This is a genomic window from Prevotella sp. HJM029 (assembly GCF_000599605.1).
GTDB lineage: Bacteria > Bacteroidota > Bacteroidia > Bacteroidales > Bacteroidaceae > Prevotella.
The window spans coordinates 139,552-254,894 of sequence record NZ_KK082668.1 but is presented as its reverse complement, the minus strand read 5'-3'; the positions used below and the strand labels follow the sequence as shown (position 1 = coordinate 254,894).

Below are 115,343 nucleotides of genomic sequence, written 5' to 3'. Positions count from 1 at the left end.
ATCATCAATAATGCTTTTTTTGCCATAATCTTTATTTTTAATCAAGTTCTATTTCTAATGCCCACAAAGTTACTGCAAACCCATGACATAGCAAAGCTTGCCACCGCATTTTTCATGCATTAAGCGCTCACAGGGCATAAATTTTCAACCCACGAAAGCATTACGATTTGCCAACACACCATGACACATAGCAGGTGCAATCATGCCTTTAAACCGCTGACTGCAAGCCTTCTTTTCAAGCCTTTCCCTCACCTTTCCAACCATTTTCTTTCAGATTGCACGTCAATATCGTATAGATTGCACAGTAATTTGATAGAGATTGCTTCATAAAGTGGTCCACTTTACTGCATAAAGTGATAGGTATTGCGACGACAGCTACATAAATTTATTTTTGAAAAGCATTTTTTGCATATTTCAAATTCCTCTTTCATGGCACAGAGAGAGACTACTTTCCTGCAATTTCTTTTTATACATTAGAGGCACACTCACCCCACATTTAACCTCATCAAGCACACCCTATTTCACAAATAAAAGTAGCTTTCTGCACATTGTGCATTCATGCCATTGAAAAAAGTCGTAACTTTGTAGCAATCTTTTTGCAGACTACACGCCCAAAACGTGCAGGGAAGCCATCTGAAAATTGCGCACATGGCAAAGAAGCGGCGCTTGCTTGCTATCCCAATGCAGAATAACAACCGATAATGATGAAGAATTTTTTAAAAGATTTGCGTAGACACGACCACCCACATGTATTAGGTGGTTTAGATATTTTGAAATATATTGGTCCAGGATTATTAGTCACTGTGGGATTTATCGATCCTGGAAACTGGGCCAGTAACTTTGCTGCAGGTTCGAGCTTTGGCTATTCCCTGCTATGGGTTGTAACGCTTTCCACCATCATGCTTATCGCCTTGCAACATAATGTAGCCCATTTGGGCATCGTAACAGGTTTGTGTTTGAGCGAAGCTGCGGTGAAATATTCGCCAAAATGGGTAGGGAAGCCCATCATTGTGACGGCTATTTTAGCCAGCATTTCCACCTCGTTAGCCGAGATTTTGGGTGGTGCCATTGCACTACAGATGCTCTTTGGCATAGCAATCCCAACGGGGGCAGTGCTCACAACGATAGCTGTGCTCGTGATGTTGTTCACCAACAGTTATCAAAAAATGGAGCGTTCCATCATTGGTTTCGTATCAATGATAGGCCTTTCGTTCATCTATGAGTTGTTTTTAGTAGATATTCAGTGGCCTAAAGCCATTGCAGGTGCTTTTGTTCCAAGTGTGCCTGAGGGGTCATTACTTATCATTATGAGTGTGCTGGGCGCCGTAGTAATGCCCCATAATCTATTCCTTCATTCCGAAGTGGTGCAAAGTAGAGAAATACATTTGAAAGGAGATGCGCGCATTCGACATATGCTAAAATATGAATTTGTCGACACGTTGTTTTCCATGATTGTGGGATGGGCCATCAATTCAGCCATGATTTTACTGGCAGCCAGTACTTTCTTTGCTCATGGTCAGCAGGTAGATGAGTTGCAACAAGCACAGGCAATGCTACATCCTTTGTTGGGAAATAATGCCGCAAACATCTTTGCTATTGCTCTACTCTTAGCAGGAATATCGAGCACTATCACCAGTGGTATGGCAGCGGGTAGCATTTTTTCGGGGCTATTTGGCGAGTCGTATAATGCCAAAGACACCCACTCCATCGTTGGAATCGTGCTGTCATTGGGCGTGGCCCTGCTGCTCATCTTCTTCATTGGCAATGCTTTCCAAGGACTGTTGATTTCACAAATGGTACTTTCTATTCAGCTTCCCTTCACGGTTTTCCTGCAAGTGAGTCTCACTTCTTCTAAACGTGTCATGGGGAAATATGCCAATAGCCGTTTGAATAGTGCCTTCCTTTATTCCTTAGCTGCATTGGTCACAGCGCTCAATATATGGCTGTTGATAGAAAGTATCTGCTAAAGCGTAACATATTCTTTCCACAAAAGAACCAGAAAATAAAACAATGAAGAAATTAGGTAATGAGTTAACACTAATCCTTTTGATGACCGATGGCAACGACTATACGGCACAAGATTTGTGTAAGCAATTGGATTGCACGCGGCGCAACCTTTATTATTATTTGCAATTCTTGCGCGACTATGGTTTTGAAGTACTTAAAAAGGGGGATTATTACCGTCTTTCGCTACAGTCACCCTTCTTTGAACGCTTGAGAATAGCCCTTAACTTTACAGGGAAAGAAGCCGCAACAATATATGAATTAGCGCATGCTTCGGAAACAAAAAAAGCACTATTACAGTCCATACAGAAGAAATTAGCACGTGCTTATGACCTGCGTTTATACACTGATTCGCGCTATAAACGCAAGCAAATACAACACTTAGAGGATCTTTCCACGGCTATTCAAAACCACAAGGTAGTGTGTTTGCACCATTATTCATCGCCTCATAGTCGCACATACAAAGACAGAAAGGTTGAACCTTTCGCGCTATTAAACAACAACCAAGAAGTGCGTTGTTATGAATATGAATCAAAGCGCAACAAAACATTTAAGCTATCACGCATTGGACGTGTAGAGGTGCTTGAAGAAACGTGGACTTGTAAGGCTGAACATCGGCCTTTTTTTACCGACATTTTTGGTTTCTGTGCAGAAGAATCGCATAGCATCTCGTTTACAATGGGGCAATTGGCCTATCATCTTCTGACAGAAGAATATCCGCAATCTCTTCCTTTTATCACTCCCATTGATGACTATCATTGGCGGCTTCAGACACTCGTAGCCAGCTATACTGGCGTGGGGCGCTTTGTCATTGGGCTTTATGACGACATCGAAGTAGAAGGAGATGAAGACTTTAAAGCCTATCTTCATACGCGTATTCAAAAGCTATTACAACATAAGGCATTGTAAAATCTATCATCACTATTATTGAACAAAAGTCCCTTATTAACGATTTTTATAGTCAAAATTGATATTAGTCTTATGTTTAATAGCTAAATTTGCGCATCTTTTATTGATAAAACATTTAGAGTTATGAAAAAATTTAGAAATGCAATTGTATTGCTTGCTGCAGGTGTTTCTTTCGCAGCTTGCCAAAACAACGGTAAAACAGCAGCCAATGCTGGTGCCAATGATTCAACAGCTAATGATTCAGCAGTTACTGATTCTGTAGTTTATGAGGGTACAGTTCCTGCAGCTGATGGTCCAGGTATTAAGTATCAGTTGGCTTGTGTGAGTGACTCTTCAAAGGGTTTCCGCCTCACAACGATTTATCTTCAAGCAGAAAATGGCAAAGATCAAACTTCAGAAAGCAAAGGAAAGTATGAAGTTGTAAAGAAAACTGTTGCTGGAAAAGAAGGTACTTTCTACAGACTTCCTGCATCAGATGGCTCTGGTGAGACCATTTTGAAGGTTGTTAATGACAGCACTTTGCGCTTGGTTAACAGCGATTTCCAGGAAGCTGCTTCAAAATTGAACTATGATTTGAAACTCAAAAAGTAATTGCTTCTTGAATATTAGAATACAAATCATTACATAAAAAGGTTCGCATACTTGTGTATGCGAACCTTTTTTTATGCCCAACTACGCAGCTATTCACCGAAATAGGCAGCTAAAGTCTGCATGGCACTGCCATCATTATTGGGCAAATCTTTAATGATTTCACCCTTTTCCATCAGCAGAATGCGCGATGAAATATCGGCCACAAAGTTAAGATTATGGCTTGATAAAAGTACTAATGTGCCCAATTCTTCATTGATTCGTTTAATAAATTTGCTCACTTGTATTTGTGATGATGGATCAAGGAAGTTGAAAGGCTCATCGAGTATGAGCACTTGTGGATGAATAAGCATTGCGCCAATGATGCCAATCTTTTGTTTATTGCCCTGCGAAAAATCGCGAATGTATTTCTTTTTCCCAAGGATTTCATCGTGCATGAGTGGTGCATAATAAGCCAAACGCTCTTGCAAAGTGGCATCATCAATGCCATAAACGGCTGCAATGAATTGAAAATATTCTTCGGGTGTATAAAGTTCTATGAGGAAACGCCCATCAATAAACGAGCCCGTATATTGTTTCCAAGCCTCTGTCTCATTTACTTTTTTGCCATTACTACACACAAAGCCTTGTGTCGGTTCAATCAAATCGAGAATCAAACGCATGAGCGTTGTCTTGCCAGCACCATTATTTCCCACCAAACCTACTAACTCACCTTGCTTTAAAGTGAGCATAGGAATGTTGACAACCATTGCTTTTCCATACACTTTTTGGAGGAGTTGAATTTGAATATCCATTGTTTTTGATGATTTTTTTAATGTGAATAAATGCCATCTATCGTCTCATTCAACAAGCTCATTGATTGAAAGTCTCTACCAGTTGATGACGCTTAGTCCAAAAATACCTTGCCAATCGCCGTATAACGAAAGGCGAAAGACTTAACAACACGACACCGATAACCGCTAAAATGGCTTGTACAAGTTGCCCAGAAGGCAAAAAATGATAGAGCGCGAAGGTAAACATTAAGGGCAACAGCATCAATAATCCGTAAAGATGAAAGCTCATTTTACCACCCTGATAATTGAAAAATGACGTACTATTGAGGTCTAACCGCTGCGAAAACAAGCAGGAAGGAAGGAGAAAAAGGTCACACCCGGAGCTAAAAATAAAGGAGGAAAGCAACTTCCCTAAAGACCAATAGCTCAAGAAAACGCCAGGTAAAAGCACTAACATAAGCAGCGCATTGAGTTGAATAAAGAACAAAAGCTTCCGCCTTAACAAGCTCTCCATATCGAAAGGCCTTGTCAATAAGCCATGAAGGAAATTGCTTTCGACGCCTAAAAGGTTCTGTCCTATGATAATAGCAGGAAAGAATATCGGCATTAACAAGTAGGTATCAAGGAATCCTCGTGGGTAGACTCCGTCATTGTTTCCACGTGCATTGAGATAAACCTGCACCACAAAAATAGCTGAAACCAGTAAAATAGTCATGCGGAAGCGTTTGACTCGCATGAGCATCTTCCAGTCCATACTCAACAAATGCCCACTCGTTAGCCGACGTGCCACGTGCTGTTGTTGGCGATAGTCGGCATAATGAGGCAAATAGCACATATAGATGAAAAGGCAACCTGCAAACAACAAGGTGACAATGCCCCACACCATCACACGCCAAATGGGCGATAGTTGCGGCATCAACAGTACCATAAAGACTGCAGCAAACACGTAATAGACGAGCCAAGCCAACCACAAGACGAATTTAAACATCCACCCTTGTGCCTTATGGTGTGCCGTAATGAGTAACCCATCGGTCATACTCACAAGCAAAGCAAGTGCAAAAGCAAGTAAGGCATAGCCCAAAGGTAATCCCAAACAAGCAAGGATGAGCACCAAAACAGGTACGGCCCAGTTGAGATAATCTACCAGATTAAGCGCGAAAAGAAACGAGTTCCATGTGCGACGTGAAATGGGTTTGGTGTGCACATAGTCATCACTACCTGTAATATCGTGCTTCAAAAAGAGCTTCATCAGCACCTCTGACACGGAAAAGCCCACTACAAGTGGAACAATATAATACATGCTATCAGGATGATGGAAGAGTGTTGACATTTTATTTCCGCTTGCTTCGAAGCCCATCCACATACCAAAAACCATACAAAGCGCAAAATAAGCCACAACGCCTAAGCGTTTCCAGTCGAATGTTCGACACGAAATAGTCCACCAATGGCGTAATAAAATCCTCAGCATCTTTATATTTCTATTGTTAAAAACATGAGTCAAAGGTAACACTTTTCCTTAAACATTTTTCACGGCTTCACATAGAAAGGTGCTTTTTTAACGTTATTTTATGACCATAGCCTCATAAAAAACTCTACTTTTGCACCTTGAATTTGGATAATAACACAAAAGAAAATGAAGAGAATGTTATTGATGTTGTGCTTCGTGTGGGGTGTTATTGCCGCTGGAGCACAGATGGAACGTGCAACAACAGGCGACCATTGGGTGGGCACTTGGGCCACAGCACAGCAACAACCCGTGAAGAGTTTCATGCCTTATAATAACAACTTGTCTTATCGATCCGTGCGACAAGTGGTAAAAGTTTCGATTGGTGGTAAGCTCATGCGCTTAGAACTCAGCAACGAACTCTCACGCGAGCCACTCACCATTCGTTCGGTTTACATCGCTCACTCCACCGATAGTTTTGCTATTGTGCCACAAACAGCTAAATATTTGCTTTTTAATGGGCAAACACAAGTGACGATTCCAGCTGGGAAACGCATTGTAAGTGATGCCCTTTCTTTCGAGCTTCAACCTTTAGAAAAGATAGCCATCACGATGAATTATGGGCGTGCTCCATCAGTTCCTACCGTGCACATGGGCTCGCGTACCACCTCTTATATCCTCAAAGGTGTGAGCACAGCACGCAGCAACTTTGCACCTTCGTTTCGTGAAAACCATTGGTTTAATATTGCCTCGATAGCCGTTTTCGACCTCACAGTGAAGGCTATTGGTATTATCGGCAACTCGATTACCGATGGAAAGGGCACCACTGACAATGCAAACAATCGCTGGACGGACGTATTAGCAGAGCAATTACAGAAACGACATGGCGTGACAACGCGCGGCATTCTTAATTTAGGCATCGGCAATAACCGCGTAACGGTGGCGGGAGGTTTCGGTATTTTGGCCAAACAACGTTTCAATCGTGACATTTTAATGCAGCCAGGCATCGAGACTGTGGTAATTTTTGAAGGCATAAACGATATAGGAGCGGCCTCAAAAGGAGCGAGTGAACGCGTGGCTGCCGACTTGATTAACGCCTATGATGAGATGATTACCAAGGCGAAAGCCCGCAACCTGCGCATCTTCCTGTGCACCATTACACCGTTTAAAGGTGCGGATTATTACTCACTCTTTCACGAAGCTGCCCGCAAAACCGTCAACCAATGGATTCGATCACAACGTGAACGCGTAAATGGCATCTTAGATTTTGACGAACTTCTGCGTGACCCTGCCGACCCGGAGCGTCTGCAAAAGCAATGGCAGAGCGATTGGTTGCACCCCAATCCCGAAGGTTATCGTGCGATGGGTGAATATGCTGCAGAGCGCTTGAAATAGCTTTCTCACAGCAAGTTGCAGGCTTTTTGGGCGAATAGCAACGCCCTTTTAATCGAAAGTGCAAACAGAACCGAAAGTAAAGTGGGCCACTTTACGCCACAAAGTAGGCTACATTGCCATGTAAAGTAGGCCACTTTACTGCATAAAGAAGGCCACTTTGCAAACGATTTTGTGGAAAGAAGTGAGACAATGTGGAGAATTTTATGTAATTTTGAAGCCGAGATTCTCAATCAATACATACATATGCGTTCTTTAGGTAGCCTCGAAAACAGGGCTGATGCCAAAGGAAGAGCAGAGGAAAATTGCACCCATGCAAATGACTTTGGCGACACGCTGCAGGATTTTATGTGCGAGAAGTAGCCGTGGTTTTTACAGCAACGACGAACATTTAATTTGGGACTTTTAGGTCATGGTTAAGACAATAGAGGACTATCACATACCAGTGCTTTTAGAACCGAGCATTGATGGACTAAATATCCATCCCGGAGGTGTTTATGTTGACGCCACCTTTGGGGGTGGAGGGCATAGTCGTGAATTACTTTCTCGATTGGATTCAACCGCCCACCTCTATAGTTTCGACCAAGATGCTGATGCCGAAAAGAATGTTTTTCAGTTAGAGACAGGTGGACAACAACGTTTTATTGATGACCCACGATTTACTTTTGTACGCAGTAATTTCCGCTATTTACGTAATTGGATGCACTACTATGGCGTAGAAGGTGTCGATGGATTGCTCGCCGATTTGGGTGTTTCAAGTCACCACTTTGACGATGAGTCACGCGGCTTTTCATTCCGCTTTGAAGCACCATTAGATATGCGCATGAACAAACGTGAGGGTAAAACGGCCGCCGATATCGTGAATACTTATACCGAAGAAGCCTTGGCTAAGGTGTTTTATCTGTATGGTGAACTGAGAAATTCACGTCGTCTTGCCTCTGCTTTGGTCGCTGCTCGCACCATAAAGCCCATTGCAACGACACAAGATTTTTTGCATGTGGTGGAGCCATTCTTTAAACGTGAACGTGAAAAAAAGGATTTAGCGCGCCTGTTTCAAGCGTTGCGCATTGAAGTAAACCACGAGATGGATGCACTAAGTGACATGCTTTTGGCCGCCGTTGGCTGTCTTCAACCTGGCGGGAGATTATGCGTTATCACCTATCATTCGTTAGAAGACCGCATGGTGAAAAACATGATGAAGACCGGAAACATTGCTGGCGAACGGCAAGTTGACTTCTATGGGCACATGAAGGCTCCACTAAAGTTGGTTAATAATAAGGTGATTGTGCCCGATAGTGATGAACAACGCGAGAATCCTCGAAGTAGAAGTGCAAAATTAAGGATAGCAGAAAAGATATGAAAAATGAAGATATAGCCCCAAAAGGGACATCCGAAATAACATCTATTGTAGCATCATCTATAGCAAATAATGATGAAATGCAAGAGGATATTTTGCCTGCGGAGGAAGAGAAAGTACGTCCACGTATGGCAAAGGGCACTGCTGCGTCTGATGAGGGAGAGGGTCCTTCATTGAAAGAGGTGATTGAAAAGCAAGCCACAGAAGATGAATCGCCGCAGGCTTTCACCTTCACGCTGAAGAAAATCTTGGGTGGTGACATTCTCACTACGCAGACCATGCGTAATCAGATTGGTGTATTCTTGCTCATTACACTATTCCTTATTTTCTATATCGCTAATCGTTACAGTGTGCAGAAAGACCTCATTGAGATTGATCGCCTACAGGATGAATTGCAAGATACGAAATATAAAGCCCTATCCAGCAGCAGTCAACTGACTGAAAAAAGCAGAGAAAGCCACGTGTTAGAGTTGCTAAAGAATAACAAAGACAGTGTGCTGAAAATTGCAACACAGCCACCTTACATCATTAATGTTCCTGAAGAATGAGCAAGTTCAATCAAAACAAAGTGATGCCACGCTATAGTGTAATCGCCATATTGATGACGATTGTTGCCATAGGCGTGTTGGGTAAAGCGCTCTATTTGATGACTGCAAAACGTGATTACTGGCAACAAGTAGCCAATCGCGTGAAGAAAGACAGCGTAAGTGTGAAGCCTATCCGAGGCAATATCTTAAGCTGTGATGGACAACTCATGGCCAGTTCATTGCCCGAATTTAAGCTCTTCATGGACTTCAAAGCCTTGGAAGAGGCCAAGAACGATTCGCTCTGGCGCAGTAAACTCGACTCGATTTGTATGGGGTTAAACCGCATTTTCCCAGAAAAGCCAGTTTCTTCCTTCAAGCATTTGTTGGTAGAAGGTCAGCAAAAAGGGAGTCGACACTGGGCCATTTGGAACAAACGAGTGGATTATAACACCTACACAGAGGTAAAAGCGCTACCCGTTTTCAACCTTCCTCCCAACAAAAGTGGCTTTCATGTAGAAGAATATAACGCCCGAAAGCGTAGCTATGGGTCGTTAGCAGGGCGCACAATTGGTGCCATGTTTGGTGCAAAAGACACTGCAAGATTTGGTTTAGAGCTGTCCTATGACTCCATTCTTCGTGGTAGTAATGGTATCATTCATCGCCGAAAGGTGCTCAATAAGTTTCTCGATATCATGGATACTCCGCCCATTGATGGTGCCGATATTGTGACAACTATCGATGTAGGTATGCAAGACTTAGCTGAGCGTTCGGTCATAGATGAGTTGAAACTTATCAATGGGAACGTAGGGGTTGCTATCGTTATGGAGGTTGCTACGGGTGATATCAAAGCCATTGTGAACATGGAAAAATGCGTAGATGGCGAATATCGTGAGGTGCGTAACCATGCAGTTAGCGACCTTTTGGAACCTGGTTCTGTATTTAAAACGGCTTCCATCATGGTGGCTTTAGACGATGGTGTGGTAGATACTACCTATAAAGTTGAAACAGGTTCGGGCACATGGCCTATGTATGGACGCGAGATGAAAGACCATAACTGGCGACGAGGTGGCTATGGATTGCTCACCTTACCACAGACTTTAATGGTGAGTTCGAACATAGGTGTGAGCCGAATTATCGATGAACACTATCGTAATCACCCAGAGAAGTTTGTTGAAGGTATCTATAGAACAGGACTTGCTGACGACTTAAAAATACCACTTGTTGGTGCATCTTCAGCCCGAATTCGCATGCCAAAGAAGAACAATAGAGGCGAATGGGTGAACTGGAGTCACACGGCTTTACCTTGGATGAGCATTGGTTATGAGACGCAAATTCCACCGATTTCAACGCTAACTTTCTACAATGCGATTGCCAACAACGGCAAGATGATGCGCCCAAGGTTTGTAAAAGAGGTGGTGAAGAATGGTGAAGTTATCATTGATTTTCCACCAGAAGTGATGCGAAATAGCATCTGTAAGCCTAAGACCCTACATGAAATACAAACCATTCTCGACCATGTGGTGAGCCAAGGTTTAGGTAAAAAGGCTGGTTCTCCATCGTTTCGAGTAGCTGGAAAGACGGGAACTGCGCAAATGTCTAAAGGAGTTCAGGGTTATAAGAATGGCGGAGTGAACTATCTTTTGAGCTTTGCGGGCTACTTTCCTGCTGATAATCCCCGCTATAGCTGCATCGTTTGTATTCAGAAATCGGGTATTCCTGCCAGCGGAGGTGGTATGAGTGGTGTCGTTTTTCATAACATTGCGGAAGGCATTATGGCGCAGAGTCTGCGCTTAGATGTGGCTGATGCACGCGATTCCTCATCGATATTTACCCCCGATGTGAAGTCAGGTAACGTCTTAGCTGCCGATTATGTGCTGTCGCATTTAGGCATTAATGCCAATAAAAACTGGAGTGGAAGCTATGCCAATGGCAATCCCATTTGGGGAAAAGTCGAGCATCGCCCACAACAGAAAACCATCATCTTAGAACAAACCTCAACGCCAAGCCGTCACATTGTACCCAATGTTGTGGGCATGGGCGCGCGAGATGCCGTTTATTTGTTAGAGAGTCGAGGCGTAAAAACAACCATTATTGGGCGTGGAAGTGTTATAAAACAAGACATAGAAGCTGGCCAAAGAATAAAGAAAGGCATGCATATTGTCTTAACATTAGAATAGAACATCAATAGAAATAAAGATATGAAATTAAACGAAATGCTGCGCAACATCACGCCTTTGCAGGTGATTGGTGATGCAGAAATGGAGATTAAAGGCGTGAATATCGACTCACGCAAGATTCAACATGGACATCTTTTCGTGGCTGTTAAGGGCACACAAGTGGATGGTCATCAGTATATCGACAAAGCTATTGAACAAGGTGCTACAGCTATCTTGTGTGAAACTTTGCCCCAAACCTTAGCAAAAGGCGTAACTTTTGTGCAGGTTGCCGACACAGAAGATGCCGTTGGCAAGGTGGCTACCTTATATTATGGTGACCCATCTAAGCACTTAAAGCTCGTAGGTGTGACAGGAACGAATGGGAAAACCACTATCGCTACTTTGTTATATAACATGTTTCGCAAGTTCGGTTATAAGGTAGGACTGCTCTCTACCGTATGTAATTACATCGAAGATGAAGCTATTCCGGCCGATCATACCACACCCGACCCCATTGAGCTCAATGAATTGTTGAGCCAAATGGTAGCTGCCGGTTGCGAATATGCCTTTATGGAATGTTCAAGTCATGCCATTCATCAGAAGCGTATCGGCGGTTTGACCTTTGCAGGAGGCTTGTTTACCAACCTCACGCGTGACCATTTAGACTATCATAAGACGTTTGAAAACTATCGAAATGCAAAGAAAGCATTCTTTGATGGGCTGCCAAAAGAGGCTTTTGCCATTACCAATGCCGACGATAAGAACGGACTTGTGATGGTGCAGAACACCAAAGCCACGGTTAAAACCTACTCTGTTCAAGCACCAGCCGATTTCAAAGCACGCATCTTAGAGTGTCATTTCGAAGGCATGTACCTTGAGATTGATGGCCGAGAGGTGGGCGTTCAGTTCATCGGCAAGTTCAATGTAAGCAACCTTTTGGCCGTTTATGGTGCTGCGCGCATGTTAGGTAAGTCGCCAGAAGAGATTCTTTTGGTCATGAGTACGTTGCATAGTGTGAGCGGACGTCTTGAGCCTATCCATTCAAAAGAGGGCTATACAGCCATCGTTGACTATGCTCATACACCCGATGCACTTGAAAATGTGCTGAAAGCCATTCATGAAGTGCTCAATGGGAAAGGCCATGTCATCACCGTTTGTGGTGCAGGTGGCAACCGAGATAAGGGCAAACGTCCCCTCATGGCGCAAGAGGCTGTGAAGCAAAGCGACAAGGTTATCATCACCAGTGATAATCCACGCTTTGAAGATCCGCAGGACATTATCAACGATATGCTCGCAGGTTTGAACCCACAACAAATGAAAAAGGTGCTTGCTATCGTGGACAGACGCGAAGCAATTCGCACGGCTTGTATGATGGCACAGAAAGGAGATGTCATCCTTGTAGCTGGAAAAGGTCACGAGAACTATCAGGAAATCAAGGGCGTGAAACACCATTTTGACGACAAAGAAGTGCTGCAAGACATCTTCAAAGAGCAGTAATCTTGTTTACGTTTGCAATGGTTTGGAAATGAAGCTGTTAGCAATATCTCAAAAAGTGGCCCATATTACTGGGTAAAATGGGCTATATTGCGCCACAGTTTGCGCCAAATTGCCAAACGATTTGATACTTATTGCGAGGCCATCTCTGCGCAACAGTTTCACCATGCGTTGGCAACGCTTGTTTCATCACAGTTAAAATCGAATAAAAAACATGTTATACTATCTCTTTAGGTTCTTAGAACAATACGGCATCAGCGGCTCCCATATCTGGGGTTACATCTCCTTCCGGTCGCTGTTAGCCTTAATTTTGTCGTTGGTTATATCGGCATGGTTTGGCGAACGCTTCATCAAATACCTCAAGAAGAAGCAAATAACCGAGACCCAACGCGACGCCACGATCGACCCTTTCGGCGTGAAAAAGATTGGAGTTCCATCGATGGGTGGCGTCATTATCATTCTGTCTATCTTGGTTCCCGTGCTGCTTTTAGGACGTTTGCGCAACATCTACCTCATCTTAATGGTTATCACTACGGTGTGGTTGGGCTTTCTTGGCGGTATGGATGACTATATCAAAATCTTCAAACGCGATAAAGAAGGGCTGAAAGGCAAGTACAAAATCGTGGGACAAGTGGGCATAGGTTTGATTGTAGGTTTAGTGCTTTGGGCCTCGCCCGATGTGAAAATGAATGAGAATATCGCCATAGAACGGCAAGAGAATGTCATCGTAAAGCATCGCAGTGAAGCCCATAAATCGCTCAAAACAACCATTCCTTTCGTCAAAGGTCATAACCTGAGTTACAGCAATCTCATGAGTTTTTGCGGCAAACACAAGGTTGCAGCAGGCTGGATTTTGTTTGTTGTGATGACCATTGTCGTTGTAACCGCCGTGAGCAATGGTGCCAATTTAAACGATGGAATGGATGGAATGTGTGCCGGGAACTCGGCTATTATCGGGGTTGTTATCGGCATTTTGGCCTATGTGAGCAGTCATATTCAATTCGCAGCCTACTTAAATATCATGTATATTCCGCAATCCGAAGAAATAGTTGTCTTCATGTGCGCCTTCATTGGCGCGTTGATTGGCTTCTTGTGGTACAATGCTTATCCTGCACAAGTGTTCATGGGTGACACCGGATCGCTTACCATTGGTGGCATCATTGCAGTGAGTGCAATCATCATTCACAAAGAGCTTTTGCTGCCAATCCTCTGTGGAATCTTCTTCGTTGAGAGCTTAAGTGTCATCCTTCAGGTGTACTATTATAAGATAGGTAAGCATAAAGGATTGAAACAACGCATCTTCAAACGAACGCCGATACATGATAATTTCCGCGTAACCGACGACCAATTGGATCCCGATTGCCACTATCTGATTACCGCTCCTCATAGTGCTAAGCACGAAGCGAAAATCACTTTACGCTTTTGGGTCATTACCATTATCTTGGCAGCACTCACCATTATCACATTAAAGATTAGATAACAATGAAAAGAATCGTTATATTAGGTGGCGGAGAAAGTGGCGCAGGAGCCGCCGTTCTGGCCCAAAAAGAAGGGTTTGATGTATTTGTTTCCGACCTATCGGCCATCAAAGAACCCTATAAAAAGTTGCTCGATGACCACCACATTGAATGGGAAGAGGGGCAACACACGGCTGAAAAGATTCTCAATGCCGACGAGATTATCAAGAGTCCCGGCATTCCAAAAGAGGCTCCTATGGTGCAAAAGCTCATGCAACAAGGCACACCTATCATCAGTGAAATAGAGTTTGCGGGGCGTTATACGCATGCAAAAATGGTGTGTATCACGGGAAGTAACGGCAAAACCACTACGACATCGCTCATCTATCACATCTTTAAAACGGTGGGATTAGACGTGGGATTGGCCGGTAATATCGGCCATAGTTTGGCCCTACAAGTGGCTGAATCGCCCCACGAATACTATGTGATTGAGCTCAGTAGTTTTCAATTAGACAACATGTATCAGTTCAAAGCTGACGTTGCTATCTTGCTGAATATCACCCCCGACCACTTAGATCGCTACGACAATTGTTTTGAAAACTATGCCGAAGCCAAATTAAGGATTTTGCAAAACCAAACACAAGCCGACAGCTTTATCTATTGGAAGGACGACCCTGTCATCGCAAAAGAGTTGCAAAAGCATGCTGTCCATGCAAAAGCCTATCCGTTTGCAGAGCATAAAGAGAATGGTGTTGTGGGCTATATCGAACAAGAACAATACACTTTGACCTATCCTTCGACGTTCCAAATGCCTCAAAACGAGCTATCCTTAACCGGCAAGCACAACCTTTATAACAGCTTAGCAGCAGGCTTAGCGGCCAATATTGTGGGCATACCTCACGACATTATTCGCCAGGGTTTAAGCGACTTTCCTGGCGTAGAGCATCGGTTAGAGAAGGTATGCAAGGTGAATAACGTGCAATATATCAACGACTCTAAGGCCACAAATGTCGATGCTTGCTGGTATGCTTTGGAGAGTATGACAACCCCAACTATCCTTATTCTTGGAGGAAGAGATAAAGGTAACGACTACAAACCCTTATTACCTTTGGTGAAAGAGCGATGCGTTGGCTTGGTTTATTTAGGCGCAAACAACCAAAAATTGCACGACAATTTTGACGCTTTAGGGCTTCCTGTGCGCGATACCCATAGCATGAGCGACTGCGTTAAAGCCTGCTTTGAGATGGCAAAGCCTGGAGAAACGGTGCTATTAAGCCCTTGTTGTGCCAGCTTCGACCTCTTTAAAAATATGGAAGATCGCGGTGAACAATTCAAAACATTAGTTAGAAACTTATAGAGAAAAGTGCTATAAAAGGACATTCGAAGGCTGTTTCACCCACTCTTTTGCAGAAGTATAGGGCACATCTACTCATGGAACGCTGCAGATGGTGCGTAGAAAAGGGAATAAACAGGTTCTCTTTTACAGCCTTTCCAAAATCTTTTTAGTACATTCAACGCAATGGACAGCAAAACATTTGGAAACATTTTTAAAGGTGATAAGGTGATATGGATGATCTTCTTCTTCCTTTGTATCATCTCGATTGTAGAGGTTTTTTCGGCTTCATCCGAATTAACTTACAAAGGAGGTAGCTATTTTTCACCTCTCATCAAGCACATAGGCATCCTCATCTTTGGCTTCGTTAGCATGGTTGTGGTGCTCAACCTTCAGTGCAAATATTTCAAAATTGCAACACCTTTTTTCATTATTCTCTCGGTCTTCACCTTGCTTTGGGTGATTGTTGCTGGACAATCGACCAACGGAGCACAACGATGGGTGAACTTTGTAGGCATACAATTCCAGCCTTCAGAGATTGCAAAAGGCACCGTAGTGTTGGCCACTGCACAGATTTTAAGTGCACTTCAAACCGACCATGGTGCCGACAAGATTGCCTTTAAATACATCTTGGGCATTTGTTTCCTCATCATTCCACTCATTGCATTAGAGAATTTATCTACCGCAGCATTGCTTAGTTTGGTGGTGTTGATGATGATGTCGATAGGAAGAGTGCCCATGCGCCAAATTGGGAAGTTGATGGGTGTGGTTGTCTTAGGTTTGCTTTTGGTGTTTGCTGGCGTTATGTTAGTGGGCAAAGACACTCAGAATGAAGACAATGACAAGGTTTTAACGGAGCAAACACAAACCGATTCGCGGGAGGAAGGCCTATTTGGTAAAATCTTTCACCGCGCAGATACGTGGAAATCACGCATCGACAAATTTGCCAACCACAAAGAGATTGCCCCACAAGATGTAGACTTAGATAAAGATGCACAAGTGGCACATGCCAACATAGCCATTGCATCTTCTAACATTGTGGGTAAAGGACCTGGTAACAGTGTGGAACGCGATTTCCTCTCACAAGCCTTCTCTGACTTCATTTATGCGATCATTATTGAAGAGTTGGGCATTGAAGGAGCCGTGTTTGTCGCAGGACTATACATCATGCTACTCTTCAGAACAGGACGTATAGCCAGCCGTTGTGAAAACTATTTTCCTGCACTTTTGGCCATGGGGTTAGCCTTATTGTTAGTAACCCAAGCCCTGTTTAACATGTGTGTGGCTGTAGGAATCGTGCCTGTCACAGGGCAACCCCTTCCCCTTATCAGTAAAGGCGGTACCTCTTCGGTTATTAATTGCATCTATGTGGGTGTGATTTTAAGCGTGAGTCGCTCTGCTAAAAAGCGGGGAGAAAGTGAACCTGTAAAGGCTAAGGTTAGCTAACTTGTTCCCACCATTCAAGCAATCCTATTGCCATAGCAAAGAGCTGCTGACGACAGGTACTACATCAAGGCTGAAAAAGTGGGCTACTTTAGCATATAATCTCATAGAGATTGCTACTAAATTGCAATGAGATTGCATGATAATGTTGTCCACATTACTTGACCCACCATCACCCACTGAGAAACAAAGTCTTATCATCCCATAGGGAGAAAGCTTGCAAATATGCCAACAAAGGCTCCTACGAATGTGCAACAAATGCCACGATGGAGCCACTCACTCATTTGAATAAAGCATGCATTTGCTGGATTCTATTTAACAATTAATAGACGGCAAAGTAAGTAAGAACTAAAAAAAATGATTACTTTTGCAATGATATAAAAAACAAGGAGTAATGGAGCAAGAATTAAGAGTTATCATTAGTGGTGGCGGTACGGGTGGACACATCTTCCCAGCCATATCGATTGCTAACGCCATTAAAGCCAAGCGTCCTGATGCAAAGTTATTGTTTGTAGGGGCATTGGGCAGAATGGAGATGCAAAGAGTGCCCGCTGCAGGCTATGAAATCAAAGGACTTCCCATTGCAGGTTTCGATAGAAAGCACTTGCTCAAGAATGTTATTGTGCTCTACAAGATATGGAAGAGTCAACGTATGGCAAAGAAAATCATTCGTGATTTCAAGCCTATGGTGGCTGTAGGTGTTGGTGGATATGCCAGTGGTCCCACGCTGAACGTGTGCGCATCGAAAGGTATCCCCTGCTTAATCCAAGAGCAAAACTCCTATGCTGGCGTAACCAATAAGCTTTTATCAAAGAAAGCTTCGAAGATATGTGTTGCTTATGAAGGTATGGAACGCTTCTTCCCTGCAGATAAAATTATTATGACGGGCAATCCTGTCCGGCAGAATGTGCTTAACATTTCGCTCACAAAAGCTGAAGCCAAAGCAAAGTTTGGATTGGACGAACAAAAGAAAACGATTTTGTTAGTGGGTGGAAGTTTAGGTGCTCGCACGCTCAACGAGAGCATGTTGAGCCACCTCGACATGATAAAAAATAGCGATGTTCAATTCATTTGGCAAACGGGTAAGATTTATTATCAGCAGATTTTGCAACAACTTGAAGGTCACCATCTGCCCAATTTAAAGGTAATGGACTTCATTGCTGACATGGGTGACGCCTACAAAGCCGCAGACCTTGTCATCAGCAGAGCAGGTGCCAGCAGCATCAGTGAGTTCTGTTTGATAGGAAAGGCTGTTATCTTAGTACCTTCACCCAATGTGGCTGAGGATCATCAAACTAAGAATGCGATGGCCTTAGTGAATAAGAGCGCGGCTATTTACGTAAAAGATAGCGAAGCACCCGATGTGCTTTTATCAACAGCCATTGAGGCAGTTCACGATGGCGAACAACTGAAACATTTAGAAGAAAACATATTAAAACTCGGATTAAACAATGCTGCAGACGTCATTGCAGATGAGGTAATCCGATTAGCTTTGCAATAGATGGAATTAAAAGACATTAAAGCAGTTTACTTTATTGGTGCCGGAGGTATCGGTATGAGTGCAATAGCACGCTATTTTATGAAGCGTGGTTTAGTGGTTGCTGGCTATGACAAAACGCCATCAAATCTCACCCATCAACTTGAAAAAGAAGGTATGGTGATACACTATGAAGAAGATGTTGCCGAAATTCCCCACGCTTGTAAGAACCCCGAAACCACTTTGGTTGTCTACACTCCTGCCGTTCCTTCACAGCACAAAGAGTTGGTGTTTTTCCAAGAAAATGGCTTTGAAGTAGAGAAGCGTGCGCAGGTATTGGGACGCTTAACACAAGCACATCGTGGGCTATGTTTTGCTGGAACACATGGCAAAACCACCACCTCTACGATGTGTGCACACATCATGCACCAGAGCCATTTGGACTGTAATGCTTTCTTAGGCGGTATCTCTAAGAACTATGGCACAAACTATATCCTTTCTGACACCAGCGACTTTGTGGTGATAGAGGCCGACGAGTTTGACCGCAGTTTCCACTGGCTTCGCCCCTGGATGAGTGTTATCACCTCAACAGATGCCGACCATTTAGACATCTATGGCACAGAAGAGGCTTACTTGGAGAGCTTTCGTCATTACACCGAACTCATTCAACCTGATGGCGCTTTGGTGCTGCACACCGACTTAGCCATGCGAGAACATGTGCAAGAAGGTGTGAAAGTGTATAGCTATAGCCGAGATAAGGGTGATTTTCACGCTGAGAATATTGTAATTCAGAATGGTGAGATTACATTTGATTTCGTGTCGCCCGTAGAAATGGTTCGTGGCATCAGCTTAGGCCAACCCATCCCCATCAACATTGAAAATAGCGTGGCTGCTATGGCAATTGCACAGCTCAATGGCTGCACAGCAGAAGAGTTGCGGTATGGCATGCGCACATATAGCGGTGTAGACCGACGCTTTGATTTCAAAATTAAGAACGACAAGCATGTGCTGTTATCTGATTATGGCCATCATCCCAAAGAGGTATTACAAAGTGCTAAGAGCTTGAAAGAGCTCTTTCCCAACCGAAAGATTACGGCTATTTTTCAGCCTCACCTCTACACCCGCACACGTGATTTCTACCAAGACTTTGCACATGCGCTGAGCAACTTCGATGAAGTGGTGCTCACTGAGATTTATCCTGCACGCGAAGCCCCTATCGAAGGCGTGACGAGTAAGCTCATCTACGACAACTTAGCCGCTGGCGTAGAGAAGCATCTCATTGAAAAGAAAGACGTATTGGAGTTTGTAAAGCAACACGATACCGATGTGTTGGTGATTTTAGGTGCCGGGAATTTAGATAATGACGTGCCACAAATCGCACAGATTATTAATCAGAAATCATAGTTTGAACCATCTGACATGCGTATTCATTGGAAGAAAACACTCGTCATTACAACCGATATCCTGTTAGCAGGATATTTGGTTTTGGCGTTTACAGCTTTCAACAAGCCCGATGAATCGCAGCGTTTGTGTACGCAGGTGAACATCGATATCCAAGATGAGGCGACCAATGGGTTTATTAATGCACAAGAAATTAAACGGCGCTTAGAGAAAGAACACCTTTATCCTTTATCGCAGCCCATGCGCAAGGTAAACCTTCGCGAGATTGAAGAGCTGCTGAAAGCCAGTCCATTTGTGAAGACTGCTGAATGTTATAAAACTGAAGGAGGGGCAGTAAACATCACGCTAACACAGCGCATGCCAGTGGTAAGGGTGAAGGCAAGCAACGGAGATGACTATTATTTGGATGATAAAGATTGTGTTATGCCCAACTCTCACTACACCAGTGATCTCATCATCGCCACAGGAGACATTTCGAAATCGTTTGCTACCCATTACCTCTCACCCATGAGCAAGGCTATTATGGCCAATCCTTTGTGGAGTAATCAAATAGAGCAGATTAATGTGTTGCCTGACAAAACCATAGAGTTGGTACCTCGAGTAGGGAACCATATCATTGGCTTAGGCACCATTCCTTATAACAAATATAAGTCAAAGCAGAATGCAATTGTAACAGCTTTCATCGAAAAGAAATTAAGTCGCTTGGAGAAATTTTATCGTTATGGCCTCTCACAAGCTGGGTGGAATCGCTATAGCTATATCAACTTAGCATTCGACAATCAGATTATCTGCAAACGAAGAGATGGTAAGCCCACACGTGAAGAGGATGATTTACACACTTTATCTGAAAGCGATGTGATTGGCAATGTGCCTGAAACGCACGAAGAAAGGACTTCTACTGAAAAGACAGAGACGAAAGAAAAGTCAAAAGTTAGTACTCCTGAGAAGCCTAAAAAAGAAGAGGTGAAGTCAAAAAAAGACGAGAAACCAAAGGAGAAGAAAACCGAAAAGCCGCAGCATGCGGAGAAGACAACGAAGGAAAAAGCTTCAACGCACACTGCTGACAAGCCAAAGGTGCGCACAAAAGATAAGGATAAAGAAAAAACTTCGCATACGAAAAGCGAAGCCAAAAAAGAGAAAACGAAGAAACATTGATGTTGAATTGATAAAAAAATAAAGCATGGCAGAATTTATTGTTGCGATAGAATTAGGGTCAACAAAAATCATAGGCGTTGCCGGAAAAAAGAACCTCGATGGTAGTATCACCGTATTATCTGTGATAAAAGAAGATGCGTCACAATGCATTCGCAAAGGTGTTGTATATAATATTGATAAGACGGTGCAAAGCCTTACCAACATTATCAGTAAATTAAAAGCCAACTTAAAGGCCGAGATTGCTCATGTCTATGTAGGTGTGGGTGGGCAATCTATTCGCAGTGTACGCAATGAACTGGTAGAAGAGTTGCCCGCAGATACCATTGTTTCGCAAGAGATGGTGAACCAACTCATGGATAAGAATCGCACAATGAGCTACCCCGACCAAGAGATTTTGGAGGCGGCTACACAAGAATATAAGGTGGATCAGCAATACCAATTAGACCCCATCGGCATACAATGCAGCCGCTTAGAGGGCAATTTCCTCAACATCCTTTGGCATAAAACGTTCTATCGCAACCTCAATAAATGTTTTGATTTAGCAGGAATAGCCATTGCTGAAATGTATTTAGCCCCTATGGTATTGGCCGATAACGTACTCACTGAAGCCGAAAAGCGCTCAGGATGTGTCTTGGTTGACCTCGGAGCTGAGACTACAACCGTTGCCGTTTATTTTAAAAATATTCTACGTCATCTGGCCGTTATTCCTTTAGGAGGTGCCAATATCACTAAAGACATCGCTTCTCTGCAAATGGAAGAGGCTGATGCCGAGCGCATGAAGCTTAAATATGCCAGTGCCTATACAGACAACAACGACATTGACAATACACTGATGCTATCCATTGATGCAGAACGTCAGATAGAGAGTCGCAAATTTATTGAGATTGTTGAGGCCCGTGTAGAGGAGATTATAGAGAATGTTTGGTTCCAAGTACCCGCTGAATATGTTAACAGTCTTTTAGGTGGTATTGTGCTCACTGGTGGTGGAAGCAACCTTAAAAACATCGAGACTGCATTCAGAAACCACACCCACGTTGACAAGATTCGTACCGCTAAATTCATCACCTTCAATATCCATTCAAATAATGAGGAAGTGAATGCACATGATGGTACAATGAATACTGTCTTGGGTATCTTAGCTAAAGGCGACATGAATTGTGCAGGTCCTGAGCTCACGACAGACCTTTTCAGTGTAAATCAAGAAGGAACAACTACCACAACCACCAATGATTTGCACCAAAAGGCACGCACACTCAACGAGACAACAGGTAGCGGAGTGGTGCGTACAGAAATCGAAAAGCAAAAGGCCGAAGAAGAAGAACGCCGCAAGAAAGAAAATCAAATGCAAGCAGCTTTAGAGCAACAACGACAAGAGGAAGAGCGATTGGCTCGTGAACGCCGAGAAAACAGCACCCTCTATAAAGCGATGAAGGGCTTGAAAGGCTTTTTCCAAAAGATGATTTCAGAAGACGAATAAAACTTTTACCTGTTTAAAAAGATTGCTTACAGTATAAAAGAAAAAAGATATGGCAGAACAAAATAAACAAATGACGGTGGTAGATTTTGGTGATGCGCCAGGCAAAAATAGTATTATCAAGGTGATTGGTGTTGGTGGAGGTGGAGGAAATGCTGTCAACCATATGTATAGAGAAGGTATACATGACGTATCGTTTGTGCTCTGTAACACCGACAATCAAGCTCTTAACAATTCGCCAGTACCCGTACACTTGCAATTGGGAAAGGAAGGATTGGGAGCAGGAAATCGACCCGAAAAGGCACGCGCAGCAGCTGAAGAAACGATTGATGATATTAAAAACATCCTCAATGACGGCACAAGAATGGCCTTCATCACTGCAGGAATGGGTGGTGGAACAGGTACAGGTGCAGCACCAGTAATTGCTCGTGTTTCAAAAGAATTAGACATCCTTACCGTAGGTATCGTTACTATCCCCTTCCGCTTTGAAGGTGCTCGAAAGATTGATCAAGCCTTAGACGGCGTCGAAGAGATGGCAAAACATGTCGATGCTCTATTAGTTGTCAACAACGAACGCCTCAGAGAGATCTATCCCGACCTTACGCTTTTAGATGCATTCGGCAAAGCTGACGACACATTGAGCGTGGCTGCCAAGAGCATTGCGGAGATTATCACCTATGAAGGCTACATGAATCTTGATTTCAACGATGTGAAAACCATCCTGCAAAATGGTGGTGTTGCCATCATGAGTACCGGGTATGGAGAAGGTGAAGGGCGTGTGAAGAAGGCAATTGATGATGCACTCAACTCACCTCTACTCAACGACAACGACATCTTCAAGTCCAAAAAGATTCTACTAAGCTTAGGCTTTAGCAACGAAAAGGATAAAAACTCTGCACTAATGATGGAAGAGATGAATGAGGTAACCGATTTCATGTCACGCTTTGATAGTGACTATGAAACGAAATGGGGCGTCACCATCGACCCTGAATTGGGGCAAAAGGTAAAGATAACCATTCTCGCTACAGGCTTTGGCATTGAAGATGTAGATGGCATGAACAGCCATTTGAAGAAGCACACCCAAGAAGAAGCTGATAGAATGGCGCAAGAAGAAGAGCGGCGTGCAGAACGAGAAGAGCGGCGTAGTCATTACTATGGCAATATCGGGAAGAACAATCAATACAAGCGACGCCCACATATTTTCCTCTTCCGACCAGAAGATTTAGCCAACGAGGACGTGATTTTGGCTGTTGAAAACACACCCACTTACAAGCGTACGCGCCAAATGTTAGAAGAAATTCGTCAGCAAACGCCAAGTGATTCCCCCACAAAGGATGAGGAAAGACCAACAAGTGAACCGACACAGAGTGTTATCAGTTTCACTTAAACTGTAGCTCAAATTCAAATCAAACGGGTGTAATACGATGTGAAAAACAAAGTATTATACTCGTTTTCCTTTACTAACACGTCCGCTTCTGTACAAGTTCTATTCCTCACTCCTCAACAATCTCAATGAAAGCAGTAGGTTCGATAAACGAGTATTACATCAAAGAGCTACGAAAAGGAGTGCCATCGCTGCGCTACGAAGTATATTATCAGCCCTACAAGCTGATAAAAATATAGCACGTGCTCATTGCTATTTCATTTTATTTGCTATCTTTGCAACGATAACGACAGAGAAAATATGACACAAGAGGAGAAAACAAAGATTGAGGAACGTATTGTTGATGTGCTGAAAACAGTTTATGATCCTGAGATTCCTGTAAATATTTGGGACTTGGGCATGATTTATAAGATTGATGTAAAAGATGATGGTAACGTTGATCTTGATATGACTTTCACGGCACCCAATTGTCCTGCGGCCGATTTTATTTTAGAAGATGTACGCACAAAAGTTGATAGTGTTGAAGGAGTGACGGCAACCAATGTTAACTTAGTGTTTGAACCTGCTTGGGATCAAAGCATGATGACAGAGGAAGCACGCGTGGAATTGGGATTTGAATGAATTGTACTCTGCAGCAATGCGGTGGTACGATTGCGATAACAAAACTTTATCTACATGGAAAAGAACATCTACTTTTTGAGCGATGCGCATTTAGGTTCGTTGGCTATCCCACACGCTCGCACACAAGAACGTCGCATAGTGCGCTTTTTAGACAGCATCAAAGAGAAAGCTTCAGCAATTTATCTATTAGGCGACATGTTCGACTTTTGGGACGAATATCGCTATGTGGTTCCCAAAGGATTCACACGCTTTTTGGGAAAGCTGAGCGAACTAACCGACAATGGAGTAGAAGTACACTTCTTTACGGGCAATCATGATGTGTGGACCTATGGCTATTTAGAAAAGGAATGCGGTGTTATCGTGCATAAAGCGCCTCTCACAACAGAGCTTTATGGCAAGATATTCTATTTGGCACACGGCGATGGTTTGGGGGATCCAGACCCTATGTTCCACTTCTTACGTCGTGCTTTCCACAATCGTTTCTGCCAAAGACTACTCAATTTTGTGCATCCACGCTGGGGCATGGCTTTGGGATTGAACTGGGCTAAGCATAGCCGTTTAAAACGAATAGATGGCAAAGAGGTGCCATTCATGGGTGAAGAAAAAGAATATCTGGTGCAATTTGCACAGAAATATCAACAAAATCATCCAGAGATTGACTATCTGCTTTTCGGCCATCGCCACATAGAATTGGATATTACCATCAACAAAACGGCGCGTATGCTGATTTTAGGCGATTGGATTTCATTATTCACTTATGCGGTCTTCGATGGTGAACATTTACTATTGGGACAATATGTGGAAGGCGAATCGAAATTTTAATCTCTCCTAAACTCCATCTTTAGCCCATTGCTTTATTTAAGAAGCAGTGGGCTTTACAATTTCCCTTCTTCCCGATAGGAGAAATATTGTCCATCGGTGATAATGACATGGTCGAGGAAATAGATGCGCATAGTTTCACAAGCAGCTTGCACACGGCGCGTCAACTGGTTATCAGCCGAACTGGGTTGTGCATGGTTGCTGGGGTGATTGTGGGCTAAAGCCAGCACTGTGGCATTGCAGAGCAGGGCTTCTTTCAACATAATACGCACATCAACTGCAGTCTCACTCAGCCCACCATGACTGATACAAAGGGACTTTATGAGCCGGAAGTGCTGATTGAGCAACAGCACCCATGCCTCTTCTACATCAAGATCCTGCATGCGTGGATGCAGATATTCGTAGATGGCGACCGCCGAATCCAAGGCTGTTCGCTCCTCAGCCTTTTCCATAGCACGCCGTTTCCCCAATTCACATGCAGCTAAGATAGTAATGGCTTTTGCTGGACCAACGCCTTTGTAGCGCTGCAATTCCTGGCAAGTGAGCTTGCCTAATGTGTTGAGATTATTGTGACAATCGCTTAAAATGCGTTTCATCAAATCAACGGCACTTTCGTTGGGCGTGCCACTCCCGATGAGAATGGCCAGCAATTCAGCATTTGATAACACCTGTGCTCCAAGGCGTTCAAGCTTCTCGCGCGGTCGATCTTCTTCTGCCCAATGCGCTATACTATTGCAATGTTTCTCGAAGGTCTCTTCCATGTGCAATAAAAGGATGAAAAGGGAATGAGGAAAAAGCTATTGATAGAAGGTCTTTTCGTAGGCACTAAAGCTACCGTGCCGCAAGATGATGCGCTTCCAAAGAGCTTCGAAAAAACCACATCCATAACCAATGAGTTGGATATAGGCTGCAAAAATGCTCCATATTCCAATCTCAAAGCTATGGTTTTGCCGAGTAGAATCAATCAAAATGATGAGTGAATAAAGCGATATTGGTGCAAGACCACACACCATAAGCAATACACCAATGATAGAAACGGGTGCAGGCATGGTACAGAGATACAGAATAAGTCCGTTGAGAATCATCAGCAAAAACTGTGCACAAGCAAAGGTGAAAGCAGCAGGAAGCACATGAACGAACTTCAGACTGTCGGGGTATTTCATATAGAGGTTGATGCGAGCGATACCACTGTTGTAGACTTGCCGCCAAAATTTGCGAAAGTCTGTGCGGCGTTTATGCCACACCCATGCCGTAGGAAACAGACGACAACGATAGCCAGCCTTAAAGATTCGAATGCTAAAGTCGATATCTTCCCCAAAGCGCATGTTGCTGAAACCACCCAATTGCTGATAGACCTCACGACGGATACCCATGTTGAATGAGCGCGGATAGAATTTATCCAATTTCTTTTTCCCGCCGCGAATACCGCCTGTGGTGAAGAAACTTGTCATCGAATAAGAGATGGCTTTCTGCGTATCGGTGAACGATTCGTGTGCCCTATCGGGGCCACCAAACGCATCAACAGGTGTTTTTTCTAATTCATCGTCAACGGATTTAAGATAGTCTGGTGGCAAAACCACATCACTATCTAAAATCAAAAGATAGTCGCCTTGTGCACGCTCTGCACCATAATTGCGACTCATGCCAGGGCCATTATTGGACTTTATGAAATACTTGATATCAAGCTGTTGTGCATAACGCTTACAAACCTCCTCACAAGTGATTTGTGAACCATCTTCAACAATCAGCACTTCGAAGTCGGTAAGTGACTGCTTCGTTAAGCTTTCTAAAAGTTCTTCGACCTCATTCGGCCGATTAAAAACAGGAACAATGATGGAGTATTTCATAGCAACGAATGGATTTTAAATGAAAAAACCTACCTTTGTGCGGATAGATAGCACACAAAAGTAGGTTCGTTTTTGATTTATTCTGAGACGCGTCCGAGGTAACTTCCGTCGCGTGTGTCGACCTGAATGGTCTCGCCTTCATTCACAAATAAAGGCACACGCACCTCAACACCCGTTTCAAGGGTTGCAGGCTTTGTTGCATTCGTTGCCGTATTACCTTTTACGCCTGGTTCACTATGCGTGATTTTGAGCGTCGTTTTCACAGGCATCTCAGCCGAAAGGATGGTTCCATCGGTGGTATCGGTGCACACATCAACCACGTCTCCCTCCTTCATGAAATCAACACCCGTAATTTGTTCACGATTAATGGGTATCTGTTCGAATGTTTCTTGATTCATAAAAATGTGCCCTGTTGCATCTTCATAGAGATATTGATAGGGGCGATGCTCCACACGAACATCATCCAATTTGAAGCCAACCTGGAATGTTCGTTCCAAAACACGACCATCAGCAACATTCTTTAATTTCGTATTCATCACCGTGTTACCCTTACCTGGCTTACGATGTTGAAAGTCAATACACTTCCAAATACCACCATCCATACGGATGCAGGTACCGATTTTTATTTCTTGTGAATTAATCATTATTGTATAATTGATATTTATAATAATCTTTTGACCTTTCTAAAGTGCCATTTTCGCACCCCAGCCTTGGCATGCAAAGTTACGATATTTTTATAGAAAATCGCTGCACTAATGCTTAAAATTCACTTAGTTCTTTGGTAATTCGAAAATTATAAGTAATTTTGCAAGCCAAAAAGGAGGAACGAACGCAGGTTTAGCATGACCAAATAGCGCTCATACGTTGCAATAAATAACAAAATAAATAAGAAAGAAAATGAAAAGAACATTCCAGCCTCACAACCGCCGTCGCGTGAACAAGCATGGTTTTCGCGAGAGAATGGCAACAAAGAATGGCCGCCGTGTGTTAGCTTCACGTCGTGCTCATGGTAGAAAGAAATTAACAGTCTCTGACGAAAATCACGGCAAGTAGACCTGAGGAGACTGATGATAGATTAGAAAAAGCAGCAAAGTACATCGTTCTTTGCTGCTTTTTGCATTTAATTATTTTGTTGTTTAAGCCATTTATCTTATCTTTGCAACATAGGAAAAACGGAGTTAATCGGACAAATGCAGTCATCAGAATTCGTTAAAAAGTTTAGCAGTTGGTATCTGTGGAAGAATATTCTTATCATGGGTTTAGTTGTCGCTGTGTTAGGTGTGGGCGTAAAGTTTGGCCTCGACTTCTATACACACCATGGTGAAGCAATTCCCGTTCCCGACTTAAAACACAAACGTTTAACGGATGCCGAGCACCTCTTACGCGAGTTAGGGCTCGAAATTCAAGTTGTTGACACAGGTTATGTTAAGTCACTACCTGCAGATTGCATCCTTGAACAATCTCTAACTCCAGGCGAGAGAGTGAAGTCAGGGCATATCATCTATGTCACCATCAACTCTCCACAAACCCCCACAATTACCCTCCCCGATATTATTGATAATAGTTCTTTGCGCGAAGCCATGGCCAAATTAACTGCCATGGGCTTTAAACTTGGCACACCAAAGTATATTGCAGGCGAAAAGGATTGGGTATATGGCGTGCTGGTAAATGGTCGACCTGTAAATGCTGGTGATAAGATTTCTGTTGAAGCAACGCTGATTATTCAAGTGGGAAACGGCGAGCGAAGTGACGATGACTCCGTAGACTATATCGACCCAGCTTTACCACATCCTAACGAAATGGGTGATGATGTAGATGAATTTGAAGTAGTGACAGGACCTGATAGTCCTACCAAAGGGAACGACAACGTTAAAGAAAATTCAGCCAAAACAATGCCTAAAGAGTAGCATATGATTGAAGAACAAGAAATCATAGATGACGAATTGACTACCGAAACGCCACAACGTTTTGAGCATTGGAAGATAGAAGTCGATGCAGGGCAGATGCCTGTGCGCATCGATAAATACTTGACGGACAAAAATCCCTATCAAAGTCGCAACCGAATACAGCAGGCTGCCGATGCTGGCTGTATCGAAGTAAATGGCCAAGCTGTGAAGAGTAACTATAAAATCAGGCCACATGATGTGATTACACTCATGCTCAACACGCCCAAACATGATACGAGTATCGCAGCTGAAAATATTCCCTTAGATATTGTTTATGAAGATGATGCCCTCATGGTTATCAATAAAAAAGCAGGTATGGTAGTGCACCCTGGAGCAGGAAACTTCACAGGAACGCTCATCAATGCCGTGGCATGGCATCTAAAAGACTTAGACACTTTTGATGCCAACGATCCTGATGTGGGATTAGTTCATCGCATAGACAAAGATACTAGTGGGCTCATCGTTGTAGCAAAGACAGCTGATGCGAAGTCTAATTTGGGGAAACAGTTCTTCAATAAAACCACTCACCGCAGCTATCATGCCCTCGTTTGGGGTAATTTTGTGGAAGATGAAGGCACCATAGAGGGCAATATTGCACGCGACCCCAAGAACAGATTGCGCATGAAGATATTTCCTTTGGATAGCGAAGTGGGCAAAACGGCCATCACCCACTACCGTGTAATGCAGCGTTTTGGCTATGTTACATTGGTAGAATGTATTTTGGAGACAGGCAGAACGCACCAAATTCGTGCACACATGAAGCACATTGGCCATCCACTCTTTGCTGATGCAACCTATGGTGGCGATGAGATAATTCGCGGACAGCGCAGCAGTTCTTACAAAGCCTTTATCCAAAACTGCTTCAAAGCCTGTCCAAGACAGGCACTACATGCAAAGACATTGGGCTTTATCCACCCCACAACAGGCCAGCAAATAGACTTCGATTCGGATTGGCCAGTAGATTTTTCAACTTTAATTGATAAGTGGCGCGCCTATCTATCAGGTACAACACAAGACACTTTCACAATATAAAAAACATAAAACTATCAGATATGGGAAATTCTAAAAGAAACATTGCCATCGTTTGTGGCGGAGACTCTTCTGAGCATGATGTATCAATGCGTTCGGCACAAGGCCTATTTTCATTCTTTGATAAACAACGCTACAATGTATTTATTGTCGATGTGAAGAGGACCAATTGGCATGTTCACCTTGAAAATGGTGCCATTGCTGAGATTGATAAAAATGATTTTTCCTTTCAACAGGATGGTACTCGTTCCTTTTTCGATTACGCCTACATCACTATTCATGGTCAACCAGGAGAGAATGGAGTTATGCAAGGCTACTTTGACCTCATCCATTTGCCCTATTCCACCAGTGGAGTATTGGTTGAAGCAATGACCTTTGACAAATATGTGCTCAACAACTATCTAAGAGGTTTTGGTGTGAAAGTGGCCGATAGTGTATTGCTCCGCCGTGGAGAGCGCTACGATGAAGAAGCTATTGCGAAACGCATTGGTATGCCTTGCTTTGTAAAACCTGCGGCTGATGGAAGCAGTTTTGGCGTGTCGAAAGTTAAGAATGCTGACCAATTGGCACCTGCTTTACGTGTGGCATTTATGGAAAATAATGAAGTGATGATTGAAAGTTTCCTCAAAGGGACTGAAATCTCACAAGGTATTTATAAAACAAAGGATAAGGAAGTAGTATTGCCTGCTACAGAAGTAGTACCCAAGAATGAATTCTTTGACTATGATGCGAAGTACAATGGCCAAGTAGAAGAAATCACACCTGCACGCTTAAGCCCTGAAACAGCAAACAAGGTAGCTGCAGAGACAGCACGCATCTACGATATTCTTCATGCTAATGGAATCATTCGTATCGACTATATCATTTCAAAAGATCAAGACGGAAATGACGTTATTAATATGCTGGAGATTAACACTACGCCAGGTATGACCCCTACAAGCTTCATTCCTCAGCAAGTAAAGGCTGCAGGATTAGACATCAAGGATGTACTCAGCGATATTGTTGAAAACCAGTTTTAAAACCCTTTCATTATGAAAATACCTGCAGAATTTGACCCTATCAGGCCCTTTGAGCCTGAGGAACTACCCGCAGTCTACGATCGATTGCTGGCCGATGAGCAATTTAAAAAAGTGCTAAACTATCTCTATCCAGACGTGCCTCTTGAGCAAATTGCTACTAAGATGCGTGCTTGCGACACGAACCTTGCCTTTCAAAAGACCTTCTGCTACCCCTTCTTACAAGGATTGGTGCACAAGCTTTCTTTAGGATGCAACATGGATGCCTCTAACATTAACATCAAAGAGCGCTACACTTTTGTGAGCAATCATCGCGACATCGTGCTCGATTCTGCATTCTTAGACAAGTTACTCATTGATGTTGGCTTCGATACTACCTGCGAAATTGCGATTGGCGACAACTTGTTGAAATTGCCTTGGGTGCACGATTTGGTGCGTGTCAACAAATCGTTTACTGTGGAACGGGCACTCCATTCGGTTGAAATGCTACGCGCAAGCAAACGCATGTCGGAGTATATCCATTATGCTATCAACGAAAAGCGAGAAAATGTTTGGATTGCACAACGGCAAGGGCGAGCAAAGAACTCAAATGACTTAACCCAACCTGCCATTCTGAAAATGATGGCAATGGGTGGTGAAGGGACCATCATTGAACGGCTCATGCAATTGCATATCGTGCCATTAGCCATCTCTTATGAGTATGATCCCTGCGACTATCTCAAAGCACGCGAATACCAATTGCGCCGAGATCTACCTTATTGGAAGAAAGGTGACGGCGACGATATCGAAAGTATGCTCACAGGTATTCGCGGTTATAAAGGACATATCAACTATGTGTGTGCACCCTGTATCGACAAATGGCTCCTTACTTTGGATGAAGAAATGCCTAAAAATAAGCTTTTCGACACCATCGCTACACACATAGATACTGAAATTCACCGCAACTATCGTTTGTACCCCTGTAACTACATTGCACTCGATTTGATACAAGATACGCACCTCTACACCAGTTTCTATACAACAGAAGATTTACACTTTTTTGAGGAATATCTTGCAACACAGTTAGAAAAGATTGACATCGATAACAAAGATGAGAAGTTCCTACGTCTTTGTATCCTCAGCCAATATGCTTATCCTGCAAAGAATTACATGGCAGCACGCGATGGAAGTGGACGTTTAAAGTCATGGTTTAATCATCTTCCATTCGTTAAATAGAATGTGTGACAGGTCGAAAACAATCATCATAGCAATGGTAAGTTTGTGCTTACCATTGCTCCTCGCCTGCTCAAAAGACAGCTATGATGATGGTAATGGACGCTATTCCTTCTTGCAAGCCGACTTTGTTGAAGCTCCCGTACAACGACATGCCATCACATTTGCCGTTACGGATGCGGGGGATACCCTACGCTTTGCCTCCCCTTTCACAGCACCTTGGCTTGTAAACCGCGACACACTCTATCGTGCTTTGCTCTATCACCAGCCTTCATCCGCTACAAAGATAGCTGTTGATCAACTCACCCCTATCGCAGTGTTGCCCTATATTCCTCAACACCGCTTTAGGACTTTGCGCGCTGATCCTGTAATTTTTGAAAGCGCTTGGCTCAGCAAGCATCGTCAATACCTTAATATTGGATTGGCACTGAAGACTGGACAACAAGAGAATAGTATGCAAAGCCAACACCTCTCCATCATTGAAATGGATAGTGTCTCAACTGGAGGGCAACTCCAATTCATACACCTGCAACTATATCATGACCAAGGTGGTGTGCCAGAATACTATTCAACCCATGGTTATATCAGCGTTCCCATCCGCCATTTACCTCGAGGTTGTCATATAAGACTTTCCATGATGACTTATCAAGGCTATATCTATCGAAATTTTATTTTATAAATTCAAAACATAAGCATTCAACACCTTCCCTATGAAATTTATTAGACTCTCAATCCTCGCATGGTTGCTATGCACCACTTTAGTAACATATGCACAAGGCCCTAACAACACTGGTACTTATTATGCTGCTGCCAACCTACAAAAAGGTAGGGCGCTAAAAACGGCCTTCGCGACCATCATTAGTCATGGGACCCAAGATTTAGGCTACTCTAAACTATGGGAAGCCTACGAAAAGACCGACCTACGCCCTGATGGAACCATATGGGATATGTATTCAAACATCACACATTACAATCCAAAAACCGACAGAGCTGGCAACTATAGAAAAGAAGGTGATTGTTACAATCGTGAACATTCTGTGCCACAGAGCTGGTTTAACAAACAGTCACCCATGCGTTCTGACCTCTTCCACGTCTATCCGACGGATGGTTATGTAAATAATCGGCGTGGAAACATGCCCTTTGGAGAAAACCAAGGAGAATCTTACCAGTCAGAAGGTGGATTGTCAAAGGTGGGAAGATGTACTGTCACAGGCTTTAATGGCCCAGTCTTTGAACCCGCAGATGAATATAAAGGCGATTTCGCACGCACCTATTTCTATATGGCTACGCGCTATGAAGACTATTTAAACAACTGGACGGGCAACATTTTTGGTCCCGAATCCTATCCTGGAATCGTGCAATGGCAACTGCAAATGCTGCTACGTTGGGCGAAGAACGACCCTGTTAGTGAGAAAGAAACCAAACGAAATGAAGCTATCTACCAACTACAACACAATCGTAATCCTTTCATTGATTATCCTGGATTAGAACAATATGTGTGGGGGGATAGCGTAAATGTTGTCTTCCACTATGATGGGAAAACAAACACACCTATAACACCAGTGCCTCATCCTGGAGGAGAAACGCCTCCTTCTCCTGCCCCCATAACACCACCAACACCAACTATTAATCCCACGACAGGGCAAGCTACATTTAAGTTAGTCTCCTCACTTACAGAACTCAAAGCTGGCGATGAAATACTCATTGGTTATACTTCTGGAGGCACCTTCATGTGGAGTTCTGCCAAAGACTATCGCAACTCCAAAACCATCGCTATTCCACCTCAACAGACAATAAGCTTAAAAGTCAATGAAGAAAACGCCCCACGTAGTTTCATCTTGGGACAACAAGGTACAGCTTTTACCTTCTACGACCCTGTAGAGCAGCACTACCTGTCATATAAAGGGTCAAAAAATAACCTTTTTAATAGTGCATCTGCCACCTCCACTGAGGCTCAATGGATCATCAACATCACAGAAAATGCCCTTGCTGATATTGCCCCCTTAGATCATCCTGAGCGCGGAATATTCTGTAATACGCAGCATCACCGCTTCGCTTGTTATAAGTTTTCAAGGAGCGTGCAACGCATATCTCTCTTCGTGAAAGTCGTTCCTTCAGACATCAAGTCCTATCATTACAATGGGCAAACCATTGTTGACGTCTACACAATGAGTGGTAACCTCGTACGAAGACATGTCAAAATGGATGATGCACTGCAAAATCTTCCCGCAGGTATTTATATCATCGGTGGACAAAAATACGCTGTAAAATAGTTCTATATAAAAAAGAAGTATGTTTGAGCAGTCCCTTTCTGCTCAAACATACATAAAAGGGTGGGCAAATTCCCACCCACAATTTACATTAAAGTATTTAGAAGAAATCGTGTAAAACGATAACAACAGCCTTGTTCACACTGCCATTACAACCCTATTTCACAGGATAACGAGCTATTTGATAAATATAATTGTGCATAAAAAGTCATCCTTGATTACACAAAGATAGCCCCACCAACACATAGATAATTCCTAAAAAAGAGTAATCAAACCACTAAAAATAGTATCATAACACCCAAAAAGATTATATTTGCAAAACAATAAAAGAAGAGAAATAAAAGATTACAACAGATTTTCTGTATCGTAAATACTTTTCTTTCTGATTTCATTTTAATGCTACAAAATATTTATATTGATAAAAAAGAATATGAAACGATTGCAAACAATGATGAAACGCACCCTGATGACAACAGGGTTGGCTTCGACAATGGCACTCGCTGCAACCGCACAAAACGCCTCTGCCACCGCAATGAACAACCCACTGCTCCAAAAAAGCAAATTGACGTTTGGTGCACCCGACTTTAATCGCATCCAAGAGGGCGACTATCTACCAGCCTTAAAAGAGGGCATTCGACAGCAACGTAAAGAGATTCAGTACATTGTGAACAACAAACAGCGTCCCACCTTTGCCAACACGGTGCTGGCTTATGAGCAATGTGGCCAAACCTTAGACCGCGTCTCGAGCATATTCTATGCCTTGACGGGAGCACATAAAACAGCCGTTATAGCACAAACACAAAAAGAAATCACACCACTGCTCACCGATTTGCAAAACGAAATTACATTTAATGTAAAACTTTTCAAGCGCATTAAATATGTTTATGACCATCAACGCCAGCAGTTAAAAGGCGAAGATTTGCGCTTGTTAGACGAAATCTATAAAAACTTTGTTCGCAATGGCGCACTACTCTCACCCGAAAAGAAGGCGCGTATGGAGGAAATTAACAAACAGATTTCTGACCTCCAACAACAATGGAGCAATGTTTTGCCCGACGCAACCAATGCTGCTGTGGTGTGGGTAAATAGTAAAGATGAGCTGAAAGGCTTGAGTGAGGCCGACATTGCACAATGTAAAAAGGATGCAGAAAGTCGCGGTAGTAAAGCTCCTTATTGCATTGTCATCGTCAATACCACGCAACAACCCATCCTAACGAACTTAGAAAATCGCGAATTGCGCCGCAAAGTCTATGAGGCTTCGCGTCATCGTGCCGATGGAACAAACGCTTTCAACACCTACCCACTTGTGGTTGAGCTGGCTAAACTACGTGCCGAAAAGGCAAGACTCATGGGCTATCCCAACTATGCAGCCTATTCTTTGGAGAAAACGATGGCCAAAACGCCGCAGAATGTGCAGACTTTCTTGCAACAACTCACTACCGCTTATCTGCCCAAGGCACAGCAAGAGACGCTCGAGATTGAAGCCTATGCGCGCCAAACTATGGGCAACGATTTTCAATTACAGCCTTACGACCGCATGTATTATTCAGCGAAGATGAAACAAGAGAAGTTTCATTTCTCGGAAGATGACGTGAAACCCTATTTCAACATCGACAGTGTCTTGGTGAATGGCGTGTTTTATGCGGCTAACAGAGCTTATGGATTGACCTTCAAAGAGCGTAAAGACCTCCCCACTTATCATCCCGACATGCATGTTTTTGAGGTTATTGATTACGATGGCAAGCCTTTAGCCTTGTGGTATTGTGATTACTTCCGCCGCCCAACCAAACGTGGAGGAGCGTGGATGAGCAGCTTTGCTAAACAGAGTAAAGCGCGCCATCAACAGCCTATTATATATAATGTGTGCAACTATGCCAAAGCACCCGAGGGGCAACCCACTCTGCTTACGTGGGACGAAGTATCGACGATGTTCCATGAATTCGGTCATGCTTTGCATGGTATGCTGTCCGATTGTAAATACAACACACTGAGTGGGACGGCCGTAGCGCGTGACTTTGTGGAGATGCCTTCGCAATTCAATGAGTCGTTTGCCGCTATTCCAGAAGTGTTTAACCACTTTGCTAAGCATGCCAAAACGGGTGAAGCCATGCCCGATACACTGCGCAATAAAATCATGTCTGCGATGAATTATCATTCAGCTTATGCTTTAGGCGAGAATCTTGCGGCCTCTTCTGTCGACATGGCGTGGGCTACTTTGCCTGAAAACGAAGTGCCTTCGGCCGATAAAGCAGACGATTTTGAACGGCAGGCATTAAATAAATTGGGCTTATTCGATGCACAAATTCCACCCCGTTACAGCACTTCTTATTTCAATCATGTGTGGGGTGGCGGCTATGCTGCAGGCTATTACAGCTATCTTTGGACCGAGGTTTTGGCCGATAACATTGCCGATTGCTTTGCCAAGCGTGGAGCCTTGAGACGCGAAGTGGGGCAAGCGTTCCGACAACAAGTACTGAGCAAGGGCAACACCGAGGACTTAATGCAAACTTTTACCCGCTTCACAGGGTTGAAATCGCCTGATACTTCGGCCTTATTAAAGGCACGAGGCCTATAAAATGAAAAGGCTTTTGCATGGCGAACATGCAAAAGCCTTTCTTTCATTTGTTACAGATGCTTAGCTCAATGTAGCAACCAACATCCAAACATTCTTCTCTTGACCGGTCAAATAGTCATCCATTAAAGCAACGGTTACTTCGTCTTCAGCTTCTTGTGCAGCAGCCAATACACGACGTTCCTGTGCAATAATCACCTTCAACGTGTCCAAGATGTATTTCAAACCTTCCATCTTCTCGGCTTCAAAACCAGCCTCTTTCAACTGACTCTGCTTCAAATATTCGCTGAAACGATTCTCTGGACGAGCATCCAATTGCAGCAAACGTTCTGCCACCTCATCCACTTTTGCAGCTGCATCATTATACTGACCTTCATAATACTCATGGAGTTGATAGAACTTATCACCCTTAACGTTCCAATGGAAACCACGAAGATTAGCATAATAAACTTGGAAATCAGCCAACAGTTGACTTAACTCTTTTACAACTTTCTCTACTTTTTTAGTATCTAAGCCTGTGTAATCTAAATTTTTCATATCTCTATATTTTTAAAAAATAAAATGTTTATCCTCCTATTTCGTTCTCTGTTGTGGCGAAGATAGACAAAAACGAATTGCAAACCAAATGATTTTATCAATAAAAGTATTTATAGTATAAATCATGATCCATCAGTAATTGTCATCTTGTTGGCTCACCTTTATTCAATAAACGACACCCAAACTCACCCCCATCTGGTATTGATGATAGTTGTTGCCCCGATACTTTGCCGTTGCAATCGCGTCTATCCACCCCTTGATGAATGCTTTGGCGCGATAGTTTTTAAACGCGAGGGGATGCTCATAAGCGACATCTACATGGCCGAAAGCATAGTTGAGACTATAATAACGCATATCGGGCAACAGCACTTGCCGTGCATAATCGGTATGCACATCGGCCAAATCGAGTCGGCTTCGCGTAGAAAAGCTGTAGCCACCTTGCACGTTTAGTGTGACGGCATGGCAGCTTCCACCCATTTCTAAAGCCGCATTGAGTCGACGATATTGCAGTTCTGAGGTGGGCAACAAATAGCGATTGGTCACAGTTTGATAGGTAAGCAAGCCACCAATGTAGCCCCATTTACCTTGTGTTTCGAGCGTGCTCAAACGATAGTGTACGTTGGCATTGAGCACTTTCACTTGGTAACGTTTCTTGAAAGTGAGCTGATTGTCGTAGCGATAGGAGCTGATGCCCGTCGCAGGGTCGGTGGTAATAACCAACTGTGGACGATATTCGTTGGCATAAGCCTCTTCGTATTGCGCCCCCAAGTCGATGCGATGCAACAGATGTTGCGTGCGAATGAGCGTTTGATGGGTGAAACCATAATCGTAAGAGTAGTAGTGCCCAGGCCGGTATTTATATTGTCCTAACACACTTTCGCTGCCACGTTGCAGTGTGAGTGTGGTCAAACTGCGCAGCGCTTCGTCGGTTGTTTGAGTATACCAAGATAGCTCTGTGCCCAAAGTGTGGTTCACCCATTCGCGCTGAAACGCACTAAAGCCGCCCAAAGTGCCCACAGCATGCTCCATACCTGCCATCAAATAATACTTCAAGTTGGCATCTTGTTGCACGGTAGTAAGCCCATTTATCTTCTCTTTTCGGCGGTCATACCAACCCGAAAGACCGATGGCTTGCCGTCCAAAGTGGTAGAGCAGGCTCGGCGTAATGCGATAGTTCAGCAACTCAGCACGTGAACGTGGGTCGCGCAAACGGCTCAAATCACCCACCGTATAATCCAACTTCGCACCAAAATTCCATGCACCTATCTGAGTTGTTCCTACTGAAGCCGAGAGTTTAATGTTCTGAAAATCGTAACGACCTGCACGAGATGAGCCTGCAAAATAGGGGTTACTATTGTAAGGGCGCATCACATCGGCCCACGCTTTCTCCTTGGTTCGTCCCGTGTTGAAGTCAAACTTCCCATAGGCATAGAGCCATTTGGAGAGCTTTTGATAACTTTCGGTTACGAAATGCAACGCATGTGTCGATGTACCCTCTTGCACACGACGATAATGTCCGCCATCATAAGTGTAACGAAAAGCTGCTGTTCCACGGTTAGGCGATGCGTCAATGGCCAAGCCTGCCGCATTATTCGTGTGGTGAAACAGCAGTTGTTGGTCGAGCATCTGGTAGTGTCCCAGAGACATCAGACTATCGTTTGCAGACTGACTCCATGCAGGAAGTGTCGCCATCACACATAGGATGAGACTATATTTACTCTTCATATTCCCGAATATTTATCGTTGTTGAGCGACCAAAATCGCTGCTACTGTTGTTCGTATCCTGCAAAATGCGCTGCCCACTACCGCCCGTTTGCCGGGAAACACGTCGGTAAAGCACCTCGCTGTTATAACCATTCGCGGCATGAACAACCCCATATCCCGCATCAATATCATTGTTGAGGCGTTTCGTAGCCACATCAACTCCGGCAGGTTTATATTTTAAAATGTCAACACCATCCATGACATAGCGTTTAGGGATGGCCAAATATTGCATGCCATTGTTCTTGCCAAAAGCATAAATCTTTGGGAACATTTGCACACGAAGCGTCGTTTTAAAAATCACAACGCCATTGGGGCCACCCGAAAGGAAATTCATATTTGAGAGCGCAGGCAGATTAGAATACACCAAATCCAGCGCTGCAACAGCAGGATTGTTTTGTGTTCTGCCTCGTGCATCCTTCGCTTCGTAGTCGGCAGTAGTGAGGTTTTGTGCTAAAGGAATATTCAGCTTGTGGTTCACCGCACTATTCGTTATCACGACACTACCGCCGGGTTGCACCACATGAGGCGTGGAAGTGGGGATTTGAAACACCTGCTTGCACACAACAATGCTGTCGTTATATGCCGTATGGAGGTTGGAAAGGGTATAAGCCAGCGTGCTGCCTGTCTCCAATAAACCGATGTATAGGCCTGCCACATCCACAGGTTGGTCGCTCTGATTATAAAGCTCTATGTATTGTGCTGCTGTCGAATTCCGGTTGTTTCGGTCTTTGTTGCCGGCATAAAACACCTTGCTGATAACCAATGAGCGTTTAATCGCGAGGATAGTGGGCAACGTAATGGTGGTAGATTGATCGATGAGTTGGTTGTTAAGTGTGGCCGATACCACAGCACCCTCATTCACTTGTGTGTCGCCTGTGGCCTGACTGTATTCGGCAAAGGATAGGTTCCATGCCGCCGAGACGGTGTAAACGTCGGGCACAAGGTTGGCAAATGTGGCCTCACCCTGCGCATTTGTCGTAGCTGTTAGCTTGACACCATCGGCATTGGTGAGCGTAATGGTGTGTCCATTCAGCGCCATTGTGCCGGTAAGTGCCGTGGGAACGGTCAGTTTTATCGTGGTGGAAACGGCTTGTGTGGTGTCGCTATAGTCAACACAACCATTTAAAAGCAAAGTTAAAACTACGGCTATATAGCCTTCGAAGCATTTCATTCTTGAAGCAATGCGCCCTATAAAAGCAGCCTTTACAGCTATCTTTGCCGCGTGATGATGATATTTTCTCATATTTTCTTGTTGTCCATTATAAATTAAAATAAAGCTCAACGCCATAACCAAAGCTGCCCACATTGCGCTGAGAAAGCGTGGTTGTGGTGCTATTGTGCAGGTAGGGTTCATAGAAGAGGGCGTTGTTTACATATAAACTCAAGCCGCCAATATTGCCCAACTCTTTGGTTAAGCGTGCGGAAAGGTTCCAGGTGATGGGCGTTTTCGAGGGCACTGCATCACTGGCACGCACCACAACATCGCTTAAACGCACATAGTGACCGGACGGAGCAGCAGCATAATAATGGCCATCTAAGTCTAAAAAGCCTCGCATCATGTCGGGGGTAATGGGGTGATAGTTGAGGTCGGGCGTGAGATAGCCGATGGGATTAGTGGTGCTCACCTTGTTAAAACTATAATTATACCAAATCACTTGTCCCGTGAACGAAGCCACCATGCGCAGGCGTGGAATATGGGTTACCATGCGTAGCGTATTGATAAATTGGCGATAAATGTTGCGATTGCAGTCCGAAGGATAAACCATTTTGAAAGGAGTCAGCCCATAGGCAGAATAAGTAGCAGGCAAAAGAGACGGAGAAACACTACTGTATGTGCGCCCCTTCTGCCATGTTTCCATTTCAGCATAAGCCCCATTGAAATAGATAGTCGTGTTGATGGGGTTGATAACACCTAAATCAAAATCGAATTCTATGCCTTTGTTCACCGTTACATTCTCATTACCAATCTCGCCTGTTGTCATAAATCGCAGGTCACGGTGTGCGGGATTGTTGAAATTTACCTTCGTGGCTGCCCCCGGTGTGAGCACCAATCCTTGTGTGGGGGTGTAGACATTGCTATAATAGGTGATGTAGTTGAAGAGCGGACTAAAACCATTTGGCGTCCGGTCTTGATAGGCTAAGAGGCTCAATTTGCGGTTACCTGGCAAACGAAGGTCAAGGCCTAACTCCACCTTTGTTGTCGTAGCATTCTTCATTCCCTTGCTATAAGGCACCTGATAAACCTGCGTGTGGTAGAGCAATAGCTGCGCAGCGGGGTCGCCAACGGGCATATAATTCGCTGCAACATGGTCCTCATATTTGGGCGAAGGATAGAGATAGTCTAAACTTGGCGTCTTGCTATTGAGGCCGATTCCACCGCGAAGATCTATCCATTTTGCCGCTCTATACATGAGATTGAGCCGAGGTGAGAGTGCGGTTGTAGACACCTGGGCAAAGGGTTGCTGCGTCGTGAAACGCAAACCCACATTGGCACGGATGAAATGCTGTTTCGTAACGTGCCACGTAAGGTTGTCCTCGGCATAGAAAGAAAGCTGATGCAACGCCGGATAGGACGAGAAAGCACGTGGCCGACCATCGCTGTTGGGGGTATAAGGGCGTTCATCATTCTCGTTATAATAGCCTCGTCCACTATTCCAACTCACCCGATAATCAACACCCATCTTAAAGCTTTGGTTCGTTTTTCCAGCATTGAAGAAGAAGCTATCGTTTAACTTTGCAAAGAAATTGGCCGGACTACTCCGGGTATTTCCTGTGGCCAAATAGCTCGAAGTCGTCCAAGGCACGGCGTGATAGCCCGTCTCTTCGGCCGTAAGAATGGGTAAAAGTCCCGATGAAACGGGGACAATTCGGGTGTTTTTACTATTCACTTGCGAGAAACTTCCACCTAATGTGTAGGATAATGTGCGCATCAAAGGGCGGTTCATGCTAATGCGTCCGTTGTGGGTGAGGTTGAAACTGTAATTCTTATTGTTGTTTTCTGTGCCGTCATTAATAGCATCTGGGTCCTTTCCACTCCAATCATTGGCATAGAACAAACGCAGTTTGGTGTCGATATGCCATTGCTTCGAGAGGTTATAGCCATGCCCCACATTGAACGTATAACGACCATAAGAACGCGTCTTCATGCGCGGATCGCCCCACGCTTTGGCATAATCGAAATTGAAATTCATGATGCCTGCCTGCGCCAAACGGAACCCTTTGCCCAACGAATAGTTCTGTAAAGCGGGATTTACTTTCGCTCTAAACTGCCAAGGAGTGAGTCCCACTTTAGAGTGAACAATCACCAAACCGCTTGTTAAGTCGCCATATTCGGCAGAAGGAATGCCACGGACCACTTCCACATTGTCGATGTTGTCGGCGCTAATCTGACGCAAATCGGTGCCCACAAAAGCCGCGCTTGAGAAGCCTCCGGCCGTCATTGTGGCATTGTTTGAAAGGGGCATTCCGTCAACAACGATGCTTGAACCAAACGCACTGGTGTTGTTATTGACCAACGTTCTGAGCTGAAGGTTGCTCTGTTGTGTAAGGTCTAAGTTCCCCATTTGCTTGCCGGGAAGCAGCTGCATGATGTCTCCTAACGATGAAGCCTGCAGGTGATCAATGGCTTGTCGGCCGATAATGCTCGTTGTTGAAGCACCCGATGCCTTTTGTTGTGCCGTCACTACCACCTCTTTCAATGCTAAAGAGGTGGGTGTGATGCTGATTTTAAAATCTAAATCACGCGTGACATCCACAACCATCTGATATTTTTCATACCCCACATAGCGCACTTCTAAGGTATAACGCCCGTTAGGAATTTTGCTGAAAGTGGCCTTTCCATCGATATTGGTCACGGTGTAGGCCTCCAAAGGGTGCAGATAACAACTGGCCATCATGACCGATTCGTTCGTTCCTTTCTCAAGAACCGTCACACGAATAGTGAACGCATTGCTTGCCGTTTGTGCTTGTACGCGGTTCATGAGAACGCTAAAAACGACAAAGAGAATAACGAACAGGGAAAATCGCTGTTTCATATTTTGCATAAACTATTTTCGAAAAATCCTAAATACAAATTCATTTTAAACAATGCAAAGATATGAGAACAGATGAAAAACCGCAATACCTACAAATAGGTATTTATGCCTTTTTTGACTATCTTTGTCCAGAACTAACATAAAGAAGATAGAAGATGGACAACGAAGTATTAAAAGCTTTGCGCGAGCGGCGCAGCATTCGTAGTTTTAAAGCTGAACAAATTACAAACGAAGAACTGCAAACAGTATTAGAGTCGGGCACGTGGGCACCCACTGGAAAAGGATTACAAAGCCCCTATATTGTGGCAGTTCAAAACGCAAAACAGTTGGAATGGCTACGTAAAGAGAATGCAAAGCTGATGGGAGTGAGTAGCGATCCTTATTATGGAGCGCCCACCATTGTGCTGGTTTTTGCACCTCAAGAGTGGCCCAACAACGTGAAAGATGGCAGTTTGGTGTTAGGCAACATGATGTTAGCAGCCCATAGTTTGGGCTTAGGTAGCTGCTGGATTAATCGGGAAGAGAAAATGTTTGAAACTGCAGAAGGACAGCAACTGATGCGCGATTGGGGACTTCCTGAAGGACTCATAGGCATTGGTGCATTGGCATTGGGCTATCCTTCGTCTTATCCCAAGACCATCAAACCTCGTAAAGCCGATTATTATCGTATCATTAAATAGCCCATTTCATCGCAATTTTCAGAAGGGGAAAGTTACTCATGCTTTTCCCTTTTTGATGCCATGCTGGGTGTAGAAGGCTGCAAGCCCTCATCACTCTTAGACCATTTTTAAATCGAAGACAAACAGGCAGAACTCATACTGGCTTCATTCCATACGCGCATTGTAATCCACATAGACGCATTACATTCGCCAACGTGAGACGATTAAAAATGAAACGCGAGCCGAATGTCCTCCCTACCTCTCTCCCATTATCCTACCACTCGGTTGATAGACTGAGGAAAGTTGATGGAGGTTGTCAAACAATATCGTATAGATTGTAGCACAAAGAAGCCCACTTTGTGCTGTAATTCAATAGAGATTACCAAACAATTTGGCGTATCTTGTTCGATGCTATCCTCATCATTGTGCGATAAGTGTGGAGATAACGCTTTGCAATGGAGGATTATCCTTTGGGCTATAGCGATGAAAATGAAGAAGTAGATTTGCTTATTCACATCCTTTTCGCTATATTTGTAACATTCAATAGTGAGGAGTATGCAAAACGAGACCATGGCATTCGATATCTTACCCATAAGACTTCACAACCAGCAATTAGTGAATTCACAATTCAAATCTCCAGAAGATTTAGTTGCATGGATGGGAGCTATCCAGGCACAACAGCCTGAAATGGCAAAACTTGCACTTGCCTTGCGCCTGCAAAATGGGGCAATTGGGTGCATTAACGAAGCCATTGATCAAGCAAAAATCATACGTACACACGTGCTTCGGCCTACATGGCATCTTGTAACTTCACAGGATGTTAGATGGATGTTGCAGCTTTCTTATCGTAGATTGAAAAACACTTATGATACTTATGAGAAGGGTTCTGGACTATTATCAGAAGGACATGAATGGGCAAAGCATCTCGATATGCTTGCCGATTTCTTATGTCATCAGCATCTAACTCGTCAGCGACTATCGGAGCTGTTCACGCAAAAGTTGGGTAAATCTCATCCGCATTTTATGACCAGTTTGCTCTTGAATGCAGAGCTTGAAGGTATTGTTTGCAGTGGAAAACAACTGCAAGGGAAGCACACTTATACGCTCATGGATGAGTGGGTGCCACCTTATCCTGTGCCAACACACGAGGAAACGTTAGCTCTATTGGCACGAAAGTATTTTCAAAGCCATGGTCCTGCATGCTTTAAAGATTTTCTTTGGTGGTCGGGGTTAACGATCACTGAGGCGAGAGAAGCGCTCGCTTTGATTGGTCATGAGTTGCAAAAGGTGGTGCATGGAGACGAGGATTACTTCTTTTTTGAGCAAGCCATTACAAGAGGAAAGCGGGTGGAAAGCGTCATCTTTCTACCTGCTTATGATGAATATATCATTGCTTATAACGTGCGAAAGGATGTATTTCGCGCGAAAGATATGCCTAAAGCTTTCACTAAAAATGGCCTATTCTTTCCATTAGTCCTCGTCAATGGCAAAGCGATTGGCACATGGAAACTAAAAAACAAGAAGATGCCAATACCCTTATACACAATGTTTGAGGACATGAAACAGCCTAAAGAGCCCATACTTTCACGAGCTATTGAGGAGTTTTCTTTACGCCTTGGAACGGGTAAAGATGCGATGTTGTAGATAGTTGGGGAGCGATTTGAGCTCACTCCACAGCTATTAGAAGCACTAAAAAATAATTTTACTTAAGATATTTTCTACGGCTCCGACCTTGCTTTCCACATATCTTCCAGCCGCATCCCCTGCTTGACGCAAGTAATCGGCATCGGTTTCGAATTGCGATAGTAAGGCATCAAAAGATGCTTCACTGGTGATTTCGAAGCCTCCTTTTGCTTGTTTCAACTCTTGTGCCTCCTGGAAATGTTGGTTGTTAGGACCAAAGATAACAGGGATACCCCACACAGCAGCTTCTAAAACATTGTGGATACCCACACCAAAACCACCTCCAACATACGAAACTGTGGCGTAATGATAGATGGATGACAATAGACCAAAACAATCAATCAGCAGCACTTCGGCATCCAACACGTTTGCTTCATTGGCTTGTGTGTAGCGTACTACCTTGCAATGTGGCAGCAAGGCTTCGATGGATGCGAGGTGATCTTCGCCTATAACATGCGGTGCGATGATGAGTTTCCAATCGGGATGTTGTTCAAAATACTTCAAAAAGATAGCCTCATCGGGTGGCCATGATGACCCGGCAACGAATACTTGGGATGCTGAACCGACGAAACGTTCGACGATGGGAAGCTGTTTTGCAGCCGCTTTAATTTGTAACACACGATCGAAACGCGTATCCCCCACCACGTCAACGGCTGTGATACCGAGCGTTTTCAATAAAGCCTTGCTCTCTTTATTTTGCACAAAGAAGTGTGTAAAGCATTTCAACACCTTGGCATATTGCGCACCATACCATTTAAAAAACACTTGGTCGGGACGGAAAATGCTACTCACGCTATAAGTAGGAATATGACGATGCTGCAAAATATGAAGATAGTTATACCAAAATTCATATTTGATGAAGAACGCCATCACGGGTCTTACTGTACGTAAAAAGCGTTGTGCGTTGCGAATAGTATCAAGAGGTAGATAGCAAATGATGTCAGCTCCCGCATAGTTTTTACGCACTTCATAGCCTGAAGGCGAAAAGAAGGTAAGTAGAATTTTATATTCGGGGTGGAATTTCCGTATGCTTTCCATCAATGGTCTACCCTGTTCGAACTCACCTAATGAGGCAGCATGAAACCAAATATAGCGTGCTTGTGGGTCGACTTTCTCTTTTAAAAGCGCCACAGCCTGTCGCTCTCCATCCCACATTTTCTTTACTTTCTTACTGAAGCGGCTTGCAATAGCCACACCAAACAAGTAAAGATAGATAACAATTTGATACACAAGAATTGTTGTTTAAACCTACTTCCTACTCCTATCTCTTTATTTTAAAATCTCAACTGCACGTTGAATACGACGCAAAGTTTCTTCTTTTCCTAAGAAAGCCGATATATCAAACATACCAGGACCAATGCCTTTACCTACTAATGCGAGGCGGAATGCATTCATTACGTCGCCCAATTTGTAGCCTTTTTCCTCTACCCAGTGCATAACTATAGGCTCTTGTCCCTCAACAGTGAAGTTGGTTATGCCCGAAAGTACATCAGAAAGCTCAGCCATTTGCTGTGCAGAGTATTCTTTCCAGCGCTTTTTAACAGTCTTTTCATCATAGGAAGCGGGCGCGATGAAGAAGAAAGTGCATAAATCCCATAACTCTTTTACGAAATTAACGCGGTCTTTCATCAGGTGAACCACTTGCTGAATGCGCTCCATTGTCTCATCTACTCCGTTATTAGCTACAATAGGAGCAAAGAGAGTTGCAATCTCTTCGTCGCTTTTTTTCAAAATATATTCATGGTTAAACCATATCCCTTTTTGGTAATCGAACTTCGCTCCATGCAAGGAACACTTGCTGATATCAAAGGCCTTCACCAACTCTTCTAACGTGAAGAGTTCTTGTTCGGTACCGGGATTCCACCCCAATAGGGCTAAAAAATTCACGACAGCCTCAGGGAAATAGCCGCTTTCGCGATAGCCTGACGACACTTCTCCCGTCTTAGGATCATGCCATTCTAAAGGAAACACAGGGAAACCGAGTCGGTCTCCATCACGTTTACTGAGCTTACCCTTACCTTCAGGCTTCAGTAACAAGGGCAGATGGGCGAACGATGGCATCGTGTCTTCCCAGCCAAACGCTTGATAAAGCAACACATGTAGCGGTGCACTGGGCAGCCATTCCTCGCCCCTGATGACATGTGTAATCTCCATTAAGTGGTCATCCACGATGTTTGCCAAGTGATAGGTGGGCAATTCGTCGGCACTTTTGTACAAGACTTTATCATCAAGAACATCACTTTTTACGATTACCTCGCCGCGAATTAAATCGTGAACATGCACATCAATATTGGGTTCTACTTTAAATCGAACGGTATATTGCACCCCATCAGCAAGAAGTTGCTTCACTTCTTCTTCAGAAAGTGTCAGCGAATTGCGCATCATCAGTCGGGTGTGGGCATCATATTGAAAGTTCTTTATTTCATTTCGCTTCACTTCTAACTCCTCAGGTGTATCGAAAGCAAGATAAGCTTTCCCTGATTTGAGTAGCTGATCAACATATTTTTTATAGATTTCTCGGCGCTCACTCTGCCGGTAAGGACCATGTTTTCCACCAAAACTAACCCCTTCATCAAACTGAATACCCAGCCAACGAAATGATTCTATAATATATTCCTCCGCACCAGGAACAAAGCGTTGTGAGTCGGTATCTTCTATTCTAAAGATAAGTTTACCACCATGTTGACGGGCAAACAGATAATTATAGAGGGCTGTACGTACGCCACCGATGTGCAAAGCACCCGTGGGACTGGGGGCAAAGCGCACCCTTACTTTTCTTTCGGACATTTCTTTAAATGATTATTTTGCGCAAAATTAATATTTTTTTTTCAGTATTGTGTGATTTTTTAGTATTTTCGCAAAGCCAAATATAAAAGCAACAACATGGATATATTCAATAAATATCAAAATATTCAATGGCGAAAGATTGTAGCACAATCTGCGCTTGTCTTCGTAACGGTGCTCGTCATTGTATGGTTTATGCCCCGACATCAGCAAACATTCTTTCGCTATGACATAGGAAAGCCTTGGATGTACAGTTCATTAATTGCCAATTTCGACTTCCCTATTTACAAATCTGACGAAAGTATTAAAGCCGAACAAGACTCTATTCTAACGGCTTTCCAACCTTATTACAATTATAATAAGGCGCAGGAGCAGCAACAAATCAAACTTTTCCGCCAAGCCTTTAGCCAGCCTTCCAATATCCTTCCAGCTTCGGTAGTGCACGTGATTACCGACCGGTTACACAGACTATATAGTGCAGGTATTATCGGAACACCTGAGTATAACCGCATTGCCAAGGACTCTATGCGCATGGTTCGTCTCATCAGTGGCAAAGAAGCCAGGAGCGTTCAAGTGAATTGTCTCTATTCAACCCTCACGGCTTACGAGACTTTATTAGGTGATCCTGCACTTAGCCCCTATCGAAATATTTTGCAACGCCACAACTTAATTAATTACATTGCGCCCAATGTGGTCTACGATCGACAACGAAGTGAGGCCGAGAAGAGCGATTTATTAAGCAGTATTCCGTTAGCCAGTGGCATGGTGATGAGCGGACAAAAGATTATAGATCGAGGAGATATTGTTGATGAATACACCTTTAGAGTGCTCAATTCTTTTGATAAAGAGTTGCAAAGACTCAGTGCATCCAAGACCGAAATCACCGACACGTTAATTGGACAAGTCCTTTATATCACCTTGCTTGTTGCTATTTTTACAAGCTATTTGAATCTATTCCGCAAGGATTACCTACTGAAATCGCGCAACATCGCTATGCTTTATGCCAGTATCACGGTGTTCCCTATTGCGGTTTCTTTAATGATTACACACAGCATATTCAACGTCTATATACTACCTTTTGCGGTGGTTGCTATCTTTGCACGTGTGTTTATGGATTCGCGGACGGCCTTTCTCACCCACGTTGTCATGGTGTTAGCCTGTGCAGTTGCGGTAAGATACCAATACGAATTTATTGTTATTCAGTTGCTATCGGGACTCATTGCCATCTATTCATTGCGCGAACTTTCAAGCCGTTCACAACTTTTTAAGACCGCTTTATGGGTTACTTCGGGCAATATCGTGATTTTCTTTGCCATCCAGCTCATGCAAAGTAACGACATTATGAAGATGGATTTTGATATGTACACTATCTTTATCGCCAATGGTGTGTTGCTGCTGTTAGCTTATCCTCTGATGTATCTCATTGAAAAGACATTTGGTTTCGTTTCAAATGTCACACTGATTGAACTATCAAACACCAATAAAGGTGTGCTACGTGACTTAAGTGAGATTGCTCCTGGCACGTTTCAGCACTCTATCACCGTAGGAAATATTGCTGCAGAAATTGCCAATCGCATTGGTGCGAATAGCCTATTAGTGCGTACAGGAGCACTCTTCCACGATATTGGGAAGATGAAAAACCCCGTATTCTTCACCGAAAATCAAGCTGGAATAAACCCCCATGACAACATGAGTTATGAACAAAGCGCACAGATTATTATCAGTCACGTGACCGATGGAGTGAAATTAGCCGAAGAGAATAATCTCCCTGCCATCATCAAAGAGTTCATTTTGACCCATCATGGACGGGGTGTTGCCAAATATTTCTACATTAAGTATAAGAATGAGCATCCCGATGAGGACGTTGATATAGAAAAGTTCACCTATCCAGGTCCTAACCCATTCACACGTGAACAAGCCATTTTGATGATGTCTGATGCTACAGAAGCCGCCTCACGCTCACTGAATGATTATACCGAAGAGAGCATTAGTGGCTTGGTAAACAAAATTATTGATGGCCAAGTGGCTGAGGGTTTCTTCGCCGAATGTCCCATAACGTTCCGCGATATTAGTTTAGCTAAAAAGATTATCGTGTTCCGTTTGATGGCAATTTATCACACCCGCATACAATATCCAGAGCTAAGCAAGCGTGCTCAAGATGAAGAAAAAAAGAAAGAAGCACCTTTATCGCCTGCAGAAACGAAAGCTGTAGAGGGCGCGTAGATAATGCTATATCCGACAAAAAAGGTGCACAAGAGGATTTTTCATATGCCTTTTGTGCACCTTTTTATAATGACCATTTATCTTAACAAAAGAGGTTGTGTAGCTTTCTTATTTTAATTTTGAAATACATTTCATAGAAATAAGAAAAATTGGGCACATTTTATAATTAGCTACACCTCACCTTGTTACAAAGAGAACGCCACATCATCATCATCAAAAACATCAAAAACACAGCACTTTTGCAGCTCATTTTCTAACTTTTTCTTATCTCATCAGCTACAAATGTGATGGACTTTACTCGTAAAAATAGCCCATTTTGCTTCTCAAAGTAATCGGTTTACACAAAACTACTCCCATAGAAAGGATGCAGAACTCTGTTTCGGTCATTAGATTTATCTATTTCCTCGCTTTTAAAAGACATGTTTTTCTACACTTTATATTGACAAAATAGAAATCGTATAGACCCATTCTTCAAACTGCCCCCAACGATGTATTCAACAAGCATATTTATGGGGTAACAAGCCACTTTTGAAATGTTGCTGCAAAAAGGAGTCGCATACACGCTGGCAGCACACGGCACTACCCCCTTCTTTCAACCACTTTTCATCTGAAAGTCTTTGCCATTCATGGAAAATACATTAATTTTGCGCCCACAAATAGCTATTTGATGAAAATATTAATCACGGGTGCCAGTGGTTTCATTGGCAGCTTTATTGTGGAAGAGGCACTGAAACGTGGCATGGAAGTATGGGCAGCTGTGCGTAAAAGTAGTTCAAAAGCCTATCTCACCGATGCGCGCATTCACTTTATAACGCTTGATTTCTCTTCGCAAGAAGCACTCGAGCAACAACTTGTCCCCCACACCTTCGATTACATTGTACATGCTGCAGGCCTCACGAAAAGCTTGCACCATGACGACTTCTATCGGGTAAACACCGATGGGACACGCCATCTTGTGCAAGCTATTTTAGCACTTAGGATGCCAATTAAACGATTTATTTTCCTAAGTAGTCTAAGTGTTTTCGGTGCCATTAAGGAGCAACAACCTTATCAAGAGATTGAGGAAACAGACCATCCACAACCCAACACCGTGTATGGAAAAAGCAAGTTGAAGGCCGAAGAATTCTTGGATAGTGTGGGGAACGACTTCCCTTATATCATATTGCGTCCTACAGGTGTCTATGGTCCACGCGAGAAGGATTATTTTTTGATGGCACAAAGCATCAAAAACCACGTGGACTTTGCTGCTGGTTTTCGTCGTCAAGACATCACCTTTGTCTATGTTTTAGATGTGGTACAAGCTGTGTTCCTGGCTTTAGACCGTGGAAAAGATGGCCGAAAATATTTCCTCTCGGATGGGAATGTTTACCAATCAGCCGATTTTAGCCATCTCATTCGCCAATATTTAGGCCGTCCTTGGTGCCTCAGAGTGGTGGCTCCGCTATGGGTATTGCGGTTGATCACGCGTGTAGGTGAAATTTATGGTCGTCTCACCGGATGTATTACGGCATTGAACAACGATAAATATCACATTCTAAAACAACGCAACTGGCGTTGTAATATTGAACCCGCTGTTGACGAATTAGGCTACCATCCGCAATATAATTTGCAACAAGGTACGCAAGAAACCATTGCATGGTATCAACAGCATCACTGGTTATAAATGGCAAAAAAACAAAAGCATAAGAGCGTTTCACTACCTTGGCAAGGAAAAGGTTGGACACCCGAGTATAAAGGTTTATTGCCTTTTGAATGGGTAGTGCTGGCTTATATCCTCTTTACAGCTGCCATTGTGCTATTCACTTCTACCAAAATGGCCAACCCTGAAGCCATGATTTGGGGACGCATACGAGTAGGATCTATGATTATAGCCCTATGGATTGTCTATCGCCTACTACCTTGTAAGCTCACGCTGTTCATACGTGTAGGGGCACAGATGGCATTGTTGGCTTGGTGGTATCCTGACACCTTTGAGCTAAACCGTTTGTTCCCCAATCTCGATCATGTGTTTGCCACCTGGGAGCAACAACTCTTTGGATTCCAACCTGCTTTAGTGTTTGCTCACACATGCTCATCGCCCATCATTAGTGAGCTAATGGATTGTGGTTACGTGGCCTATTTCCCGATGATTGTAACCATCATTTTGTTCTATTTCTTTAGGCGTTATGATGAATTTCAGCGCACGGCTTTTGTCATTTTAGCCTCCTTTTTCACCTATTATGTCATCTTCGATTTGGTACCCGTTGTGGGGCCAACGTTCTATTATAAGGCAATAGGTTTGCACAATGCCGCGCAAGGTGTGTTCCCCAATGTGCACGATTATTTCAATTTGCATCAGGAATGCTTGCCAAGTCCAGGCTATACACATGGCTTTTTCTATGATTTAGTAGAGGATGCTAAGGCTGCTGGTGAACGACCTACAGCTGCTTTTCCAAGTAGTCATGTAGGGATTGCCACCATTTGCATGCTCCTTGCTTGGCGCACCAAGAACAAAATGCTGCTCTTTATCTTGCTGCCTTTCTATGTATTCTTATGCATGGCTACGGTTTATATACAAGCACATTATGCCATTGACGTCATTGCAGGCTTAATAACTGGCGTCGCTTTTTATTTTATTTTCAAATGGCTTTATCCACAACGCTGATTCGTTGGTGGATGAAGTGATATCAATTCAAAAACAATGGAGAAAAAATTATATATTGAAACCTATGGCTGTCAGATGAATGTTGCTGATAGTGAGGTGGTGGCTTCTGTAATGAAGATGGCTGGATACGACCTTTGTGAAGATGAAAACGAGGCTGATGCCATCTTTTTAAATACGTGTAGCGTACGCGAAAATGCTGAGAACAAAATATTTAATCGTTTAGATACGCTGCACGCTGAGCAGAAAAAAGGACGCAAACTTATTCTCGGTGTGTTGGGTTGTATGGCCGAACGCGTGAAAGACGACCTCATTCAAAATCATCATTGCAATTTAGTTTGTGGTCCTGATGCTTATTTAAATCTACCCGAAATGATAGCAGAATGCGAGTTAGGTCATGCCGCTATGGACACCGAACTCTCTACCACTGAGACCTATCGTGACGTGCTTCCACAACGTATTGGCGGCAACAAGGTGAGCGGATTTGTGAGTATCATGCGTGGCTGTAATAACTTTTGTCACTATTGTATTGTGCCTTATACACGCGGAAGAGAACGTAGTCGGGATGTAGAGAGCATTCTTAACGAAGTGAAGGACTTAGCACAAAAGGGCTTTAAAGAGGTGACTTTATTGGGACAAAACGTGAACTCCTATGGACTTTTGCCAAATGGGAAACGCCCAAAGGAAGGCATTTCGTTTGCCGATTTGCTGCGCAAGGTGGCGCAAAGCGTCCCCCATATGCGTGTGCGTTTCACGACTTCGAACCCGGAAGATATGACCGAAGATATACTTTATGCGGTGGCCGAGGAGCCCAATCTGTGCAAACACATCCATTTTCCGGCACAGAGTGGCAGCAACGACGTGCTGAAACTAATGAATAGGAAGTACACACGTGAGAATTATCTTGAGAAGGTAGCTGCCATTAAGCGCATCATTCCCGATTGTGGATTGACCACAGATATCTTCGTAGGCTATCATAATGAGACAGAAGATGACCTGCAACAGACACTCGACTTGATGAAAACGGTGGCTTTTGATAGTGCCTTTATGTTTAAATATAGCGAGCGTCCTGGAACGTATGCTGCAAAACACCTGCCCGATAATGTGCCCGAAGAGGTGAAGATTGCACGCCTAAACCAGCTCATTCAGCTGCAAAACGAAATCAGTGCAGCCCAAAATAAAAAGGATGAAGGTAAGGAGTTTGTCATTCTAACAGAGCGTTTTGGTAAGCGCGACCGCAACCAACTCATGGGAAGAACCGAGCAAAACAAAGCCGTTATCATCAACAAAGGCAAGCACCATATTGGAGAATTCATCAAAGTGCGCATCACTGGATCAACCAGTGCTACACTCTTTGGCGAAGTCATTGACGAAGAATAGGAGGAAAAACGATGAGGGAGTTTCTACAAGTGTTGCGCCGTTTTGTGCCACCTTATAAGAAGTATTTGGCGTGGAGCGTGTTTTTCAACATCCTTTCGGCGGTGTTGAATATCTTCTCGTTTATGACATTGATTCCCATTTTGCAGATTTTGTTCAATACAAAGGATGTCACCCCGGTTGAGAAACTCATCACATGGGACAGTGTGCACGGTGTGGAGAGCATGGTAGATATGCTTACCAACAACGTCAATTATTACATTCAGCACTACATTGCGAGTGCAGGTCCAGCCAACACACTCTTAGTTATAGGACTGTTTTTAGCATTGATGACCCTCCTAAAGACCGCAGCTTACTTCCTTTCTTCGGCCACAATCATCCCCATTCGCACAGGTGTGGTGCGCGATATTCGCAACCAACTCTATCAAAAAATCACCGCATTGTCGCTTGGTTTCTTTAGCGAAGAGCGGAAAGGTGACATCATTGCACGCATGAGCGGCGACGTACAAGAGGTTGAAGGCTCCATCATGTCGAGCTTAGACATGCTGTTCAAGAACCCCGTACTCATCATAAGCTATTTCATTGCCTTGCTCATCACTTCTTGGCAACTCACAATCTTCACCATCATCTTTGTGCCCATCTTTGGTTGGTTCATGGGATTTGTGGGACGAAAGCTCAAAGCACAGAGCATTGAGGCACAGAGTTTATGGAGCGACACCATGAGTCAAGTGGAAGAAACACTCGGCGGTTTGCGCATCATCAAGGCTTTTTGTGCAGAGCTTTTAATGAACAAACGCTTTGATGATATCAATTCTAACTTCAGAAAGCAGGTGATGCGCGTGAACATTCGCCAGCAGTTGGCACACCCGATGAGCGAATTTCTTGGCACTGTGATGATTATTATCGTGCTGTGGGTGGGAGGAATTTTAGTGCTCAACTACAACACTTTGACCGGGCCTAAGTTCATTTACTATCTCGTGATGCTCTACTCTATCATCAATCCATTGAAGGAGTTTTCGAAAGCCAGTTACAATATTCCCAAGGGATTGGCCAGTATGGAGCGCATCGATAAGATATTAAAGGCTGAAATCAGCATTAAAGAGAAAGAACATCCCGTGCACATTGGCAGTTTTGAACATGCCATAGAGTTCCGTCATGTGTCGTTTAAATATGAGCAACGGTGGGTGTTACGCGATATTAACCTCACCATTCCGAAAGGGAAAATGGTGGCCTTGGTGGGGCAAAGTGGTTCGGGAAAATCAACATTGGTTGACCTTATTCCACGTTATTACGATGTGCAAGAGGGTGAAGTGCTCATTGATGGCATCAATGTGAAAGACCTTGGAGTGCACGATTTGCGGCAACTAATTGGCAATGTGAACCAAGAAGCCATCCTCTTCAACGACACCTTTGCCAACAATATTAAATTTGGTACGCAACAGGCTACGCAGAACGACATCGAACAGGCAGCTAAAATTGCCAACGCCTACGACTTTATTATGGAGACAGAGCATGGATTCGACACCAATATTGGCGACAGAGGCGGACGCCTTTCGGGCGGACAACGACAACGAGTGAGCATTGCACGTGCCATATTAAAGAACCCTCCAATCCTCATTCTCGACGAAGCAACATCGGCTTTAGACACCGAAAGCGAGCGATTGGTGCAGGATGCACTCACGCATTTGATGAAAACACGCACCACAGTGGCGGTGGCTCACCGCCTATCGACCATCAGAAATGCCGACGAAATCTGTGTGTTACACGAGGGACACATCGTGGAACGGGGCACACACGAGGTGCTCTTAGCACAAAATGGCTACTACAAAAAGCTCCACGACATGCAACAAGCCTGACCCATCGCCACGCTAAGCCCTCAATTTTCACTGCGCTAACACCCACTTCTCAGCGTGTTCGCGCTTATTGTTCGTGCCCTTTAGAGCTGCTTTTTGCAAGCATTGCTCCCCTAAAGCCATACTAATGGCTGGGGAATTCTGCCCAACCGAAAACCCATGAGATACGGGGTTTGCTCGCATACTTTTCTCAAAAAAGCATAAGATACAGGGGTATCTCGTGTGTTTTTCACAAAAATGCGCGAGATACGGGGGGATTTCAAGCATTTTTTCTAAAAACAATCGAGATACGGGGGGCGCTCAACCGTTTTTCAAAAAAATATACGAGATACGGGTGTTGCTCAGCCATTTTTATGAAAAACAGATGAGATACGGGGGTCGCTCGCGTTTTTTGCAACACGATGCCTTAGCCATTAGAGGATGATTCATCAAGAAATGGCGCATGAACACCTTTATAATAGAGGTTCATGCGCCATGAATGGGGAGAAAATCACACATGGTGTTGCACAGCCTCACACAGCTGTTGCAACGCTTGCTCCACTAATTTTCGCGGGCAACCCACGTTTAATCGCATATAACCTTCGCCACCTGGGCCAAACATCTCGCCGTCGTTGAGGGCCAAATGGGCCTCATCAATGAAGAGATGTAGCAGTTCATCGTGCGACAAATGCAGTGCATGGCAATCTAACCAAATAAGGAATGACGCCTGAGGGCGCAGGGGTTTGATGGCTGGCATGTGCTCTTTACAGAACGTTTCCACAAACAAAATGTTGCTTTCTACATAGTGAATCATCTGTTTGCGCCATGCTTCGCCCTCACGAAAGGCTGCTATCGTGGCAATAGGGGCAAAGAGATGTGGCTCATCAAGCTCATTGGCTGCGAGCCAATCAAAGAACACTTTCCGAATTTTTTCGTTGGGAACGATGGCATAAGCTGACACGATGCCCGCAATATTAAAGGTTTTTGTGGGCGCCTGGAACGTGATACTGATGGCCGCAGCCTTATCGCTTACCGACGCAAACGGCGTGTGTTGGTGGCCAAAAAGGGGCATGTCGGCATGGATTTCGTCGCTCACTACCAACAAATGGTGGTCGAAACAGAAGTCGGCCAAGCGTTGAAGTGTTTCTTTTGTCCACACCAATCCGCCAGGATTATGGGGATTGCAGAGCAAGAGCACACGGCATTTGTCATCGCACACCTGCTCAAGATGATCGAAATCGATGTCATAATAGCCATCTTCTCGCTTGCGAAGGGGGTTCCAAACCACCTCACGATGGTTGCCTTGTGGCGTTAAATGGAACGGATGATAGACGGGAGGCATGACAATTACCTTCTCATCGGGCTTCACAAACAGGTTGCAAATGATGCCGATGCCCTTCACAATGCCAGGAATGAAGCGCACCCATTCGTGCTGAATAGCCCAACCATGATGGCTTAACACCCAGTCGTGAATGGCCGGGAAATAGTCCTTTGGCTCGACGGTGTAACCCAAAATGGGATGTTCTAAGCGCGTTTTCAGAGCCTGAATGATAGCCGGACAGACGGGAAAGTTCATATCTGCCACCCACATGGGCAGCAAATCGTCACGCTTCCAACGCGGGAGCAGTGCCTCGTGCATGAGGTCTCCACTGCCTTTGCGCGAAATTAAGGTGTCGAAATCGTAGGTCATGCGAGGGCTTGTTGAATGTCGTTAAACAAATCATTCACATCTTCCAGCCCAATACTGAGGCGCACTGTGGTATCGAGCACATCCATCTTCGCCTTTTGTTTGGGTGTGAAAGCCACGAAGATGGTGCTATAAGGATGAATGGCCAGCGTGCGATTATCAAACAAATTGGTGGCACGATGAATGAGTTTCAAGCGATTGATAAATCGAAAACAAGCCTCCTGACTTTCCAATTCAATGCAAACCATGGCGCCAGATGTCGCACCAAACTGGCATTTTGCAAGCTGATGGTAGGGATTTTGGGGCAGTCCGGCATAATTCACATAGCGAATGGCGGGCAGTTGCTGCAATCGAGTGGCCAATTCCAAGGCGTTTGCGGCCTGAACCCGATAGCGTGCATCGAGCGTTTCGAGCCCAAGGGTTTGAAGATAGGCCACTTGTGGTGTCATGTAGGCACCGAAATTATAAAGCTGTTCGATGCGAATTTTGTGGTCAAAGCCCTTCACCGTGCCATAATCAATAATGAGTCCGCCCAAAGATGTTGCGCCACCACTGATATATTTGGTCGACGAAACCACTTCTATATCCACACCTAAGGCGTGAGCAGAGAAGCAAGTGAAAGGAATCATCGTTGTGTCGGCCACCAAAGGCACATGCTTTTCGTGAGCCAAACGCGCCAGAGCAGCGATGTCAACTATCTCCATTTGGGGATTGGTCATGATTTCAAAGAACACACATGCTGTGTTTTCATCGATTAATTGCGCCGTCTCTTCTGTGTTAGAGAGGTCGGCTAAGCGGGTTTCTACGCCAAAACGAACGAGCGATTCGGTGAGCAATGAGTAGGTGTTTCCAAAGAGATGCTTCGACGTTACGATGTTCTTTCCTTGCGAGGTCAGTGCCAAGAAAATATTGCTAATAGCAGCCATACCGCTATTAAACGCCGTCACACAATGCGCATTGGTCAGTGCTTTCACGCGGTTTTCAAAGTTGGTTACTGTGGGATTGCCCGTGCGCGAATAATCAGGTGCACCCGAACGGCCGGCAAAAGCCTCGGTCATGGCCGCAGCATTGTCAAACTCATAGGCCACAGCATGGTATACAGGCATGCTCAAAGCATCATAAACATCGCGACGAGGATAGGCCAAATGCAACGCTTGAGTCGCCTTTCCCAGTGCCTCTTGCTCCCTCTTTTTGCCCTTAGGGCCATCCTTTTCTAAACTTTCGTTCATGTTTTATTTTCGTTTATTGTTATTATTTTTCTCACTTTGGGCCATTCCTTACGTCGACATCGCTTCATCTCCTACAAACCAAATCTTTTGTCGCGCTCGTTCAGTTGTAACAGCCTTTGGCAAAAGTAGTAACTTTTAATGAGTTGTGCAATAATCTCTTTATTGTATTTCATGTGTCCAAGCACGCCGATAAGATGATATTCTAAAAGTGTTCTTCACAACAAGAAAAGGCTTTTTAAGTCCTCTCTGAAGCGAACTATTCTACTCGATAGGCATCTTTATCGTTGCAAATGAATTCCTTTTTTACTGGTTCCTGCAATCTTTTTTCATTTATTTTAGCCTACTTTTAAAAAAACTTTGTATATTTACACCGCATAACTTAGACAGACAAACCACGCAAGTGAATGAATAAGACTACCCTACTATGGTCCATTATCCTACTTCCCATGCAACAAATGGCGGAGAAACATGTTTCTTTATCAGAGACACTGTTCAGAAATTCATGCGGAGGCCCATAGTAAAGTGGTACAGATTAGATTGCAATTTATGCTATTTTCTACTAAAATATCATCCATTTTAATAAACAATATATATGACTTTACACAAGAAACCTATCAGTTTTGCGCTATGGTTAGGCGCATCGCTCGTGACTCCTGCCATGGGATGGGCAACGCAAGTGCCTGCTCCACAGCACACACAACAAAGCAATCAGTGCACAGGAACCATTACCGACGAGCAAGGAGAGCCCGTTATTGGGGCAACTGTTCAAGTAAAAGGCACCAACAATCGGGTGATAACCGACTTTGATGGCCATTTCACTTTGCAGAATGTCAGCCGTGGCAGTGTGCTCATCGTGAGCTACATCGGCATGGATTCACAAGAAGTGAAATGGAATGGACAAGCGATTAAGGTGCACATGAAAGAACAATCACAAGCCCTGAACGAAGTGGTTGTGACGGGTTATGGCGGACAACAGAAGCGCGCCACGCTGACAACGGCCATCTCGAAGATGGATAATAAGGTGTTAGATGCCGCAGCTTTCGCCAATGCGGGCAGTGCATTGCAAGGCAGTGTGACGGGCTTGCAGGTGTTTAACGGTTCGGGACAGCCGGGAACAGCACCTTCAATCACGCTCCGTGGTGGCGCTTCTATCACAGGTAATGCCCCCGCTTTGATTATTGTTGATGGTGTGGAGCGCACACTTTCAGAGGTAAACCCATCGGATATTGAATCGATGGAGGTGCTAAAGGATGCAGCGTCGACTGCCATTTATGGTGCAAGGGCCAACGGAGGTGTTATTTTGATTACCACAAAACAAGCAAAACGTGGCACATCGAGCATCAATTACCGCATGAAAGTGGGTGTGAACTTCCGCCGCGATGACTACGATTTCATGAATGCACGCGATTATATCTACTATAATCGCTTAGGGATGAAGCGTTATGCAACATCAATGACTGGGCACGGAACGCCTGCAAATGTAGATGCTCAAAATGGTTATTCGGGCTATGGTTATAGCCATTACACACCACGCACCGATGTGTTATACTACGATGCTGCAAATCCTGACCATAAACGCATGTTAGAACAGGAAGGATGGCAGCTAATGGATGACCCCTATTACAACACTGCACCTGGAAAACAACTGATGTTTAAAGACTATAGTGGCTTGTTAGAAGATGCTATCTTCCACGACCAAACCACCACACAAGACCATTACCTGAGCTTTTCGGGTGGTAATAACTTGGGATCATTTGTGGCTTCGTTGGGCTATTACCACGAGGATGGTGTCGTTCGCAACACTTCTTACAAGCGTTTCACAGGCAGTGTGAAGGGTGATTACCAAATAAAACCTTGGCTAAAGGTGCGTGCCGGTGCACAATACACCTGGTATACGCAACCCAATAGTTATTTCGGTTCATGGTCTTCGCTTTTCTATCGCACGCGTTCTCAACGTCCAACGTGGAACCCTTACTTAGAAGATGGTAGCCCAGCACCTGGTTGGAGCTCCTCAGATGGTAACTATTTATATTGGAATGACAAGCTCACTACGAGCAATGGTAACCGCGCAGAGACCTATAATTTGGGCTTTGATTTAACACTTATCCCGAAACATCTCACGCTAACAACTAATGCTTCAGTCTACCATACGTTAGATCAACAAGAGACATTCAATAAGGCTTACTACACACAAAGCAATCCTGGTAAGATAAATACCACGCGTCGTTCGTATGGTTATCTCATGAAAGATACGCAAACGCAGCTCAATGCCTTCTTGAATTATCGCAATACGTTTGCTGAGAAGCATAATGTTGATGTGATGTTGGGCGGCGAATACTTCGATTATAACTACTATCAGTTGTATGCTTCAACAAAGAATTCACCTACAGACGATATTCCTACGCTCAATGCTGGTGCTGATAAAGATGATAATCCAGGCTCATACAAATCACGTAATCGCATAGAATCGCTCTTTGGTCGCCTCAATTACGACTACATGCAAAAGTATTTGCTCTCGTTTACTTTCCGTTATGACGGCAATTCTAAGCTCAAAGACCATCGCTGGGGCTTCTTCCCTGGTGTGTCATTGGGCTGGAATGTGATGGAAGAAGACTTCTGGAAGGACTCTAAACTCTCAAAGGTGGTGAGCAATATCAAACCGCGTATCAGTTATGGTAGCAACGGAAACGTGAGCGGTATAGGCGACTTCTACATCTATGGTGTGTATGGTCAGCAGACAAACTATAATGGAAACACGGCCTTCTACGACCGTTCGCTCGTTAATACCGCACTGAAATGGGAGCAAAGCCATACATTCGAAGGTGGTCTTGACCTTGGTTTCTTCAAAAATCGATTGGCACTTATCCTCGACTACTATGTGCGTAACACCAGTAACCTGCTGCAAAGTGTGAACCTTCCTTCATATATGGGTTTCCAATCGATACAAACAAACTTGGGAAAGTTGCGCAACCAAGGTTTCGAAATGGAGGTACGTGCCACACCAGTGCACCTGAAAAACGGCTTCCGTTGGGATCTTTCATTCAACCTTTCAACAGTTAAAAACACCATTATCAAGCTACCTAAGAGTGATCGTCCATTCAATCAGCTCAACGGAGTGGAAGTAGCTGCAGGCCCAGTTGATGCAAATGGCAAGACACCTACTAAGTGGATTGGCGGCTATCGCGAAGGAGGAAAGCTCGGAGACCTTTATGGTTATCAGCAAGATCACATCTTCCGCGACTGGGATGACGTGCGTACGCATGCCAATAAGCGCATTGATAACGTTGCAAAACTTTATGGACCAGGCCTCGCTAACGAGATAAATCCGCAAACGGGCGTGCTTTACAAGAACTCAACTGGTTGGAAAGCTATCGAACCTGGCGATGTTTGTTGGGAAGATATCAATGGCGATGGCATCATCAACACACTCGACCGCAAGGTAGTGGGCAACGAACGACCCAGCGTAACAGGCGGATGGTCGACCACACTCACGTATAAGAATCTGTCTTTGTATGCACGTTTTGACTATGCTTTAGGCCATACCATCTACAATGATCTCAAAGCTCGCTCCATGGGACAGTATCAAGGACAGTTTAATCTCATTACAAAAGTAAAAGAGATGTGGAGTGAAAACAACCCCGATGCAAAGTATCCTGTCTTTACTTACGCAGACCAATTAGACAAACACAATATCTGGCGTGGCAATTCTATCTTCTATGAGAAGGCCAGTTACATGGCTTTGCGCGAGATAACCCTCAGCTATAGTCTGCCTAAGCAATGGATTAGGACTCTCCAAATGAGCAATGCCAACGTGTATGTCACAGGACAAAACCTCTTTTATCTCACCAGTTACGATGGTGCTTCGCCCGAACCTACCAACGGAGTTGACTATGGTCGCTATCCAGCACCACGCACTTTGCTCTTTGGGCTCAACATCACTTTTTAACAAAATAAAGTAATTTACAATGAAAAAGTTATTCTTTTATATTGCAGCCACTATGGTAAGTCTCTCGCTTACGGGCTGTATGGATTTAGAACCCACCAGTAGTATCACCGATTCTAACTATTGGAAGAATGCCGATCAAGTGCAATCGTTTAATCAAGGCATCTACTCTTTTGTGAGAGGTTACGCCGACAAATACATCGTTTGGGGTGAAATGCGTAGCAACATCTATAGCGGAACGGCCTTCAGTGGTGAAGCTTCACAAGGCTATGAGCGCTTATGGAACAACACACTTGAAAAGAGTAGTCCCGTAGTGAGCAACTATGGAGGGCTCTATACGGGCATCAATCAAATCAACTTAATGATTGATAAGATTAGCGAAGCAACGTATTTAACCAACGAGCAGAAAGATAAATATCTCGCAAGCAGTCATGGTTTGCGCGCATTTCTCTATTTCCAACTGCTTCGTAGCTATGGCGATGTCATTCTTTATCTGCAACATACTGAAGGCCGTACGATTGATTTAAATAAGGTTGCCCACAAACAAGATGCAGCAACTGACGTGATGACGCAGATAAAAGCTGATATCCAGGCCTCTGAAAACGCCTATCATAACAACTACTCCTTCACTGATGGACGCATGTATTGGTCGCTCGCAGCGACTAAAATGCTCAAAGGTGAGGTTTATTTATGGAGCGGTAAGCAAATGGGAGGTGGCACAAGCGATTACCAAACAGCACTACAAGCTTACCAAGATGTGCAAAATAATGCTGATGTTGCTTTGCTCGACAACTATAATGACGTGTTTGCTTACAACAAGAAAGGCAATAGAGAGGTAATTTTTGCCTTGCACAACCGCGAAAATGAGACCTCGTTATGGAATGGCCTCTACACCTCTTTGGTGATGAACAAGCAGAATGTCAGTGGTTATCGTCTGCACGATGCCAGCGGAACGCCTATTCAATTTAGCCAATCACAGTATTTAAACCTCAGCCTTGGCAGCGGAGTGATGCGCTTTCCGCTTGACAAACAGCTGTGGACCAAACTCTATTTCAATGGCAACGACACGCGCAGAGCTGGTTCTTTAGCCGATGTTTATGCCAGCGATGGCACCACTTACGTGGGCAACATCTGCAACAAGTTCCACGGAACACTGCTCGCTGGTGGTTCAGCTACTTCGTGGTTCGACGACCAACCCATCTATCGCTATGCCGAATGCCTATTGGGAATGGCTGAAGCAAAGGTGCTATTAGGACAAAGTCCTGCAACAGAAATCAATCAAATTCGCAGTAGAGCGTATGGAGCAACCTACTTCAATGCTCATCCAGAGGTGCAATATCCCAATGAAATAAGCACTGGAGGCTCGCCCACTTTGACAGCATTCTACACCGATAACCCTTTTGTTGGCGGAGATGAAACACCCGAAGAGGCCGTATTAAAAGAGCGTATGCGCGAATTCTTATTTGAAGGAAAACGCTGGCATGACTTGCTTTTATTCAACAAGGCCACGCAATATTCCACGGCTAACAGCACACGTTTACTCTGGCCTATCGACGAAACAACGCTCTCTACCAACAACCTGTTGAAGCAAACACCAGGTTATGGCGATTAAAAAGCATGCAAATTGCGCCGTAAAACGATAGAGATTGCATGGCAAACCGATAGAGATTGCGCGCTAAAATGATAGCTTTTACCCCAAAAAGGAATTGCAAGCGCGAAACCAATCGGTAGCCATCGGGGGAAAAACCCTTTAAAACAGAGTCATAAGCTCCACAAAGAAAAGTGCCTGACTTGCTCACATGAGCAAATCAGGCACTTTTCTTTTGCCCTCAAAACGCTACACCTCCCACCACCTGTTGCAGGCAAACAGAGCACCTTCGACCAGCAAAAATGGCGCAACAAGATGCTCTTTTATCATCATAGTAGCGTATATTCCGCCAAAATATTAACCCTATTCAAAATGGGTTAGCATCATACTTGCACAAAAACAACCTAATTAAAATTGAGTTAACATTTCGTTTGGTCGGCGATAACCCAATTATTGTTGGGTTAATATTTCTTCCTATGCTCGCCAAAAACAAACAGATTGGAGGAAAATGTGGGCTGCTTTAGGAGGCAAATCGGTTGCTTTCGAGACAAATTGTGGGTGTAAAAGGACTGAATTAGGTCTGATCTTAGAACAAATTGTGGGTGCAGGTGGGTGGAATTAAGGCTGGCTTTGAAACAAATCGGGCTCGGCAATGAGCTGAAAACTCTTGCGATGCAAGGGCGAAATGCCGTGCGTGAGGATGCCCATGCGGTGCTTCTTCGTGGGATAACCCACGTTGTGTTCCCAGTCATAATAAGGATATTGTGCAGCCATCTCGCGCATATAATCGTCGCGAAATGTCTTGGCAAGGATGCTGGCAGCGGCAATTGTTTGATATTTTCCATCGCCTTTCACCACGCAAGTGTGGGGCAACGTGGTGCCTTCGTCAGGCAATCCCTTGCCAACCACGTAGGCATCGAAACGATTACCATCCACTAATACGGCCTCTGGACGCACGCTTAACTGGTCGAGAGCGCGGTGCATAGCTAAGAAACTGGCATGGAGAATGTTGATTTTGTCAATCTCCTGGGGCGTCACAATGCCCACTGCCCAGGCCAAAGCATCCTGCATGATTTGCTCACGCAGCGCATAACGCTTGGCTTGCGTGAGCTTTTTGCTGTCGTTTAGATGGGGGTTGTCATAATCTTGCGGCAGAATAACGGCGGCCGCATAGACGCTCCCGGCCAAACAACCGCGTCCCACTTCGTCGCATCCAGCCTCGATTTTGTCAGTGTAATAGTGTGGAAGAAGCATCGTTGTCGGTCATTTCTATCTCCATCAAATGCCATTAAAACATGGTTGCAATGCGCTTAATGGCGGCCACCAATGCGTCAACCTCTTCGAATGTGTTGTAGAATGCAAAGCTCGCGCGTGCGGTTCCGAGAATACCTAAGCGCTGCATGAGGGGCTGTGCACAGTGATGTCCAGTGCGAATGGCAATGCCCAAATGGTCTAACAGCGTGCCCATGTCCATGTGATGAATGTCTTTCATTTGAAAACTCAACACGGCATCGTGCTGCAAAGTGTCGAGGTCGGCATCTTGAGGAATGCCATAAAGGTGCATACCTTCGATGGTTTGCAACTGTCGGATGGCATATTTCGTGAGCGCTTCTTCGTGGGCTTGAATGGTATCCATGCCGATAGCCGACACATAATCGAGCGCCTTGGCCAGTCCGTTGGTGGCGATATAGTCGGGGGTTCCGGCCTCAAACTTCAACGGGGGCTGCTCAAATGTGGAGCCTTCAAAACTAACATGGGCAATCATTTCGCCGCCACCTTGATAAGGAGGCAACTGCTCTAACCACGCTTCTTTGCCATAGAGCACGCCAATGCCCGTGGGTCCATAGATTTTATGACCGCTGAACACAAAGAAGTCACAATCCATCTGCTGCATGTCGACCTTGAAATGGGGTGTGCTTTGCGCCCCATCAACCACCACGGGAATGGCATATTCGTGGGCCATGCGGATGACTTCGTCTACAGGATTGATGGTGCCCAACACATTACTTACCTGCGAAATGCTGATGATTTTGGTGTGCTCGTTGATCATGTTGCGCAGCGCTTGCACGTCCATTCGGCCGTAATCGTCCATCGGTATCACGCGCAACACGATACCTTTTCGTGTGGCCTGCAGCTGCCAAGGCACGATATTCGAATGGTGTTCTACGGTAGAAATAATCACCTCGTCGCCCGCTTTCATCATCGATTCGGCAAAGCTCGACGCAATAAGGTTGAGCCCTTCAGTGGTTCCGCGCGTGAAAACAATCTCGTTTGTACTACGAGCATTGATGAAACGGCGCACCGTTTCGCGTGCCTGTTCGTGCAAATCGGTGGCTTGTTGGCTCAACCAATGCACCCCACGATGCACGTTTGCGTTGACATTGAGGTACTCTTCGCGCATCGCATCAAGCACAACTAAGGGCTTTTGCGTGGTGGCTGCGTTGTCAAAATACACCAAAGGATGGTCGTAAATGGTGCGCGCGAGGATAGGAAAATCAGCGCGTATCTGCTTTATATCGAGCTTATCCATCATTATCTTATTTCAAAAGGCCACCTATTTGCACAGCTGGCAGCCCTCACATTTATTCAGTTCACCCCGGAAACGCTTCTCCACTAAGTGGTGAAGCCGGGCACGAAGTGGTGCCAACTCCATCTTATCGATGACTTCATTGACGAAAGCAAACTGCAATAATAGCTTTCCTTCGCGCTTACTGATGCCGCGTTGCTGCATATAGAACAAGGCATCACTATTTAATTGCCCCACAGTTGAGCCATGAGCACACTTCACATCGTCGGCATAAATCTCCAACATGGGCTGCGTAAACATATGTGCTGTCTTTGTAGCACATAGGTTTTGGTTGGTTTCCTGGCTCACAGTCTTCTGCGCTTCCTGTCTAACTAACACACGACCAGCAAAGGCTCCCACAGCATTGTCATCGAGTACATATTTATAAAGCTCATTACTTGTGCAATGAGGTACGCGATGATCGATGAGCGTATTGTTGTCTACGTGCTGGTCCTTGTCGGCAATCACGCAGCCATTGCAATGGCATTCGGCCCCTTCGCCTTTGAAAACAAGATCTAAACGATTGCGTGTGATGCCGTTATGCAGTGTGATAACGTTGTGATTGACACGACTATTGGCCTGCTGATCGATGTAAACATTGCTCACACGCGTATTCTTTAGGTGCGTTTCCTCTAAGCAATTCAACTCTAATTGCGCACCCTCGCCCACATAAGCCTCGATGACTTGCGTGGTAAGGAACTGTCGATTGTCGGCCGCATGATCGCAAAAAAGCAGCTTTAGTTCTGCACCTTCCTCCAAAACCAACAACACACGGCGGTTCACCATCAGCTCAACATCGGCACGAAGAATATTAATCACCTGAATGGTGCGGTCGACTTTCACATGCTTGGGCACATAGATGAAGAGCCCATCTTGCGCCAACATGGTGTTCAACGCTGTGATAGCGTCGTCCTTTGTCTGTGCCAACCCTGCATAATAAGGTGCAACTAAATCAGGACGTTCGGCTGCAATGCGATTTAAAGAATCGATAATGACCCCTTCGGGCAGTTTGGTTTGTGGCAAAGCCTGCGTGTAAAAGCTATCATTTACCACGAAATAAAGCGACGTACTGAGGTTGGGAACATCGCATTTAAACGTTGCATAAGGATCAACAGGAATAGGCAATCGCTTGAGATTTAACCCAAAATCGGGGGCAAAAAGCGCAGCCATATCGGTGTATTTATAACGCTCTACCTTCTTTGTTGGGAAGCCTTGCGCCTTGAAATCAGCAAAAGCCTCATCGCGAACCGCATTCAACACGTCGGCAGAATGGGTTTTAATCAGTTGCGAGGCCTGCTGATAAAGGTCTATATATTGTTGTTCACTCTTCATGATGTGCCTCCTTTTTATTCGCCAAAGCGTGCATCGGCCTCTTCTTTTATCCAGTCGTAGCCGTGTTGTTCAATCTCTTTTGCCAGCTCGGGACCTGCTGTTTTCACAATTCTTCCTTTGTAGAGCACATGCACTTGCGTGGGTTTAATCATGTCAAGCAAGCGTTCATAGTGCGTAATCACAATGGCCGAAGTCTGCGGTGTATGCATTTTATTCACACCATCTGCTACAATACGCATGGCATCGACATCCAAGCCCGAGTCGGTTTCGTCAAGAATGCTGAGTGTAGGTTCAAGCATTGCCATCTGAAAGATTTCGTTTCGTTTCTTCTCTCCACCCGAGAATCCCTCGTTAACCGAACGATTTGAGAGCTTACTATCAAGGTCAACTAACTTGCGTTTCTCGCGCATCAGCTTCAGGAAGTCGGCCGCATTAAGCGGTGCCTTACCTTGATATTCGCGCTTAGCATTAATAGCTGCCCGCATGAAATTGGTCATTGAGACCCCCGGAATCTCTACAGGATATTGGAAAGAGAGAAACAATCCTGCATGAGAACGGTCTTCAGGACTCATCTCTAACAGATTTTTTCCGTTGAAAAGCGCTTCACCATCAGTGACGGTGTAGAGCGGATTACCTGTCAGCACCGCACTCAATGTTGATTTACCCGAGCCATTTGGCCCCATGATGGCATGGATTTCGCCATCCTTAACTGTGAGGTTTATACCTTTTAATATCTCTTTGCCCGCGATTGTGGCATGTAAATTTTTAACTTCTAACATGGTTGTTTTTTCAAAAATGATGATTAATGGTGATTATCCTACGGTGCCTTCGAGTGTCACACTCAATAGTTTTTGCGCCTCAACCGCAAATTCCATTGGCAATTTATTAAGCACTTCCTTGGCATAACCATTCACGATTAAGCCCACAGCTTGCTCGGTTGGGATGCCACGTTGATTGCAATAGAAGAGCTGATCTTCTGATATTTTCGATGTAGTTGCCTCATGTTCGATGATAGCCGAGTCGTTATGCACGTCCATATAGGGGAAAGTATGAGCGCCACACGTGCTACCTAACAACAGAGAATCGCATGAACTATAGTTGCGTGCATTGTCGGCATGAGGTGTAACACGCACCAAACCGCGATAGGAATTTTGGCTCTTCCCAGCCGAGATACCTTTAGAAATGATGGTCGACTTGGTGTTTTTGCCCATGTGAATCATCTTTGTTCCCGTGTCGGCCTCTTGATAATTGTTGGTAACGGCTACGCTATAGAACTCGGCAACGGAGTTATCGCCACGCAAAATGCACGAAGGATATTTCCATGTGATGGCCGAACCTGTCTCTACTTGCGTCCAACTGAGCTTAGCATTCACCCCTCTTAGGTCACCTCTTTTGGTCACAAGGTTCAACACTCCGCCCCTGCCTTGCTCGTCACCCGGATACCAATTCTGCACAGTTGAGTACTTTACTTCGGCATTATCCTTTACAACAATCTCTACAATGGCGGCATGTAGCTGGTTTTCATCGCGCATAGGTGCTGTGCATCCTTCAAGATAGCTGACATAAGCACCATCTTCTGCCACAATGAGTGTGCGTTCAAACTGTCCCGTATTGGCTGCGTTGATGCGGAAATAGCTGCTCAACTCCATCGGACAGCGCACACCTTTAGGAATATAAACAAACGAACCATCGCTGAAAACGGCACTATTTAATGCTGCAAAATAGTTGTCACGATAGGGAACTACCGAACCTAAATATTCGCGAACCAAATCAGAATGTTCGCGAACCGCCTCGCTGATGCTACAAAAGATGATGCCTTTCTCGCGCAATTTCTCCTTAAAAGTGGTCTTCACCGAGACCGAATCCATGATGGCATCCACAGCTGTTCCGCTCAAAGCCAAACGTTCTTCCAACGGAATGCCCAACTTATCGAACGTTTTTTCCAACTCAGGATCAATCTCTTTGTTTTTGGGTTTGCTGGCCAATGGGTCGGCATAATAAGATATGTCCTGATAATTTATCTTTGGAAGATGCAGATGTCCCCACGTGGGTTGTTGCTGTTCTTTCCAATATTGATAGGCTTTCAGACGGAAATCCAACAGCCATTGAGGCTCATTCTTCTTCTTCGAAATCAAGCGAATAATATCCTCATTGAGTCCTTTTTCTATAATTTCGGTTTGCACATCGGTGGTAAAGCCAAACGCATATTTACGCTCTGCCACCTGTTTAACAAAACCATTTTTTTCTGTTTCTGCCATGTTTACTGAATACTTCTTTTGCAATTCCACCTATGACAAACAGCATACCACAAACAAAAGTGGTCACATTTGTTACGAAACACAATAGTGACACCCTTCCATGGATAGAGAGTGCCACTATGTTTAAGGTAGGATAGCTACACAATTGCTACCAAATTGCTACACAATATAGCCCACTTTACAAGCTAATATCGCATGTTTTGCGTGATAATCTATACCACTTTTTCTGGCAGCTGTTGCGCGCTGATATTATAACTTCTGTTCTACTTCTATTTCAGTAAAGGTTTCTATCACGTCACCTTCCTGTATATCGTTATAGTTGACGAGGCTAATTCCACACTCCATACCCATTGGAACCTCCTTCACATCGTCCTTATAGCGCTTCAATGCGTTGATGTCGGCCGTACGAACCACAATACCATCGCGTACCACACGGGCTTTATCCTTGGCATGAACCTTACCTTCGGTGACCAAACCACCAGCAATGGTTCCAACTTTTGATATCTTAAACACTTGTTGTACCTCTACTTGTCCAGTGATAATCTCTTTCTTCACCTTGTCAAGCATGCCCACCATGACACTCTTAATGTCATCAATTGCATCGTAAATGATGGAATAAGTATTGATTTCCACACCTTCACGATCAGCCAATTTGCGTGCCTCTGACGATGGACGAACCTGGAAACCCACGATAACTGCATCGGAAGCACTGGCCAACATCACATCGTTTTCGCTAATCTGACCTACAGCTTTACCAATGACATTCACCTGAACTTTCTCGGTAGATAGTTTGATAAACGAGTCACTCAAGGCTTCAATAGAACCATCAGTGTCACCTTTCACGATGACATTCAGTTCATGGAACTCGCCTTTCGCAATGCGATGAGAGATGTCTCCCAGCGTAATACGCTTCTGAGTGCGCAGACCTTGTTCGCGTTGTAATTGCTCACGCTTGTTCGAAATCTCGCGCGCTTCTTGCTCAGTTTCAAGCACATGGAACTGATCTCCTGCGGTTGGAGCGCCATTTAAACCCAAGATAATAGCGGGTTCTGCAGGACCTGCCTGCTCAATGCGCTGGTTACGCTCATTAAACATAGCCTTGATTCGTCCCCAACTTGTGCCGGCAATCACTACATCGCCTATCTTAAGCGTGCCATTACTTACTAAAACAGTGCTCACATAGCCACGTCCTTTATCGAGCGAAGACTCGATAATCGTTCCCGTTGCCTTGCGATTGGGATTGGCTTTGAGATCTAACATCTCGGCTTCGAGCAACACTTTGTCTAACAGTTCCTCGACACCTAAGCCCTTCTTTGCACTGATTTCTTGGCATTGATACTTACCTCCCCACTCTTCAACCAATAGGTTCATGGTGGATAAATCCTCACGAATCTTGTCGGGATTAGCACCGGGTTTATCGATCTTATTGATGGCAAATACCATCGGAACACCTGCTGCTTGTGCGTGAGCGATGGCCTCTTTGGTGGTCGGCATCACTGAGTCATCGGCAGCAATGATGATGATTGCGATATCAGTTACTTGTGCACCACGGGCACGCATGGCCGTAAATGCCTCGTGACCTGGCGTGTCTAAGAACGTCACCTTTTGCCCATTCTTCAGCGTTACACTATAAGCGCCGATATGTTGGGTAATTCCTCCAGCTTCACCTGCAATCACATTGGTATTGCGAATATGATCAAGTAGAGAGGTCTTACCATGATCTACGTGTCCCATCACAGTCACAATAGGTGCACGAGAGACTAAATCATTCTCGTCATCTTCCTCTTCACTCACAGCTTCTTGCACCTCAGCGCTCACATATTCTGTCTTAAATCCGAACTCATCTGCCACCATATTGATGGTTTCTGCATCCAAACGCTGATTGATAGACACCATGATTCCAACACTCATTAACGTAGAGATAACCTGCGTTACGGTGATATCCATCATCGTAGCCAGTTCACTTACGGTTACAAACTCAGTGAGTTTAAGCACCTTTGCCTCACGCTTTTCAGCATTAGCTTCCTGCTGAAGCTTCTCTTGAACGGCCTCTCTCTTCTCCTTTCTGTATTTAGCTCCCTTCTTATTCTGCGTCTTATTGGTGAGACGAGCGAGTGTTTCTTTCACCTGACGTGCAACAGCTTCGTCATCAACCTCCATGGGTTTCTGATTTCGCTTATTGCGATTCTTCTTATTTTTATTGCGGCCTGCATTGTTATTATTGCCGTTCTTACCTTGCGAAGAATTATTATTTTGCTTGGCTTCGGCATTAATATCTACACGTTCTTTATTGATACGCGCACGCTTTTTGCGCTCACCATTTTGCTGACCTCCTTTATCTTCACGCTCTTTTCGTTTCTCTTCCTTTGACTTTTTCTTCGGACGTGTACTCTGATTGAGTGCGTCTAAATCCATTTTTCCTAACACTTTCACGCCAGGAGCATTCTGGATATTCTGCTCACTCTTCAGGGTATACAATTCGGTTTCGCCAGTATTATCCTCCTTTTTCGTTTCTTCGATAGGAGCCTCAACGATCTTTTCCGCAGTCTTTTCAACGGGTTTCTCCTCTACCTTCTCCTCCTTTGCTGGAGCTTCAGGCTTCTTTTCAATAGGTCTCTCTTCCGTCTTCGGAGCTATTTCCTCTTTCTTTGGTTCAGGTTTCACGGCAGCAACCTCAACCTTTTCTTCTTCTTTCTCTTCAGGAGCAACAGCTTTCTTATCCGCAGGTTTCTTTCCTACGCTCTCCAGGTCAATCTTTCCTTTTGGCGTATACACTTGCTTTGGTGTTGCTTTCAACAAGTTTTCTGCACGTGTTTCCTTCGTTTCAGGCGTTCGTTTCTTCTCCTTTGGTTTCTTTTGGAAAAGCTTTTCGGCCTCAGTACGCACGGCTGCATCTTGCTTAAAAGCCTCAACAAGCGCCTGGTATTGCTGGTCATTGAGTTTAAAACTCAAATCAGATTTCACCTCTCCCAGTTCACTTTTTTTCTCAAGGAATTCAACTGCCGTTTGAAGTCCTATATTCAATTCGCGTAATGCTTTATTTAATCTGATGCTCATGTATTCTTTTTCTTCTTAATCTTTTTGCCTATTTATTATACGATACATTCCAATGGACGAACAAGTTTTTAGGATTATTCAAACTCCGCACGTAACACATTGAGAACCTGATCAACAGTTTCTTCCTCTAAATCAGCTTTCTCTACCAACATTTCACGTGGAGCATTGAGCACAGCTTTCGCTGTATCTAATCCAATACTCTTGATAGCATCTATCACCCATTGGTCAATTTCGTCAGAGAACTCATCCAAATAAATATCCTCATCCACTTGATCTTCGGGCACTTCACGGAACACATCGATGGTGTATTCGGTGAGCATTGAAGCCAACTTAATATTCATTCCGCCTCGACCTATGGCCAAACTTACCTCCTCAGGATGTAGATAAACCTCGGCTTTATGCTCTTCTTCATTAATATTAATGCTGCTGACACGAGCAGGACTCAATGCGCGTTGAATGAAAAGTTGTACATTAGCGGTATAGTTTACCACATCAATATTCTCATTACAAAGCTCGTGAACAATGCCATGAACACGATTACCTTTCACGCCAACACAGGCTCCTACGGGGTCAATGCGGTCATCAAAGCTCTCAACAGCAATCTTAGCACGCTCTCCAGGAAGACGTGCAATGCGACGAATAGCAATCAGTCCGTCGGCTATCTCAGGCACCTCCATCTCTAAAAGACGTTCCAAAAACATGGGACTCGTGCGCGAAAGGATTATCTTGGGATTATTATTCTCGTTGTCAACACGTAAAATCACAGCACGCATCGTTTCGCCTTTGCGATAGATATCGGCAGGAATCTGTTCGCTCTTCGGAAGAATTAACTCATTATTTTCATCGTCTATCAACAACACTTCGCGTTTCCACACCTGATAAACTTCTCCTACGACAACCTGACCTATGCGGTCTTTATACTTATTATACAAAGTATCATGCTCCAATTCTAACACCTTTGAAGCTAAAGTTTGACGCAAATTTAAGATGGCACGACGCCCAAACTTAGCAAAATTTACAGGCTCAGACACCTCTTCTCCCACTTCATAGTCGGGTTCAATAGCTAAAGCATCCTTCAAAGCTATCTGCTTATTCTCGTCAGCAACTTCGCCATCGGCAACGACAATACGATTGCGATAAATCTCAAAGTCGCCCTTATCAGGGTTGACAATCACATCGAAATTCTCATCACTACCAAACAATTTGGCTAAAACATTGCGGAAACTCTCCTCCAACACGCTCACCAACGTAGTACGATCGATATTCTTTGTATCTTTAAACTCACGAAAGGTATCTATCAAACTGATTTGCCCACTATCACTTTTCCTTGCTGCCATAGCTCTATTTAAAACTGATTAAATATTTTGTATATTTTACATTATCCATCTGAAAGGTGTGGTTGACATCCATTTTTTGTGGACGTTTCTTCCCCTCTACAGTCACTTTTTCATTCACTGTCACCACAAAATCGTTCCCATCAACATGCTTTAAAACGCCTTGATATTTCTTTCCATCTGCAGCAAGCACCTCAACAGGCTTGCCAACGAAGTTAAGATATTGCTGAAGAACTTTGAAAGGCTGTCCCAAACCAGCTGAGCCCACCTCTAATTCGTAGTCTTCTTCATCGCGACTAAGGTGGTCTTCGATGTATTTACTCAATGCAACACAATCGTCAATCCAAACACCATCGGCATGATCAATCTCTACAACAATCTTGTCATCAGGGCTTATCTCGACATCAACAAGAAAATATTCCTTGTCTTCAAGCCACGCTTCAACTAATTTTCTTACGACATTTTTGTCAATCATACATGTTATATTAAAATAAAATGAGGAACTCTTAAGGAGCCCCCCATTCCACTGAACGCTGCAAAATTACAAAAAAAACGAATAGTTTGCAAACTTTTGAGCACTTTTATTTTAGTGCATATAGGAATAGTTACCCATAATTTTTAACAAAACAAGATAAGTATCAACCAACCACACCTCACCCATACAATAACAATCCATAGGCTTTTATCTTACAATATCGCCCATATTATAAAGAAAAATGCAGCATATTATATGACAATATGCTGCATTTTATAAAACCTTCTTTATATCCTTGTTATACAACTACTTTCGTTTCTTCGCTGGAGCTAAGACCTTTCGATAAGCATCTTCATTGTTTAACAATGTCTCTGCCGCTTTCATTTGCTTGTCATGCTTTAGCGAATATTCAACACCACCGCGCTGATAATAGTACATCGTTACAATATCGCCTGCCAAAGCCTGCATAATCCGTTCACGATTATAGTCCAAATCCTTTGCCACATTGTGCTTTAACTTCTGCTCAAGTGCGGTAAACTCGGCCTTTGCACCATCATAATAACCTTCAAATACGGCTGTTTTCTTGAGTTCGGCCAATATCTTTTCGCTCACGCCATCATATTTGAAACCACTCGATAGCACATGCTTTTTAAAAGCTTCATAATCAGCATCCGACAATTCAAACGCTGAAGGTTCTGCTATTTTGTCGTGGGTAGCCCGATAGTGGGTGACATAATCTAACACCGTTTCTGTGGAATCGACCACTGTCATGAGATAACTTTGTATGTTAGAGGCCGTATCGGGCTTCACTTCTACATCGGGTTGAATACCTCCACCATCGCGCACTTCACGTCCATTTCGCGTGTGAAAAACACGCAATAGCGAATCAGGGGTCTGCGCATCTCCTCCCATTCGTCTGCGATTATAATTGATAGCCTGGATACAACGCCCACTGGGAATATAATATTTTTGTGAAGTTAGCTTCAAATTACCATGATAAGGTAAATCGACTGTCATTTGAACAAGTCCTTTGCCAAAGGTTTTTGTGCCCATAACCACCGCACGATCTAAATCTTGAAGCGCACCGCTTGTGATTTCACTTGCGCTGGCTGTGTTGCCATTCACCAACACTACTATCGGCATAAGGGTATCAAGCGGCTCATTTTTCGTTTGATAAGCATGGTTCAATCGTGGCAACTTTCCAAGATTAGACACTACAGTTACTCCCTTGGGAACAAAGAGATTAACAATATCTACGGCCTCGCTTTCCAAACCTCCGCCATTATTTCGCAAATCAATAACCAATTTCTTGGCGCCCTGTTGCTTCAAATCAATAAAAGCATTGCGGAAATCTTGTGCACAATTTTCAGTGAATTGATTCAGATTAATATAACCAATGCCATTGTTTTGCAGCCCATAATAGGGGATGGAAGGCAGCTTGATGGCACGGCGAGTGAGCCGCAATTTCAACACCTTTCCCGTGGAAGGGCGACGCACAGTGATGACAAATGAGGTGCCAGCATCACCGCGAAGTTTATCACTTACATACGATGTTTGTTTGCCTTCCATCGATTCTTTGTCGATAGCCAACACCAAATCGCCCTTGCGCAACCCCGCTTCTGCCGCAGGCATATGTTCATAAGGCTCTTCTATAAACACATTCTTATATTTCGGACTATAGCGAATCAAAGCTCCGACACCAGCATATTTGCCCGTAACCATCATCTTTAAATCCTTCGATTGTGCGTCAGAATAATACTCAGTATAGGGGTCAAGCGAGCTCAACATTGCCTCAATGGCCGTCCCAACAACAGTGTCTGCCGAAAGCTTATCCACATACATCAAGTCCAAATTCTTATAAATAGCATTGAACACTTCAAGGTTTTTCGCTACTTCAAAATTATGATTCTTGGTGTTTTGCGCTGCCATAGGCAAACAAAACACTGCCAACATATAAAACAATACACGTTTCTTCATGCCAGCAAAAGTAATATATTAATGTGTAAAAACTTACAACACAAGCTGTGTTTTACATAAAAATCACATCTGATTTGTTTTTTTCTACAAATAATTTGGTAGTTCAGAAAAAAGCATTTACCTTTGCAAACGCAATTCAGGGCAACCTCTTTGCACAGGCTTCAATAGCTCAGTTGGTTAGAGCACCTGACTGTTAATCAGGGGGTCGTTGGTTCAAGCCCATCTTGAAGCGCACAAAGTGAGAATCCTTTTCAAGGGTTCTCACTTATTTTTTATTCGGGTTAAACCTCAAACCACTGAAAAATTTAACGATAAAGAAAAGGTTATAGGAGCTCAAAATGGACTAAAATGAACATTAATCCATGTCGATATCAGAAAAAATGCGTAAGTTTGCAAGTATAAAAAAGAATATGGATAGCATTCTATTACATAAAGATATCGTGTCGGATGTGCCTGCTATTGCCACAATAGGCTTCTTTGATGGTGTACATTTGGGACATCGTTTCTTGCTTAAGCAGTTAGCTCTTGCCGCACAAGAGCGCCAGTTGAGGTCGGTAGCCATTACATTTGATCAACATCCACGTCGTGTTTTGCAACACGATTACATCCCCGAATTACTCACAACGTTTGATGAAAAGCTGCAATTGCTGACTAAAACGGGCATTGATAGCGTGGCCATTTTGCCTTTTAATGCAACAATGGCACAACTTTCGGCTCATGATTTCATGCAACAAGTGCTGCAGAAACAATTACAGGTCAAGACACTTCTCATGGGCTACGATAACCATTTCGGCCGAAAAAACAACGAGCATTTTAATGACTATGTACGCTATGGGCAAGATTTAGGAATTGAAGTGTTGCCTACCCAGCCCTATATATATAAAGGTATCAAGATTAGTTCATCGGTCATTCGCAGCTTTTTGCATGAAGGAGAAGTTGCACTTGCCAATGAATGCTTAGGTTATCCTTACACTCTTACCGGGAAAGTGGGGCATGGTTTCCAGCAAGGTCGCACCATAGGCTTCCCTACTGCCAACCTTATTCCGGCGAGTATAGAGCAACTTCTGCCCGCAAATGGTGTTTATGCTGTGCGCGTTAAATGCCCCGATTCAACTACTTGGCATGACGGAATGATGAATATCGGCTATCGTCCCACGTTTGATGGCACAACAAAGAGCATCGAGGTCAACATCTTTAACTATGCAAATGACCTGTATGACAAGCCGTTAAGCGTGGCTTTTTATGAGCGTATCCGCGCCGAAAAGAAGTTCAGAAATGCGCCAGAATTGGCGAAACAGCTCACAAAAGATCGTGAAATGATTATCAATTTCTTTACAAATCAACCCAAATATGAATCCATATAAGAAATTAGTGCTCGACATTACGCTCTACATCGTGTTGTTTATCGCAACACAATTCATCGTAGCGATCGCGCTTGCCATTGGCTTTTTACTCTACAAAGGGCTTCCTTTCACACAATTACAAACACTCATCGCGACGGATCTCACGCTCACCATAGTAGCAAATATCGTGGGTAGCGCCCTGCTTGCCGTGCTGTTTTGTTGGCGAAAGTGGACACCTGTCTCCCGACATTATGTGCAATCACGTCCTTGGGGTGTGTTGTTCTGGGTGCTATGCATTGCCCTTGGCGCGATTATTCCTGCCATGGCTTTCGAAAATTTGCTGCCGTTCGAGTTGCCAATCCAGCTACAAGTGATGTTTACACGCATGATGCACCAACCTTTAGGCTATGTAGCCATCAGTATCTTTGCTCCACTTGCTGAAGAAATTGTATTCAGAGGTGCCATTCTTCGCCGCCTCTTAGCGGTGTGTTCTCCCACCAATCCTTGGATAGCCATCACCATTTCAGCCTTGCTTTTTGGCCTCATTCATCTGAATTTTGCACAAGGCGTGCATGCTTTTCTCATGGGGTTATTCTTAGGTTGGTTGTATATGCGCACCCGAAGCATCATTCCTGGCATTGCATTTCATTGGGTCAACAATTCGATTGTTTACTTATTAGCCAATATCATGCCAGGCTATGAGAATGCTTCTTTACGCGAATTGGCCAACGGAAGCACACAAACCATGTTGCTTTATATCGTCTTTTCGCTCTGTATCCTTATTCCTTCCTTGCTACAAGTGCATAACAGAACAAAGCAATAACAAGCTGTTATTGCTATTACCTCCAACATTCGTAGGTATCAATCACCCTGCTATACTCCAAAGAACGTTCTCCTCTTCTGGGGGACAAGAAGGGAATGGCGTATCATCCACACACCAAAAGCTGTAAGCAAAGACCCAGAATAGATTATAAATCGGGATGCAAATAGAGGAAGAAGCATACTATGCACATACAAATGCATAGTATACAAGCTACCCAAAACAAAAGATTGGCTAACTTCTTTCTACGCTTACGATTTTTCATTTCCATTCGAAACAAATGCCGCGCATCGTTAGAGGAATGTCTACTCATTCTATATTATCGTGTGCAAGTGCACTTTTTATATGCCATTTAGGTTTTCCCTGTCGCCTCTTTTCATGAGGATTTCCTAAAAAAGCCGTCAAACAATTGGGCTCAAGACAAGCTACTTTACACCTGTTCCTCCTAATTTTTGCAGGAAAAGCCTCGCTGCAAAGATAAATATTCCACATGAGATAACAAAGAAAAAGGCACTGATTTTAAGGAAAAGGCACCATAAATGCACGAAAATAGCATTAAAAAAATCATGTTTTATGGTTTTATCCAACCTCAAAGGCTTATGAATTATGCTCCAATCGCACTGAAAAGCATAGGTTTTTAATATTTTCTTTCCTTATATAGCTGATTTCATTTACCTTTGCATACGATATGGTTTTAAATTATATTTGGGTGGCGTTTTTCGTGGTTGCATTCATTTTCGCAATCATTGGGTTATGTATGGGCGATGCAACGCTCTTCCAAAAGATTGTAGAAGCTACCTTTGATTCATCCAAAAATGCATTTGAAATTTCGTTAGGACTAACGGGAATCTTAGCATTGTGGTTGGGCATAATGCGCATTGGCGAACGTGCTGGCGCAGTAAACGTGCTGGCTCGCATGCTTAGTCCAGTGTTTTCAAAGCTCTTTCCTGGTATTCCAAAAAACCATCCAGCCATGGGTAGCATCTTTATGAATATGGCTTCTAACATGTTGGGCTTAGACAATGCAGCAACTCCTGCTGGTCTTCAGGCCATGCAACAGATGCAAACACTCAACGAAAAGAAAGATACTGCGACCAATGCCATGATTATGTTCTTGGTATTAAACACCAGTGGCCTCACCATTATCCCCACAACAATTTTGGGATATCGTGCTACCTATGGTGCACACAATCCCACAGACGTGTTTGTTCCCATCCTTTTGGCGACGACAATTGCCACACTTGCAGGCATTATCATCACGGCAATATGGCAAAAAATTAATCTCCTTCAGCCCGTGTTATTAGCATTCTTAGGTGCAATGATTGCCTTTGTGGGTTTCGTTATCTGGAGTTTTAGTCACATGGATCAGCAGACTATGGAGAGGATTGCCAATGTCGGAGGCAGCATGATTCTGCTAACCATCATCCTTATCTTTATTCTTGCAGGCGTAGTGAAGCGTGTGAATGTCTACGATAGTTTTGTAGAAGGGGCTAAAGAAGGCTTCACTACAGCTGTAAAAATCATTCCTTATTTAGTGGCGATGCTCGTGGCTATCGGCGTATTCCGGGCTTCAGGCGCTATGGATATGTTCCTTTCTGGTTTGGCATGGTGCATCCATGCCTGCGGACTACCTACCGATTTCGTCGATGCTTTGCCCACCGCTTTTATGAAACCCCTTAGCGGAAGCGGCGCAAGAGGACTAATGTTGGAAGCCATGAAGACCTATGGAGCTGACAGTTTTGTGGGACGTTTGAGTTGTATCTTTCAAGGATCAACCGACACCACCTTCTATATTCTTGCCGTTTATTTCGGTAGTATCAACATCAAATACACGCGACATGCGGTGGCTTGTGGCTTGTTAGCCGACCTTATTGGTGTGCTTGCGGCAATCTTCATCGCCTATTTGATGTTCTAACATCATCATACGATTTATGCTTTTATTGACATTCATGACATGGCCAATTTAAAATCATTAGCAAAAGACACCGCCATTTATGGTTTGAGCAGTATTGCTGCCCGCTTCATAGGCTATTTACTGGTGCCCATAGAAACGGTAAAGTTTAACGCAGCGGGCGGACAATATGGCATCATCACCAACATTTATGCCTACGTGGCCTTGCTCATCATCCTCCTAACCTATGGTATGGAGACCACTTTCTTCCGCTTTATGAACCGCCAAGGCGAAGATGCCGAGAAGGTTTATGCCACCACCTTGCGATTAGTGGCCACCACTTCGGTGCTCTTTATCGCACTCGTGGCGTTGTTTCTGCATCCTATTGCCGACGGCATTGGCTATCCCGACCACCCCGAATTCATCATGATTATGGGCGCATGTGTGGCGATAGATGCCTTTATCAACATCCCTTTGGCCTATTTGCGCTATGCACATCGCCCCGTGAAGTTTGTGAGTATCCGCCTCATCAGCATCGTCGTGAACATCGTAGGTGTGCTGCTTTATTTGGTTGTCTTTCCCTATTTCAAAATCAATTTCCTCGGGCTTTATGACGAGAATTTCAGTCTTCATGTGGTCTATGTGTTTTGGATTGAGCTGGCAGGCAGCGTCATCACCCTGTTTTTCTTGGGCAAAGAGCTGAAAGGTTTCCGCTTTCCTTTCGACAAAGCCACCTGCAAACGCATGCTCAACTACACCTGGCCGCTGCTCATTATGGGCTTAGCCGGGCAGCTGAATCAAACGGCTTCGCAGATTATCTTTCCATGGATGTACAACGGCAATGCGCAGGAAGCACGCATGGAATTGGGCATTTATGGCGCCTGTATCAAATTAGCCATGATCATGGTCATCATCACTCAGGCCTTTAGATATGCTTATGAACCCTTTGTTTTCGGCAAAACTAAAGATAACGACAACAAGGAAACCTATGCCAAAGCGATGAAATTCTACATCATTTTCACCCTGCTGGCCTTCCTCTCTGTGATGGCCTACATGGACATTCTGCGCTACATTGTGGGCAAAAGCTATTGGGAAGGGTTGCAGATTGTGCCGATTGTGATGGCCGCTGAGATTATGTTTGGCATTTTTTTCAACCTCAGTTTTTGGTATAAGCTCATCGACCGAACCATTTGGGGAGCCTATTTCTCGGGCATCGGTGCTGTGATTCTCATCGGAGTCGACCTGTTGCTCATCCCTTATTTCAGCTATTGGGCTTGCGCTTGGGCGGGATTTGCATCGTATGGTGTGAGCATGTTGCTGAGCTATGCGTTCGGACAAAAGTACTATCCCATTCGCTATCCGCTTAAAGACATTGCTTTCTATACGCTCATCGCTGCAGCTTTGTTTGCACTCATCAGCCTGAGCAACGCCCGTTTGCCGATGCTCGGCGCCTTGACTGTCAACACTTTGCTCGTTGGTTGCTTTGTGGTGATTATCGTGAAGCGCAACTTTTCGGCTGAAAGTTTCGTCAAAATTAAAAATAAATTCAAATCCAAGGTCTGACAATATAGCCCATATTGTGCCGTAATATCGCATAGATTGTGGCACAATATCGCGCAAATTATTCAGCAATATCGTACAAATCATTTAATAAAATCATAGATATGAAGAAAAAAAGATGGTGGCACTTGCTACCCGCATTGCTGCTTTTAGCAGCTCCTTTGCATGCCGACGAAGGCATGTGGACGCTCTATAATCTTCCACAAGCTGTGTATCAACAGATGCAAGCCGAGGGCTTTCAACTGCCCTACGGCGACCTCTATGCAAACAAAGACGCCATTAAGAACAGCGTTGTCGATTTCTCAGGGCATTGTTCGGGCGTGGTTGTGAGCCCCGACGGTCTCGTTTTCACCAACCATCACTGTGGCTTTGAGGCCATTCGCTCGCATTCTACCGTTGAACACGACTACCTGTTGAATGGTTTTGTGGCCAAGAGTTTCGCTGAAGAGCTGCCCAACGAGCGCACCTTTGTGAACTTCATGGTGAGTCAAAAGGACATCACAGCTGAGGTGATGAAAACAGGTTTTGCCACGATGAGCAAGCTATCACAGGCACGTGTGCTCGACTCGTTGGAGAATGCCTACACAAAAGCGGCACGAAAGCAAGACTCTACACTCTATGTAAACGTTGATGCGTTCTACGAAGGCAACCAATATTATGCCACCACCTATCGCAATTTTCCCGACGTGCGCTTGGTGTTCACCATCCCAAAGTCGATGGGAAAGTTTGGCGGAGAGACCGACAACTGGATGTGGCCGCGCCAAACTTGCGACTTCAGTGTGTTCAGAATCTACGCCAATAAGGACAATAAACCGGCGCCTTACAGCAAGGACAACGTGCCCTATCATCCCGAACATTGGGCGCAAGTGAGCTTAGAAGGCTACAAAGAGGGTAGCTTTGCCATGACCATGGGCTATCCCGGCAGCACCAGTCGCTACCTTTCAAGCTATGGCATTCGCGAAAGAAGAGATGCCATTAACGCTCCAAGAGCACAGGTAAGAGGTGTGAAACAGGAGGTGATGACACGCTACATGCGTGCCGATGAGGCCGTGCGTATCAAGTATGACAGCAAGTTTGCGCAGAGTGCTAACTATTGGAAAAACTCCATTGGCATGAACAAATGTATTGATTCTATCGGAATCATCAACCAAAAAGCACGCTATGAAGCGACATTACAGCGTTGGCAAGACTCGACAAAATACCTGCAAGGCAAGCTCGATTTCAATGCCTTGAAAGCGCTTTATGCCAAGCGTTTCAATGCACGTCGCGCGGCAACGCTCTTCAACGAAACCTTTATGCGCACCAATGAACTGAGCGACCGTGCGCTGAAGGCATTCAAAAAGGAGAAGCAAGGCACGGCCAAAGCGCCCTATGTGACCTTTGATGACAACAGTAACACGTGGGATGCGGCTCTCGATCGCGAAGTGCAAGCCACGTTGTTGAAGAACTATCGCGCGCAAATCGCTGCCGAATATCTGCCCGCTTTCTACAAAACCATCGACCAAAAATTTGGTGGCAACTACCAAAAATATGTTGATTATTTGTGGAACACCTCGGCCTTGATGAAGAAGGGGGCTAAGGTTTACCTCACAAAAGCCAACATTGCCAAGGATGCAGGCTTGCAATATGGTCAAGAACTCAACGCCTTGCGCAACCGCATCAACCGCGAATTGGCTGCACCAACCGACAGCATCGAGCTGCAAGAACAGTATCTTTGTGCAGCCAAACTGCGCATGGAAGAGGATCAACCTCATTATAGCGATGCCAACTTTACCATGCGTTTATCCTACGGACAAGTGGGTGGTTATGACCTCGGTGGGCACATTTCCAACTACTATACCACGGCAGAAAGCCTTGTAGAGAAGATGAAACGCGGTGACAAAGGCGTGTTCGATTATAAGGCAGAACCTATCATGCAGCAACTGTTGAGCGCTCAATCGTTTGGTCCTTATCAAGACAAAACCACGGGGAAGCTGCAACTTTGCTTCCTTACCAACAACGATATTACAGGTGGGAACTCGGGTTCTCCCATCTTTAATGGCAAGGGACAACTCATGGGTTTAGCCTTCGATGGCAACTGGGATAGCCTCAGTAGCGACATCAACTTCGACCATCGCTTAGCGCGTTGCATAGGTGTTGACATCCGCTACATGCTTTTCATGATGGATAAATGGGGGCATGCCAACCGCTTAATCAAAGAGATTAATGCAAAATAAAAATGTATAAAGCCATGACATGGCCATAAAATACGAGAAAGAATGCCACAATCTATGTAGCATAATCCATATTCAAAAGGGCGTAACCTCACTTGGGTTACGCCCTTTTTTAGTCTTTATAATTAAGGAAGTTCCACCGCTTAGAAAACAAAAACAATCTTGATACCTGAAGATAACTACGCAAGGCTTCGAACAGATAGCACACCGATAACAAAAAGTGGGCTAAATAAGTTCATAAACACTATGTTTTTATAGTGTAATCTCTATGCAATTACTCCATAAAACCGCACAAATCATTTCGCAACCACTCACACTACACTCTACCACCAGAAAAAGAATGCAGCATAACCCACATCAAAAGCTGTCAAAATCGAGGACTTGAATACTCGCACTCATGCTGCAAAGAGCACAACAAAGACATGGAGACTCACTGTAATTTTGCAAATCATAAGACACAAAAAAGAGTGCTCACAGCACCACAGCAAACGAGAAAATAAAAAGAGTGTGCCTACAGTGATACCTCAAAACACAAAAACAAAAGTTTTAAAGCCTGCAATAACGCTACAAATTGCAAAACAAAAAAATAGTGTTTGCAGCATTACTGCAAACACTATTTCAAGTAAAAGAATATAGAGACTATCGTTTCCAGTTCCCTTTTTGCCATGAAACCACATAAGTTTGGCCTTTCTTCGTGACAAAACGCAATGTTTTCCCACGATAGTTAAGTGTACAAGGTTCGCCTGCCAGCGACTTAATCACTACCGATTGCAACATGCCCTGCTGCCACTTCAGCCCCACTTCAAAGCCACCGCGGGCACAAAGACCACGCACTTCGCCTTGTTTCCAGCTATCAGGCAGCGCAGGAAGCACATCGATGAAGCCTGTATGGCTTTGCAATAACATCTCGGTGATGCCTGCAGTGCCACCAAAATTACCATCAATTTGGAAGGGAGGATGCGTGTCCCAAAGGTTGTTGAGTGTGCCATCTTTCAACAAATTGCGCACCAAAAGATAAGCATGATTGCCATCATGTAGGCGTGCCCACTGGTTAATTTTCCATCCCATGCTCCAACCAGTAGCACCATCTCCCCGATGTTCTAATACCACTCGTGCGGCTTTTGCTAAGGCTGGTGTGGTGGAAGGCGTAATGGTGTGGCCGGGATGCAAACCAAAGAGATGGTTCACATGGCGGTGATGATCATTGGGATCATCAATATCTTCCGACCATTCTTGCAACTGACCATAGCGTCCTATGCGATAAGGAGGCAACTTCTTCAGCACCATTTGCCACTGCTTGCGAGCAGCCTCGTCCACTTGAAGCACCTTACTGGCAGCAATAGCATCAAGCAAAATCTCGCGAATAACGGCGTGTACGAAGGTTACTCCCTCGTCAATAGGCCCATGTTCGGGTGAAGTTGAAGGTGCCGCAGTGTAAGTTCCATCGGGCTTATGCCACAGATAATCCACCGCAAAGTTGGCACTCTGCTTAATGATGTCATAGAGTGTGCTGCGCAGAAACTGCTTGTCACGGGTGAAATCATAATATTCCCACAAGTGAGTAGCAAGCCAAGGGCCACCCATTGGGCAAAGATTCCACGACATATCTTCACTTGCAAGGGGGGCAGTGAAGCCGAAAATGTTGCTCGAAACCGAGGTGGTCCATCCGCGTGCACCATAATAAGCCTTCGCAGTTACAGCGCCGGGCTTCACCAATGTGCGCACAAAGTCGACCAAAGGCAACGCACACTCGTTGAGGTTTGTGGTGTGCACGGGCCAATAATTCATTTGCACATTGATATTATTATGGTAGTCTACACGCCACGGACCATCGACATTATTGTGCCAAAGGCCTTGCAGATTGGCAGGTAAGTTGCCGGGACGCGAGCTGGCAATGAGCAGATAACGCCCAAACTGATAGTAGAGTTCCTCCAAATAATTGTCGGTAGCGCCGTTACGATAGGCTGCCAAACGCTGTGCAGTGGGCACATCTTTATCGTTCGTTTGCGCCGCATTGAGCTGCAATTTCACCCGCTGAAAGAGAGGAGAATAATCCTTGAAATGGCGCTGAAACAGCTGTGCATATCCCCTTTCCGCAGCTTGTTTCATCCATTTTTCGGTAGTTACTTCAGGCTGAACACCCACATAAGTTTTGGGATTATGGAAGTCAGGATTGAAATTTATGCGGTAATCGGTGTCGGCCGTGATGAGGAAAGCCACCTCATCAGCCCCTTTTATCGTCAGCGTTTGCCCCGAGTTTTCGATCGTTCCACCATGTGTTACCGCCTGAATGCGCACCACATACTGCATGCCATTGCTGTCTAAAGCACCGCGATACACCAACCCATTGGTACCATCGGCCTGCATCTTGCCTGTTGAAACAGGGTTGGGCGCATAGTGAAAACACAGGTTCTGCATGCCTTTAGCATTGGCCTTGAAGCGCAGCACCATTACGTTGTCGGGATAAGAGATAAAGGCCGTGCGTGCATAACGCACACCATCGTGCACGAATTGCACCAATGTGCGCGCCGAATCTAAAGACAATTCGCGTCGATAGCCACTAATCTGTGCATCATTGAGCCCCGTTTCGATGGTCAATTCGCCCATGGTGGTGAAGTTTCCAAAGCGGAAAGGCTTCTCTGCATACGATTCATAGGCTGCCAAGCCGTTGAAGTTTTTACGCGTTAGGCTGTCGGCTTTGGCTTTATCGCCTGCCAAAAAGGCCGCCCGAATGGCCTTAAGTACAGGTGCAGCATGCTTGTTGACGTTCCAATAATAGCTTGCATCGCTACTCACTCCAGGCCCTCCGCGCCACAAACTCTTTTCATTTAAGGTGATACGTTCTGCGGCAATCGACCCCAAAATGTTTGCCCCTAAGCTGCCATTACCAATGGGTAATGAGGCCGACTCCCACTCTTCGTCGGGATTTTTGGCAGTATCACCTGCCGATTCGGGTTTGTTTTCTCCTTTCCACATCTCTGGTCGTCCCCCATACCACACGGCTTTACCTTTTAATGTGCACGGCGTGTCAAACCAAATATGTAGTGGTCGCTGCTTAATAGTATTTCCAGCATGCCCCGAAAGGATGCTAAAAAACAGGAAAAACAGGGTGGAAACACGAACTGGGTATGCCATTCTCGTCATTGTTTTCATCTGATTTTAAACTTAAAAAACTGCTGAAGCAAGCTTAAAAGCACTTGCTATCAGCAGTTCAAACTATTAATATATGAAAATCTATATGCTAAATAAAATGATTTATTCGGCCATAGCATGGTGGAAACCATTGAGCTTTTTCCAGCCACCGCGCGTGAAGTCGGGCACAGCTACAGGCGCATTGCCATTTTCTATCGACAATCTTGTAAGCTCAGCCATGCAACACCACTCTGCCAAATCATAGACATCCATGTCCAAAGGCAGACCATTGTGTAAGCAATAAACCAAGCGATAGTCCATGATGTAGTCCATACCGCCGTGGCCACCCACCTTTTTAGCCTCTTCTTCCAACATCTTTGTGATGGGATGCTTATATTGTTTCATCAAGGCTTCCTTCACATTCTCGGGCACAGCAGCGTGCATATTCAAGTTCTCTAAGTTGGGAACTTCGCTGTCTTTGAGCTGCTTTGGGCGGAAACAATATTGCTCAATAGGATATTTATTCGCGAAACCATCAGTTCCTGTGAGCTGATACATGCGGCTATAGGGGCGTGGATTCATCACATCATGCTGAATTTGAATGGTCTTTCCATTCTCTGTTCGAATGAAAGTCATCGTGTGATCGCCATTCTGGAAAGGCTTACTGTGGTCGTCAACACCATATTTCTTCGCCAATTCAGGGCCTGTAACGGCCTTCGTATCCATAGCAACAAGCGTCTTTAAGCGGTCACCTCGGTGGATATTCAGCAACTGACAAGCTGGTCCTAAGCCATGTGTAGCATACACATCACCACGATATTCGTTGTTATAATTCAAGCGCCAGTTATTATAATAATAAGGCCAAAACTCCTCAAGATTGTGGATATACGAACCTTCTACATGCAGAATGTCACCAAACAAACCGTGTTGGGCCATGTTAAGTGTGGTCATTTCAAAGAAATCATACACGCAATTTTCCAACTGCATGCAATGCTTACGGGTACGTTCTGATGTGTTGATGAGCTGCCAAATCTCATCTAAAGTCATGGCAGCAGGCACTTCTATCGCAGCATGTTTACCATGTTCCATTGCGTAAACACCCATCTGTGCATGGTGTTTCCAATCGGTTGCAATGTAAACCAAGTCAATATCCTTGCGCTCACACAGCTTTTTCCAGGCATCTTCACTACCGGTATAAACGGCAGCTTTAGGGAACTTTCCCTTTACAAGTTCATTTTGTGCGCGTTCAATATTCTTCGGAACCAAGTCGCAAATGGCCTTGATTTCAACACCGGGCAGGTGCACCCAGCGCTCAATAACACCGATACCACGCATACCTAAACCGATAACACCAATGCGAACGGTTTTCAATTTGGGGGCGGTAAGGCCTATAACGTCTTGTTGTCCGGCAGGACGTGCGGGAGTTACTACTTCAATTGGCGCATACTTCTTGTCCAATTGCTGAGCTGTTACAGCTGAAGCCGCAAAGCTAAAGAATGCAATTGCGGCACAAATGAATGATAATCTTTTTTTCATAAGCCATTAAAAGGAACTTTTTTAATTATAAACAACCAAACCTTTTATATTACGTATTCTTTCATTATTAATTTTCTGTCTTTTAATGTATAATAACACTTTAATCACTATCTATAAAATCGCTTCCTTTTCACAATCGCTATCCCACTTATTTTGTAAACGTTGGTTTCATGTTAGCAAACTGAACAGCACGAGATGTGAATGGAATTGGAAAGCGATTGCGCTGAATAAGGACTCGATTACAACCATCAAAGATAAACCATTTTAATGTTTTCTCTGATACAGATGAGCTTTCTTCGATCGCATTACCTTTAAAAACTAAGTCCGAAGTGCTCTTGGCATAGAGCACAGGATTGCTGAAAGTGACGAAATGATTGTTGATGATGCGCACATTTTGATGCACGGGATGGTGCGCATCAACCACCGTATTCGACGGATTTAAAGCAATCACGGCATGAGCAGGATGTCCGTTATAGGCACAACCCACAAAGCGATTGCCTTCAATAAGCACATCTTTCACTGGGCCAGATTCATACCATCCCGAGGCATCTCCCTCTATCAGTATGGCACTCATGCCTGTATAATCATAGGTGTTGTTGCGGATGATCACGCGTCGTGGCGTAGTGACAAGGGTTCCGCGCGTGCTGGTTCGTGAGAAATAGCAATGGCTAATTTCCACTTCGGGCGTGCAAGTGAGGTTCTCCACACAATCACTTTGTAATTGAAGGGTCTTGGGAATGGGACGCAAAAACGTTACTTCCATGATGCGCGGCGACAACAATCGTGCCGTTTTCACCACATTTTCAGCATACCGAAGCATGGTTGATGCCTGCACGAAGGCCACGGTGTCGCCGGCAAAGAACGCTTGGAAACCATAGCTTTGCGGATGCATAAAACGCAGATGCAGCGTGTAATCGTCCACACGTTCCACCGCCCGTAGGTTCGTTCCATGCACATTAATGGGGTCATCTTGTGCCCCAACAAACCGGCAACTGTCAATGCTTATCTTACCACTACAACCCGAAAAGTGCATAAAGTCGGCCGAAGAGGCCAACAAACGCGTGCTCTCTTTGCGCGGAGCACACTGCACTTGGTGCATAGTGATGTTGCGACAATACTGACTTACGATGCCTAACCCATGCATATAATGTACACCGATGTTGCGAAAAGTAATATTTTGGCTCTCAAACAAAAACATCCCCACTTGGTCACGTATAATATCGCGCACCGTTATCGTATGATTTGGTTGAAAATCTCTACCATATTGTGTGGTAAAGTGCACCACATTTGGCGACAATTCAGTAGCTTTTGCTTGCGAAAGAATTTCCCACCCTTTGCTATATTCAAAATGATGGTTTTCGGGATTGTACTCAATACAATGCGGATAGTTTGTGCGCCAGCCTTCACCCACCCATGACATTCGGCCGTTAACAATGATGTATCGGCTATCAGGATGCACGCGTGCAGTCACCCCTTGTGCATCAACTTTGAGATAAGTGAGTTCAGAACCGCCCGGTCTTTCGAAGTCAAAATGAATGTTTTGCAACCGCATATTGCGGCAATGTGCCAAAGTGAGCATCGTCATCTTGCCATGAAACATGAGCGTTGCATCGTTTCCTTCAATGGTTAAACCCTCCATATCCTCCAGAAACAGCCCAATGGTTTTTACTTTTGAGGGGCATTCGGTCTCCGAAGACGTGTTCGAAATATAATATTCCTTGCGCGTTGCCTCGGTAGGCCATAGGTCATAGCGACCCGATTGAAACACCATTACGCGGCTTTTCCATCGCTTGGCATCGGCAATCACTTGTTGCAAACGTGCCGTTTGGTCTTCATGTGTGTCGGGATGCACGCCATAATCAGCCACAAACAAGGTGTCATGAGGTGCCGCTTGTGTTGGCAGGGCATATACTAAGAGACACAACCATAATCCTAAACCTAATTTTATCTGTTTCATAAAACATTTTTTCTATGCTGTCTGTCTACATCTGCCCGAAAGGATTGCAACGGATTGCCTGTGCTTTAAAGAGATAATGTAGGGCGGCTCACATACCATTTGTAGAAAAATCAGCATGTTACAGCCACCCTTTTGCGCTTTCTAAATATGGAACCAAGTAAGAACTATCTTGTGAACTGAACAATCTTAATCTTCCAAATCTTGGTGTTCCCGTTGGCAGCTTTCACACTAAACTTACGCGCTTGGCTCCAATCATCGGGTGTTCCCAAGGCTGCCGCGCCATCAACAGGCGTGATGCGTGCGGCAGTTGACACCGTTACCTGTGCCCAAAGCGGGTGCTGTGACACTTGATTGCGCACGGCTGTCGTGAAATCACCCGATGCAGCAGGAACCGTTACCGTAGCTTCTATCGTGCCAGCATCAGCATCTACCACAGAAGTAGTATTCAAACGCACCTCCTTAACGATAGGTTCTTGCGTGATAGGATCCTTCACATTGCTGGCCCAACGATAGTAGAATTGCACGGCACTGATATTGGCTTCTTCATAAGAAGGGAGGTCTTCCCAACTGCATGCGCTCAACGCAAAGATACTAAATAATAGACTCAGAAGAAGGAAAAGGTGTGATTTTATTTGTTTCATATCCTAAAAAATTGAATGATGTGATTATTCCCAACCAGGATTTTGGTCGGTATCTTTGATAGCTGAATTGGCTTGTATCACAGATTTTGTGATGGGGAAGAGGTAAGAACGGGTGTCAAACGTGCGCTGGTCGTTGGATAATTGCACATTACCCACGTAAGCTGCCGTGCGATCGGTTTTGATTTCGATAAACGTTGCAGGCGCAGTGAGTTCGTCAATCACACTTCCCGGTGCCTTACCATCATTGGCTTCGTGTCCATACTTGCCCCAACGAAGCAGGCTAAAATACCAGTCTCCTTCCCAAAAAAGTTCCACACGGCGTTCTATTTTATAGTCTTTCCAAGCGTCAGCCAGCGTAGTTGCGGTGGAAGCGGGCAAGCCACCATGCACCATTCTCGTTTGGTTGAAGGTGGTAACCGCATCGGCAACTCTGCCCAAACGCAACAATGCTTCGGCCTTATTGAGCAGACAACGCCCATAACGGAAAATTACTTTATGATAATCGGTCATCACATTGTAGAACGGACGAGGACTCCATTCGGTGTAAATATACTTGCGCATGCTGTAATTTGTCAATGGAACGTGGCTCGCAGCATAGCGCTGTGTGGCCCAACGGCTCATGTTTCCGTGAGAATAGGTGGTGATATTTTCACCTAAGAACACAGAACCATCGTGTATGATAGAGGCGTCAAAACGTTTGTCTCTGTGCTGATACATGAGGTCACTGATGCTCGTTCCCGGTGTTGTTACTTCAAAAGCTTTGAAGAAAGCACCACCATTAAACTCAGCTTCTTCCTTATGTTCAATCTTCGTTATCGCCTCAGCGCGTGACAAAGGACGCGTGTTGTTCACAAACTGTGAACTCTGATCCCAACGAACGGCCTTACCTGTTGCTTGGTCTATGACTAAATAAGCATCGACAAGGTTTTGACTTGGCGTATAATCCAACCAGCATTCGAAGATGTCTGCGCGATGAAACAGCGGACCACATCCCGTAATACTGAGGTTACTATTGAGCAAGTTGGGGAGCAAATGTATCATGTCTGTCTGCGAAACATTGGTCACATCTTTGCTCCAATACTGTGCTAAAATAATCTCAGGTGAGCTGTATGCACCCTTCTCATTGAACATATTCTCATAGTTTGCATCGAGAGATACGTTGGTAATAGCGTCCACAGCATCAACCGATTCCTGATACAAGCTCTTGCCATTCACCTGCAAAGCAGTAGCATCATTGGTATAAGCTGCGGCCGTAAGGCATACCTCTGAGAGGAAAGCATAGGCGGCATTCTTCGTCAAACGACCGCTAACTGCCTGCGTAGGAAGCGCAGGAATAGCCTCACGAATATCGGTTAATACGTGCTGATAGCTTTCAACAATATCGCGCGTTAGCGGGAGATTAAACTCGTCGGAAGGCTTTAATACGCGGTCAACCCAAATAAAGCGCCCACCTTTGCGTGCCAAATCATAGTAAATCATGGCGCGCATCATCTTTGCTTCTGCCGTATATTGGTCACGATAATTTTGCGGAATAGAGGATGAAGCCATCTTCTCTATGATGAGATTGCAACTGCGAATGTCATCAAAACGCGTGTTTAAGCCCCATCCATAGTTATTCTCCATCAAGCCACGTGCCTCACCTGAGCAAGCAGCACGGCAGTTAATCATGTTGTTACTGAAAGTGTTATCCCAAGTAGCAAATGCTTCATAGGGAGAATAAGCATAGGCATAGTTGCCTGCAACAAAAGCATCTACGGTGCTTTGTGTTTGCCAAACGGTTGTTTCGGGAAAGCCTTCAGTGGGCTTTGTATCTAAAAAGTCGTTGCAACTTTGCAGACTTAATCCACCAAGTAATAAGGCAGAAAGAATCAATTTATAGTTTGTCATAAATTCAATGTCGTAAAATAAATGAATAATTAGAAACCGATGTTGAGGCTAATCGTGTAAACGCGTGAGATAGGATAGCCATAACCATTTCCGTTAGAGCCCGACTCTGGATCGAAACCCCACTTCTTTGCAGGACTAAACGTCAACAGATTATACCCACTAAGCGAGAGGTTACACTTCGTCATCCAGCCTACATGCTTCAACAGTTTATGCTTCAAATCATAACCTATCGACATGCTCTTGAGGCGAAGATAATAGGCATCGACAAGCCAGAAATTGGTTCCCACAAAGTTGTTACTACCATTAAAGCCTGGGGAAGCATGTTGCCGAGGATACAATGCATTGCGATTTTCGGGCGACCAGATGTCTTTTTGGAAATCATAAATCACAGGAAGATAGTTGCTGTTGCCGCCCATTAAGATGTTGTCGACATAGATATTGTAGTTGGTTGCGCCCTGCCAAAGCATGCTAAACGACCAACCTTTATAGCTTGCATCAGCGTTTAAGCCGAAGTTTGCACGAGGACTTGTACCCGACCCCATGCGCGTTTGGTCGTCACCATCAATCTTTCCGTCGCCATTAAAGTCGTAATATTTCAAATCACCAGCCATCAAATTGGTTGAACCATTGCGCTTAGGACTATTCAACACGTCTTGATAATCTTGGTAATAACCTAAGTTCCGATAGTAAACACCCGTATAAGCACCTGCTTGTGTGCTGCGCTTATAAGGATTTTTCAAATTCGTTTCTGCTTCATTGGGGTTCACATTCCATCGGTCATCATAATAAGTCATGTTGCCAGAGATGCCATAATTGAATTCGCCAATATGGTCTCTCCATTGCAAAATGAATTCAAATCCGCGACGAATGCTTTCACCATTCGATTTTACAACGGGCAGGTTTTTACCCAAAGGTGCCGTATAACCCACATTAGAAGGTGTGGCAAGATAACCTGTTGTCACCTTAGCAAAGTAATCTAATGAGCCTGATAGCCGTCCTTTCAAGCTGGTAAAGTCAACACCAATGTTGAAATCTTTTGTCGTATACCAGGTCATATCGGGGCTAATCAATGCACCTTCATAGAACGTTGGACGCCATTTTCCACCCAAAAAGGCACCGCGTGTGTAGAGCGTATAGGATGAAACGTAGGCAAAACGATCGGCAGACCCATCACCATTCAAGTCCAAAAAGTCCTGCCCTATCTCACCATACGAAGCACGAAGTTTGAAATGTTCGAGCACTTTATCCATCTTAAACTTCTTCCAAAAAGCCTCTTCTGAGATAGCCCATGCGGCTGATCCCGAGAAGAAAGCACCCCAACGTTGCCCTTTAGGGAAGAAATCACTGCCATCATAACGCAGGTTTGCCTCTACCATATAGCGTGAAGCGTAGTCGTATTTCAAACGACCAATCACGGCAGCACGCCGATAACCCACACCTTCTGACGACCAGTTTTCCATTGTTTCGGCCGGACCGGCGCTCATTTGGTCTACATCAAAGATATATTCTTTGCGCGAACCGCCCAAATTGTCGTAGTCTTGTCCGCTGGCTTCAATACCAAGTGTAGCTCCAAGGGTGTGCAACTCTTTAAAAGTATGGGTGTAATCGGCAAAAAGTTGCTGGTTGAAGTTTTGATGAGCATACACATTTTTCGACAGATTGGGCTTGTTTGCCGTCAACGGATTGCCGTCCCAATCATAGGCTTGTGCCGATTTATTCCACGACTTATTCCGATCATTGGCAAGCGTATAGCTTGATAGTGACCTTACACTCAAACCTTTAATATAAGGTATAGCCCATGTTAAATTGAGATGACCACGCACAGATGACTGCGATTGTTTGAAGTAACCGCCCTGATTACTGATGTCAATAAGCGCATTATCTGTTGTCCCTCCATAGATTTGTCCAAATTGATTATAGGCTGGTTCCCACGGCTTTTTGTTCTGAATGTGCGACCAAGTGGTGTAATATCCGCGCCCATTTGCCGTCGAAGGCTCCTTGAAATCCACGATATAAGCATCTACTCCCGCATCCACTTTTAAGCCAATCTTCTTGAGGTTAGCTTCCAAATTCGTGCGGAAATTATAACGGTTCATGTGGTGAGAATCTACCTTATAGATAGATTGTTGATGATAGTATCCCAAACCAGTATAAATCTTTATCGCTTCACTTCCACCCGAAAGAATGAGGTTATGTCGCATCTCTGGCGCAACATTGCGCATAGTAACCTTCTGCCAGTCCACGTTAGCATGTCCTTGAGGGTCGGTGCCATTGCGGAACAATTCCAAGTCATGCGCGGTGTATTGTGGTGCTCTTCCATCATATTGTAAGCCGCGATTAACGAATGATGCCGCCGTGAAAGCATCAACCTTTTTCTGCAAATCGGCTGGCTGACTCATCGTATAATTGAAGCTATAATCAATGTTTAGTTTCCCTGCTTCACCGCTTTTGGTGGTAATCATAATAATACCATTGGCCGCACGTGCACCATAAACAGCTGTAGCCGAGGCATCTTTCAAAATCGACATCTGTGCAATGTCCTCGGGATTGAGGTTTTGAAAGTCGCGTTGTTCGCAGATAACATTGTCAATCACATATAAAGGTGTGCCGCCACCACGAATAGAAACCGAGGCTTTCGCATTCACACCGCCTCCCGATTGCGTAACTATCAAGCCTGGAGCACGGCCCGCTAAGCTCTGTGTGATGTTGGGAACGGGAACCTTTGCAATGTCTTCTGCCTTCACTTGTGAGATGGCTGAGGTTGTTTTTCGCTTGGAAGTAGTACCATAACCCACGACAACCACCTCGTCTAAGGCTTTGGAATCTTCCTCTAAAACAACCTTCATGGCTTTTCCGTTCCACACTTTTTCTTGGCTCACATAGCCAATATAAGAGATGACAATCGTGGCACCTTTTGAAGCATTTGCAATACTAAACTCACCATCTAAACCTGTTACCGAGCCCTTTGTCGTACCTTTGATGACGACAGAAGCACCGATAATGGGTTCACCATGCTGATCGGTTACCAAACCATTACATACATTACTTTGCTGTTGTGCATGCACTTCAGCAACACTTGCTTGCACCATCAGCGGGAAACTCCACGGGGTGAGTCCTGCAAAAAGGAGCAATGCACTTACCACTTTAAAAGGGTCTTTGTTCATAGATTTAATATTAGAAGTATATTTGAATTGTTTTGTTAATAGCATTTAATAGCTGATAGCAGCATTTTTCATATCAGAAGGGGGCACAACATCGTCGACATCTTGTGAACAACCAATCAAATAGCATGCCTCAAAGGCATCCATTCATGGCGGAGACTCCATGTCTCTAATGCGTAATTCCAGGAACTTCATCAATAATTGTTTGTAGTTAGTAATCTTTATTAACTGTTGGCAAAGCTATTTTTTTTTTTTTGAAATAACCAAATTTTTCATCCAAAAAAAGATGAATAAGTTATACTTTTGCACATTTTTGTGTAAATCTGAAGATTGGAAATAGACGTCTTTTGCCCACCAGACCAAACAATTAACACCAGCTTTTTGCTGAAAATAGAGGTTTTTGGCGCATAGCTTAAGTCGCAACACCATGCACATTAGTCCACAATGTAGTGTAGCTGCCCTACCGCAAGAGTATCAATCATAGCACAACAAATCTCCCATCGCACACACTCTATCCGTACTTGCACAACAATGATGGGCAAGTCGTGCAGCAATATAGACCAAATCGTTCTACAATCTCTATTGAATTGTAACGTAAAGTGGGCTTCTTTGTCAAACAATCTATGCTATATTGTTTGGCAATCGCTATTCCATGGCTTGATGATAGTATTCAAGTGACAAAATAGCTGGGAAAGTATCGTGCAACAGCACTGTACCAATTGCCCTGTCAAGATTCCCACGTTGACCAATAAATGCACCAATATGGGGGTGAAACATGCGCATGACACAAACTCATTCTTTTATCAAAAAAAGATAAAGAAAATTCGTTCTTGCACATTTTTCTGTAAATTTGTGGAATGAAGATAGGTGTATTTTGCTCGGCAAACAACACGATTGATGCCGACTTTTTTGCAGAAACAGAGGCCTTAGGCGCATGGATTGGCTCGCAAGGCCATGCGATTGTCTATGGAGGTTGTAATTGTGGGCTTATGGAATGCGTCGGGAAAGCGGTGCATTTGCATGGCGGACAGACCATAGGAGTTATTCCTCGCATCATCGAACAAGGTGGAAGAGTGAGCGATTACGTAGATATCAACATTGCTTGTGACAATCTCAGCGACCGCAAAGACTTGATTTTGCTAAAGAGTGATGTGCTCATTGCCTTGCCAGGAGGCATTGGAACACTCGACGAAGTGTTTACCGTGGCTGCCAGTAAAACGATTGGTTATCACCAAAAACGTGTCATCCTTTATAACATGAAGGGCTTTTTCAATCCGTTGATTAAATTACTTGACGACTTACAAGCCCAACAAATGATACGTGGAAAATGGCAAGACTATATCCAAACGGCAAGCAACTTAACCGACATCGCCACGCTTTTGCAAGATATGGGGTAACGAAAAAACAGCTAAATGGTTAGAAAGTGCCGATTACATCGACATTTTTTGGCCGAATGCTTCACTCACATAGTTATAAATGTCTTGGCAACATGCGGCTGAAAAAGCTTGTGCATAGCCTATCAAAGCATCCCATTGCGCAGCCGATAGCCCTTCTTCTATTTGGTGCAATGTGATATGCTCTTTCAGCAAACCATAGATAATGCCTGCATTAAAGTTATCTCCTGCACCAATGGTGCTCACGGGTTGCAACGGCGGAACCTCGTAATCTTTTTGGAATTGGGGTATAGCAAACACGGAAACGGGCTTGTTTCCACGCGTATAGATGAAGTTTTTACAATAGAATTTTATCTGATTTTGATAGACCTTTGCAGCATCTGTCTGCTTATAAAGCACCTCAAAATCTTCATGACTACCACGAACAATGGTTGATAGTTCGAGATTATCAATAAAATTAGGAGTAATTTTCATCACCTCATGCCGATGAGATGGGCGAAAATTAACATCATAATAAAGAATAGCCCCCTTTTGTTGGGCAAACTTTAAGAACTCATTTACCTCGGCATGTATGATAGGGTTCACCGCAAAGAATGAGCCAAAAAGCACGATATCATCGCGATTTATCTCAGGATAGGCCATCGAAAACGAATCATGGACATGGTCTTTATAAAACAAATAGTCTGCATTGTTCTCCTCATCTAAGAAAGCTAACGACAAATGGGATTGTCCTTCGGGCGAAATCTCCATTTTGGAAACGCCAACATGATTATCTTTTAGGAAATCAAGAATGTGACTTCCTACCCGATCATGCCCCACTTCGCCGATGAAATGGGTAGAAATCCCGGCTCTACTCAAAGAGACTATTGCATTAAGAGCCGAACCTCCAGGCACTGCATTCACAGGCTTATTGTTCTTAAAGATAATATCTAAAACTGTTTCTCCTATACCAATGACTTTACGCATATGCTTTTATGACTGATTGTTGGGTTGCAAATATAAGGGAATTCAGTAGAAAATACAAATTTTTAAGTAACTTTGCGCTATGAATTTATACAACACTTACACCCTTGGTAATGGGCTAAGAATCATCCATCTCCCCACTTCTTCACATGTTGTTTATTGCGGTTATGAAATCAATGTAGGCTCGCGCAATGAACAAATCCAACAATGGGGGTTAGCTCATTTCTGCGAACATGCAACCTTTAAGGGTACAAAACGGCGGCGTGCCTGGGCTATTAGCAATGCTTTAGAACGTGTGGGTGGCGATTTAAATGCATTTACCAACAAAGAGGATACGGTGTTTCATGCGGCCATTCTCAAAGAACATACGCCACAAGCCATTGATCTTTTGACCGACATGGTATTTCATTCGGTCTACCCTGAGAATGAACTCGACAAGGAAATTGATGTGATATGCGATGAAATCGAGAGTTATAATGATTCGCCTGCAGATTTGATTTATGATGAATTTGAGAATATTTTGTTCGGCGAACACCCCTTAGGGCATAACATCTTAGGCTCACTATTAACGGTAAAATCGTTTAATAGCGACAGTGCTCGCAAGTTTACTGCAAAATATTATCGCCCAGAAAACAGCATATTCTTTATCTCGGGCGACATCAATTTTCAACATGTTGTAAAGTTATTAGAGCAAGCTACAAGCGATTTTCCTATTGCTAAGCCCATTATTCACCCAACAGTTCAGAAGCCTTTACAGCACTACTCTCCCCGCGGGATTGAGCAAGAAAGAGGGACACATCAAGCTCATGTGATGTTAGGACATCGGAGTTATAGCATTCATCAAGAAGAGAGAATGAGCCTTTACCTTTTAAACAACATATTAGGTGGGCCTGGAATGACCTCAAGACTCAATCAAAGTTTGCGCGAGAAGCATGGTTTGGTCTACACCATTGAGAGTACCATGGTGAACTATGATGATGCAGGTTTATGGGCGATTTACTTCGGCTGCGATCACGAAGACTTATGTAAATGTATGCGTTTAGCCAAGAGGGAACTCCAGAAAATGATTGACAAACCTTTGACAGAACGACAACTTGCCGCAGCGAAACGGCAGTTAAAGGGACAAATAGGTATTGCTTGTGACAACAAAGAGAACTTTGCTTTAGATTTTGGAAAGAGCTATTTGCATTATGGTTGGGAGCGTGATATCACCTCACTTTATCGCCATATTGATGCTGTTACGCCCGAAAGTATCCAGACGGTAGCAGAAGAAATCATGCAGGAGCGACAACTCACAACACTCATCTATAAATAGTTTTTCCACCATTTGCTATCCGTTCTTTCGGATATACACATAGAAAAAGGAGGAGAACAGCAAGTCTGTTCTCCTCCTTTTGATGTGAATTATAATAAAAAATACAATTATTCGTGGCGTTCTCCCTCACGACGTGGACGACGATCTGGGCGTGGACGACGTTCACGCTCAACGTAACCTTCGGGCTTTTCCATCAACACACGGCGCGAGAGTTTATATTTTCCCGTCTTAGGATCAATATCCATGAGCTTCACTCTAATCTTATCTCCTTCCTTAATACCTGCTTCTTCGACGCTTTCAAGGCGTTTCCAATCGATTTCTGAGATATGAAGTAAGCCGTCTTTTCCAGGAAGAATTTCAACAAAGCAGCCGTAAGGCATCACGCTACGCACGGTACCTTCGTAGATTTCGCCAATCTCTGGGATAGCTACGATGCCTTTAATCTTGGCAATAGCGGCCTCAATGCTATCCTTGTTGGGTGCAGAAACGGTGATATGTCCTTTGCCATCAGTCTCATCAATGGTGATAACTGTGTTGGTTTCTTCCTGCATCTGCTGAATAATCTTACCACCAGGGCCAATGACTGCGCCAATAAATTCCTTAGGAATATCAAAGGCTTCAATACGTGGAACTTGTGGTTTCAACTCTGCACGCGGTTCAGAAATGGTCTCAAGCATGCAGTTTAAGATATGCTCGCGACCTGCTTTGGCCTGCATTAATGCCTGCTCTAAAATCTCAAACGAGAGGCCATCACATTTAATATCCATCTGAGTAGCGGTAAGACCATCACGTGTTCCGGTGGTTTTGAAGTCCATATCGCCCAAGTGATCCTCATCACCAAGGATGTCACTCAAGATAGCATACTTCTCTTCTCCTGGGTTTTTGATGAGTCCCATCGCAATACCACTCACAGGTTTCTTCATCGGAACGCCCGCATCCATCAATGCTAAAGTGCCCGCACAAACAGTAGCCATCGACGAAGAACCATTGGATTCGAGGATTTGGCTCACCAAACGAACGGTGTAAGGATAATCGGTTGGGATCTGACCCTTAAGACCTCGCCATGCCAAATGGCCGTGACCAATCTCTCTACGACCTACTCCTCGCTGTGCTTTTGCTTCACCTGTTGAGAAAGGAGGGAAGTTATAATGGAGCAAGAAGCGCTGATAGCTCTTCTCTAACACGTCATCTACGAGCTTTTCATCTAACTTTGTGCCGAGCGTACAAGTAGAGAGTGACATCGTTTCTCCACGTTGGAAGATAGCACTTCCATGGGGCATGGGCAGAGAAGACACTTCACACCAGATGGGACGAATATCAGTTGTTTGACGACCATCTAAGCGTTTACCCTCGTCAAGAATGCATCTACGCATAGCATCACGCAATACATCCTCATAATAACGAGTGGCCTCAGCATGCTTCTCTTCAAGCTCTTCTTCCTTCAAATCAGCATGTTCAGCATCATATTTCTCTAAAAAGTCGGCTAAAATCTTATCAAATGCATCGTGACGAGCCTGCTTTTCCAATGCTTGTTTATTCACATCATAAGCTGGTTGATAAAGCTCTGTCTTAATTTGTTGTCGCAAATCCTCATCATTAACTTCATGATCGTATTCGCGTTTCACATCTTTACCAAGTTCCTTTGACAATTCATCTTGCAACGTACACATGGGTTTGATGGCCTCGGCTGCAGCTTTCAGCGCTTCAATCAGCTCTTGTTCAGAGACCTCATTCATCTCACCTTCCACCATCATGATATTATCTTTGGTAGCACCTACCATCAAATCCATATCGGCTTCGGCCATTTGCTGGAATGTGGGGTTAATGACATATTCACCATGAATGCGTGCCACACGAACCTCAGATATGGTGTGTTCAAAAGGAATGTCAGAGCAAGCCATTGCTGCAGAAGCAGCAAAACCAGCCAAAGCATCGGGTTGATCTACTCCGTCTGCAGAGAGTAACATCACTTGCACATACACTTCTGCGTGATAGTTTGAAGGGAAAAGAGGGCGAAGGGCACGGTCTATGAGACGCGATGTCAGGATTTCACTGTCGCTTGCTTTACCTTCACGTTTCGTAAAACCTCCAGGGAAACGACCCGCAGAACTATATTGTTCGCGGTAATCCACTTGTAAAGGCATAAAATCTGTACCCGGAACGGCATCTTTTGCTGCACAAACAGTCGCGAGAAGTACTGTGTTGCCCATACGTAAAACTGCGGCACCATCGGCCTGTTTTGCAACTTTTCCGGTCTCAATTGTGATGGTTCTCCCATCAGGCAATTGAACTTTTTTTGTAATAACGTTCATCTAAAATTTATTGTTTATCTTTACATCTATATAATAATGTGGCGCAAAGTTACCCATTATAAATGAAACAAAAGAATGTTAACCTTATTATTTCATGATTTTTACAACGAACTACACAAAAAAGTAGCCATCTCCACGATGGTGGAAATGGCTCTTCATCACATAGTTAATCCTATTCTACAAATCTTAATTTCAATTAGTCGCTTGAAATCTTTTTCCTTAAAAATGCTAAACCTATCGTATATATAACTCTCTGAATGTTAATTCCGCTGCAAAGATACGTGCTTTCATAAAGTCAACAACAGGGAAAAGCCTAAACTGATGGGGGATTTTTCCTATTCGTGCGTAGGGAAAAGAAAAATATCTCATTTTTTTTATTACTTTTGTAGCATGAATAGCTTATACAATATGCTCCTCGTTGCTTTAGGGGGCGCAGCAGGATCGATTCTCCGTTGGTATCTTCCTCGCGTGCTATTGAGCAATAGTTGCCGCACACTTCCTTGGGGGACAGCTCTCATCAACATATCAGGTTGTCTTTTGATAGGATTCCTTTGTGGACTATTTGCACGCCATCACGACCTGAACGGCGCATTAAAACCATTCCTCATAGTGGGCTTCTGTGGTGGTTTCACCACATTTTCAACCTTCTGTAACGAAAGTCTTGCTTTGCTCCGCCAGCAACAATTCTTAGCCATGGCGTGCTATGTGAGTGGCAGTGTGTTCCTCGGTCTACTCGCAGTCTATGGTGGTATACAAGCAGCAAAATGGATTTAAATAATCAATTATTTATTTTGTCAAATCCATTTATTGCATTAAATTTGCACCAACAACCTAAAAAAGAACTATTAAATGAAGATAAAGCAACACTTCTTTATGGCCGCTGTGGCCATGGCTATCACCGCTTTGACAGCTTGTAACAACAAGAAATTCCACATAGAAGGTGAGATTTCGCAAGCACAAGACTCGATGTTGTATTTCGAAAACATGAGCTTAAATGGCCCTATTATCGTTGACTCTACGAAATTAAATGCCGATGGGCACTTCAATTTCAGTGGCGAAGCGGCACAAGCACCAGAATTTTATCGATTGAGAATTGCCGGACAGATCATTAATTTAGCGGTGGATTCAACAGAGTCGATTACCATCAAGGCGGCCTATCCCACCATGTCGCGCCAATATGAAGTAACAGGAAGTGAAGAATGTAAGCAAATTCAAACACTTTCTATTCTACAACAAAACTTGCAAAGTCGCATCAACGACATCGCAAAGAATCCTAATCTTGGAATCGATGCCGTTGAAGATAGTGTTACCAGCCTCGTTGAAAACTATAAAAACAACATTAAGTTGAATTATATTTTCAAGGCTCCTATGCGCGCTTATGCTTACTTTGCATTGTTCCAAACCATAGTGTTGGGCAACAATGAACTGCTCATCTTCAACCCTCGTAATAGCAAAGAAGACAACAAAGTCTATGCGGCTGTAGCTACAAGTTGGGACACCTTCTATCCCAAAGCCGAACGCGGTGTGAACTTGCATAACATTGCTATTCAGGGGATGAAGGATGCACGCATCTTACAAGCAGAACAACAACCTGCACAAATCGACCCCAACAAGGTGAAAGTGAGTGGCATCATCGACATCGCACTCACTGACAATCATGGTAAAGTGCGTCGACTATCCGACCTCACGGGGAAGGTTGTACTCTTAGATTTCCATTTGTTTGCTGCCGACCAAAGCCCGAAACGCATCATGATGTTGCGTGATCTCTACAACAAATATCATGCACGCGGCTTAGAAATCTATCAAGTGTCCATCGATCCTGATGAGCATTTCTGGAAAACACAAACCGAAGCACTGCCTTGGATTAGCGTAAGAGACGACGCAGGTGCACAATCTCCCGTTTTAGCCCAATACAATGTGCAGTCGATTCCCACGTTCTTCCTCATCGGAAAAGATAACACGCTGAAATTGCGCAACACGCAAATAAAAGATATTAATGCAGCCATTCAAAGCTTACTTTAAGGATTTGCAAACGCTTTTTCAATAAAGAAACAACCATATCATGCGCTGACAGGCTCTGCCTGCCAGCGCTTTTTGATACTCATACAGCCAATCGCTCAAAGTAATGCTGCATAGGCGGCACAATCATGTTCGATAAATTGACCTACAATATGGTGCTGATTACCCTACAAAACAGGCCTTTTTACAGGACAAATAGCACCATTTTGCATAGAAATCTCTACCTTATTACTTTTTCATAGCAACCAAGTGGCAAGATAAATAAGGACGACAAAGAAGCAAGTACTCCCATTGACGAAACGATTTGAACACTATGACAGGGCCTTTCAAGCCATGTTGCAGACCATTAGCAAACAATTGGGTAGACCAACACTCCCCAGGGGGGCGATAAAGATATAAATAATAGCTTTACAAACCGTTTGAAACCGCAAATATCACCTTTTTAGTGAATAAACATTAAATGTTGATTGCAACAATGCGTAGGAACTACTACGAAGTTGTTCTAAGACTAAAGAAGGCGTAAAACAAAGTGCCATAAAGGATAAATAAAAAATGAAAAAGAACGACACGAAAATAAAACGAAGTCCCGCAAGCTGGGTCCCCACACTCTATTTCGCCATGGGCATGCCCTTTGTAGTGCTCAACATGGTGTGCACCTTGATGTATAAAGGTATGGGAGTTTCCGACAAACAGATTGCATTCTGGACATCTTTAATTATATTCCCCTGGACACTCAAACCCTTGTGGAGTCCCTTTTTAGAGATGTATAAAAGCAAAAAATTCTTTGTGGTAACGACACAACTGCTCACCGGCGTGCTGTTTGCATTGATAGCGTTCGCATTACATCTGCCCACCTTCTTCGCAATCACCATTGCTTTGCTTGCCATGATTGCCTTTAGTGGCGCAACCCACGACATTGCTGCCGACGGAACCTACATGTCGGTGTTATCAAATGAGGAGCAAGCGCGCTGGATTGGTTGGCAAGGGGCATTCTATAACATTGCAAAGATTGCAGCCACCGGAGGCTTGGTTTATTTGGCCGGTCTCTTCATTCAGCGTTTTGGGGTCACGCAAGCGTGGATGTTAGTGATGCTCATCATCGCTGTTTTGATGATTTCGATTGGCATTTATCATTATTTTATGCTGCCGCAAGCCCACGAAAAGGCACAAGAGAAAAAGCTATCTTTACAGCAGACCTGGGACGAATTGGCTAAAGTGTTCTTGGAATTTTTCAAAAAGCCACACATCGTTTATTACATTTGTTTCATCATCCTCTATCGCTTTGCCGAAGGTTTTGTGATGAAAATTGTGCCTTTGTTTCTCAAAGCGCCTCGCGAAATGCAAGGCTTGGGACTGAGTGAGCAAGAGATTGGATTGTGTTATGGCACCTTTGGTGCGGCAGCCTTTGTCATTGGCTCTATTCTTGCAGGCTATTACATCGCATGGCGCGGTCTGAAAAAAAGTCTGTTCTCCTTGGCTTTGGTGTTTAATATCCCCTTCGTGGCCTACACCCTTTTGGCTTATTATCAGCCCCACAGCCTGCTACTCATTGGTGGGGGCATTGTGTTGGAGTATTTTGGTTATGGATTTGGCTTCGTGGGATTAACGCTTTTCATGATGCAACAAGTGGCTCGTGGAAAGCATCAAATGGCACATTATGCGTTTGCCAGCGGTTTAATGAACCTCGGTGTGTTGCTTCCGGGCATGGCGAGTGGGCTCTTTAGCGATGCATTGGGCTACAAACACTTTTTCTTTTTTGTGTTGATTTGCACCATTCCTGCCTTGCTCATCACATGGTTTGTGCCCTTCACCTACCCTGAAAAAGGAGGTAAAGAAATCTCAGAAAAGGTCTGATGCTACGTTAAAGAGGCCCCTATAGTAGGCACTTGCAGCCAATTAGCTTTCGCTATCCATAGACTTACAATGTGCAGACGCGCTCCGTTCGTGGGTAAAAGAAGGATGGGGTTTTATCAATTTTAACGATTTGTTTCTCGGTTATCACTGTAAAAAGATGTACATTTGCAGTGTAACTACATAAAACAAATCGCAAAGGGCTTGCCCTATGCTGTTTCTTTGAGGTGTTTTCTATCATCTTTCGGGAGCAGATGATGCGAAAAACCTAACAGACATGAAGTTGCAAGAACAAGAATTTAAACAACTTTTTTGGGATTTATATCCTAACATTGCACACTATGCTGCGCGCTTAGTGCGTGAAAACGAGGTCGATGATCTTGTGCAAGAGGCATTTACTGACTTGTGGACACGTAAGAAAGAGTTCACTGACCAAAATCATGTAAAAGCTTATCTCTATCGAGTAGTCTACACCAAAGCTATCAATTTAATTAAACATCGCCAGGTAGAAACCGACTATGCGCGTGCCATGCAACAGATGGATCAACTGCGTTTAGCTTATTATCACCCTGAGAATGGAGACATCGGCGAATTGACCGCAACTGAAGAAATGCAGAAACAGCTTCATTTGGCCATTGAATCACTCCCTGAAAAATGTAGGAAAGTGTTTGAATTGAGCTATCTCCATGAGAAAAAGAAAAAAGAGATTGCAGTGCAATTGGCCATTTCGCCACGCACAGTTGAGGTGCATCTTTACAAGGCTCTTCGGGTGTTGCGCAAGAAATTACGAACGGCCTCCATCGCATGATAACATTTTTTATTAGTTAAGATTAAGTAATTCTCGCGTCACACTTGTTTATATAAGTACATCCTCCCACAGAAAAAATGGGAGAAACAGCCATAAGCTTTTTATATTCAACTTATATATCAAGTTTTGCAACGCATAGATTATCAATTAATCGCACGGTTCGTCACAGGTGAAATCAACACCTCTGATTTAGAACAGTTAATCCATTGGATGATGTTGTCTGAAGAAAATCGCCGACAAGTATTTTTGTTGGAACAAAGTTATCAGCAGCATCAACCCAATCCCTATGCTCATGCAGACAAGATAAAAAGTGCTCAGCATCGCCTATTCCAACACTTATCGCTCACAACCGAGACGGAAGGGGTGACGAATGTCCCAACATCTCATCTATGAGCACCACGATTCCTCTGTGCTAAAAAGTAGAAAGCCGAGCCGAATTCATGGCTAATTCACGCTGTAAAATACAACCTACATCAGAATTCTCCCCCGAAATATTTTGTATTTCTCACAAAATTATCTACCTTTGCATCCCGAACATATTAGTTCTCTCATTGGACTTGTAGCTCAGTTGGTTAGAGCAACAGACTCATAATCTGGAGGTCATAGGTTCAAGCCCTATCTGGTCCACTCTTTTCCTTATTCAGCATATTTTGAAAAGAATTACAATGTTCTTTCAAAATAGAAGTGGAATAATCTATCTTTAGCCGAGCTATTGCAACTTAAGATTATGATATGGATTGCATATTTGGATAGTAAAATATCCCTATCAGCAATTAGAGATACATCTTGAAAAGATATTTTTTGTAGTTTTCTCCCTGTTTTTTTATTTTAAACAGCCTTTTCTCATTCTTTTTTATTGCAATCTTCACTAAAAAAGAGTAATATTGCAACGACAAACTAAAACAATAAACGATATGATGAAACGCTATTTGATATGCCTTTTATTAGGCATGGTGTCGACTTCGATGTGGGCAAAGGTGAAACTGCCACACCTCATCAGTAATAATATGCTGTTACAACAACAGCAAAAAGTGCGCATATGGGGATGGGATAAGCCTGGAAAACAAGTTATTGTAGTGTCCTCATGGAACCAAAAGCGTTATACTACACGCACCAACATGCAAGGAGAATGGGAAGTAAAGATTGAAACGCCTCGTGGAAGCTACAAGACTTATACGCTTTCAATCAGTGATGGCGAAGAAGTTACGATTAAGAATGTGGCTATCGGCGAAGTGTGGGTGTGTGCAGGACAAAGCAATATGGAGATGCCTATGCACGGATTTGATCGCTGTCCCACGAAGAACTTTATGCAAGAGATGATGGCAGCAGACACCACGAGCGGCATTCGCTTTGTAAAAATCCCCAGCATCATGAGCACAACACCTTTGAATGATGCACCTTGTCAGTGGAAAGTTGTAAACCAAGCTACCCTACCCGACGTATCTGCCGTGGGCTATTTCTTTGCAAAGCCCTTGCAAAAAGCGCTCCATGTCCCTGTAGGGCTCATCCTATCCAACAAAGGAGGCTCGCGTGTTGAGAGCTGGTTAAATCGCGAATACTTAGAAAAGAACACACAAGAACCTTTAGATTCAAGCACTTTCGCCCAAAAGTTTAGGGTAGAATTCTACTATCCTATGCTCTGGGGGAATGGTACTTTCTCGCCTATTCTCAATTATTGTGTAAAAGGAATCCTGTATTACCAAGGCTGTTCTAACGTGGGTGACCCCGAAAATCAATATGCAACACGGCTCGCAGCCTTAGCAAAACAGTGGCGAGATGGCTTTCAGCAACCCGAACTTCCCTTCTATTATGTACAAATCACACCCTTTTGGTACAACAATGAGGAAGGGACAGCTGGTGCAAGGTTGCGTGAACAGCAGTTTAATGCACAACAACTTATTCCCCATAGCGGCTTGGTTTGCACGGATGACTTAGTGTATCCTTATGAAAAGAAACAGATTCACCCTGCCCAAAAACAGGAAATTGGTGAGCGATTAGCCCTACAAGCCTTGCATAAAACCTATGGAAGAGAAAATCTTTGGTGCGAGAGTCCATCCTTCCGTGATATGGAAATCAAAGGAGATTCTTGTTTTATTCGACTCAATAACGTCTATACGGGGCTCAGCAGCATGACTGATTTTCAAGGATTTGAAGTCGCAGGGGCAGACAAAGTGTTTCATAAAGCCGTGGCCATGAGTGCAAGAAAGAAAGGGAAAGAAACCATCCTGGTTATCTCTGATGAAGTAAAAGCACCCGTTGCAGTGCGTTATGCTTTCAAAAATTGGGGCTATGGCAACGTAAAAAATAGTGCTTTCCTACCACTATTCCCCTTCAGAACCGACAATTGGGAGTAGATTGTTCGCATCATTATAGCATGAAAGGAGCGAAGAGGCATATTGCCTTTTCGCTCCTTTTATGATGTCTTTTAGGGTTATTCCGACGATGAATCAAGCCTTTTGCAGCTTTTTCAAGATCCGTCTTGCGCAATCAACCAACACAACCCAGGCTCCTGCAAGAATAGCAGTGTCCTTAATCACTAAACGCCCTGCGCCAGATAGCAATGGGAAACCATGTTCACCACTCCCTAAATCGGGCACCCAACACTCTGGAGTTGTGATTAAGAAGGAGAGCGTTCCTATGGTCATAAGAATGACAAAAGTAGCTCCCACGATACCAACACGTGGGAACCAAATGCCCAAGAGCGTCAAAATGCCAAACGACATGATGAGTAAGCCTAAACCATGTGAGAACGTATAGGTGTTGTTTTCAGTGTGCCATGCCTTCTTTTTAGCATCAAACTCCCCTTCCTTCAACTTATAATCCTTATATTCTGGTGCCTTTTTCTCATAAAAGAAGTTCATAAACGGACTATTAGCCACAAAGGGAACGATACCTTCTGCTTCATAATTCCAGAACTTTAAACCGCCTATCCATATAAAAATAATAAAAATAGCAATTCGAATCGCATGTACACCCCATTGATTGGTAGACACGATTAACTGCAAACACGATTGTAAACGTGATGAAATTGTTTCCATAATCCTTTCTTTTTAAATTTTATAATAACTATATTTAATTCACAAATGTAGCCTAATAATAGACTGAATGCGAAGCCGCAAAAGTAATATCCTCTTTTTAAAAACAGAAATAAAATATATATAAAACACTTTTATTCACATATTTTCTAAACCTCTTTTGACCACAACAAGTAGCCTTTTAACCCTATATCTTAAAAAAGTAGAAAATATTTCTTTATAATAAGGTGAGAGAAAAAGTTTTCATTACTTTTGCGGCCTTAGATAACAAGAAGAGGAAAGCAACATGCAAGAGAACTTAGTCATTGTAGAAAGTCCAGCGAAAGCAAAAACAATAGAGAAATTTTTGGGTAAAGATTACAAGGTAATGTCGTCTTATGGACACATAAGAGACCTCAAAAAGAAAGAGATTAGCATTGACTCAGCCACCTTAGAACCCACTTATGAGATTCCCGACGAGAAGAAGAAACTGGTCAACGAGCTAAAGTCTAATGCTAAAAAAGCAAAGAAGATCTGGTTGGCCTCCGATGAAGACCGCGAGGGAGAGGCCATTTCTTGGCACCTTTGTGAAGTTCTTGGCTTGGACGAGAAAAAGACTAACCGCATTGTTTTCCACGAAATTACGAAATCAGCCATCTTAGATGCGATTCAACATCCGCGCCATTTGGATATGAATTTGGTTAATGCTCAGCAAGCACGGCGTGTACTCGACCGCTTAGTAGGCTTTAAACTTTCACCTGTTCTATGGCGAAAAGTTAAGCCAGCCCTTAGTGCTGGGCGTGTCCAAAGCGTAGCTGTTCGGCTCATTGTTGAACGCGAACGCGAGATACAAGCTTTTACTTCAGAGCCCTATTATCGCGTAACGGCCACATTTAGCATCGACAAGGCACAGAACAACAAAAATGAAATTAAGGCTGAACTCGATCGCCGTTTTGCCACACACGAAGAGGCTTTGGCCTTCTTAAACCAATGTAAAGAGGCTCAATTCACCGTTGCTGAGGTGACAAAAAAACCATTAAAGCGCACCCCCGCTCCACCTTTTACTACCTCAACGCTACAACAAGAAGCGGCAAGGAAATTAGGATTTACAGTGAGTCAGACCATGATGATAGCACAACACTTGTATGAAAATGGTCAAATCACTTATATGCGTACCGACTCTGTCAACCTTTCTCAGTTGGCTTTAGGCACAAGTAAGGAAGAAATCACAAAACTTTGGGGCGAGAAATACTGCAAAACGCGTAACTATCACACCCATTCCAAGGGAGCACAAGAGGCACACGAGGCCATTCGTCCTACTTATATGAGTGCACAAGAGATTGAAGGGACAGCTCAAGAGAAACGACTTTACGAATTAATTTGGAAACGAACTATCGCCTCACAGATGGCTGATGCACAAATAGATAAGACCACTGTTAATATTCATATTGATGGGGTTGATGCCCAATTTGTTGCAACAGGTGAAGTCATTACTTTTGATGGTTTCTTGAAAGTGTATCGTGAATCGACCGATGACGAGGAGAATCGCAATGAAGAAAGTGTGCATCAGCTCCCCATTCTACCCGTCGGAACCACCCTTTCTCGACAAGAAATCACTTCTACAGAGCGTTTTAGTATGGGACCTACCCGTTATACAGAGGCCAGTTTGGTACACAAGTTAGAGGAATTGGGCATTGGACGTCCATCAACCTATGCACCAACCATCTCTACTATCCAACAAAGACAATACGTACAAAAGGGCGATAAGAAAGGAGAAGAACGCAAATATGCAGTGGACATCCTACAAAATGAGGAGATTTCACACAGTGAGCGCACCGAAATAACTGGCAACGAGAAAGGTAAACTCCTACCTACAGATATCGGTATTGTGGTAAATGACTTCCTCATGGAGAATTTCCCCGACATTATGGACTACAACTTCACGGCACGGGTGGAGCAACAATTCGACCAAATCGCCGAGGGAAAAGAAGGCTGGAACATGATGATGAAAGACTTTGACAAGCATTTTGAGCCTATTGTCGATAAGGTAATGAATGCCCGTTCAGAGCATAAAGCTGGCGAACGTCTCTTAGGGAACGACCCAAAAACAGGCAAACCCGTCTTTGTAAAGATAGGAAGATTCGGTCCTGTGGTACAGATTGGCACTGCAGATGATGAAGAGAAACCACATTTTGCACAGCTCCCTGCCCAAAAAAGTATGGAGAATTTATCGTTAGAAGAGGCTTTAGAGCTTTTTAAACTACCACGCACCATTGGCTCTTTTGAAGATAGTGATGTAGTAATCGGCGCTGGAAGATTTGGTCCTTACATCATGCATGACAAGAAATATGTGTCGTTACCAAAATCAGAAGACCCTATGACAATTGGGCTTGAGCGTGCTATCGAGTTGATTTCTGCTAAGCGTGAGCAAGAGAAACAGCGCCATCTAAAAAGCTTTGACGAAGACACAAAGCTCGAAGTGCTCAATGGTCGTTATGGTCCCTACATCGCTTATGACGGCAAGAACTATCGCTTACCCAAGAACTTGCATGAGCAAGCTGGCGAATTATCCTATGAACAATGTATGGATATTGTCAAACATGCACCCGAACCTAAAGGCAGACGTCGCAAAACATGATGCGAATCATTCTCATAGGCTACATGGGAGCGGGGAAAACCACACTGGGAAAAGCACTCGCGAAGGCTCACAACATACCCTTCTATGATTTAGATTGGTATATAGAGTCACGCATGCGCAAAACAATCCCGCAAATCTTTGCCGAACAAGGAGAAGATGGTTTCCGACGTATTGAATACAATATGCTCCATGAAGTAGCCGAATTCGATGAGGTTGTTCTTAGCTGTGGTGGTGGCACTCCTTGCTTTTTTGACAACATAGATTATATGAATCAGCAGGGAGAAACAGTCTACTTAAAGGCTTCACCCGATGTGCTCTATACTCATTTGCAAATGGGAAAGAAACCACGTCCTCTATTGCATGAACAGGAACCCACTGCCATTCAAACCAAAATCCAATCACACTTGCTCGAGCGTGAACCCTATTATCGAAAAGCAAAACACATCTTTTCGGTAGACTTCTTAGACAATTTTGAAAAGATAAATAACTCGGTTAGGCAGCTAAGCAGTTTGCTTCATCTGCAACAACCCACATTCAACAAATAAAATTAATAACATCCCAGTAGCTTTTTTGGATAGAAAATGAAAAAATGGACAATTGAAGATTCTGAGGAACTCTACAATATCAAAGGTTGGGGTACCTCGTATTTTGGCATTAATGACAAGGGCGATGTCTATGTTTCACCCTGCAAAGACAACACCCAGATTGATCTTCGCGACATTATGGATGAATTATCCTTGCGCGATGTCACATCACCCGTGTTGCTACGTTTCCCTGACATATTAGACAACCGCATTGAAAAAACATT

84 protein-coding genes and 2 tRNA genes (2 of these 86 only partly in view) are annotated in these 115,343 nt (G+C 44.1%); 54 read left to right on the top strand and 32 right to left on the bottom strand.

The features are described 5' to 3' along the window. Positions 1 to 26, bottom strand: the start of a protein-coding gene (gene gpmI / locus X919_RS0109820) for a 2,3-bisphosphoglycerate-independent phosphoglycerate mutase (protein WP_028899969.1). The gene continues 1,501 nt to the left of window position 1, outside the view; 26 of the gene's 1,527 nt are visible here — the first part of the coding sequence; it begins with the start codon at positions 24 to 26; its stop codon lies beyond the left edge, outside the window. Positions 27 to 704: 678 nt separating this feature from the next. Between gpmI and X919_RS0109810 the strand changes: the two genes are divergently transcribed. The 3 genes from X919_RS0109810 to X919_RS0109800 all read left to right on the top strand — a co-directional run bounded on the left by X919_RS0109810 (position 705) and on the right by X919_RS0109800 (position 3,504). Continuing rightward, positions 705 to 1,967 (top strand): Nramp family divalent metal transporter, encoded by a 1,263-nt coding sequence (locus X919_RS0109810; protein WP_028899968.1) that lies wholly within the window; start codon positions 705 to 707, stop codon positions 1,965 to 1,967. A 43-nt stretch (positions 1,968 to 2,010) separates the two neighbouring features. Then, complete coding sequence (locus tag X919_RS0109805) at positions 2,011 to 2,913, top strand: helix-turn-helix transcriptional regulator (protein ID WP_028899967.1); 903 nt, start codon at positions 2,011 to 2,013, stop codon at positions 2,911 to 2,913. Between the two features lie 123 nt (positions 2,914 to 3,036). Further along, complete coding sequence (locus tag X919_RS0109800; protein WP_028899966.1) at positions 3,037 to 3,504, top strand: copper resistance protein NlpE N-terminal domain-containing protein; 468 nt, start codon at positions 3,037 to 3,039, stop codon at positions 3,502 to 3,504. 89 nt (positions 3,505 to 3,593) lie between these two features. On the opposite strand, the gene X919_RS0109795 is transcribed toward X919_RS0109800, so the two are convergent. Beyond that, positions 3,594 to 4,295 carry an ABC transporter ATP-binding protein gene (locus X919_RS0109795; RefSeq protein WP_028899965.1) on the bottom strand — a complete coding sequence of 234 codons (702 nt, stop codon included), beginning with the start codon at positions 4,293 to 4,295 and terminating at the stop codon, positions 3,594 to 3,596. 58 nt (positions 4,296 to 4,353) lie between these two features. After that, positions 4,354 to 5,742 (bottom strand): DUF5687 family protein, encoded by a 1,389-nt coding sequence (locus X919_RS0109790; protein ID WP_028899964.1) that lies wholly within the window; start codon positions 5,740 to 5,742, stop codon positions 4,354 to 4,356. A 165-nt stretch (positions 5,743 to 5,907) separates the two neighbouring features. Between X919_RS0109790 and X919_RS0109785 the strand changes: the two genes are divergently transcribed. The 16 genes from X919_RS0109785 (at position 5,908) to X919_RS0109710 (ending at position 25,211) form a co-directional block, all read left to right on the top strand. Continuing rightward, positions 5,908 to 7,113, top strand: coding sequence for an SGNH/GDSL hydrolase family protein (locus tag X919_RS0109785; RefSeq protein ID WP_028899963.1), 1,206 nt, complete (start codon positions 5,908 to 5,910; stop codon positions 7,111 to 7,113). A 189-nt stretch (positions 7,114 to 7,302) separates the two neighbouring features. Beyond that, a complete protein-coding gene (locus X919_RS16635) occupies positions 7,303 to 7,473 on the top strand; it encodes a hypothetical protein (protein ID WP_155949708.1) in 171 nt (56 codons plus the stop codon). A gap of 49 nt (positions 7,474 to 7,522) precedes the next feature. Beyond that, positions 7,523 to 8,470, top strand: a complete 948-nt coding sequence (rsmH, locus tag X919_RS0109775) for a 16S rRNA (cytosine(1402)-N(4))-methyltransferase RsmH (protein WP_028899962.1) — start codon at positions 7,523 to 7,525, stop codon at positions 8,468 to 8,470. Next, positions 8,467 to 9,015, top strand: a complete 549-nt coding sequence (locus X919_RS0109770) for an FtsL-like putative cell division protein (RefSeq protein ID WP_253270124.1) — start codon at positions 8,467 to 8,469, stop codon at positions 9,013 to 9,015. Before rsmH ends, X919_RS0109770 begins: the two co-directional genes overlap by 4 nt. Further along, complete coding sequence (locus X919_RS0109765) at positions 9,012 to 11,171, top strand: penicillin-binding protein (protein ID WP_028899960.1); 2,160 nt, start codon at positions 9,012 to 9,014, stop codon at positions 11,169 to 11,171. Before X919_RS0109770 ends, X919_RS0109765 begins: the two co-directional genes overlap by 4 nt. 21 nt (positions 11,172 to 11,192) lie before the next feature. Beyond that, positions 11,193 to 12,647 (top strand): UDP-N-acetylmuramoyl-L-alanyl-D-glutamate--2,6-diaminopimelate ligase, encoded by a 1,455-nt coding sequence (locus X919_RS0109760; RefSeq protein WP_028899959.1) that lies wholly within the window; start codon positions 11,193 to 11,195, stop codon positions 12,645 to 12,647. A gap of 211 nt (positions 12,648 to 12,858) precedes the next feature. Then, positions 12,859 to 14,124: a phospho-N-acetylmuramoyl-pentapeptide-transferase gene (locus X919_RS0109755; RefSeq protein WP_004380699.1), complete on the top strand. Its 1,266-nt coding sequence runs from the start codon at positions 12,859 to 12,861 to the stop codon at positions 14,122 to 14,124. Between the two features lie 2 nt (positions 14,125 to 14,126). Then, the gene (murD, locus tag X919_RS0109750; protein WP_028899958.1) at positions 14,127 to 15,458 is read left to right on the top strand and encodes a UDP-N-acetylmuramoyl-L-alanine--D-glutamate ligase; all 1,332 of its coding nucleotides are present in this window, start codon (positions 14,127 to 14,129) and stop codon (positions 15,456 to 15,458) included. A 162-nt stretch (positions 15,459 to 15,620) separates the two neighbouring features. Further along, positions 15,621 to 16,880, top strand: a complete 1,260-nt coding sequence (locus tag X919_RS0109745) for an FtsW/RodA/SpoVE family cell cycle protein (protein WP_028899957.1) — start codon at positions 15,621 to 15,623, stop codon at positions 16,878 to 16,880. Positions 16,881 to 17,271: 391 nt separating this feature from the next. Then, positions 17,272 to 18,378: an undecaprenyldiphospho-muramoylpentapeptide beta-N-acetylglucosaminyltransferase gene (murG, locus tag X919_RS0109740; RefSeq protein WP_028899956.1), complete on the top strand. Its 1,107-nt coding sequence runs from the start codon at positions 17,272 to 17,274 to the stop codon at positions 18,376 to 18,378. Next, positions 18,379 to 19,758 carry a UDP-N-acetylmuramate--L-alanine ligase gene (gene murC, locus X919_RS0109735; RefSeq protein ID WP_028899955.1) on the top strand — a complete coding sequence of 460 codons (1,380 nt, stop codon included), beginning with the start codon at positions 18,379 to 18,381 and terminating at the stop codon, positions 19,756 to 19,758. It begins immediately after the preceding gene. 15 nt (positions 19,759 to 19,773) lie between these two features. Then, a complete protein-coding gene (locus X919_RS0109730; RefSeq protein ID WP_028899954.1) occupies positions 19,774 to 20,910 on the top strand; it encodes a cell division protein FtsQ/DivIB in 1,137 nt (378 codons plus the stop codon). A gap of 25 nt (positions 20,911 to 20,935) precedes the next feature. Then, positions 20,936 to 22,387, top strand: coding sequence for a cell division protein FtsA (gene ftsA, locus X919_RS0109725; protein WP_028899953.1), 1,452 nt, complete (start codon positions 20,936 to 20,938; stop codon positions 22,385 to 22,387). A 49-nt stretch (positions 22,388 to 22,436) separates the two neighbouring features. Next, positions 22,437 to 23,771, top strand: a complete 1,335-nt coding sequence (gene ftsZ, locus X919_RS0109720) for a cell division protein FtsZ (RefSeq protein ID WP_028899952.1) — start codon at positions 22,437 to 22,439, stop codon at positions 23,769 to 23,771. A gap of 297 nt (positions 23,772 to 24,068) precedes the next feature. Continuing rightward, complete coding sequence (locus tag X919_RS0109715) at positions 24,069 to 24,389, top strand: iron-sulfur cluster assembly protein (RefSeq protein WP_028899951.1); 321 nt, start codon at positions 24,069 to 24,071, stop codon at positions 24,387 to 24,389. A 54-nt stretch (positions 24,390 to 24,443) separates the two neighbouring features. Further along, a complete protein-coding gene (locus tag X919_RS0109710) occupies positions 24,444 to 25,211 on the top strand; it encodes a UDP-2,3-diacylglucosamine diphosphatase (protein WP_028899950.1) in 768 nt (255 codons plus the stop codon). A gap of 53 nt (positions 25,212 to 25,264) precedes the next feature. On the opposite strand, the gene radC is transcribed toward X919_RS0109710, so the two are convergent. The 3 genes from radC to efp form a co-directional block, all read right to left on the bottom strand. Next, positions 25,265 to 25,969, bottom strand: a complete 705-nt coding sequence (gene radC / locus X919_RS0109705) for a RadC family protein (RefSeq protein ID WP_028899949.1) — start codon at positions 25,967 to 25,969, stop codon at positions 25,265 to 25,267. 36 nt (positions 25,970 to 26,005) lie between these two features. Further along, positions 26,006 to 27,055, bottom strand: a complete 1,050-nt coding sequence (locus X919_RS0109700) for a glycosyltransferase (protein ID WP_028899948.1) — start codon at positions 27,053 to 27,055, stop codon at positions 26,006 to 26,008. A gap of 77 nt (positions 27,056 to 27,132) precedes the next feature. Further along, positions 27,133 to 27,699: an elongation factor P gene (gene efp, locus X919_RS0109695; RefSeq protein WP_028899947.1), complete on the bottom strand. Its 567-nt coding sequence runs from the start codon at positions 27,697 to 27,699 to the stop codon at positions 27,133 to 27,135. 253 nt (positions 27,700 to 27,952) lie between these two features. Here efp and rpmH point away from each other — a divergent pair, with 253 nt between their 5' ends. From rpmH to X919_RS0109655, 8 genes are all read left to right on the top strand, one after another. Beyond that, positions 27,953 to 28,108, top strand: coding sequence for a 50S ribosomal protein L34 (gene rpmH / locus X919_RS0109690; RefSeq protein WP_004378018.1), 156 nt, complete (start codon positions 27,953 to 27,955; stop codon positions 28,106 to 28,108). Positions 28,109 to 28,245: 137 nt separating this feature from the next. Further along, positions 28,246 to 28,962, top strand: a complete 717-nt coding sequence (locus X919_RS0109685) for a PASTA domain-containing protein (protein WP_028899946.1) — start codon at positions 28,246 to 28,248, stop codon at positions 28,960 to 28,962. 3 nt (positions 28,963 to 28,965) lie between these two features. Beyond that, positions 28,966 to 30,033: an RluA family pseudouridine synthase gene (locus X919_RS0109680; protein WP_028899945.1), complete on the top strand. Its 1,068-nt coding sequence runs from the start codon at positions 28,966 to 28,968 to the stop codon at positions 30,031 to 30,033. Between the two features lie 20 nt (positions 30,034 to 30,053). Continuing rightward, positions 30,054 to 31,049 (top strand): D-alanine--D-alanine ligase, encoded by a 996-nt coding sequence (locus X919_RS0109675; RefSeq protein ID WP_028899944.1) that lies wholly within the window; start codon positions 30,054 to 30,056, stop codon positions 31,047 to 31,049. A 12-nt stretch (positions 31,050 to 31,061) separates the two neighbouring features. After that, positions 31,062 to 32,261, top strand: coding sequence for a 1-acyl-sn-glycerol-3-phosphate acyltransferase (locus X919_RS0109670; RefSeq protein WP_028899943.1), 1,200 nt, complete (start codon positions 31,062 to 31,064; stop codon positions 32,259 to 32,261). Between the two features lie 34 nt (positions 32,262 to 32,295). After that, complete coding sequence (locus X919_RS0109665; protein WP_036917795.1) at positions 32,296 to 32,937, top strand: NigD1/NigD2 family lipoprotein; 642 nt, start codon at positions 32,296 to 32,298, stop codon at positions 32,935 to 32,937. 31 nt (positions 32,938 to 32,968) lie between these two features. Beyond that, positions 32,969 to 34,531: an HNH endonuclease signature motif containing protein gene (locus X919_RS0109660; RefSeq protein WP_028899941.1), complete on the top strand. Its 1,563-nt coding sequence runs from the start codon at positions 32,969 to 32,971 to the stop codon at positions 34,529 to 34,531. 427 nt (positions 34,532 to 34,958) lie between these two features. Beyond that, entirely contained in the window at positions 34,959 to 37,103 is a 2,145-nt protein-coding gene (locus X919_RS0109655; RefSeq protein ID WP_028899940.1) for a M3 family metallopeptidase, read from the top strand. A gap of 60 nt (positions 37,104 to 37,163) precedes the next feature. Here X919_RS0109655 and X919_RS0109650 read toward each other — a convergent pair whose 3' ends face one another. From X919_RS0109650 to X919_RS0109635, 4 genes are all read right to left on the bottom strand, one after another. After that, a complete protein-coding gene (locus tag X919_RS0109650; protein WP_028899939.1) occupies positions 37,164 to 37,637 on the bottom strand; it encodes a Dps family protein in 474 nt (157 codons plus the stop codon). A 165-nt stretch (positions 37,638 to 37,802) separates the two neighbouring features. Further along, positions 37,803 to 39,362: a DUF6850 family outer membrane beta-barrel protein gene (locus X919_RS0109645; RefSeq protein WP_028899938.1), complete on the bottom strand. Its 1,560-nt coding sequence runs from the start codon at positions 39,360 to 39,362 to the stop codon at positions 37,803 to 37,805. Beyond that, a complete protein-coding gene (locus X919_RS0109640; RefSeq protein WP_081759458.1) occupies positions 39,352 to 40,644 on the bottom strand; it encodes a DUF4876 domain-containing protein in 1,293 nt (430 codons plus the stop codon). Before X919_RS0109640 ends, X919_RS0109645 begins: the two co-directional genes overlap by 11 nt. 16 nt (positions 40,645 to 40,660) lie before the next feature. Beyond that, complete coding sequence (locus X919_RS0109635) at positions 40,661 to 43,381, bottom strand: TonB-dependent receptor (RefSeq protein ID WP_371212589.1); 2,721 nt, start codon at positions 43,379 to 43,381, stop codon at positions 40,661 to 40,663. A 209-nt stretch (positions 43,382 to 43,590) separates the two neighbouring features. On the opposite strand from X919_RS0109635, the gene X919_RS0109630 reads away from it, so the two are divergent. Next, the gene (locus X919_RS0109630) at positions 43,591 to 44,115 is read left to right on the top strand and encodes a nitroreductase family protein (protein ID WP_028899935.1); all 525 of its coding nucleotides are present in this window, start codon (positions 43,591 to 43,593) and stop codon (positions 44,113 to 44,115) included. Between the two features lie 549 nt (positions 44,116 to 44,664). Beyond that, on the top strand, positions 44,665 to 45,738 hold the full coding sequence (locus tag X919_RS0109625; protein ID WP_028899934.1) for a winged helix DNA-binding domain-containing protein: 1,074 nt from the start codon (positions 44,665 to 44,667) through the stop codon (positions 45,736 to 45,738). A gap of 45 nt (positions 45,739 to 45,783) precedes the next feature. Here X919_RS0109625 and X919_RS0109620 read toward each other — a convergent pair whose 3' ends face one another. Both X919_RS0109620 and gltX read right to left on the bottom strand, forming a co-directional pair. Then, positions 45,784 to 47,007 (bottom strand): 3-deoxy-D-manno-octulosonic acid transferase, encoded by a 1,224-nt coding sequence (locus tag X919_RS0109620; protein WP_028899933.1) that lies wholly within the window; start codon positions 47,005 to 47,007, stop codon positions 45,784 to 45,786. A gap of 39 nt (positions 47,008 to 47,046) precedes the next feature. Then, on the bottom strand, positions 47,047 to 48,564 hold the full coding sequence (gene gltX, locus X919_RS0109615; protein WP_028899932.1) for a glutamate--tRNA ligase: 1,518 nt from the start codon (positions 48,562 to 48,564) through the stop codon (positions 47,047 to 47,049). Positions 48,565 to 48,660: 96 nt separating this feature from the next. On the opposite strand from gltX, the gene X919_RS0109610 reads away from it, so the two are divergent. The 5 genes from X919_RS0109610 (at position 48,661) to X919_RS0109590 (ending at position 56,658) form a co-directional block, all read left to right on the top strand. After that, a complete protein-coding gene (locus X919_RS0109610; RefSeq protein WP_028899931.1) occupies positions 48,661 to 50,784 on the top strand; it encodes an HD family phosphohydrolase in 2,124 nt (707 codons plus the stop codon). Positions 50,785 to 51,451: 667 nt separating this feature from the next. Further along, on the top strand, positions 51,452 to 52,447 hold the full coding sequence (locus tag X919_RS0109605) for an NAD-dependent epimerase/dehydratase family protein (RefSeq protein ID WP_028899930.1): 996 nt from the start codon (positions 51,452 to 51,454) through the stop codon (positions 52,445 to 52,447). Further along, positions 52,448 to 53,428, top strand: coding sequence for a phosphatase PAP2 family protein (locus tag X919_RS0109600; RefSeq protein WP_028899929.1), 981 nt, complete (start codon positions 52,448 to 52,450; stop codon positions 53,426 to 53,428). 36 nt (positions 53,429 to 53,464) lie between these two features. Beyond that, the gene (gene miaB / locus X919_RS0109595; protein WP_028899928.1) at positions 53,465 to 54,805 is read left to right on the top strand and encodes a tRNA (N6-isopentenyl adenosine(37)-C2)-methylthiotransferase MiaB; all 1,341 of its coding nucleotides are present in this window, start codon (positions 53,465 to 53,467) and stop codon (positions 54,803 to 54,805) included. A gap of 11 nt (positions 54,806 to 54,816) precedes the next feature. Next, positions 54,817 to 56,658, top strand: coding sequence for an ABC transporter ATP-binding protein (locus X919_RS0109590; RefSeq protein ID WP_028899927.1), 1,842 nt, complete (start codon positions 54,817 to 54,819; stop codon positions 56,656 to 56,658). Between the two features lie 487 nt (positions 56,659 to 57,145). On the opposite strand, the gene X919_RS0109580 is transcribed toward X919_RS0109590, so the two are convergent. Beyond that, positions 57,146 to 58,324, bottom strand: coding sequence for a MalY/PatB family protein (locus X919_RS0109580; protein ID WP_028899925.1), 1,179 nt, complete (start codon positions 58,322 to 58,324; stop codon positions 57,146 to 57,148). Continuing rightward, on the bottom strand, positions 58,321 to 59,493 hold the full coding sequence (locus tag X919_RS0109575) for a trans-sulfuration enzyme family protein (protein ID WP_028899924.1): 1,173 nt from the start codon (positions 59,491 to 59,493) through the stop codon (positions 58,321 to 58,323). The genes X919_RS0109580 and X919_RS0109575 overlap by 4 nt, the downstream gene beginning before the upstream one ends. A gap of 649 nt (positions 59,494 to 60,142) precedes the next feature. Between X919_RS0109575 and X919_RS0109570 the strand changes: the two genes are divergently transcribed. Both X919_RS0109570 and nanU read left to right on the top strand, forming a co-directional pair. After that, positions 60,143 to 63,496, top strand: a complete 3,354-nt coding sequence (locus X919_RS0109570; protein WP_028899923.1) for a SusC/RagA family TonB-linked outer membrane protein — start codon at positions 60,143 to 60,145, stop codon at positions 63,494 to 63,496. Positions 63,497 to 63,515: 19 nt separating this feature from the next. Further along, complete coding sequence (gene nanU / locus X919_RS0109565) at positions 63,516 to 65,105, top strand: SusD family outer membrane lipoprotein NanU (RefSeq protein WP_028899922.1); 1,590 nt, start codon at positions 63,516 to 63,518, stop codon at positions 65,103 to 65,105. Between the two features lie 594 nt (positions 65,106 to 65,699). Here nanU and X919_RS0109555 read toward each other — a convergent pair. From X919_RS0109555 to X919_RS0109515, 9 genes are all read right to left on the bottom strand, one after another. Beyond that, a complete protein-coding gene (locus X919_RS0109555; protein ID WP_028899921.1) occupies positions 65,700 to 66,335 on the bottom strand; it encodes a ribonuclease HII in 636 nt (211 codons plus the stop codon). Between the two features lie 34 nt (positions 66,336 to 66,369). Continuing rightward, positions 66,370 to 67,614, bottom strand: a complete 1,245-nt coding sequence (locus tag X919_RS0109550) for an aminotransferase class V-fold PLP-dependent enzyme (RefSeq protein WP_371212588.1) — start codon at positions 67,612 to 67,614, stop codon at positions 66,370 to 66,372. Between the two features lie 21 nt (positions 67,615 to 67,635). Then, positions 67,636 to 68,979: a Fe-S cluster assembly protein SufD gene (gene sufD, locus X919_RS0109545; RefSeq protein WP_028899919.1), complete on the bottom strand. Its 1,344-nt coding sequence runs from the start codon at positions 68,977 to 68,979 to the stop codon at positions 67,636 to 67,638. Positions 68,980 to 68,993: 14 nt separating this feature from the next. Continuing rightward, positions 68,994 to 69,758, bottom strand: a complete 765-nt coding sequence (gene sufC, locus X919_RS0109540) for a Fe-S cluster assembly ATPase SufC (RefSeq protein ID WP_028899918.1) — start codon at positions 69,756 to 69,758, stop codon at positions 68,994 to 68,996. Between the two features lie 33 nt (positions 69,759 to 69,791). Beyond that, positions 69,792 to 71,237, bottom strand: a complete 1,446-nt coding sequence (gene sufB / locus X919_RS0109535; protein ID WP_028899917.1) for a Fe-S cluster assembly protein SufB — start codon at positions 71,235 to 71,237, stop codon at positions 69,792 to 69,794. Positions 71,238 to 71,486: 249 nt separating this feature from the next. Then, positions 71,487 to 74,294, bottom strand: a complete 2,808-nt coding sequence (gene infB / locus X919_RS0109530; protein ID WP_028899916.1) for a translation initiation factor IF-2 — start codon at positions 74,292 to 74,294, stop codon at positions 71,487 to 71,489. 74 nt (positions 74,295 to 74,368) lie between these two features. Next, positions 74,369 to 75,631 (bottom strand): transcription termination factor NusA, encoded by a 1,263-nt coding sequence (gene nusA, locus X919_RS0109525; RefSeq protein ID WP_028899915.1) that lies wholly within the window; start codon positions 75,629 to 75,631, stop codon positions 74,369 to 74,371. Positions 75,632 to 75,635: 4 nt separating this feature from the next. Beyond that, positions 75,636 to 76,103, bottom strand: a complete 468-nt coding sequence (rimP, locus tag X919_RS0109520) for a ribosome assembly cofactor RimP (RefSeq protein ID WP_028899914.1) — start codon at positions 76,101 to 76,103, stop codon at positions 75,636 to 75,638. Between the two features lie 306 nt (positions 76,104 to 76,409). Then, the gene (locus X919_RS0109515) at positions 76,410 to 78,080 is read right to left on the bottom strand and encodes a S41 family peptidase (RefSeq protein ID WP_028899913.1); all 1,671 of its coding nucleotides are present in this window, start codon (positions 78,078 to 78,080) and stop codon (positions 76,410 to 76,412) included. A gap of 158 nt (positions 78,081 to 78,238) precedes the next feature. Here X919_RS0109515 and X919_RS0109510 point away from each other — a divergent pair. The 6 genes from X919_RS0109510 to X919_RS0109480 all read left to right on the top strand — a co-directional run bounded on the left by X919_RS0109510 (position 78,239) and on the right by X919_RS0109480 (position 85,910). Beyond that, positions 78,239 to 78,312: transfer RNA gene (locus X919_RS0109510), tRNA-Asn, on the top strand. Positions 78,313 to 78,490: 178 nt separating this feature from the next. Further along, positions 78,491 to 79,444, top strand: coding sequence for a bifunctional riboflavin kinase/FAD synthetase (locus tag X919_RS0109505; RefSeq protein WP_028899912.1), 954 nt, complete (start codon positions 78,491 to 78,493; stop codon positions 79,442 to 79,444). After that, complete coding sequence (locus X919_RS0109500) at positions 79,431 to 80,246, top strand: CPBP family intramembrane glutamic endopeptidase (RefSeq protein WP_028899911.1); 816 nt, start codon at positions 79,431 to 79,433, stop codon at positions 80,244 to 80,246. The genes X919_RS0109505 and X919_RS0109500 overlap by 14 nt, the downstream gene beginning before the upstream one ends. A 685-nt stretch (positions 80,247 to 80,931) precedes the next feature. Next, positions 80,932 to 82,158 carry a nucleoside recognition domain-containing protein gene (locus X919_RS0109490; protein WP_028899910.1) on the top strand — a complete coding sequence of 409 codons (1,227 nt, stop codon included), beginning with the start codon at positions 80,932 to 80,934 and terminating at the stop codon, positions 82,156 to 82,158. A gap of 39 nt (positions 82,159 to 82,197) precedes the next feature. Continuing rightward, positions 82,198 to 83,697: an oligosaccharide flippase family protein gene (locus X919_RS0109485; RefSeq protein WP_028899909.1), complete on the top strand. Its 1,500-nt coding sequence runs from the start codon at positions 82,198 to 82,200 to the stop codon at positions 83,695 to 83,697. 101 nt (positions 83,698 to 83,798) lie between these two features. Beyond that, on the top strand, positions 83,799 to 85,910 hold the full coding sequence (locus tag X919_RS0109480) for a S46 family peptidase (RefSeq protein WP_028899908.1): 2,112 nt from the start codon (positions 83,799 to 83,801) through the stop codon (positions 85,908 to 85,910). A 636-nt stretch (positions 85,911 to 86,546) separates the two neighbouring features. On the opposite strand, the gene X919_RS0109475 is transcribed toward X919_RS0109480, so the two are convergent. The 6 genes from X919_RS0109475 to X919_RS0109450 all read right to left on the bottom strand — a co-directional run bounded on the left by X919_RS0109475 (position 86,547) and on the right by X919_RS0109450 (position 98,224). Further along, positions 86,547 to 89,051: a glycoside hydrolase family 95 protein gene (locus X919_RS0109475; RefSeq protein ID WP_051502492.1), complete on the bottom strand. Its 2,505-nt coding sequence runs from the start codon at positions 89,049 to 89,051 to the stop codon at positions 86,547 to 86,549. Positions 89,052 to 89,162: 111 nt separating this feature from the next. After that, a complete protein-coding gene (locus X919_RS0109470) occupies positions 89,163 to 90,575 on the bottom strand; it encodes a Gfo/Idh/MocA family protein (protein ID WP_028899906.1) in 1,413 nt (470 codons plus the stop codon). Between the two features lie 148 nt (positions 90,576 to 90,723). After that, on the bottom strand, positions 90,724 to 92,532 hold the full coding sequence (locus X919_RS0109465) for a right-handed parallel beta-helix repeat-containing protein (RefSeq protein WP_028899905.1): 1,809 nt from the start codon (positions 92,530 to 92,532) through the stop codon (positions 90,724 to 90,726). 164 nt (positions 92,533 to 92,696) lie between these two features. Beyond that, positions 92,697 to 93,173, bottom strand: coding sequence for a DUF5018-related domain-containing protein (locus X919_RS0109460; protein ID WP_028899904.1), 477 nt, complete (start codon positions 93,171 to 93,173; stop codon positions 92,697 to 92,699). 24 nt (positions 93,174 to 93,197) lie between these two features. Then, positions 93,198 to 95,060 carry a RagB/SusD family nutrient uptake outer membrane protein gene (locus X919_RS0109455; RefSeq protein WP_028899903.1) on the bottom strand — a complete coding sequence of 621 codons (1,863 nt, stop codon included), beginning with the start codon at positions 95,058 to 95,060 and terminating at the stop codon, positions 93,198 to 93,200. A gap of 29 nt (positions 95,061 to 95,089) precedes the next feature. After that, on the bottom strand, positions 95,090 to 98,224 hold the full coding sequence (locus tag X919_RS0109450; protein ID WP_028899902.1) for a SusC/RagA family TonB-linked outer membrane protein: 3,135 nt from the start codon (positions 98,222 to 98,224) through the stop codon (positions 95,090 to 95,092). An 854-nt stretch (positions 98,225 to 99,078) separates the two neighbouring features. On the opposite strand from X919_RS0109450, the gene X919_RS0109430 reads away from it, so the two are divergent. Then, a complete protein-coding gene (locus tag X919_RS0109430) occupies positions 99,079 to 99,618 on the top strand; it encodes an LOG family protein (protein ID WP_028899900.1) in 540 nt (179 codons plus the stop codon). A 33-nt stretch (positions 99,619 to 99,651) separates the two neighbouring features. Here the strand turns inward: X919_RS0109430 and X919_RS0109425 are convergent, their stop codons facing one another. Then, complete coding sequence (locus X919_RS0109425) at positions 99,652 to 100,581, bottom strand: PfkB family carbohydrate kinase (protein ID WP_028899899.1); 930 nt, start codon at positions 100,579 to 100,581, stop codon at positions 99,652 to 99,654. 79 nt (positions 100,582 to 100,660) lie between these two features. Here X919_RS0109425 and X919_RS0109420 point away from each other — a divergent pair, with 79 nt between their 5' ends. Beyond that, positions 100,661 to 101,893 carry a M16 family metallopeptidase gene (locus X919_RS0109420; protein WP_028899898.1) on the top strand — a complete coding sequence of 411 codons (1,233 nt, stop codon included), beginning with the start codon at positions 100,661 to 100,663 and terminating at the stop codon, positions 101,891 to 101,893. 107 nt (positions 101,894 to 102,000) lie between these two features. Here the strand turns inward: X919_RS0109420 and pnp are convergent, their stop codons facing one another. Then, complete coding sequence (gene pnp, locus X919_RS0109415; protein ID WP_028899897.1) at positions 102,001 to 104,205, bottom strand: polyribonucleotide nucleotidyltransferase; 2,205 nt, start codon at positions 104,203 to 104,205, stop codon at positions 102,001 to 102,003. Between the two features lie 390 nt (positions 104,206 to 104,595). Here pnp and crcB point away from each other — a divergent pair, with 390 nt between their 5' ends. From crcB to X919_RS0109375, 7 genes are all read left to right on the top strand, one after another. After that, positions 104,596 to 104,979: a fluoride efflux transporter CrcB gene (crcB, locus tag X919_RS0109410; protein ID WP_028899896.1), complete on the top strand. Its 384-nt coding sequence runs from the start codon at positions 104,596 to 104,598 to the stop codon at positions 104,977 to 104,979. A 75-nt stretch (positions 104,980 to 105,054) separates the two neighbouring features. Further along, positions 105,055 to 106,227: a TlpA disulfide reductase family protein gene (locus tag X919_RS0109405; protein WP_028899895.1), complete on the top strand. Its 1,173-nt coding sequence runs from the start codon at positions 105,055 to 105,057 to the stop codon at positions 106,225 to 106,227. Positions 106,228 to 106,776: 549 nt separating this feature from the next. Continuing rightward, the gene (locus X919_RS0109400; RefSeq protein ID WP_028899894.1) at positions 106,777 to 108,078 is read left to right on the top strand and encodes an MFS transporter; all 1,302 of its coding nucleotides are present in this window, start codon (positions 106,777 to 106,779) and stop codon (positions 108,076 to 108,078) included. A 274-nt stretch (positions 108,079 to 108,352) separates the two neighbouring features. Beyond that, on the top strand, positions 108,353 to 108,883 hold the full coding sequence (locus X919_RS0109395; protein ID WP_028899893.1) for an RNA polymerase sigma-70 factor: 531 nt from the start codon (positions 108,353 to 108,355) through the stop codon (positions 108,881 to 108,883). A 126-nt stretch (positions 108,884 to 109,009) separates the two neighbouring features. After that, positions 109,010 to 109,276, top strand: a complete 267-nt coding sequence (locus X919_RS0109390) for a hypothetical protein (protein WP_028899892.1) — start codon at positions 109,010 to 109,012, stop codon at positions 109,274 to 109,276. Between the two features lie 160 nt (positions 109,277 to 109,436). After that, positions 109,437 to 109,510, top strand: a tRNA-Ile gene (locus X919_RS0109385). Positions 109,511 to 109,797: 287 nt separating this feature from the next. Then, the gene (locus X919_RS0109375) at positions 109,798 to 111,237 is read left to right on the top strand and encodes a sialate O-acetylesterase (RefSeq protein ID WP_028899891.1); all 1,440 of its coding nucleotides are present in this window, start codon (positions 109,798 to 109,800) and stop codon (positions 111,235 to 111,237) included. Positions 111,238 to 111,330: 93 nt separating this feature from the next. On the opposite strand, the gene X919_RS0109370 is transcribed toward X919_RS0109375, so the two are convergent. Further along, complete coding sequence (locus tag X919_RS0109370; protein ID WP_028899890.1) at positions 111,331 to 111,921, bottom strand: DUF417 family protein; 591 nt, start codon at positions 111,919 to 111,921, stop codon at positions 111,331 to 111,333. 283 nt (positions 111,922 to 112,204) lie between these two features. Between X919_RS0109370 and topA the strand changes: the two genes are divergently transcribed. The 3 genes in view from topA to speA are tightly spaced (at most 36 nt apart) and all read left to right on the top strand, a layout consistent with a single transcriptional unit that may run on beyond the window. After that, the gene (gene topA, locus X919_RS0109365; RefSeq protein ID WP_028899889.1) at positions 112,205 to 114,535 is read left to right on the top strand and encodes a type I DNA topoisomerase; all 2,331 of its coding nucleotides are present in this window, start codon (positions 112,205 to 112,207) and stop codon (positions 114,533 to 114,535) included. Beyond that, positions 114,532 to 115,080 carry a shikimate kinase gene (locus X919_RS0109360; RefSeq protein WP_028899888.1) on the top strand — a complete coding sequence of 183 codons (549 nt, stop codon included), beginning with the start codon at positions 114,532 to 114,534 and terminating at the stop codon, positions 115,078 to 115,080. The genes topA and X919_RS0109360 overlap by 4 nt, the downstream gene beginning before the upstream one ends. Positions 115,081 to 115,116: 36 nt before the next feature. Next, on the top strand, positions 115,117 to 115,343 hold the beginning of the coding sequence (speA, locus tag X919_RS0109355; RefSeq protein ID WP_028899887.1) for a biosynthetic arginine decarboxylase. It continues 1,666 nt past the right edge of the window; the window shows 227 of its 1,893 coding nt (coding positions 1–227); its start codon is at positions 115,117 to 115,119; the stop codon falls past the right edge of the window.

What these genes read in the sequence shown, in the direction of transcription:
- X919_RS0109810 (WP_028899968.1), top strand. Translation starts at nt 705, where the DNA reads ATGAAGAATTTTTTAAAAGATTTGCGTAGACACGACCACCCACATGTA.
- X919_RS0109805 (WP_028899967.1), top strand. Translation starts at nt 2,011, where the DNA reads ATGAAGAAATTAGGTAATGAGTTAACACTAATCCTTTTGATGACCGAT.
- X919_RS0109800 (WP_028899966.1), top strand. Translation starts at nt 3,037, where the DNA reads ATGAAAAAATTTAGAAATGCAATTGTATTGCTTGCTGCAGGTGTTTCT.
- X919_RS0109795 (WP_028899965.1), bottom strand. Translation starts at nt 4,295, where the DNA reads ATGGATATTCAAATTCAACTCCTCCAAAAAGTGTATGGAAAAGCAATG.
- X919_RS0109790 (WP_028899964.1), bottom strand. Translation starts at nt 5,742, where the DNA reads ATGCTGAGGATTTTATTACGCCATTGGTGGACTATTTCGTGTCGAACA.
- X919_RS0109785 (WP_028899963.1), top strand. Translation starts at nt 5,908, where the DNA reads ATGAAGAGAATGTTATTGATGTTGTGCTTCGTGTGGGGTGTTATTGCC.
- X919_RS16635 (WP_155949708.1), top strand. Translation starts at nt 7,303, where the DNA reads ATGTGGAGAATTTTATGTAATTTTGAAGCCGAGATTCTCAATCAATAC.
- rsmH (WP_028899962.1), top strand. Translation starts at nt 7,523, where the DNA reads ATGGTTAAGACAATAGAGGACTATCACATACCAGTGCTTTTAGAACCG.
- X919_RS0109770 (WP_253270124.1), top strand. Translation starts at nt 8,467, where the DNA reads ATGAAAAATGAAGATATAGCCCCAAAAGGGACATCCGAAATAACATCT.
- X919_RS0109765 (WP_028899960.1), top strand. Translation starts at nt 9,012, where the DNA reads ATGAGCAAGTTCAATCAAAACAAAGTGATGCCACGCTATAGTGTAATC.
- X919_RS0109760 (WP_028899959.1), top strand. Translation starts at nt 11,193, where the DNA reads ATGAAATTAAACGAAATGCTGCGCAACATCACGCCTTTGCAGGTGATT.
- X919_RS0109755 (WP_004380699.1), top strand. Translation starts at nt 12,859, where the DNA reads ATGTTATACTATCTCTTTAGGTTCTTAGAACAATACGGCATCAGCGGC.
- murD (WP_028899958.1), top strand. Translation starts at nt 14,127, where the DNA reads ATGAAAAGAATCGTTATATTAGGTGGCGGAGAAAGTGGCGCAGGAGCC.
- X919_RS0109745 (WP_028899957.1), top strand. Translation starts at nt 15,621, where the DNA reads ATGGACAGCAAAACATTTGGAAACATTTTTAAAGGTGATAAGGTGATA.
- murG (WP_028899956.1), top strand. Translation starts at nt 17,272, where the DNA reads ATGGAGCAAGAATTAAGAGTTATCATTAGTGGTGGCGGTACGGGTGGA.
- murC (WP_028899955.1), top strand. Translation starts at nt 18,379, where the DNA reads ATGGAATTAAAAGACATTAAAGCAGTTTACTTTATTGGTGCCGGAGGT.
- X919_RS0109730 (WP_028899954.1), top strand. Translation starts at nt 19,774, where the DNA reads ATGCGTATTCATTGGAAGAAAACACTCGTCATTACAACCGATATCCTG.
- ftsA (WP_028899953.1), top strand. Translation starts at nt 20,936, where the DNA reads ATGGCAGAATTTATTGTTGCGATAGAATTAGGGTCAACAAAAATCATA.
- ftsZ (WP_028899952.1), top strand. Translation starts at nt 22,437, where the DNA reads ATGGCAGAACAAAATAAACAAATGACGGTGGTAGATTTTGGTGATGCG.
- X919_RS0109715 (WP_028899951.1), top strand. Translation starts at nt 24,069, where the DNA reads ATGACACAAGAGGAGAAAACAAAGATTGAGGAACGTATTGTTGATGTG.
- X919_RS0109710 (WP_028899950.1), top strand. Translation starts at nt 24,444, where the DNA reads ATGGAAAAGAACATCTACTTTTTGAGCGATGCGCATTTAGGTTCGTTG.
- radC (WP_028899949.1), bottom strand. Translation starts at nt 25,969, where the DNA reads ATGGAAGAGACCTTCGAGAAACATTGCAATAGTATAGCGCATTGGGCA.
- X919_RS0109700 (WP_028899948.1), bottom strand. Translation starts at nt 27,055, where the DNA reads ATGAAATACTCCATCATTGTTCCTGTTTTTAATCGGCCGAATGAGGTC.
- efp (WP_028899947.1), bottom strand. Translation starts at nt 27,699, where the DNA reads ATGATTAATTCACAAGAAATAAAAATCGGTACCTGCATCCGTATGGAT.
- rpmH (WP_004378018.1), top strand. Translation starts at nt 27,953, where the DNA reads ATGAAAAGAACATTCCAGCCTCACAACCGCCGTCGCGTGAACAAGCAT.
- X919_RS0109685 (WP_028899946.1), top strand. Translation starts at nt 28,246, where the DNA reads ATGCAGTCATCAGAATTCGTTAAAAAGTTTAGCAGTTGGTATCTGTGG.
- X919_RS0109680 (WP_028899945.1), top strand. Translation starts at nt 28,966, where the DNA reads ATGATTGAAGAACAAGAAATCATAGATGACGAATTGACTACCGAAACG.
- X919_RS0109675 (WP_028899944.1), top strand. Translation starts at nt 30,054, where the DNA reads ATGGGAAATTCTAAAAGAAACATTGCCATCGTTTGTGGCGGAGACTCT.
- X919_RS0109670 (WP_028899943.1), top strand. Translation starts at nt 31,062, where the DNA reads ATGAAAATACCTGCAGAATTTGACCCTATCAGGCCCTTTGAGCCTGAG.
- X919_RS0109665 (WP_036917795.1), top strand. Translation starts at nt 32,296, where the DNA reads ATGGTAAGTTTGTGCTTACCATTGCTCCTCGCCTGCTCAAAAGACAGC.
- X919_RS0109660 (WP_028899941.1), top strand. Translation starts at nt 32,969, where the DNA reads ATGAAATTTATTAGACTCTCAATCCTCGCATGGTTGCTATGCACCACT.
- X919_RS0109655 (WP_028899940.1), top strand. Translation starts at nt 34,959, where the DNA reads ATGAAACGATTGCAAACAATGATGAAACGCACCCTGATGACAACAGGG.
- X919_RS0109650 (WP_028899939.1), bottom strand. Translation starts at nt 37,637, where the DNA reads ATGAAAAATTTAGATTACACAGGCTTAGATACTAAAAAAGTAGAGAAA.
- X919_RS0109645 (WP_028899938.1), bottom strand. Translation starts at nt 39,362, where the DNA reads ATGAAGAGTAAATATAGTCTCATCCTATGTGTGATGGCGACACTTCCT.
- X919_RS0109640 (WP_081759458.1), bottom strand. Translation starts at nt 40,644, where the DNA reads ATGAGAAAATATCATCATCACGCGGCAAAGATAGCTGTAAAGGCTGCT.
- X919_RS0109635 (WP_371212589.1), bottom strand. Translation starts at nt 43,381, where the DNA reads ATGAACCGCGTACAAGCACAAACGGCAAGCAATGCGTTCACTATTCGT.
- X919_RS0109630 (WP_028899935.1), top strand. Translation starts at nt 43,591, where the DNA reads ATGGACAACGAAGTATTAAAAGCTTTGCGCGAGCGGCGCAGCATTCGT.
- X919_RS0109625 (WP_028899934.1), top strand. Translation starts at nt 44,665, where the DNA reads ATGGCATTCGATATCTTACCCATAAGACTTCACAACCAGCAATTAGTG.
- gltX (WP_028899932.1), bottom strand. Translation starts at nt 48,564, where the DNA reads ATGTCCGAAAGAAAAGTAAGGGTGCGCTTTGCCCCCAGTCCCACGGGT.
- X919_RS0109610 (WP_028899931.1), top strand. Translation starts at nt 48,661, where the DNA reads ATGGATATATTCAATAAATATCAAAATATTCAATGGCGAAAGATTGTA.
- X919_RS0109605 (WP_028899930.1), top strand. Translation starts at nt 51,452, where the DNA reads ATGAAAATATTAATCACGGGTGCCAGTGGTTTCATTGGCAGCTTTATT.
- X919_RS0109600 (WP_028899929.1), top strand. Translation starts at nt 52,448, where the DNA reads ATGGCAAAAAAACAAAAGCATAAGAGCGTTTCACTACCTTGGCAAGGA.
- miaB (WP_028899928.1), top strand. Translation starts at nt 53,465, where the DNA reads ATGGAGAAAAAATTATATATTGAAACCTATGGCTGTCAGATGAATGTT.
- X919_RS0109590 (WP_028899927.1), top strand. Translation starts at nt 54,817, where the DNA reads ATGAGGGAGTTTCTACAAGTGTTGCGCCGTTTTGTGCCACCTTATAAG.
- X919_RS0109580 (WP_028899925.1), bottom strand. Translation starts at nt 58,324, where the DNA reads ATGACCTACGATTTCGACACCTTAATTTCGCGCAAAGGCAGTGGAGAC.
- X919_RS0109570 (WP_028899923.1), top strand. Translation starts at nt 60,143, where the DNA reads ATGACTTTACACAAGAAACCTATCAGTTTTGCGCTATGGTTAGGCGCA.
- nanU (WP_028899922.1), top strand. Translation starts at nt 63,516, where the DNA reads ATGAAAAAGTTATTCTTTTATATTGCAGCCACTATGGTAAGTCTCTCG.
- X919_RS0109555 (WP_028899921.1), bottom strand. Translation starts at nt 66,335, where the DNA reads ATGCTTCTTCCACACTATTACACTGACAAAATCGAGGCTGGATGCGAC.
- X919_RS0109550 (WP_371212588.1), bottom strand. Translation starts at nt 67,614, where the DNA reads ATGATGGATAAGCTCGATATAAAGCAGATACGCGCTGATTTTCCTATC.
- sufD (WP_028899919.1), bottom strand. Translation starts at nt 68,979, where the DNA reads ATGAAGAGTGAACAACAATATATAGACCTTTATCAGCAGGCCTCGCAA.
- sufC (WP_028899918.1), bottom strand. Translation starts at nt 69,758, where the DNA reads ATGTTAGAAGTTAAAAATTTACATGCCACAATCGCGGGCAAAGAGATA.
- sufB (WP_028899917.1), bottom strand. Translation starts at nt 71,237, where the DNA reads ATGGCAGAAACAGAAAAAAATGGTTTTGTTAAACAGGTGGCAGAGCGT.
- infB (WP_028899916.1), bottom strand. Translation starts at nt 74,294, where the DNA reads ATGAGCATCAGATTAAATAAAGCATTACGCGAATTGAATATAGGACTT.
- nusA (WP_028899915.1), bottom strand. Translation starts at nt 75,631, where the DNA reads ATGGCAGCAAGGAAAAGTGATAGTGGGCAAATCAGTTTGATAGATACC.
- rimP (WP_028899914.1), bottom strand. Translation starts at nt 76,103, where the DNA reads ATGATTGACAAAAATGTCGTAAGAAAATTAGTTGAAGCGTGGCTTGAA.
- X919_RS0109515 (WP_028899913.1), bottom strand. Translation starts at nt 78,080, where the DNA reads ATGAAGAAACGTGTATTGTTTTATATGTTGGCAGTGTTTTGTTTGCCT.
- X919_RS0109505 (WP_028899912.1), top strand. Translation starts at nt 78,491, where the DNA reads ATGGATAGCATTCTATTACATAAAGATATCGTGTCGGATGTGCCTGCT.
- X919_RS0109500 (WP_028899911.1), top strand. Translation starts at nt 79,431, where the DNA reads ATGAATCCATATAAGAAATTAGTGCTCGACATTACGCTCTACATCGTG.
- X919_RS0109490 (WP_028899910.1), top strand. Translation starts at nt 80,932, where the DNA reads ATGGTTTTAAATTATATTTGGGTGGCGTTTTTCGTGGTTGCATTCATT.
- X919_RS0109485 (WP_028899909.1), top strand. Translation starts at nt 82,198, where the DNA reads ATGGCCAATTTAAAATCATTAGCAAAAGACACCGCCATTTATGGTTTG.
- X919_RS0109480 (WP_028899908.1), top strand. Translation starts at nt 83,799, where the DNA reads ATGAAGAAAAAAAGATGGTGGCACTTGCTACCCGCATTGCTGCTTTTA.
- X919_RS0109475 (WP_051502492.1), bottom strand. Translation starts at nt 89,051, where the DNA reads ATGACGAGAATGGCATACCCAGTTCGTGTTTCCACCCTGTTTTTCCTG.
- X919_RS0109470 (WP_028899906.1), bottom strand. Translation starts at nt 90,575, where the DNA reads ATGAAAAAAAGATTATCATTCATTTGTGCCGCAATTGCATTCTTTAGC.
- X919_RS0109465 (WP_028899905.1), bottom strand. Translation starts at nt 92,532, where the DNA reads ATGAAACAGATAAAATTAGGTTTAGGATTATGGTTGTGTCTCTTAGTA.
- X919_RS0109460 (WP_028899904.1), bottom strand. Translation starts at nt 93,173, where the DNA reads ATGAAACAAATAAAATCACACCTTTTCCTTCTTCTGAGTCTATTATTT.
- X919_RS0109455 (WP_028899903.1), bottom strand. Translation starts at nt 95,060, where the DNA reads ATGACAAACTATAAATTGATTCTTTCTGCCTTATTACTTGGTGGATTA.
- X919_RS0109450 (WP_028899902.1), bottom strand. Translation starts at nt 98,224, where the DNA reads ATGAACAAAGACCCTTTTAAAGTGGTAAGTGCATTGCTCCTTTTTGCA.
- X919_RS0109430 (WP_028899900.1), top strand. Translation starts at nt 99,079, where the DNA reads ATGAAGATAGGTGTATTTTGCTCGGCAAACAACACGATTGATGCCGAC.
- X919_RS0109425 (WP_028899899.1), bottom strand. Translation starts at nt 100,581, where the DNA reads ATGCGTAAAGTCATTGGTATAGGAGAAACAGTTTTAGATATTATCTTT.
- X919_RS0109420 (WP_028899898.1), top strand. Translation starts at nt 100,661, where the DNA reads ATGAATTTATACAACACTTACACCCTTGGTAATGGGCTAAGAATCATC.
- pnp (WP_028899897.1), bottom strand. Translation starts at nt 104,205, where the DNA reads ATGAACGTTATTACAAAAAAAGTTCAATTGCCTGATGGGAGAACCATC.
- crcB (WP_028899896.1), top strand. Translation starts at nt 104,596, where the DNA reads ATGAATAGCTTATACAATATGCTCCTCGTTGCTTTAGGGGGCGCAGCA.
- X919_RS0109405 (WP_028899895.1), top strand. Translation starts at nt 105,055, where the DNA reads ATGAAGATAAAGCAACACTTCTTTATGGCCGCTGTGGCCATGGCTATC.
- X919_RS0109400 (WP_028899894.1), top strand. Translation starts at nt 106,777, where the DNA reads ATGAAAAAGAACGACACGAAAATAAAACGAAGTCCCGCAAGCTGGGTC.
- X919_RS0109395 (WP_028899893.1), top strand. Translation starts at nt 108,353, where the DNA reads ATGAAGTTGCAAGAACAAGAATTTAAACAACTTTTTTGGGATTTATAT.
- X919_RS0109375 (WP_028899891.1), top strand. Translation starts at nt 109,798, where the DNA reads ATGATGAAACGCTATTTGATATGCCTTTTATTAGGCATGGTGTCGACT.
- X919_RS0109370 (WP_028899890.1), bottom strand. Translation starts at nt 111,921, where the DNA reads ATGGAAACAATTTCATCACGTTTACAATCGTGTTTGCAGTTAATCGTG.
- topA (WP_028899889.1), top strand. Translation starts at nt 112,205, where the DNA reads ATGCAAGAGAACTTAGTCATTGTAGAAAGTCCAGCGAAAGCAAAAACA.
- X919_RS0109360 (WP_028899888.1), top strand. Translation starts at nt 114,532, where the DNA reads ATGATGCGAATCATTCTCATAGGCTACATGGGAGCGGGGAAAACCACA.